The organism is Fulvivirga sp. AWR4_260 (genome assembly GCF_056158185.1).
The window spans coordinates 576,716-692,058 of sequence record NZ_JBSWSU010000015.1; the positions used below are offsets into that span (position 1 = coordinate 576,716).

Sequence of the window (115,343 nt, forward strand, 5' to 3'; positions counted from 1 at the left end):
ACCCTTTTAATGGGCAATATGTGTTAGGTAGCCCTTTAGTGAATGAGGCTCACATCCAGTTAAACAATGGCAAATCATTTAATATTAAAACCGTTAACAATAGTTCTGATAACATTTATATTCAGAAAGTAACATTGAATGGTCAAGATCAACCTAAATCATTCATCACCTATGATGAAATTCAAAAAGGAGGAGACTTGGAAATAGAAATGGGGGCTAAGCCTTCGGAAACTTGGGGAGTAAAACCTGAGGATAGACCGAAAAGTGGAGAATAAGTAATTTGATATATAGTGAAAGGAGCTCCTCAAAAGAGGGGCTTTTTTTATTGTTTTAGAGTTTATGCTCGATTGAAAAAACAAGGAGACTGTATTTAAGAAATCTATCTGTTATATTTTAACAGGAGTAAATTCTTGCCTTCACCATTCCCAAAATTTCACTACCTTTACGTTAACCCTTGCCAAATGAACCTTTTTAAAGGTCTTTCACGTAAGGGAGAATGAAAGCATGAGAAAACTATTATCCATATTCCTGGCGTCTTTGATGCTGATGGCTAGCACTGGGGTCACTCTGGCTACTCACTACTGTGGTGGGCATGCGATGAGCTCAGAGGTGATGCTTGGGCAGCACGAACTGGGCTGTGGTATGCAAATGGATAAGAAATGCTCAGAGCCATCATCTTTAGAAACCATTAGTAAGCCCATCAAAAAATGCTGCGATAATGAATATCAGACCGTGAGTGCTGATGATTCTGTTATATCTAAAGTGGCCATTGATGGTATTAACCTGCAGTTTTTGGTTGCTTTTTCTTATACCTATTTTAACCTACAGCCGGTAGATGCCGATGTAGAGTATCCTCAAACCATTGATCCCCCTCCGTTGCTGGATCAGGATTTACATATCCTGAATCAGTCGTTTCTTTTATAAATACATGATGTAGATAGGCTTGTAAAAGCCTGCAGGAATGGCATGCGCTTTAATCAATGCTGCCCATCCAGCAAATTAGTTGATAGATCTCTTTGATCTCATTCTTGTCTTATATGACACTATATCATGTTGAATAAAATTATTAAATACTTCTTAGAAAATAAGCTGGTCACTTATCTGCTGCTTCTGGCGCTCATCGTATGGGGTATCGTTACGGCACCTTTTGGCTGGGATATTGGCTTGCCCCGCGATCCTGTTCCGGTAGATGCCATCCCAGATTTAGGTGAAAACCAGCAAATAGTTTATACAGAATGGAAAGGTCGCTCTCCTCAGGATATTGAAGATCAGATCACCTATCCGCTCACCACCGCCCTTCTGGGTATTCCGGGGGTTAAGACCATCCGTAGCAACTCTGTTTTTGGCTTCTCCAGCATTTACATCATTTTTGATGAGGAGCTTGAGTTTTATTGGAGCCGAACAAGAATACTGGAAAAACTGAATTCACTGCCGGCCGGAACGCTACCAGAAGCGACTACACCTGCTTTAGGGCCAGATGCTACGTCTCTTGGTCAGATCTACTGGTACACGCTTGAAGGTCGTGATCCGAAAACGGGTAAACCAACGGGAGGTTGGGATCCGCAAGAGCTGAGAACACTGCAAGACTTCTTTGTGAAGTACGGTCTTACCTCGGCTAGTGGAGTGGCAGAGGTAGCTTCCGTTGGTGGCTATGTGAAAGAGTATCAGGTAGATATTGATCCGGATGCCATGAAAGCTAGCAAGGTGAGCGTGGCCCAGATCATGCAGGCCGTAAAAAAGAGCAACCTCGACATAGGAGCTCGTACCATTGAATTTAACAAAGCCGAATACCTGGTTCGAGGTTTGGGCTACATTAAAAATCTGGACGATCTCAAGGAAAGCGTTGTCACAGTTCGTGATAATGTGCCGATCAGAATTCAGGATGTGGCTCATGTTTCTTTTGGCCCTGCTCCAAGGCGTGGCGGACTGGATAAAGGTGGCGCTGAGGCTGTGGGAGGCGTGATAGTTGCCAGATATGGTGCTAATCCGATGGAAGTCATCAATAACGTGAAAGCCAAAATTGATGAGATCAGTTCCGGTTTGCCGCAAAAAACACTTGAAGATGGCACCATTTCCAAGGTCACCATCGTGCCGTTCTATGACCGTTCAGGGTTGATTCATGAGACATTAGGAACGCTGGAATCTGCTTTATCTCATGAAATTCTGATCAGTATTTTGGTGGTAATTGTTTTGGTGATGAACCTACGGGCTTCCATCCTTATTTCCAGCTTGCTACCCATTGGTGTTCTGATCACTTTCATTAGCATGAGGTACTTCGGCATAGATGCCAATGTGGTGGCGCTATCAGGTATTGCCATAGCCATCGGGGTTATGGTGGATGTTGGGATTGTGTTTGTTGAGAATATCGTAAGACATCTGGAATTGCCTGAAAATGAAGAAGTAAAAGGAAATCGGCTGCAAAAAGTAGTGTATGAAGGGGCAAAGGAAGTGGCACCAGCTATTATGACGGCCTTGGCTACTACTGTAGTGAGCTTCATCCCTGTTTTTGCTATGGAAGATGCTGAAGGCAAGCTCTTTAGACCGTTAGCCTTTACCAAAACCTTTGCTATTCTTTCTTCTTTGGCTTTGGGAATCATTGTAATTCCGGCATTGGCACAATTAGTATTTTCCATTCGGATCGATAAAAATAGATCACGAAAGATCTGGGGAGTGCTTTTAATTATTGCTGGCGTAGTGCTTTCTTTAGTATTTGGTGAGTGGATGGCCTTACTACTATCACTATTTGGAGTAGTTGCGCTTACTCATGATTATTGGGTACAGCGAAATTCACACTTACCTAGCTGGATTAATATCGGCCTTTCTGTGCTCATTGTGGTGTTCTTCCTTACCCAGGAATGGATGCCGCTAGGACCGCAGAATAGCTTGATCATTAACTTCCTTTTTGTGGTAATCTTGGTCGGTGGAATTCTAGGTCTTCTTTTATCGGTTGTACATTTCTACCCTAGAATTTTGCCTTGGTGTCTTGATAATAAATGGACATTCTTAACCATACCTATCATTAGTATCTTGTTTGGAATACTCGTTTGGCAAGGCTTTAATAAGGTGTTTGGCTTTGCAGCCAATGGTGCAGAAAAAATAGGTTGGGAGGTTAGAGATAGTGGAGCCTGGCAATCCATAACCGATGCTTTTCCGGGAGTAGGGAAGGAGTTTATGCCCACGTTAGATGAAGGTTCGTTTCTTTTAATGCCTAGCACTATGCCTCATACAGGTGTAGAGCAAAATGTGGCGGTAATCAGGCAGCTGGATATGCGAGTTAATGCTATTCCAGAGGTGGAGTCCGTGGTGGGTAAATGGGGTCGAACCAATAGCGCTTTAGACCCGGCACCGGTTTCCATGTTTGAAAACATCATTAACTATAAACCAGAATATATACTGGATGAAGAAGGTCATAGAAAGCGCTTTAAAGTCAATAAAGATGATCAATTTGAACTGAGTGATGGCAGCTATTTCGATCCTAAGGCTGGCAGTCTGAGTACGTTTGACGCCAAATCTCTAGTGGAGGATCCCAATGGTGAATACTTTCGGCAGTGGCGGCCGGAAATTCAATCGCCTGATGATATTTGGCAGCAGATAGTCGCTCAGTCGGACTATCCAGGGCTTACTTCGGCTCCCAAGTTGCAGCCCATTCAAACCAGACTGGTGATGTTGCAAACCGGCATGCGTGCTCCCATGGGCATAAAAGTGTATGGCCCGGATTTGAAAACCATTGAGAAAGTGGGCTTTGAACTGGAGAAGATTCTAAAAGAAGTACCCAGCATCGATGGGCCTACAGTTTTCGCTGATCGGGTAGTAGGCAAACCATATCTAAATATTGATATTGACCGAGAGGCTATTGCCAGATATGGACTTACCATTCAGGATGTACAGAGCTATATCAGTGGCACTGTTGGCGGCATGGAGCAAACCTCAACCGTGGAGGGCAGAGAACGATTTGCTGTCCGTGTGAGGTACGCAAGGGAGTATCGGGATAGTCCGCAGACGGTGAAGGATATTTTAATTCCTACTTCGTCCGGAGCTCAGATTCCTTTGGGGCAGCTCGCTACTATCGAATACACACAAGGACCACAAAATGTAAAAAGCGAGAATACCTTTCTGGTGAGCTATGTGATTTTTGATATGAAGGAAGGTTTTGCTGAAGTAGATGTGGTGGAGGCAGCCCAGGCAGCCATTCACCAAAAAATAGATGATGGAAGCTTAATTATACCTGCAGGCGTTAGTTACCAGTTTACCGGTAATTATGAAAATCAGGTTCGAGCCACTAAAAGGCTACTGATTGTAGTGCCTTTATCGCTCATCATCATTTTTCTGATCTTGTATTTTCAGTTCAAATCCGTAACCATGTCGGCCATGGTGTTCTCAGGAATATTCGTGGCCTTCTCTGGAGGGTTTTTAATGATATGGCTTTATGGACAAGATTGGTTCCTGAATTTTTCTGTGGCCGAAACCAACCTACGGGATCTATTTCAGATGCATACCATTAACCTCAGTGTTGCGGTTTGGGTAGGATTTATTGCCTTGTTTGGTATTGCTACCGATGATGGTGTGATCATGGGAACTTACCTCACACAGACTTTTGAAAAGGAAAAGCCATCTACTAAAAAGGAGGTTCGAAAAGCTGTATTGCACGCAGGAATGATGCGTGTGAGACCAGCCATGATGACCGCGGCCACGGCCATTATAGCTCTTCTCCCAGTGCTTTCATCCACAGGAAAGGGTTCGGATATTATGGTGCCCATGGCCATTCCCGCCTTTGGAGGCATGCTCCTTCAGGTGATGACCATGTTTGTAGTACCAGTGCTGTACAGCATGTGGCAAGAAAGGAGGGTGGAGAAATGAGTAAGTTAAAATTTTACATTAAAATGAAAGATAATTTTGGCCTTAAGCAAAATCCGTTAAGAAATTATTGGACCAGAGCGAAAAGAAAATTTTCCTGTTTGAGCGTGTCTGGTAAGACACGTGAGTTTGAAAATTTTCCGCGGAGGTACGATAATTTTAGGAGTTTTGCTTACAGCCTTGATTTTTTGATCCTTTTTGATCAAGCAAAGAGAATAGGAATGATGTGGTTATTCCTAACGCTAAGTTTTACCTCATACGGTCAGTTAAATGAATACCTAAAAGAGGCCGCTGATAATAACCCAATGCTCCAGGCACAGTTTCATCGGTATTATGCTGACTTGCAGAAGGTGCCTCAGGTTGGAGCATTGCCAGACCCAAAGGCTAGTCTTAGTTATGCCATTTTACCCACTGAAACCAGAGTAGGAGAGCGGGTTTTAGGACTTGAACTGTCGCAGTCATTCCCTTGGTTTGGAACGCTGGCAGCGAAAAGGGATGCCGCTTCTCAGCAGGCAGAAGTGAGCTATCAGGAATTTTTAAAGACGAAAAATGAGCTTTTTTATCAGGTTAAATTGGCTTATTATCAGATATATATCACCCAAAAAAGTATAGCTACTACTGAGAAGTACTTGGGAATTCTGGATAGGGATGAACAAGTAAGTCTTGGTAGAATTGAAGGGGGAGAAGGCTCTATGGTGGATGTGCTGCAGGTGCAGATGGAAAATAAGGAGCGAGTGGCTCAACTGGAGGCTCTAAAAGATCAGCTACAAACGCAAACGGCTCAGTTCAATGTGTTGCTAAGTAGACCTATTCGTGAAGAGGTGCATATGCAAGATAGCCTCCAAACCTTATCTCTGCCTGTGGATGATCAGATGTTGCTGGATAGCGTGCTATTGAAAAATCCTGAGTTAAACGCTCTATATCAGCGGAATGCAGTATTGGAAAGCCAGAAAAATATCGTAGTGAAGGAAGGTCAGCCTTCTTTTGGAGTAGGAGTTAATTATGGCTTGGTAACGCCACGCACCGATATGGATGTGCCACAAAACGGTCAGGATATTCTTATGCCAATGGCTACGGTGAGTATTCCTTTGTATCGTAAAAAATATAAAGCGAAGATTAGTGAGGTGGATTATATGCAGCAAAGTTTGCAGCAGCAGATTGAGCAAAAGAAAAATTCATTGGAGGCTCAGATGATCCAGGCTATTAACCAGTACAAAGATGCCGAGCGTAAGCGCAAACTTTATGATGAGCTGTTGATCCAATCGCGGCAAGCATCTAATATTATTACTCAGGCTTATGCGGGAGGAGATGGTAGTTATGAAAAAGTGCTGGATATAGAACAGCAGATGCTACGCTATGAGCTGGCTTCAGAGCAGGCCAAGGCTAACGTTCACATTGCGATAGCATTACTTGAAAAATTATGGGCAAAAAACATTGATACTGATCATGAAACTAAATAAATCAACAATACTATTGATGCTGGCCGCCCTGACAGTAGGGGTGTTGCTTGGAAGTTTCTTCTTCGGAGGAAAGGATGACGAGCATCAGCATGCAGAAAATGAGGCTTCTGAAGAATCTACAGTATGGACTTGCTCCATGCATCCTCAAATTCGACAAGAAAAGCCCGGTAAGTGCCCTATTTGCGGTATGGAATTGATTCCGTTAAGCGATAGCAAAGGTAAGCTGGTTAGCAATGATGCCCTCCAAATGAGTGAGTCAGCAGCAGCTTTGGCAGATGTTCAGACTATTGTAGTGGGGGCAGGAACAGCGGTTTCTAAAAACCTTCAGCTCAGTGGAAAAATTGAGGCAGATGAAAGGAATATTTCTCTTATCTCAGCCCATTTTAATGGTAGAATAGAGAAGTTAAATGTGAATTTTACTGGTGAAAAAGTGAAAAGAGGGCAAGTATTAGCAACTGTGTATTCTCCTGAATTTGTAATGGCGCAGCAAGAGCTTTTGGAAGCTTCTAAAAACAAAGATTCTTATCCCGAACTCTATAATGCAGTTAGGAATAAGCTGAAGAACTTTCAGTTGGCTGAGAGTGAAATTGATAAAATTGAATCAGAAGGTAAGGTGAGTATGGCTTTACCATTGAGATCTCGATTTGATGGTGTAGTTCAAAAACTATACGCTTCTTCTGGTAAGCATGTAAAAAAAGGAGAACCCTTGTTTGAAGTTGTAGACTTGAGCAAACTTTGGGTGGTGTTAGATGCCTATGAGCAGGATCTGAGTCGCATTTCAAATGGTGATTTAATGACTTTTACCGTATCCTCATTGCCTGGAGAAAACTTTAAAGCGAAGGTGACATTCATTGATCCCTTTATCGACCCGTCAAATCGTGTTGCAGGTATTAGAGCTGAAGTGATTAACGACAAAGGGAAATTAAAACCAGAAATGTTTGTCAGAGCAGCTATTAAAAATGATGATCAATCAACTAGTAGTGAGGTGATTACTGTTCCTCAGTCAGCAGTTCTTTGGACAGGAAAACGCTCTTTGGTATATGTGAAGCTGGATAACTACGATCAGCCCACTTTCGAATATCGAGTGGTGACTTTAGGAGCAGAAAAAGGAGATCAGTATGTGATTGAAAGTGGATTGAAAGCAGGAGAAAGGGTAGTGGTAAACGGCACCTTTAGCATAGATGCCGCAGCTCAGCTGGCAGGTAAACCCAGCATGATGAACCCAAAGGAAGCTGGCAAGCAAATCAATATCTCTGATGAGGGCAAAAGTGCTCTAAAACCAGTTATCAATAAATATCTCTTATTAAAAGATGCCCTGGTAAATGATAATTTCAATGAAGGAAAATCACAGGCAGGTGAATTATTGACAGCTTTAAAGGCCGTAAACATGGAAGTGTTTATTGGAGATGCTCATATGCTGTGGATGAAGCAAGTTAAAACCCTCAAAGAGGCCGCAGCACTAATTTCTGACAGCAAAGATATTGGGGCAGCAAGAACAAGTTTTATATCGCTTTCAGAAAACATGATAGCCTTGGTTCAGGGAATGAACCCTTCGGCATCTACACTTTATGTGCAACACTGCCCCATGGCAGATAATAACAAAGGGGCAGATTGGCTGAGCAGCGAAAAAGAAGTAAAAAATCCATATTTCGGGTCATCTATGCTCACCTGCGGAGAAGTAACAAAGGTGATAGAATAGTTTCGATTCGTAAGGATACGAACTGAGGCTGTTGAATCTGCGATACTGTTTATGCTTGCATAAACGGTAAGCAAAAAAATAAAAGTTTGCTGTCTGAGCGCAGCGAGTTTCAAACTTTTAAGATTTTTTGCATACTTTTTTATCGAATGAAAAATGCATGGGATCGTCCGGCCATAGGACAGGCTAATGATGTAGAGAATACTGTTTGTGAAGACACAAACATTGCTTATAAAAGAAAGTATTAACAATTGAATTAAAATAAAACAAGAATATGAACACTATGAAATCAATATCAACACTATTCGTGGCCGCTATTATTGCTCTATCAATAACAGCTTGTGGTGACACTAAAAAAGAAGAAAACACAGAAGAAACTGAAGTAGTAACTGAAGCTACAGAAACACCTGTGGAAGAAAGTGAAGCAGGAGTTATGTCTCAAGAAGATGCTAAAGCTGTATTAGCCTCATATTTTAAAGTAAAGAATGCATTAGTAAAGACCAATGCAGAAGAAGCTAGCAGTGCAGCAGCTGAAATAGCCAATACGCTAAAAGCTAATGATGCCAGCACAGCAGAGACATTATATGCCGATGCTCAGAATATTGCTAACGTAAAAGATGTAGAAACACAGCGCAAATATTTCAACGAGCTATCGGAGCATGTATACACCTTGGTGAAATCTACTAAAGCTAATGATTCTACTGTTTACAGACAGTTTTGTCCAATGGCTTTTAATAACGAGGGAGCTTATTGGTTAAGCATGGAAGAAGAGGTGAACAACCCTTACTTTGGAGATAAAATGCTTCGCTGTGGTAAAGTAGACGAGACTATTAATTAATAAGTATCTGGTAGTTGATTTTCTAGATATTTAAAAAATGACAAGTAATTCTGAATGATGATTTCGCTGAAATTGTTATTCAGAATTTTAATCTCGAAATACTGATTGTCTGCAATGCCTGTATAGTATATCTGATTCATATTTATTGAAGTTGGATATTCTTTAACTAGTTGAGACAAGGAGATGTAGCTTTTGTGCAGTGGTCTTTCTTTTTCATTTTCATCTTTCTTTTTTTTGTATTTTAATATCCTTGCAGAATTATGAGCAATAGCATTTCTAAGTTCTTTTATTTTCATAATAAACTGCCATTCCTGCTTTGTGCCAATTTCTAAAGTGTAATTCTTTTGTATAAAGGATTTGCAATGATCAATTGTTAGGAAGTGATCATTTTCTTTTAATAATTCAGCTAGTTTTTTAGTTAAATGATTTCCATTATTATCATAATGAATACAAATAGAGATGAGAAAATCTTCAAATACTGAATGAGCAAGTAATACAATCATCATTTTGATATTATTAGGGAATACCTTTTCTAAATTATTCATTTCTTGAATATGGTTATCAATTTCATTTTCAAATTCAATTTCATCCTTATCAATTGGCTCTTCTTTTTGAGATAAGCGCTCTTTTTCTTTAATGAATGAATCTTGTGAATATTCATTATGTTTTCTAAGATCTTCTAACTTTGAATATATTGTTGAGAATATTGAGTACGGGCCAACCATTGGATCTTGTATCATAGTTTATTATTATTTCCTGAATATAATTTAATGATTTTTTTAATGGGTTATAGGTCTTAAAGAAGCTTTTTAAAACAATAATTCTATCCAACCAATATGAAAATAATTCACCAGAATGGTTCCGAAACTTATGCATTACATGAGGAATTCCAAGCTTCACTTTTCCAGCCTATATCCAAGTATGTGGAGTGGAAGCTGAGGAATGACTGGGATGATTATAACGAATTGTATCATGCTATTCATTTCATCGAAAGCATAAAGAAGAAGCCTGACGTTTGGTTCCATATTCATACTATTGAAAGAGGAGGTGAAATCATTGGCGTACTCACCGTAGTGGGAGGGGAAATCAAGGAGGTAGAAAAGCATTTGCCACAGGAAGAGGAAAAGACGGTCCTGCTAAAATATTTTCACATAGCCGACAAAGGAAAGGGATATGGAGGTTATTGGTTGAACCATGTTTTGATTCCTTACTATGCTGATCTTGGATTTGAATATATTCAGGTGGGGAGCAGTCACCCTAAATCTTTTTCTTTTTATGGTAAGTTGGGGTCGGAGATCAGTTCTTCAGAAAAGGATAGTGATAATCATTTATTTCAAAGGCAGGTGAAGGCCTTTTTGATTCCGATAGCAAATGCCTAGCGGCATAGCCGTGGAGGTTATCTTACCACTGAAATTTTCGGTGTTAATATTGAAATGATGATTTTGTAATTAGTAAAAGAGCGGCTTTGGGCCGCTCTTTTTATTCTATAGCATCAGTAATCTGATTTAGAAATTTCCACATAGTGTTTTTCATGGCTACTAACTCTTCATTCGGAATAGAAGATGATTCGGCTAACGATGCAGGTATACATTCTGCTTTATTTTTTAGTGAGTGTCCTGCATCGGTCAATTTTACAATTGATGAACGCACATCGGTGCGTTGTTTTTGTTTTTCAACGAGTTTTTTCTCTACTAATTTGTTAATGAGTGGAGTAATAGTATTTGTATTTAAGAATAACTTACTGCATATATCTGTGATTTTTATCTCATCATTTTCCCATAATACCAGCATTACTAAGTATTGTGTGTAGGTGAGACCTATCTCATCTAACAACGGCTGATATAACCGTATAATTAATCTTGAAGTAGCATAAACAGGAAAACACAGTTGCTCTTCTAGTGCAAGTAAATTTTCGTTACTCATTACTTTAATAACTTTGCAATGTCATCTTCAATCTTCTCTGGCTTTGTGGTGGGCGCATATCTTTTATAGGGTTTTCCTTCAGGGGTTATCAAAAACTTCGTAAAGTTCCACTTTATTTTTTTGCCCAGAGTGCCACCGAGTTCATCTTTTAAATATTTGAAAACAGGGCAAGTATCCTTCCCATTTACATCTACTTTTTTTGTCAAGGGAAAGGTTACTCCATGGTTGAGTTTACACGTTTCTACCATTTCATCATTGCTTAAAGGCTCTTGTCCCATAAACTGATTGCAAGGAAACCCTAAAACCTCAAGACCTTTGTCTTTGTAATCAAGGTAGAGTTTTTCTAAGCCTTCAAATTGAGGAGTGAGTCCGCATTGCGTTGCTGTATTTACTATAAGTACTGCTTTGCCTTTGTAATCAGACATTTGAAGGGTTTCTCCTTGAGGTGTTTCTGCTGTTAAATCGTAAAAGTCCATTTTTATATCTTGTTTAAATGTCGTATGCGATATAAATATAAGAATTAACATTATAAATCTCATGGAAAGCTTGTTTTAAATTCAATATGAAGTTAGTAATACATTGATTCATTAATTAGTATTTAACCAATTCTGTTGATTAAAGTTGAAAATAACTAATATTTAATGTTTTATTTCGCTGTTTTTCAGCTAATTTGGTGCCGTTGGAGTCTATTTATAGAAAGATTATGAAGAAATACTTATTTGTTTTATTCGCATGTGCTATGCTATTAATAGGTTGTGATGAAGAGGAAACTCCACGAGTTGCAGGAACTTACATGGCAGGGCAAATGAACTCTTCAGACTGGTATGGAGACATAGAAATAAACTATATCAAAGATGAAGGTAAGTTAATCTTGCTAGGGGCTACAGATGAAGCAAATCAGGAAACTTTGAGCTTAATCGTTGATTGGTTTTGGGAACCTAAGTTGATGGGTAATTTTAATGGAGAGGGAGTATCTTACTACACCACTATTGGTGGAGATGTGGTAGATAAAGAGTATGTGAGCAATAACTATAGTGTCTATTTGGAGTTTGATGAAACTACTATGATAATGTCAGGGACATTTAGAGCATTGCTAGTGAATAAGAAAGATTCAACGGATAAGATTGAATTTAAGAACAGTGGGGTAAGAGGTAAAGTAATGGTACAGTGAGATACTTTATAATAACTACTGCTCTTTTAATTTGCTTTTCATGCCATAAAAAGACTGAAAAGAGTGTTTCCTTTTACCACTGGAAAGCTAAAGCTGTATACTCAGGGGGAATAGACTCGGTATTGACGGAGACCAAAACCTCGACCATTTATCTACACTATTTTGATGTAGATGATTTGATGGAGCAAAATGATTCTGATGATGGCGTATACCCAGTGTATGTTTTAACAGATGTGGATAGTGGTTACTTAGCTTACAACATAGTGCCAGTGGTTTTTATCGCTAACGATGCCTTAAAACAAGCTGATATAAATACTTTAAATGCGAAAATCCGTAAGCTGGTGAATGACATCAGTATGCATAATTTTGGGAAGGTATTTACTGAATTACAAATTGACTGTGATTGGACTCCTTCAACTCAAGAAAAGTATTTCGCCTTACTATCCTCTTTAAGTGAGTCCTATGACTTAAGTGCTACCATTAGGCTACATCAAATCAAATACAAAGAAAAAACAGGGATTCCTCCTGTGAAACGTGGCGTGCTGATGTTGTATAATATAGGTCGCCTCGATGATGATAGTCACAATTCTATTCTTGAAAGTACTACTGTAAAGAGTTACATTAACGATGAAAGTACCTACCCATTGCCACTAAAGGTGGCGTTGCCACTATTTTCTCAAACCGTACTTAAAAATAATAGTGGAGAAATAAGACTTATTAATAGTATTGATGAAAATGCATTTACTACTAATTCAAGTTATTTTAGAAAAATTAGTGATACTCGCTATGAAGTTTTAAGAGATACCTTATTTCATAGCTTTTACTTAGGCCCGGGGTATCAGGTGAAGCTGGAAAAAGTTACTCCTCCGGAAATAGTAAAATCATACCAAGCCATTGAAGGTAGTAACCTTGATGTGTCAGGTGTGATTTTTTATCATTTAGATGATAACATTTTAAGAAAAATCAACCCTTTAAAAGTGATCAATCAATTATGAAGAAAATTCTTCTTTTGGCATTAATATTTACCTCGTATGTTGGGTACGGTTGTGGTTGGTACCCTACTGATGATCTATATTTCTTTTATAACTTATTCAATCAGGAAAACATAGCAGAACAAGCATATTATCCTTTTTTAAGAGAGGATGCTAATGTGTTTTATCATTCTGATGATCAGAAGCAATACCATGACGGAAATGTTGCGCTATGGGAAAAGATATTAACAGGTTGGTCTAAATCTGATATTCATAATATGCTTTTACCAGAAGATCAATCAGCTTACGATAAAATCTGGGTAGGGAAGTCATCTTCAAAAGAAAAGGATGCAAAAAAATACATGGACTTTGCACGCGAGTGTAGTCAAGTTTTTGAAAGCAGAAAAAGAGCCTCATGGGAGTATAGAGATATATTAAAGGAAAATAGCCCTGATGCATCGTATTTATTGGAAGAGGGGGCTGATTTGTGGAAAAAAGCATCAGATGATCAATTGAAATTGCGCTATTCTTATCAATTGGTTAGGATATTTCATTATACTGGTCAGTATCAGGGAGCTATCGATTTCTATGAAGCCAATGTATCTGGTAAATTCTCTACTAATGAAATGTACTATTATATGTTAGACCAGCTGGCCGGTTGTTATTATTCTTTAGGCAATTACGACAAGGCTGCTTACCTGTATTTACAAGTTTTTAATAATAGTGTCGATAGAAAAACTTCCGCCTATTTGAGCTATAGATTTTGTAATTATAAGGGAGGAGAAGGTCGATCGTTCTTCACTAGCAAGCAAGATGAAGCTGGTTATATCACACTTAAAGGTATCGGAAGCTTTGGTAATGACCTCAGAGTATTAGAGGAGCTGAAAAGAGAAACGCCTAATGAAAATCAGCTTGAATTGATTTTTATGAGATCGGTGAATAATCTTGAGAGGAGTATCTGGCCCACAAGGACTGGAGTTAAAGAAAAGTTATTGCCCATTTTAGAAGACGGACAAGACCAAAAGGCTCAGGCTCTATATGAATTTGCAGTAACGATGACAGAAGATAAGGAGGTTAAAAATGGTGATTTCTGGAAGCTGTCCGTTTCATATTTATCTTTTTGTAAAGGAGATGTTGCTAATGCACAAAAGCAACTTGCAAAACTTAAAGCGCCTCAATATGAAGAACAAATTGATGTTTTGGAACGTGTATACAAAGTTTTTTCATGGAATGAGATAACGCCAGAGCGTGAAGCTTTTCTTGCAACATTTTTGGGTGAAACAATGACTCAGGAAGGTGTGTCGGGCTGGAGTACCATGGAGCCATCTTGGAAGTATTTAATTATGGATCAGGTGGCGCATCTTTATTTTAAGCATAACCAAGTATCTAAGGCATTTCTTGTGCATAATAGAATTGAAAATATTAATCGTTTATCTTCTCTAAAATTGATTGATGATCTGATTCAGTTTGCCAGTAAATCAACAAAAAATAAGTTTGAGCAGATGCTAATGAGGAAAACCGTTCAGGATAATAATGACCCGGTAAATTATCTCAGGTATGCAAAGGGGCTGCACTTTTTAAGACAAGGACAACCTGAAGAAGCTTATAGTTATCTCAAAAATAATACGGCAGGTCATGATTTGGATCAAACAGTTTCTGCAAAAGTTTTCAGTAATAATATTGCTGAGTGTTTTAATTGTACAGATGACATTATGGAGGATTTGGTGTACCAGGCGTCTCCATTTAGCTTTATAGAAGCAAACTTCTCTTTGGCTGACCTAGCTAGTCATTTAATAAAGCTAAAGGATATGTCTCAGAATGATCAAGCTTTATGGAAACGAAAACTAGCTTACTATTTATTGGCTAATTATTATTTCAACGTTTCTAATACCGGCTATTACAGAGGCTTGCTCATAGGTAGGTCAAATTGCTGTAACTATGATTATACTCGATGGAAGTATAGCCATAGGCCAAAAGCTAAAGATGTTATCTTAGAGCAGAAAGGCTACAATTTGTTGGATATTGATGAATATTATGAAGTGTATTACCAATTGGCATCAAAATCTTATGGATACTATAGGGATGTAATTAACCTTTCTCAGGATAAAGAATTGAATGCTCGATGTCTATATATGATGGCCAAATGCGAGTTGAATGAAGCGTATGATAAGTCGGATGCGAGGTATTCATACAGTTATTACAATGGAAGTCTGGATGGGAGTTATCGTAATTACAAAAAGAGTTTTGAGGAACTCAATAATGAGTATAAAAACACTAAATTTTATCAGCAGATAATAGCAGAATGTAGCTATTTCGAAATTTATACTAACCTGTAAAACAATGTTTTAAGGTGAAGGAGAATAGCTTGCTGAAATCAGTAGGCTATTTTTTTAATATAAATTTTTGCTCTGTAATTTCTTTGTTGAAGGTGTCATTTGTTATAACCTCCTCTTCCAGTTCAAAGCCATACTTCATATATAATTTTATGGCGGCAATTTGCTCTGTTGTCGTCCATAAAAATGCTTGAGTATATGTTTTCTCTTCCATGAAGTCAACAAAGTTTTGCATTAGCAGATCAGCTACTCCTAGCCCCCTGTACTCAGGTAAAATTATAAAATACCTAAACTGAAGTAAGTCATTTTTATGGCCTGCCAAAAGAAACCCAACGATATTTTGATTATGCTCGCATATCCATACTCTATCTTTTTCTGTTTCATAAGTATCTAAAAATTCATACATACCTTTCAGTACATATTTTTCAAAGTTAAGGCCGTAGTTACATTCTTTGGCATATACTTTACCATGTAAGTGAGCGATGTATCCAAGGTCACCAGGTTTGAGGTGTGTTCTTATGGAGATGTTAGCCAATGTTGTTTTTGTCATATCTCTGCTAAAATATTAATAATCAAATGGTTTGATTGCTTAATCGATTATCTTTTTATATTCAATTTTTAGGGTGTCATTCATCGGCAATTGCGTGTTAATCATCCAATAAAATAGATTTGACCAAAGTCTTTTTTAATATTCAAGAAAAATTAACGCCAATTAAAATAATGATGTTATGACCAGTGATGTAATAACTTACGTGTTCTTTGGTGCTATTCTTATTGGAGCTTCCACGTATGCTTCTATAAAAATGTATGGTAAAATACTGAGTAGCAAAAAGCATAAACTGGCTATTATTATGGTAGTGTTTCAGGTAATATTAATATTGGGACTTTATATAAGCAAAGGTGGCGGAGAACAAGTAGTGCTTACATTTTCAAAATTAATGAAGGAGATGAACACTGTTTTAAGAAAGGGAACCGGCTGGGAGCAGCAAAATAAAGATGTGGTCTTTTTAGTGTATGCGCATACCAAGGGTCTTGAAGGTATGGAATTTTGTTCGGAGCGGTTGGTTTGTTTTGTGGATTTAAAATTGAAAAATAATTCATCTGAAATAATTAACCATTGATCGGAAAGATTACTCCATTCGATTTAAATGAAATACTTTTGACTAGGTATAACCAGATATATAAGCATGATACTCTTTAAAGATATCCGATGAGTATATGGAGGCGATAAAATAAATGCATATCAAGTACAATGACGACTATAATTAACAATTGATCTGATGTCTTTTAAATTTCTACAGTATAACGAAGTATGAATAAAAAGGAAAAAGAGAGGCTGAAAGTACTCCACTCTTATCAAATTTTAGATACAGGAGTAGATGCTGTTTTAGACAGTATTACATCTTTGGCTTCTTATATATGTGAAGTACCTATAACCTTAATATCGTTGCTTGATGAAAAACGTCAATGGTTCAAATCTAAAGTAGGTTTAAAAGTATCAGAAACAAGTAGAGATGTAGCTTTTTGTAATTATGCAGTTAGAGATAAGGAGTTTTTGCAAGTAAAAGATGCTCTTGCTGATGAGCGTTTTAGTTCAAATCCATTAGTTACAGGTGATCCAAATATCAGGTTCTATGCTGGGTATCCTTTATTAACTCCGGAGGGATATGCATTAGGAACACTTTGTGTGATAGATAGGAAGCCAAAAGAGTTAAATGAGCTACAAAAAGAGGCATTGTTGAAATTGTCAAAACTGGTAATGTCCTATTTAGATAAAAATAAGCAACAGCAAGACTTGCTTGAAGCCTTAAATGCAAAAAATAATTTACTGAGTTTAATGAGCCATGAAATAAGAACACCTCTTAATGATATCATGGGGGTGTCAAATCTTTTGAATGATTCTCAAGCCTCGTGGGTGGATAAAAAAGATCTTACTTTATTAAAGAACTCGTCTGACAGTTTGTTTAATATCGTAAACGAACTTTTAGATAGTGGAGATATGTATAGTGGGTTAGTGAAAGAAAGAAGAATATTGTTCAACCTCAAGTCATTAATGAGCGAACTTATTAATGAATTAAAAACGATGGAATACACGTTGAAGGTTAATTTTGACTTGGCTATTCCTGATTTTTTAATGGGAGATCCGTTGAGGTTAAAACAACTGCTAAGGCTAGTGCTGAAACGGTTTGTTACCGATGGTGAGCCTAAGTTTAATATAGATATAGAGCTTTGTGATGACGATGAAAGTGAAGTGGTAATTCATTTTAGTGTAGGAAGATTTGACAGAGGTCCTAGGGCCGAGGATTACGATAAAAATAGTTTTAATGTATCTTTTGTAGATCAGATAGTTAAAGTGCTAGATGCAAAGCTAGAAATGAGTGATAATGAAGCTTGCATAGCTGTAACATTTGATAAGTTACAGAAGCAGGAAGCTCCTGAGCCTGTACAACCCATGCAAGAAAATAGTTTGCAAGGAGTGAGATTATTACTTGTAGAAGATATAGAAACAAACAGGTATATAGCAGGTAAGTTTTTAAAAATGTGGGGCATTAATTATCATGAAGCTCATGATGGTTTTGAGGCTATCGAAATGGCGAATAAAAACACATATGATGTAGTGTTAATGGATTTGCAAATGCCTGGAATGAATGGTTATGAAGCAACTCAAGAAATTAAAACTATGCACGGTGGGAAATTCAAAGATTTACCAATTATAGCACTAACAGCTTCTATTTCGGTTATGGCAGAGGATAAAGCTGAAAGCCTTGGGCTGCAAGGTTATATTTCTAAACCATTCAACCCAAAAGAACTTAATGCAGCTATAAAACGAGCATTGAATAGAATGCCCTTTTATGTAAAATAATTAAAGTGTTTTAATACGTTTTAGAATATCATCTTTTTGAGACCTGCTTACTGGTATCGATTTATTGTTTATTCTAATCATATTACCTTCTAACTCCTCTATTTTATCTATTCTAACAATATACGACCTGTGAATTTGAGCAAATTCATGTGAAGGGAGTTTGTTGAGGATGTTTTTTAAAGGACTCAAAATCATTCTATACTTATCTCCCGTGTATATTTTTACGTAGTCGCCATATGCTTCTACATATGATATTTCGCTTAAATTAATTTTGATAAGTTTCGAATCTTCTTTTACAAAGAAGTAGTCATATTTAAGGTCTAGATTTTTTTTAGCCTTATTAAGAGCTGATAAAAAACGGCTATAAGTAATTTTTGGTTTTAATATGTAGTCAGTTACTTCAAACTCGAAAGCATCTAAGGCATATTGCTGTTTACTACTTATTAAAATTACCTGAGGTTGATAGGGTAGTACTTTTAATAATTCTAAGCCTGTCATTTCGGGCATTTCCACATCTAAAAATACAATATCAATTGCATGGGAGGTTAAAAAATTAGAACCCTCAATGGCATTATTAAATGTTTTAACTAATGTCAGCCCTTCTGTTTTTTCAATAAACTCTTTAAGAATGGTTTGAAAAACACTGTCATCATCTATTATTATGCAAGGTATATCCATCGTGGCACGAAGTATTAAATATCTATTTTAATATATATATTAATTAGAATTCGGGGTTAAAACAACCCTTATATATAAAATTACAAATAAAAAAATAGAGCGCCACTAAATTGAGTACGCTTTTGCTAGGCTGGATGCGGGGTGTGTTTTCAATGTAAAAGGCATGGTTATCAGTAGAATACCATGCCTTTTATATTAAACTTATTTTTTGATAATTATTTGCGCTTGCTTTATAGCATTTTTCATTTTTAAATCTATTGCTTGCATTTCATCTTTTTTGCTTTTCAGATACTGTATTTTCTTAGTGTCATTTACGGTATCATAGGGCTGGCTAGTGCCATTTGCATTGAGTGAAATTTCTAAAGAGTGCATCCAATCCATCATAGCTTTATCAGCATCTTCTAATTGCGTGATTGTAGAAGTGATGTTATTATTTTTAATAGATTCAGTGCTGTCTTTTTTTTCTTTAAGCTGGTTTTTTAATGTCATAATTGTTTGCATGCGGCTCATAGCAGAGTCATGCACAACAATTAAATCTTCTCTTAACTGATCTATTTCACTTAATTCTTGCTGTTCTGTTTTGTTATTACAGCTACTGAAAATAAATGGAATTGTTAATGTGAAAATGTATAAGTAGCTCGCTAGTTTTTTCATAAGTTTTCGGATAGTAGTCTAAAAGTTAAAGGTAAAATTAAGGCTTACCCTTTCATTAGCATTAATGTTAGCAATATCATCACTATTCATTTGTTGAGAAATGGGATCCTTATAATTTATTCCTAACGAAAAATTTTGATAATAGATGTCTAATCCCAAATTTCCATACAAAGCATTGCCTCCGGTATTTACTTGAATAATATTTCCATCTTCATGCTTTGCTGCATGTTCATAATATAAGCCTATTTTTGGAAGTATGGCTATATTATCTGACGAAAACCAATAGAATAAATTACTTGAGAAATTGAGTTGATTCCCAAAAAGGTAATCATTATTGTTACGGGTGTTGAGTTTATAACCGGCTTCATTATTAAGGCCTATTTTGTTATATCGAATGGTATAAGCAGTATTAAATAAAAAGTCTACACTTCCGGTGCCTAGCTGGAAATTGGGGTTGATAAGCAAGCCTTCATCTTTTTGTGTGTGCTTACCAGTTGGGAGTTTTATGCCTCCGCCCAGCATCCAAGTATGTTTAAGTTTTTTACTTTCATCATCACCTGTGTTTATGAGTTTGTAGCTTCCTATCAGGGAAATATCGCCCATGCCACTTGCTTTTACCTTTTGAATATTGCCATTCATATCATTAAATGAATAAGGTACAAATGCGTAAAGTTGAATTTTTTCAGAAAGGTTATATCGTCCCCAAAGCTCTAATTTATTATATGTATCGTTAGAGTATTCATTCTCAAGGTAGTCACTGTGATGATTCATGGTGCTAGAGAAATGGGCTCGTGAATACCTTAGTCCAATGAAATTTTTATTGAACATAGGTAAAATTCCGAGAAAATTACCACCAAGGGAGCAGCCACACACATCACATGCCATCGCATTTGATGTGAAGAGTAAACTGAGAATGGATATATAAATGGTTATTTTTATCTTTTTCATGTTGTTGGTGATTAGTTAGGGTCAAAGAATCGTGAATCTCTTGTAAATTCTCTGTCTGTCAGTGTTTTCAGAAATGCTATGATGTCACTTTTTTCATTATCAGAGAGAGCGAAGCCTAAGCGGGTTTCACCTTTTAGGGCAGGGTCTAAGGTCGCACTGTTTTTAACACCAGTATCATAATGATCAAGTACCGCATTGAGTGTTTTAAAGCGACCATCGTGCATATAAGGAGCCGTTAATTCAAGATTTCTTAAGGTAGGTACTTTAAACTTCCCCAAGTCTTCTTCATTTTCTGTGATCTTCATTCTGCCTATATCTTCAAATGCACTATCCAAACCATTGTTTCTGAAGCTGAAATCGGTAAATAGGTCAGAAGCGTGACAAGTACTACATTTTTGTTTTACAATCTCCATTCCTCTCATTTCCTGATCAGAAAGTTGATATCCTTCGTTTCTTACGTATTTGTCATAGGGTGATGATGCCGATACAATAGATGACGTGAATTGTGCTAAGGCATGTAAAACTTGCTGTGTGTCAATGCTGTCTTTACCAAATACATTTTTGAATTTGTCTGTATACTTAGGCATGTTGTTAAGTTTATGCAGAATGTTAGGCACGGTTTCATCCATTTCTAATTCATTTTCGAAGGCGTTTAAAGGAACAAAATCCAAGTGAGTAACACCTCCATCCCAAAAGAAAAATGGCTGAAATGCCATATTGAATATAGGAGGTGCATTTCTAATGCCTTTGCGGTCTTTCACTCCCACACTTAGGGTGTGCACAGGGTCTGCAAATCCAATGTAAGGCTGGTGGCACGAACCACAAGAGATGGTGCTGTCTTGAGAAATTTTATTTTCATAAAACAACATTCGTCCAAGCTCGAAACCTTCTTTTGTTATAGGGTTGTTTTGAAATGAATAAACCGGTGCGGGAAAGTTAGATGGTACTTCAATAGACCAATCTTCCGCACTGTTAACGTCCTCATCAGAACAACCTATAACAAAAAGTATGGCTGTAATAAACCATACTTTTATGTAATTATGCTTACTCATGAATATGATCAAGTACAAATGCGTTTACATAATTTTCTGCTATTTCAGTAGATGCAGCAGGAGAGTGACGAGATGCATTACTTGAAAAATCTATAGTATTTGGAGATTCAAATAACTTGGTAACATCAAAAATGAAATGTAATTGAGGGCGCCCAGATTTACTTAAAGTGAAGTCACGGGTGAAAGAAACCGCTTTTATGTTATCTGCTAAATTGGCATCTTCAGGATCACTTTTATATCCGCCAACATGGTAATTTAAAATGTGGTCATCTTCTGTAGATACAGGAGATACTCCCTCAAATTTTAAAAAGATATAACCACTATTCCAACTCCAAAACATTTGATTAGTAGCATCTAATGCTCCAGTTTGTGCTCCTTCTTTCACTCTGTCTGCGTCTACTCCAATGGTGAAAGTGATTCCGGTGTAATTGCCTTCTGGTACATTTTCTAGCAATACTTCTTGAGATGTTTTGACTGCTTCGTCTACCAAGTAGTAACCTACGCTGCCATCTTCGCTCATCGGTAATTCATACGTGGTGCCATCTTCTTTTGAGAGGATAACGTTGCTGATATAATACTTTAGCATAGTGACATTAAAAGACTGCCCATTAGAGTTTGTGTAGGGATAATCTTCTGTGTTTAGGTTAAGGTTAGTGCTTCCTACTCTATTGTCAAATTCTAAAATAAAAGATCCTCCTTCAGTAGCGGGGCTGCTGTCATTGTCATCATCACTGCATGCAGAGAATAATAAAGAGAATAGTGCTAATATTATATATAAATTAGTTTTCATTGGTTGTTTTCAATTATTAATAAATAAGGTATTGTATGTAATATGATATTACATTTCACAAAATGAAGCAGTACATATACTATGTGTTAGTATTGGCTCTGCGTATAGAATAATATGAAAACTTACAGCTGTGGGGGAATGAAAAAATCAGAGACGAATGATTGCGAAAATAGAGTTTGTTTCGCGGGGTTTAATATTTTCTTAAAATGGCTCCAGATACTATGACTTACTTTTTCTGAATAAATAATGTCAAACACAGGAATGTCTACATTAGTTGTAATGTTAGGCTTTGCCGGTTTATCATGATCTGTTTCAGCCAGTCTTTTTAATTCTTTGCGAAGTACACATTGTCCATAACATACGGTAATGGTTTTATTCCTGTTTTTACAGAGGTTTTGGGCAATGTAATCTTGCTGAATTTTAAAGCTAATATAAACTATAGGAGCTTTAAAGGCTTGGGAAGCCAATAATAGTACTAATAGTAAAACTCCTATTTGTTGATTAAACTTCATTTATATTGCTTGATACAGCAAAATTATACCTACCTGATTATAGAATCAAAGAAAGTGAGTGATTTTTTGTCAATTTATTTCTCTTTTGCTAATGAAGATCATTTAAAAGTTAATAAAAGAGGTAGAGTAAATGCTTCATTCTTTCTTGAAAGGTATGAGGAAAATAAGCCTGATTTGCTTAATCTGACTTATTTACTATTTTAATTTCTTTTTAAGCCATGCTCTTACCGGTTCATCGTATAGTTTTAAACTGCCGTAAGCCAATATAATAGCTCCTACAAAAACTAACAATGCAGTTGGGAGAGCTTCTAATAGGGTAATTCCTTTATTATTGCGAACCCAAGCAACATAGAAATAGACCAAGGCATAATGTGTCATATATAGAGGATAGGAAAGATCACCTAAAAACTGGCAAAAAGCCTTGGTGCTTTTATTGTTAACACTGCCACTAGCGCCTAAATATACTATTGCTGGGAAGATTACGATGATACAAAATGCCTCATAAAGGCCATTCATCCACGGGTGATCATCATTCCCTATTCTTGGCATAAATAGAACTGCTGCCAATAAAAGGCTACACCATAAAAACGCATTTTTAACGTAAGTGATTTTTACAGTTCGTGACAATAATAGGCCTGTAAAAAATGGAAATAGCGTTCTGGTGATCCCTATACGCATATGTGTAGCATTAAGAGTCCAGCCTCCGGCAATATCTCCGTTAGGGCTAGTAACGGCTAAGTGTATAAGTAAGCCTGCTGATAACAACACAAAGACTGTTAATGCTTTGTTAGATAGTTTTCTCAATCCTAAGGCATAGAGAATGTTGGCGATATATTCGAAAAACAATGACCATCCTACGCTGTTGAGTGGATGCATTTCTTCCCACCCACGGATGTCCATTGATAAAGGTAATGGGATTAGGGTATAACCAATGAGCATAACCACTATAAGTTTCCACGCAGGTACTGTGTGAATCATGGGCCAAATGGAAGAATCAGTGAAATAGAAGCCAATGGCTCCTAATGTCATTCCTAATATTACTAAAGGTTGTAAACGCTCTAACCTGCGCCTAAGAAAGCCTCCAATAGTCAATTTTCCCCACCTGTCATCATAGGCGTAGCCTATTACAAAACCAGACAGAAGAAAGAAAAAATCAACAGCCAAGTATCCATGGTTAACAATATTTTCGAAATGATTGCTGGCTAATGGCTCAGAAAGGTGGAAAAACACTACAATGATGGCGGCTATTCCTCTAAGCCCATCTAGTATTTGATAATGTGGCTTAGTGCTGAGCTTATTGTTATTCATGAGGATGAGTTTTGGTGATTAGTATCATTGTTATTTGATAAGTGGCATGGCTCTATGAACGGTCAACAGTAGTAGTAAAAAATAATAATGTTCATTTATAAAGCGGGCATTGTAAAATTAAAGCAATGAACGTAACGGCTGCTTACTCACTAAGTTAAGTAAAATAAGATGATTTGATATATTTAAATCGATTTAGTTGTGCGATTGACCAAAGGTGGGTTGTTGTTTTGGGATTAAGATAAGTGAGCTGCTAAATGAACCTGCTAAAGCAGTTTTTAGAGTTTATTGCATGGGGGTACGGGTGCATGTTGGGCGAGGATAACGAGGTTTATAAATCAATCAGCAATGACAACAGGTATTTTTAGTGTATTGTATAGCTTGTTTACATCTGATTGAACCTCATCCCAGTCAGCACTTCTTACTATTTCTAAGGTTTTGTTGTCGTATTTAATTTCGGCTATATATTCATAGTAATCTATATAAGAATCTCTATTTCTGGTATTAGCCGAATATTTTACTCTCTCTTTGTTGATGGTAATCTCCTGCAAATTGTCAAATTCTATTTTCAAAGATTTGGTCGGAATTCCTGAAAAAATGAATTCATCTCTGATGATTTTTTTATTGAGATTGATGGTGAAATTGTACTTTGTAGTAAACGTCATCGCGGTAAATAGAATGCAGAATAGCGGCAGCCAGTAATTGGAGTAAATTAAAACGCAATAAAGGGTGAGAATTATCGAAACGAAAACCATTGCATTCCCTTTGGGAAATAATATGTAGTAATGTTTACTTTCATGAATTATTGGTTAAGGTTAGTGTAATGATTCATTAAATCTATACAATCTCGATATTTTCAATCTTAATAGCTTGGCAATGTTGATTGAAAGTAAGTGGTGGTTTGTGGCTTTGCAATTTGATTATTGTCATAAAGATGTACGCCATCCAAACCTCCGAACCAAAGGTTACCATTTTTAGATCTTAAGATCCCAAAAATCATATCCTTATATGGTGAGTTAATTTCGTGACCTTTTGGAAATGGGCTTTTTAAGTCCTTTTTGTCATAATAGGAAATCAACCATTCTGATTTATTACTTTTTTTAGCGCTAGTCCATATGTTACCATCACTATCCTGATGGATATATAGAGTGAAATTATTTGAAATTTTATTAAAAGAGGTGCCATCATGACGCCATAACCCATCCTCGCCTCCGAGCCATATATGGCCATTCTTGTCTTTGATCATGGATCTGACATTGGTAAAGGGCTTACCCATATGCATGAATATGGTAAATGCTTTTCCATCATAAATATATGCGCTACCTCTTGTTCCTATCCAGTATTTGCCATTGTTATCTTTTATTATAGTATTAATTTCAGTGTTGGATAAGCCTTCAGCTGCAGTGAAATTTTGAAAAGACTTGCCGTTGTATATACTTAAGCCTCCTGCAGTGCCAAACCATATGTCTTTATTGTCATCTTCAAAAATCTCTAAAACGAGATTGTTGACCAGTCCATCAGCTGTAGTGAAGTGTTGAAAGGTATTGCCATTATAATAATAAACCCCTAAACCTTCTCCTGCGGTGCCAAACCAGAAGTTATCTTTGCTGTCCTGCAAAATGGAAAAGAATCGTGTATTGCTTATTTCACTAGTAATATGGGTGAATGAGGAGCCATCATATTTGAAAATTCCTTCGAAGGAAGCTATCCAAATATCACCCTTTTTATCTTCTATAATATTTCGAGAAATAAAATGAGGGCCTTCAGAAAAGGTGGAGTCCTTGATTTTTTGAATGATTACTTCCTTAGATACGTTTTTTTTAGTCGGCTTTTCGCAAGAGGTAATTAATGATAATACTAGTAGTAATGTCTTAAGGTGCAGTTGTTTAGGCATGTTGATGAAAGAAGAATTAGACATGGTTTACATAAGCTTATTCAGGAATGAGGAATAATAATTTCAATAATCCATAAATAAACAAGCAGACCCCTATAAAAGGCAATATTATACCCCACCATTTCATGCTGATGAAGAAAAGGGAATTTTCTAAATCTAGATAAATTTTTTTCCCTGAATCAGTTATAATATAATCTTTAGCAGTCAATTTAGTCCAAGTACCAGTTCCTATTAATATGAGAGCTCCAAAGATCTCTATGTTGAGGTTGTTTTTAAATTCGAAATAACTAGTTAATAGTGCATTTAATATTCCTAAAAAGAAGGTTACAACTATAAAGTAAATAATTATTAGAATTCCCTTTCCTTTAAAAATGAGTGTCATCATACTCCTTTAAATTTTCCCTTAAATATGGTTTTATTTTCTTAAAATATAATTTATTGATTGATTTAATTCTTGTGTATTTTGAGAATTCGAGCCGCTAAACAGTGTGCTGAGCTAAAAATATGCTATTTGTGGCGATAAATTAATCTAACCTATTGGATAATTGAATGAATTTCATTTCTCTTGTACCCCCATTGACAAGCTATATAAATTATGAAGAGATCGCAGATGATTACTCCTGAGGGATTAGAAAAGTTGAAGGCCGAACTAGATCACTTATGGCGAGTAGAGCGGCCTGAAACTACTAAGAAAGTTTCGTGGGCAGCGAGCCTTGGTGATCGTTCAGAAAATGCGGATTATCATTATAATAAAAAGCGACTGCGCGAGATAGATAGTCGTATTTTATACCTACGCAGGTGTATCGATGATTTTAAAGTAATAAAATATGATCCCTACCAAGAGGGAAAGGTGATGTTTGGTGCATGGGTAGAAATTGAAAATACTAAAGGTATGAAAAAGCGGCTCCGTATAGTGGGGTACGAAGAGCTGATAGGTGCTAAAGATTATATTTCTATGGATTCGCCAATGGCGCAGGCCCTGCTCAATAAACAAGTGGGTGATGAAGCGATAGTAAAAACTGCAGCAAGTGAATTTGTATGGCGTATTAATAAGATCGAATATCACACAAAAGACTAATTAATTAGATTATTAGTTAATCAGATCTTTCATTCTCGTGCACTATAAATGCTAAGTCTGGGGAGGGAATAGCTTTAGCTTGTTGTCTTTTAAGTCATGATTATAGCGTCTGCCTCAGCTTAAATATATTGGTAATTAGTAAGTTGACTTCTTCTGTATAGAATCTATTCCGTCCAATGGAATATTCATTAATTCTTACTTTGTAAGTTCTTTGAATCTATTCAAATTTTTTTTATGCGTTTCAGTTTAGCAAAACGGTTTACCTGATTCTTCCTTCATTAATACAGTGTAAGTTTTGTGCTTTTTTATTCGTTTTGGTAGTGTGTTTGATTCTTTCTTGGCGTAACTAACGGATATACCCATGACGTATTTAATTTCAGATAAGATTTTCACCAAAGTGCTGCTCATCGGTTTGGATCCACTTTGGGTTAAGGGAATGCATAATTACCTCAACCAAATTTGTTTTAACCCTCGTTTAATGGTGGCAAGTAGTTTGAATTATGTGTATGATAAAATTGCACTCAGCAGTAGGCTGTATGAGTATTCTCCAAATGTAATTTTTATTGATAATGGAATTTTGAACGCCCCTAATTTAGATGTCATTAAGTTATTACGTAAAGATTACTCATGCTGTGAGTTGCCCATTTATTTATTCTCTGAGAATGATGAAAATTTCAGCGCAGAAGCGGGGATAAATGGGTTTATCTATAAAAGCGCTAACCATGATTTGACTAAGGCTAAATTTAAATTATTAACAGATTGTGATGGCTGAATTTCTATGTTGTTTCATGTAAATAAGTCTTAATATGTGAATAAGTAATTTTTCAAAGGATTCATATTTTTTCATAATTAAAATTGTACAATTTTATTATTTTATAGGTTAAAATCAGTTCATCGGATTTTGATTGCAGTTAGTCGAGGAAATTCATCTCATTAATTTTGTCCATTTATATTCAGGGCATAACTAAATGAATATCCTATGCAACACTTTTATCTAGTCCACAAGCGGATCTTTTTTTTAGTGCTATTTTTAATATCAGCACTGTCCGCGCAGGCTCAGTTTGATACTGATTATTGGATGCCACCAGTCTGGGAACCTCGTAATGGAGGAGGAGATTCGGGGCCAACAGAATTGCTCATAACCACGGCATACCCTGTAGCACACTATACTATAAACTTACCAAACGGAGTTTTGGTGGCTTCAGGTACAGTGTCTCCGGGTAGTCCATCCACGGTGCCACTTAGTACTGTGTTAGGGATGACGCATGAAAATAACATTGCGGAAGACAATAAAGGGTTATTAATTAATTCTGATTATCCAATTCAGGCCGTTTATAGAAACACTTCCAACAACAATCAATGTATTGCCACATTAAAGGGAAGCTTTGCTCTGGGAAATGAGTTCAGGGTTGGTTCTCAAACTCGCATAACTCAAGATAGTTATGGAGAAGATGATGTGCATTTTATTTCTGTAATGGCTACAGAGGATAATACCACAATAACCATTACAGCACCTAATCAAATAGCGGGGGTAGGAAATCCGCATACCTTTACGCTTCAAAAAAATGAAACATACCTGGTTAAGAATAATGCGGGAGCAGGAGCCGGGGCAGATAATGTTACTAATAACCTGGCGGGTTCAGCTGTAGTGTCAGATAAACCTATAGCGGTTATGGCTGGGTCACAACATACCCGTATGAATTTTGGAGCTGCCAATGCAGATGCTGGTATAGATCAAATTGTGCCTATAAAATCTGATATTTTTGATGTTATAGGCTCTGAATATATTGTAGTGAGGGGTAGTTCAACTCAAGGTAGTGACTATGCACTAGTAATACCTACGGAAAATAACACTTCTATTGCTGTTGATGGAGCCAATGTCGGTACGTATAACGCGGGAGATATATTTGAGTATGAATTAACAGGTAATCTTGGAGACCCTCATTATATCACTACAAGTAAAAATGCGTATGTGTACCACATTTCTGGTTTGTTTCAGGAAGAGGTAGGAATGTCTGCTATTCCTTCTATCAACTGTACAGGGAGTAATTATCTGGAGTTTACCAGATTTAGCAATAATCAAAATATCATTCATATAATGATCAGTAATGGTGCATTGTCATCATTAACTATAAATGGTCTGCCATATACAAGTTATGATAATACACCTTCAGTAGTGCCAGGTGGAGCAGGATGGTCTACCATTAGTTTTAATTATCCTGACACAGAACCTTCTAACGTAGTGGTTCAAGCAGATGATTATTTTCATTTAGGAGTTATTGTAGGAGAAAATGGAAGAGGTACTTATGGGTTTTTATCAGGTTTTCCTGCAAAAATTGATGTTTTAGACCCTGTTGTAGGGTTGCCTACAACTATCTATGAAGTTGGTACATTGATGCAAGGTCAGCAATTAGATCATTGTTTGGATTTGCTTAGTTGTAGCGATATCTATAATATCACTTCAATAGATGATTCGCCCAATACAGGGGATGCGTACCCTATTGATAACCCAGGGCAGGCGTTAGACACTTGTATCGCTTACATTGCCAGTAATACACATCTGGGAAATGATACAATAATTGTTAATGTGGTGAATAATGTAGGAACTCCCGGACGAGTGAGATTGATTTACCATGTTGACGGATACCCTGACCCTCAAGATGATACTTTCACATTTAATGAAGACAATACATTAAACGGTAATGTTTTTACAAATGATAATAACCTTGAAGCTGGTGAGGTGGCTACCGTTGTTAGTGGAGTAGACCATGGTACGCTTAATTTAAATCCGGATGGCACCTTTACGTATGTTCCGGATGAAGATTTTTTTGGGAGTGACAGCTTTACGTATCAAGTTTGTGATGATGTGGAACCCTCCCAATGTTTTCAAGGAACAGTTTCTATTACGGTAAATCCGGTTAACGACCCAGCTCCTGTAGCAGTAGATGATAATGTAAATGTTAATGAGGACGCCAGCCTGACTGGGATTGATGTAATAGGTAATGACGTAGATAATGAAAGTTTAGGACTTACTATCAACACTACGCCAGTTACAGACGTAACATCTGGTACATTAGTTATTAATGCTAATGGCACTTTTGATTACACCCCTGATGAGGATTTTGTAGGATCTGATTCATTCGTTTATCAGGTTTGCGATAATGCTACACCTTCGGAGTGTGACAATGCCACGGTAACCATTACGGTTGACCCTACTAATGATGTGCCAATCGCGTTCAATGATACTTTGTCAGTAGATGAAGATGTGGAGTTGGCTGGCAATGTTTTAGGTAATGATGATAACCCTGACCCTGATCCTGTATCATTAGTGACGGACGCAAGCAATGGAACATTGTCAATTAATCCTGATGGAGGTTTTACATACACTTCTGATAATGGATTCAACGGTACTGATAGTTTTGTTTACCAAATTTGTGATACAGAAGCAGGTGGAGCATGTAGTCAAGCTACTGTTTTTATAGATGTTACTCCAGTAGATGATCCTGCTCCTCAGGGAGTGAATGACGTGGCCAGTGTTTTAGAAGATGGTACCTTATCCGGATCCTCAGTTTTAGCTAATGACATTGATAATGAGAACTTAGGATTAACTATTAATACAACGCCTGTAGTAGATGTCCAACACGGTACATTAACTATTAACCCTGATGGTACTTATACATATACACCAGATGCAGATTATGTAGGAAGTGATAGCTTCACTTATCAAGTATGTGACAATGGAACTCCTTCTGAGTGTGGTCAAGCTACAGTTTCAATAGATGTAGTAAATAGTAATGATGTGCCTATTGCATCAAATGATGCGGTAAATATTAATGAGAATCAGCTCCTCACGGGTGATGTTACAGTCAATGACTATAACCCTGATTTGGATCCGGTTACGTTGGTTACAGATGTTACAAATGGTAGCCTTACTTTAAATTCAGATGGTACTTATAGTTACGAGCCTAATTTTGGATTTAATGGTACTGATAGTTTTGAATACCAAATCTGTGATCAAGTGGCACCATTTACATGTGATCAAGCAGTAGTTACTATCACTGTAAATGATGTGGATGACCCAGCTCCGGTGGCTAATGATGATAATTATACCGTAAGTGAAGATGCTACTTTAATGGCTGCCTCTGTTCTTCAGAATGATGTAGATAATGAAGGGAATGGTCTATATGTAAATGTAACTCCTATTGAAAATGTGTCAAACGGTGTACTTACCTTAAACTCAGATGGAACTTATACTTACAAGCCTTTTCCAAATTATGTAGGTACGGACAGCTTTATCTACCAAGTTTGCGATAATGGGACTCCTTCAGAATGTAGCGAAGCGGTGGTTAATATTGATGTAACTGCTGAGAATGATGTGCCAGTAGCCGCTAATGATGTAGCAAGTATTGATGAAGGTCACGTAGCATATGGAGATGTTAGTGTTAATGATAGTAATCCAGATAATGATCCCATCAGTTTAGTTACAGATGTAACCAACGGTACTTTAGTGCTCAATGCTGATGGCACTTATACTTATGAGCCAGATAGTGCATTTTCTGGTACAGATCAATTTACCTATCAAATATGCGATAGCGAAGCTCCTTTTAGCTGCGATGAGGCCATAGTAGAAATTACAGTTAATAAAATTAACAAAAAGCCTTTGGCTCATGGAGATATTGAAAATATAGATGTTAATACTACATTACATGCCTCAGTAATTACCAACGATTATATTCCTGATGCTGAAGTACCAAGTCTGGTATCTAGTGTGTCACAAGGTAGTTTAATATGGAATGGAGATGGCACATACACTTATACCCCTGATCAGGATTTTGAAGGAGTAGTAAGTTTTATATACGAAATATGTGATGATGCACAAGTAAATGCTTGTAGTCAGGCTACTGTATATATCAATGTTAGTAACGATAATGAAATTCCATATACAGAAAATGATTATGCTACAATAGAAGAAGATGGAACATTATTAGGAAATGTATCATCTAACGATAATTACCCTGATGGTGAGATGGTGAGTCTGGTTTCGGGGCCTCAACATGGAGTGCTTACACTCAATGCAGATGGTAATTACACATACATACCTGACGCTAACTACTCAGGATCCGATTCTTTTATATATCAAGTTTGTGATGATGTTAATCCTGATGTTTGTGTCAATAGCTCAGTTAGCATTACAGTTAATCCTGCTAATGATGTACCTGTGGCTAATGATGATGCTATATCTGTTACTGAAGATGTGTTAGCATATGGAGATGTTACTATTAATGATAATGCTCCTGATAATGAGGATGTAACTTTGGTTACAGATGTGGCAAATGGTACACTTACTTTAAATGCGGATGGTACGTTCAGTTACATTAGTGATCAGGATTATTTTGGTTCTGATAGCTTTACCTATGAGATATGTGATGATGAGGCTCCTTTTGCCTGTAGCCAAGCCACAGTTAATATCTCTATAGGCAATGGTAATGATATACCTATGGCTTATAACGATAATGAAAACGTAGCTGTAGATCAGGTGTTTACTGCAAATGTGGGTGATAATGATGTTTACCCTGATGGAGAGGATTTTACTCTTGTTAGTGGTGTTACCAACGGTGTACTTACTTTTAATTTAGATGGATCTTATACATACACACCAAACAATGGATATGTGGGCTCAGATAGTTTTGTGTATGAGATATGTGATGATATAAATACAAATGAGTGTAGTCAGGCAACTGTTCTGTTAAGCATAGGAAACGGAAATCAGTTGCCTGCTGCACAAAATGATGTAGCGTACACAGTTGAGGATAATGCTGTTTCAGGCACTGTTACGGGAAATGACAACCTTCCAGATTCAGAATTGGTGAGTTTAGTAACTGATGTGGCTCACGGCACATTGCTACTCAATAGTGATGGTACATATACATATACACCGGATCTTAATTTTAATGGTACAGATAGCTTTGTGTATGAAGTTTGTGATGATGCTCAACCTACGGCTTGTAGCCAGGCTTACGTGTCTATCAATGTAGCGGCAGCTAATGACCTTCCGGTGGCTCATGATGATGTTGAGAATATCGATATTGATGAAATCTTAAATAGTAGTGTGGCTACTAATGACATTACGCCTGATGGGGAAGAGTTCTCGTTGGTGTCTGATGTATTGAATGGTACGCTTGTATTTAATGAGGACGGAACCTATGTGTATACTCCTTTCAGCGGCTTCTCTGGTGTGGATAACTTCTCTTATGAAGTTTGTGATGATCAAGCTCCATACGCATGTAGCCAAGGCGATGTTTATATACAAGTAGGTGGAGACAATATGCTGCCATACACTGAAGATGATGAAGAAAGTGTCTTGGAAGATAATGTATTGAATGCTTCGGTGGCTACTAATGATTCTTATCCTGATTCAGAAATTGTACAGTTAGTTGAAGATGTAATGCATGGTCAGCTAGTGTTGAATCCTGACGGCTCATACACTTATACTCCTGATGAAGGGTTTAACGGAATGGATTCATTTACTTATGAGGTGTGTGATGATGTAGAGACAGGTATATGTAATCAAAGTACTGTTACAATAACTGTACAAGCTGATAATGATGAGCCTATAGCTGTAGATGATGAGATTACCTTGGATGAAGATAGTATGGCTAAAGGTAATGTTACTGATAATGATGATATACAGGATGGAGAGATAATTACTCTTTTGACAGATGTATCACATGGTGAATTGGTGTTGAATAGTGATGGATCATATACTTATACACCTGATCTTAATTATAATGGGCCAGATGAATTTGTTTACGAAGTGTGTGATAACGTAGCTCCTTTTAATTGTACTCAAGGTACTGCTACTATAACTGTTAATAGTGTTAATGATGTTCCTCAGGCTAATGATGACACTGAAAATATAGCCCAGGATGCCACACTTAACAGTTCCGTAGCTGATAACGATGTGTACCCAGATGGAGAAAGTTTCTCGCTTCTAGATGATGTTGCTAATGGAGTGCTCACATTTAATGCTGATGGAAGCTACAGCTATGTGCCTAATAACGGTTTTAATGGTATCGATAGCTTTACGTATGAAATCTGTGATGACGAGGATGCATCTAATTGTAGTCAGGCAATAGTAAATATTGGAATAGGATCCGCAAATGCACTTCCGTCAGCCGAAGGTGATTATGAAGAGGTAAATGAAGATGCCGTTTTAACAGCTACTGTAGCTGGTAACGATACATACCCTGATAACGAAGTGGTAAGTATAGTAACTAACGTTCAGCATGGGGTGCTATCATTTAACCCTGACGGCTCTTATACCTATACACCAAACCCAGATTATTTTGGAAATGATTCCTTTACCTATCAGGTGTGTGATAATGTGGAGGCAGGTGTATGTAGTGAAGCCACTGTAAATATTTTGGTGAGGTCTATTAACGATGTTCCTGTACCTTATAATGATGAATATACGCTAGCTGAAGATGATGTTCTTAACGCTGATGTTAGCCTTAATGATGAAATTTCTGATGGTGAATCTATCAGTCTTGTAGATCAGCCTGAATTCGGAGACCTGCAATTAAACGCTGATGGTACTTTCACATATACTCCAGATCTTAATTTCAATGGTGAAGATAATTTTGTGTATGAAATATGTGATGATGTAGAGTCAGACGTATGTACAAGGGCAGTAGTCATACTGGATGTAACTCCTGTAAATGATTTGCCTGTAGCTACAGACGATTCATTTAGTATCACAGCAAATAATTCTTTGTCGGCTTCTGTAATTACCAACGATGTAGTGCCAGAGGGCGAAGCAGTTACATTGCTCGCAGCAACAGGTCCAGATAATGGAACCTTGACCTTGAATGGAGATGGAACATTCGTTTATACGCCTAATTTAGGTTTCTCTGGGCAAGATTCTTTCCAATATCAAATCTGTGATGATGAGGAGATTGCCAGTTGTACTATGGCTACTGTAACTATAGATGTAGCTGAAGGTAATCCAATTCCTGTAGCGCATGACGATTCCGTATCGGTGGTTCAAGGTGCTTCTGTAACTGCTAATGTAGCAGATAATGATTCCTATGAAGATGGTGAGGTTACTACCTTAGTTACAGATGTAGAGCACGGGGTACTTACATTATCTCCTAATGGTGATTTTGAGTATACTCCTGAGTCAACATTCTATGGAAATGATGCCTTTGTTTATCAAATCTGTGATGATGAACAGAAAGTGTGTGAAACAGCAACAGTTTTCATAGAAGTGACCCCAATAGATTCGGATATGGATGGAGTGGCTGATATAGATGACCTAGATTCAGATAATGATGGTATTCCTGATGCTGAAGAAATAGGAGCCAATATTAATGATCCTGTTGATACTGATGGAGATGGTATTCCTGATTACCTTGATTTAGACTCTGATAATGATGGTGTTTTTGACTTGGTAGAGGGAGGTTACGCAAGTGCCGATATCAATGGAGATGGAATGATAGGAGATGGTCAATACCCAGATACAGATGCAGACGGATTAGCCGATGTAGCTGATGGAGATTGTACTGCGGATGTGTGTGATGGTATAGTAGGTGTACCGTTTGACGCTAGCGATAGAGACTCTGATAATGATGGAACTCCTGATTATCAAGATGTGGATGACGATGGTGATGGTGTGTTTACAAAAGATGAAGATCTTGATAAAGATGGGGATCCTTTGAATGATGATTCTGATGGAGATGGCATACCTAATTATCTTGATGTAGATGATGATGGAGATGGCATTAGTAGTGCAGATGAGGATGCGGATAACGATGGCGACCCATCAAATGATGATTGTGACGGAGATGGCATCGCGGATTATTTAGACGCAGATCCTTGTGATACTACTGTAAGTCCTAACCCAGGATTCTCGCCTAACGGAGACTCTAAATACGACTATTGGATAGTAGAAAACATAGAGATGTACCCTGATAATGAGGTTAAAATATTTAATAGATGGGGAAATCTTGTTTGGGAGACAAGTTCATATGACAACGGATCTAATTCTTGGAGCGGGCTTACTAATAAGGGGCTGTTATTGAAGGAGAATTCCGAATTGCCAGATGGTACTTACTTCTATGTAATAGACTTGAAGGATGGTAACGAGCCATTGAGTGGGTACATGGTATTGAAAAGATAGTCTCATCATCAAAAACATTAATTATGAAAATCTTTAATTTGAAATATATTTTATCAGTTCTGTTGATTAGCATAGGAGGATACTCCTATGCCCAACAACAGGTTATGTATACACAGTATATGTTTAATGGGTTGGCTATCAACCCTGCATATGCAGGTAGCCAAGAGTCTCTAAGTCTTACAGCTTTAGCTCGAGAGCAATGGGTAGGCCTCGATGGGGCGCCAAGCACTCAAACCTTTTCAGCTCATAGTCCATTGCAAAATGAAAGGGTAGCTCTTGGATTATTGGCGGTTAATGATAAGATTGGAATTACCAGCCAGTTTGGAGTGTATGGAATTTATGCCTATAGATTACCAATGCCTAATGGAGGTAAATTGTCTATGGCAGTGCAAGGTGGCATAAATACTTATAATGCCAATTTTAGTGACCTTGGGCTGGCAGATGATCCTACCTTTAGTAGTGGTGATATTTCTGAAACTTCTCCGAATTTTGGAGCCGGAATATATTATTATACTAGTAGGTTTTATGCCGGTGTATCCGTGCCTCAGTTGGTTGAGAACGAGGTGGATAAGGATAATGCAGATTCTGATTCACGTCAAGATCGTCATTATTTTATTAATGCAGGTTATGTTTTTGACCTTAGTCCTTCTTTGAAGTTTAAGCCTAATTTTCTGGCTAAATATGTGACAGGAGCTCCGGCAGAGTTCGATATAAATGCTAATTTCCTGATCAATGAATTAGTTTGGTTGGGGGTGTCTTATCGTAGCTTCGATTCTTTTGATGCCTTGTTTCAAATTAAATTCAATGAAAGTTTGGCTTTAGGGTATGCCTATGATTTTGCCACAACTACAGAATTAAGAAGGGTAAATTCTGGGTCTCACGAAATTATGATTAGCTACAGGTTTGCTGGTAAAAAGACCAAAGTTTTAACACCAAGATATTTTTAATGGAGATTGTTATGAAAAGAAGATTATATAAAAAATTGCTTTTAGGTGCAATCGTATTATTACAGGTTTTGGGTAGTGAGGTTGCAGTAGCTCAAAAGAAAGCTTTAAAAAAAGCAGATAAGCATTATGATAAATTTGAGTATGTACGTGCCATTGCTGAATATCAAAAAGCAGTGGATGATGGTGCTGAAAATGCTGAAATTAAAATTAAGATAGCGCATAGTTATCAGAAGTTAAATGATCAGGTAAATGCTGAAAAATGGTACGCAATGGCGGAAGAGCAGAGCCACGATGTTTTTGCTCCACATGATGAATTAATGTATGCAAACTCTTTAAGCTCGGTTGGTAAGTATGATAAAGCGGAGAAGTATTATAAGCAGTACGAGAGTATGCAGGGTGATGATAAACGTGTGAAGAGTATTATACAGGGCTTGGAGGCTAGAAATGACTTTTATTTAAATGAGAAGTACATTTCTGTAGAAGAGGCTTCTTTTAATTCGGTTCACTCAGATTTTGCTCCGGCATTTTATGAAGGTAATTTGGTTTTTGCATCTGCTCGTAATAATAGGGCGGATGTATATCCATGGGATAATTCAAAATACTTGGACATCTACCAAGTTGACAATGCTTCGGGTGATATTACTTTGTTTAACGATCAAATTAATTCTAAATACCACGAAGGACCAGTTGTTTTTTACGATAACTATCGAAGAGTGATTTTTACACGAAATAATTACGTTAAGGGTAAGTTTGGAGAGAGTAAAAATGGTGTAAATAAATTAAAACTCTATCAGGCCGAAAAAATTGAAGGAGAATGGTCTGATCCTGAGCCACTTTCTTTTAATGATGAAAACTACTCTGTAGGACATCCTGCAATAAGTAGCGATGGGGAGGTGCTCTATTTTGCTAGTGACATGCCAGGGGGGTATGGAGGAGTAGATCTTTATAAAAGTACGTATGCTAATGGAGAGTGGGGGAAACCTGAAAATTTAGGCGATGTTATCAATACTGAAGGTGATGAAATGTTTCCTTTTTTAACGGACAATAATGAATTATACTTTGCCACTAATGGGCATAAAGGACTTGGAGGGTTAGATATATGTGGGGTTAAATTAGATAATGATCATTTATCTGTAATTAACATAGGTAGCCCTATTAATACAAGTAAGGATGATTTTAGCCTTATTCTTAATGATGACATGAGGTCTGGATACTTTTCGTCTAATAGGAAAGATGGTAAAAATAATGATGACATATATTTGTTTACCACAGACAAACCTTTGCTTACTACTTATCGGCTTTTTGGAAAAGTGCTCGCGCAAAATGACCAACAGCCTATTGGCAATGTAAAAGTTTCATTAACGGATGCTGATGGTGCAGTTGTAGATGAGCTTGAGACTAACGAAGATGGAGAATTTACATTCATGGTGGATCCAGATAAAGGTTATTCATTAAAGGCTACGAAAGATGAATATTTTGATGGCTTTGAGGAATTTACCGCGTCCTTTAAAGGCGATGAGACTGAATATGAGAAGAACTTATCTATGGCTAAAGACTATGGCTTTAGCTTGTTGGGTATAGTTACGGATAGTGATAGTAAAGCTGAAATTGAGGATGTACATGTGGTATTGATTGATAATATGACAGGGGAGACAGTCTTAAATACAAAAACTAATTCTCAAGGAAGTTTCCGAAACTCGGTACCGGGTAAGCAATTAAATGATAGGGTTAGTTATCAGGTGAAATTGGAAAAGGAGGGGTATTTAGGTAAATCTTTGATCTATAATGCTGAACTGAAATCTCCGGGAGAGATAAAGCTAAATAGTGCCTTAAATCTTTCGTTGGATAAAATCGCTATAGGAACAGATATAGGTAAATTGATTGATGTTAAGCCAATTTATTTTGATGTTAATAAATCAGTTATTAGGCCTGATGCGGCTAAGGAGCTAGATAAAATTGTGGCTGTAATGAAGGAAAACCCTTCTATAGAAATTGAATTAGCATCACATACCGATAGCCGTGGTAGCGATGAATATAACTTAAAATTATCGGATAAAAGGGCGAAGGCAAGTGCTGCTTATATTGTTTCCAAAGGTATTGATGAAGGCCGTATTCAAGGTATCGGGTATGGAGAGTCAAAATTAGTAAACCGTTGTGGTAATAATGTAAAATGCTCTGAAAATGAGCATCAGCAGAATAGAAGAACTGAGTTTAATATTACTAAGATGTAAATTGGATTAGAATATATTTTACTTGATAAAAAAAGCCGCTTTATGCGGCTTTTTTTATTTCCGTTATTTGGAATACGTTTCTTCATAAAGAGATTTATGATGTAATTTTTTGATGGATTTGTTAATATTTTAATAAGGTGTAACGGCTATGGTTTGTGTAGATTTATCGTTTTAGCAGTTTAAATGGGGCCTTTTTTCGATGGAGTGCTCATATACATGTTTAAACTGGCATTATATTAGAGTAATGTAACGTATAATAATAAACGTAGAAATCATGTACAAAACCACATCTATCATTCTATTATGGTTATTAATTATAAGCTTTTCGCAAGCCTATGCCCAGCCTGCTGGTTATAGCTATGGAAAGGAAATAACTATTCCTCAGGAAAATGTAGCTGGTAACTTAAATGAATTTCCGTTGCTAATTAGTTTAGTTGATAATGATTTGAGATCAACAAGAAGAGGCGGAAATGTATCGAGTATTAACGGATATGATATAATTTTTACGCTTAGCGATGCAAGCACGGTGCTACAGCATCAGATAGAAAAATTTAATGAAGATACAGGTGAATACGTAGCTTGGGTGCAAGTTCCTACACTCAATGGATCAAGTGCGAATCGTATTTTTATGTACTATGGTAATTCATCTGTAGCAGCAAGTGATCCTTCAACTAATTTGGTGTGGGGAAATGACTATAAAAGAGTGCTTCACCTACATGATGACTTTAATGATGGAACTAATAATAATTCTAATGGGACTAATGCTGGGTCTGCGGATGGAACAGGAAAAATAGCCGATGGTCAATTCTTTGATGGTACGGATGATTATATGACTGTAGCAAACACTACCTCTGAATCATTTACTATCTCGGCATGGGTCAATCCTTATTCTCTGGGTAGTAATGCTGATTTTAATGCATTCGGAGGGTCAGGGATTATCTGGTCTGATGTTTCGGCTTGTGCAGATGATATGATACCAATGGCCCTAAATAATGATAGATTTTCATTTGGAGTAGGAAATGCTGGATGTGCATATAATACATTACAAAGTTCAAGTGTGGCAACAGTTTCGAACTGGTATTATGTAGTAGTGACTAGAGATGCCTCCACAGGAGAAATGAACATGTATATGGATGGGGTAAATGTTGGTAATATTAATGGAGTCACAGGAAACCTTTCTGGTAATGGCAATATTTTCTTAGGCTCTAACCCATTAGATGGAAGATATTTCCATGGTATGTTAGATGAGGTGCGATTTTTATCTACCGTAAGGTCTGAAGAATGGATTTCAACAGAGTATAATAATCAATCATCTCCAGGATCATTTTATACCATTGGGAGTCAGGTTCCAGCTTCAGATTTACAAGGAGTATTACCCGTTACCTTCGGTGAATTTGGCATAAAAATAGAAGAAAATGCTGTTTCTGTGAGCTGGACTACACTCTCAGAATTAAATAACGATTATTTTGAAATAGAAAGGAAATCTCCCAATGGAGAATGGGAGACTGTAGGAAGAGTAGAAGGGAATTTCAATAGCAATCAGGTTATTAAATATAGTTGGATAGACTACCAGCCGTTGAACAACTTGGCATATTATAGAATAAAGCAAGTAGATTATGATGGTGCATTTGAATATGGAAGAGCATTATCTATCAATTTTAGAAAAGAAGCTGCAATGGAGAAGTTAACGGTATACCCAAATCCTACTCAGGGTGTGATGCACGTGAGGGGTATGGGAGCAGAGAAGATAAGCATATTTTCATACAGAGGAGAAAGCATGCAAGGAATGTTTGAATTGAATTTTGATGGGCAAAGTTGGACTGTGGATGTGAGTAAATTGGAGTCGGGGCTTTATACATTGATCTGTGATGGTGAAATAGTGAAATTTTACAAAAGATAATTATTTAAGGAGTTTGCAACTTCTTTATAATGAATAAGTTTAATTGCAAAATGGGGCTAAAATGTTGATCGGGAATATTCAGTAGTTGGTCGATCTTAATTATTGTTCTGATTAAAATTTAGCTCCTTGCCTCTATACAATTAATAAAACAAAGGTATGAGGCACATCTTAACAATTTTTTTCTGTTTCTCTCTTTCTACTTCATTTGCTCAGGAAGTAATTTTATTTGAGAATTTTGAGGGTGCACTAACAGGGTGGACTAAATCTATTACTGAAGGAGTACCCGATAATGAATGGTTTTTATTGCCATATAACAGCCCGTTTACTGCTGGGGGGCTTAGCTTAGGAGTAGACACAGGAGCAGGTACAAATACATATAATAATGAAACTTCAGACCATAGCGTATGGGTAAAGCCTAATTGGCCGGCTGTAGCTACTGATAAAGAAATCGTAATTCAATTTGACGGTTATTCTGATGGAGAATTGGTAGGAAATTTTGATTTGCTTACCATTTATTTGGCAGACATCCCAGATGGTGTTCTGGCTACAGATGCTAATTTGGACGCCTCCAACTCCATGGCCATTGGTTATTTGTACGATATAGATACATGGGGGCGTTTTGCCATAACATTGAATGCTTCACAGTTGAATTTCATTCAAAATGCAATCAATGGGGCTACATTATCATTCAACTGGATTAATGATAATGATGGTAATTTGGATCAACCACCAGGTAATATTGATAATGTTTTAATTACATGGCAATATTCAAGTAAACCTCCTTTGGCAGGAGATTATTCCATTGGCCTTAAAAACGGTGAGCAGTTCCCTACACTTACCAGTGCTATCAATTATTTAAATAATTATGGACAAAGTAATGATGTTAATTTTTACTTGTCAGATGAGCTTTATAATAAAGACTTTGAAACGTTTCCTATTATTTTAGGAGATGGATCCACTACACCTTATACAGGTATGGGCACATATAATCTTACTATAAAACCAGACCCTGGTACTGGGGCAACTCCTACTATTGTTGGTACTAATTTCTTTGTTCCTAATGTAGGAACGGTGACATTCCGGGGGGTGAGTAATATTACTATAGATGGGGCGAATACTATTGGAGGCGTAAGCCAGGATTTAAGCATTATAAGTAACAATAATGCTGATGATTTTGTGATGCCACTATTTATTGCAGGTGAAAATGAAACGGACGTAGTACAAGATATAACAATTAGGAATACTAATTTTTCTACGAATAGTCAGGATAAGGGGTATGGTTTAGTTGCGGGTTTATTTAGCGCTGAGACTACCAACACGCACTTTGAGTCAGAGGCTCTTTTTAATAATATTACCATAGATAATAATCATTTTGAATCTGTGTTGGAGGCAATTCACATAGATGGAGTGGACCGCTCTTTAACAGGTTTTAATGCAGGAAGCTTGGCATCCAATATTACTATTACAGGTAATAACTTAGTTTCACCAAACACTACTGACTGGATTAGAGAATATGGAATACACTTGCTAGGTGTAGATGTAGGAGAGGTGAGCAACAATCAAATAGGAGATTTTGACCAAACAGATTTAAATGCAGATGCTGGTTTGGTTATAGATAAAAACTGTAAGAATTTAAATGTTTTCAAGAATGAGATTTTTAATATGGGATTTGACGGTAACACCACCTCTAATCTTAGTGCTCATGCTATTAATCTCTACTCAGGGCTTTCTAATTGTAATATATCCATAAGTAATAACGTGATTAGGGGTATTAGTGGAAACGGAGCGAGTTCTACCGCTAATGCAGGTTTTTTAAATCCCGTAGCGATTTTTGTGGGCTTGGGAGGCGAAGCAGGACTTTTGCAGCTCTATAATCAGTCTGGTATATCCATATATAATAACAGCATCTATATGTCTGGCAATGAAATGGATTTCACTACTTCAGTATCTATGGGTATAGCAGTAGCGGCCAATTCTACAGATGTAAACTTCCAAAATAATATTATAAAAAATGATTTGGGAGGGGACAATAGCCTTGCAGGTAAAGCTTCGGCCTTGGCTATATTTATTGAAAATGATGGCAGTCAGCTTACTACTTTAAATTATAATGGTTACCATGTAGATGCAGAAGAATCGCACACTAATAATTACATAGGACTTGTAGGAAGTCTAGCTGACCTTTTGACTAATGCTAACACGCAAATGTATAATTGGAGATTGGCTACAGGTAAAGAATTGCGTTCGATACATGCTAACCCTGGCTTTACTTCAGCTACTTATCTAAAGCCAGATAATACTAATGCCAATAGCTGGAATGTAAGTGGCATGGGAGTACACTTGGCCGGAATTGTGGATGACATTGAAGGGGTGTTGCGCCCGGTAGATGCTACTGAAGGAGCACCGGATATAGGAGCTTATGAATTTGATACTGACCTTGTGGCTTCAACACCAATATCAATAGTAATCAATGGTCCATTTGTGGCAGGCGTAGAATATGTTATTAATGTTAACGAATTGGAGCGGGCTAGTATTACTTTTGATGGTAGCTCTGATATTCCTACTTCCATAACTTTTACATATTATTCAGGACACTGGCCCGAAGATCCTTTGACTTACAACATTGCTAATAATTATTTTGATGTAGAATTTAATGGCCAGCCAGAGGATGTTTATCTTTTTGATATTGATGCTAAATATGATGACCCTGGATTAGGAACTTTATTACTTACAGATCCAGATGTCCATTTGGCTTTAGATGATACAGGAAACGGGGAGTATAAAGCGCTAAATACTGCAGTAAGTATTGCTGATAAGTCTTTTGATGCCACTGGTGTGAGAAAAGGAGGAAGGTATGTGATGACCAGTGGTAGCACTCCTTTACCTATAGTATTATACTCATTCACTGGAGAAGCAAAGGATAATTACAATAACTTAAGGTGGGAAACTCTGGTGGAGGTTAATAATGATAAGTTTTTGATAGAGAAAAGTACAAATGGGCAAGACTGGGTGAAGTGGAGAACCGTTGATGGGGCGGGTGATTCAAAAGTGAATCGTACATATGAGTTAAATGATTTTGCTTATGCCGCAAAACAGTATTACAGATTGAATCAGATAGATTTTGATGGGACCCTGACTGTTTTAGAAACTGTGATGGTGGTAAATTATAAGCAAGAAGAGGTGTTTATTTATCCAAACCCAGTGAAACACAAATGTTATGTTACAACTAATAATGGATTAGAAGGGGTTGAGTATAAATTGTATTCACTAAATAACGAATTGGTGAAGTCAGGTAGGATTGGAGAAGACTCATCTATAGATATGTATTCAGTTGCTAAAGGGATATATATTTTAGAGGTGGGTATAGTTAAGATGAAAGTTATTAAAGAGTAGTTAGTTTTGTATTTATAAAGGCCGCACGAGTTTTCGTGTGGCCTTTTGTGTTCATGCGTATTTGTATGTAATTACTTGATTATGATCAATGAAGGCTTTTATTGTCAGCCTTCATTGAAGGCGTAATGTGCAGTGTTATTCGTTACGATCACTTATAAAATATGCGTTAGAAGTATTTGTTTTTTAGCCAAAATGAAACTTTAACGAGCAGGATGAGTGCCGGAACTTCTACCAAAGGGCCGATAACACCTGCAAATGCTTGACCAGAGTTTATTCCAAAAATGGCTATGGCAACTGCTATTGCTAATTCAAAATTATTGCCAGCGGCAGTAAATGCTACTGATGCTGTTTTGCTATAATCGGCTTTCATTGCTTTGGTTATGAAAAAACCTATCAAAAACATTGTAATGAAATAGATTAATAATGGGATGGCGATAGTTACTACATCCATAGGTATTTCTATAATCAATTCGCCCTTTAATGAGAACATGATTACAATGGTGAGTAGTAAAGCTATTAATGTTATAGGAGAGATTGCAGGAATGTATACTTTGTTATACCATGCTTCACCTTTAAGTTTTACAAGAATTAACCGGCTGAAGATTCCTAATAAAAAAGGAGTGCCTAGATATATAAAAACACTTTCGGCAATTGTTTCTATGGAGATATTTACGGCAGTAGATTCAAAACTGAATAATGGGGGTAGTTTGGTTATAAACAACCAGGCATAGAAGCTATAGGCAAATACTTGGAACACACTATTTAAAGCTACTAATCCAGCACCATATTCGTTACTCCCTTCAGCCAAATCGTTCCAAACCAGCACCATGGCAATGCAGCGGGCTAAGCCAATTAAAATTAAGCCAATCATGTATTGGGGGTGGTGATGCAAAAAGATTATAGCCAGAGCGAACATCAGAATTGGGCCAATGATCCAGTTGAGTAGCAATGAAATGGAAAGGAGTTTAATATTTTTAAATACTTTCGGTAACAAGGTATAATTAGCCTTCGCTAATGGAGGGTACATCATTAAAATCAATCCTATAGCAATAGGGATATTGGTTGTTCCTGAGCTTAAAGAGTTAACGAAATCAGGGAATTTGGGGATAAAATAGCCGATGCTAATACCAATGGCCATGGCTATAAAAATCCACAACGATAAATTTTTATCCAGAAAGCTAAGTCTTTTTGTTGTCATGGCTTATAAAGCGATTTTTGAGAATACATAAAACATCTCTGTAGCAATTTGTAAATTCCTTTCTTTGTATTTTTCTGCTTGTTGAGGGCTATTATCAAATGCCTTAGGATCTTCAAAAGTTATGGGTATACGTTCTGTTGCGCCAGCAATAAATGGGCAGGTTTCATTGGCTGAGTCACAGGTCATAATGGCGCAGAAATCTGATTTTGGGTTGAATTCATTCTCCAGTGTTTTTGAAAAACCTATGATTGGGGCTTCATTGTCTGTGTATTTGATGCTATAAACAGTGTTTTCTACCTGAGCAATGGTGTTTATTTCAAACCCAACGTTATTCAAAGTTTGTATTATCATAGGATAAAGCGCAGTGGCCTCTGTACCTCCCGAATAACAAAAAACGTTTTTTATGCCAAAGTGGAAGGCCATGGTTTGTGCCCAAACCTGAGCTAAATGGCTTCTTCTTGAATTGTGAGTGCAAATAAAATTTAGACGTATAGGTGACTGAGATTCTCTATTTGCTTGGATATATAGAATAAGAGGGGTTAATATTTTCTTTCTCTCTGCCGAAATGGAAGTTGAGTCAATACCCGATATGAATTGCTTTAGTTTAGGAAATGTATTCATTGTTATATTGCGATTATACGATTAATGAAGTTAAATTTTTTTAACAGCAATCGCTGTTAGAAAAATCTTGATTTAGAAAATTAGTCATTTGGTTTCTCATCTTATTCCAATTGTGTTCATCTATACAATAACACACTGTGGTACCTTCAATGCTTCCTTTAATAAGCCCTAAGTTTTTCAGCTCTTTAAGGTGCTGTGATATCGTAGATTGTGCTAAACCTATTTCTTTTACTAAGTCGCCACAAACACAGGCATTTAAGTTGAATAAATGTTGAATAATTGCTACTCTGGCAGGGTGTGAAAATGCTTTAGCAAAAAGGGCAATTTCATTTTGCTGTTCGTTAAATATCTGTGTTTTGGATGATCCCATATGTTTTTTCGTTATCGTAATATTACGATTAATTATTGGTTTGACAAAAAAATAATTCTTGTTAAGGGCACAGCTATATAAGTGCGGTTAGAATTTTGGCAGTGGATTCAACGCTGAAGCTGTTAATGGATTGGCCTACCCATAAACTTAGCCATTCGGTATCCATTTTTTTCTTTGCTTCATCTCTAAAAGGCTTGGTTAACTTGTTTTGGTAAGGATAAGGCAGTGTGTATTCACTGTTTTCAAAAAGCGCTATAAATTTATTGTTTAAACCTCTTGCATACCGACCTGAAAAACTATTAGTAAGAATAATTTCATCTTCCTGTATTCTCTTTATCCTTTCTTTTTGGAAAGTCTGCAATGCACTCTCTTCAGAGCATAGTAAAAGGCTTCCCACTTGAAAACCCTCTGCTCCGAGTAGTGCTAATGCGTCTATTGAGGCTTTGCTTGTTATTCCTCCTGCATATATCAATGGAGTCTTAATAGTATGTTTTACATTATGGAGTAGCGAAAACCCTGAAAATAGAGGAATATCGCTTTCCTCAAATGTGCCTCTATGGCCACCTGCTTCTAAACCTTGTACACAAATAATGTCAATTCCAGAATTTTCTAATTCAACAGCTTCTGCAACGGAATTACATGTTCCTATTAAGGTGATATTATGGTTATGCAGCAGTTCAATGCTATCATTATCCAGATTGCCGAAAGTAAAACTTAATATTTTGCACTTTTCTTCAATAATTGCTTCAAGTTGATCTTTATATCCTTTAGGCTTTATTTCATCAATTTCAGGCAGCAGTACATCATAATTTAATTCTTTTGACAGAGCATATAAGTGATTTTTTACTCTGTTGTACTTTTCTCTAAGCTGCTCCGTAATAGCCGGGATTTTATTGGTAAATATGTTAACAGCAAAAGGCTTATTAGTTAGTTTTTTGGTTTCCCTTATTTTTTGCGCGCACAATGCTGAGTTTAAATCTCCGAGAGGTAAAGAGCCGAGGCAGTTGGCCTGAGCAGCAGCAGCTACCATTTCTGGTGTTGCTACGCCAAGCATTGGGGCTTGAATAATTGGATGCTTAATGCCTAATTTGCTTACAAGTCTATTCATCTATAATGTTTACGCTATATTTAAAGAAGCTGTTGCTTTGTATAGTCATACTACTGAAGTAAACGTAACACATCTCATTCGGTTAAAATATACTGTAGGTTTTCATTTCGTAATAAATATTTATCCATATGTTATTCTTGTTTTATGGCTATGATTTGGTGTATAGTGTTGTTTTTTAGTGGATTGTGTGCTTGGCTTGCCATATGCTTTTAGAAAATTCTGTCAGAATTTTTAGATTTGTAGTTAATTCGATTTACTAAGTGATGTTAGAGAGCACAGAAAGGCAGCGACTCGATGCCTTAAAAAGTTATAATATTCTTGATTCTATTACAGAGAGTGATTATGACAATATCACATATCTGGCTTCTTCAATTTGTAAAACTCCTATTGCCCTTATTTCATTTGTAGATAAAGATCGGCAATGGTTTAAGGCTAAAGTGGGGTTGCGTGCAAATCAAACTCCAAGAGAATGGTCGTTTTGCGCGCATGCTATTGAATATCAAGAAGAGATTTTTGTAGTTGAAGATTCGCGCATGGACGACCGGTTTAAAAATAACCCATTAGTTACTGGAGACCCAAATATAGTATTTTATGCAGGGGTGCCTTTAATTACAGATAAGGGGTATGGACTTGGTACTGTATGTATTATTGATACTGTAGCTCGGCAAATCACTAATGAACAAAAAGAGGCTCTTAAAATCCTATCCAGAAATGTAATTAACCTTTTAGAGTTAAGAAAATCTAATAGTGAATTGCAGGAGGTGAAAAAACAACTTGAAATTAAAAACGGTGATCTGGAGCGCTTTGCTGCAATGGTTTCTCATGATATCAAGTCTCCGTTAACTTCTATTCAGCTTTGCAATGATATGCTAAAAGATAGTGAAGCTTTGCCGAATAAGGAAAAAGAGTTGATAGATGTTAGTAATTCAGCAGCCAACAGAATAAAGTCATTAGTAGATGGTATTCTTGAATATTCTAAGGCTGATGACAAGTCTATATACAATCAGGAAATAAAACTTTCTGAATTCTTTGCCGAATTAGAAAGATCGGTTATCACAGATAAATCATTGTCTTTCGAGTTTAATTGTGAATGTGATCAAATTAAATTTAATCGAACTAAGCTGCATCAGATTTTCTTAAACCTGATCAATAATAGTGTGCGGTATAATGATAAAGAGCAGATTTTTATTACCATAACAAGTTCTGAGGATTTGGACTTTTATTATTTCCAATTAACGGACAACGGCTGTGGAATAGCTGAAGGTGATTTAAAGTGTATTTTTAATACATTTACATCAAAAATAGACCGGTTTGGTATTGAGGGGACGGGTTTTGGTTTACCCACCATAAAAAAAATTATAGAGCATGCTGGAGGTGATATAACCGTTGATTCGCAACAGGGTAAATGGACACGGTTTTATTTTTCCATAAAAAAGAATCTTTTATAATACCGAGTGTATTTAGTTGAAGCGTTTGAATGCAGCTGAAAAAAAATGGAGCTTTTTATGCGCTGGTCTCTGAATATTCATAAACAATCAGTTTATCAAAAATATCCATAGCTTTAAAAATTTCTTCTTGTTTGCAGCACGTAAAACCAATGATTTTGGAATCATTCAGTAGGTGCTGGTTAGTAATTATGCTAATGTTTTCTTCAAAATCATTATAATTATTGTTAAGGTCTATCAATAATAAATCAGGCGTGCCCTGATAAAGGAAATATTGACTGTTAAGTTTTTTCTGAAGGTATGGCAAAGTATTAACAATAATAATTTCTGACGTATTGTTAATATTAGCTACAAGCAATGAAGTAGTGTATATCCATTGAGGGTCTTTCCCAACCATAAAAACTCTTGGTTTTGTTAATTTGTCTAAAAACTTCTCCATACCCATGTTTTTTTACTCTTTTGGAAGTCATAAACTATGCCATGTGGCCATATGGAAAGTATTGGTGATTTAGAACGTGTTTCATTTCCAATAGGTAGAATGTTTCTACTGTGTGGAGCTCAATTAAATAAAGATTAGCGCATTATACTTTAAGGCTAAAAGGCATAGATCAGCTTTCTATGAAATGTTTAAGTATTATTTCGCTTAGCACATCAGTAGTCAATGGTTTACTAAAAAAGCCCACGTTGGGCATTATGCTTTTTGCTTTTTCTCTGTGTTCTTTATTTCTAGCTGTAGTCAACATTACTATCAAAGTTTTAACCTGCTGTTCTTGTCCTAGTTTTTTGTACTCTTCTAAAAACTCCCAGCCATTCATTCCGGGCATGTTGATGTCTAAGAAAAGTAACTCAGGGCGAGGGGGATTAGTCTCAGGGGATTGACTCAGGTATTTTAAAGCTTCTTCTGCTGACTGCATAACTATCACGGTTTCCACTTTTCCAGACTTTTCTATGGTTCTTTTGTGAAAATAATTGTCATATTCATTATCATCAATTAGCATCACGCAACTTAATTTATTCATAAGGGTAATGGTTGTTTTGAAATAGTAAAATGAAAGGTGCTACCCTGATCAGGTTCTGATTCCACCCAAATATTTCCTTTGTGCATTTCTACTATCTTTTTGCAATTAGCCAGACCTATTCCGGAGCCTTGATAGATCTTTTCAGAATGAAGTCTTTGAAAGATATTGAAAATGCGATCACGATCTTTTGGGGCAATACCAATTCCATTATCAGAAATAGAAAACTGATAATAATCTTCCAATTCAGAACAGCTAACCCTGACTTTGGCAGTGTGCCCTTTCTTTTGAAATTTAATGGCATTGGTTATTAAGTTCTGAAAAATTTGTCGCAACTCAGTTTTATAAGCCCATATAACAGGTAGCTGGTCGATCGACAACTGAGCCGATTTTGTCTGTATTAACTGATGTAAATCTTCCATTACATCAATGAGCATTTTTTCACAATCAACAGCTACCAGCTGTCTGTTATTTCCTAGTTTGGAAAAGTCTAGCAGCGCAAAAATAAGCTTTCTCATTCTCTCTGTAGATTTACTAATGGCTTCTAGGTACATTACCGCTTCCTCAGGCAAATCACTCTGATAGTCTTCCTGAATTAGTTGAATGAAATTGGTAATAGTACGCAGGGGCTCTTGTAAGTCATGTGAAGAAATATAAGCGAATTGTTCCAATTCTTTGTTCTTACGCTCTAGTTCTATCGTTCGTTCCTGGACTCTGATCTCCAGATTTTTGTTGATATCGGCCAGCTCTTTTTTAGATTGCTCCAGTGCAGAGGTTCGTTGAGCTACAATACTTTCAAGCGTTTTATTTATTTCGGCAAGTTCTTTTCTTGATTGTTCTAGCTCGGTGACATTTCGAAGCATTACATATACATAGTTATCTTGGATGTGATGTACAGAACATTCATAGGTACCAGCAACCTCAGAGTTGGAATACTGCACCATGCCTAAATTCATACTTCCACCATTTACCGATATATCCCTGTAAGTTTCAATTACCTTTAGGCCAGTATCGTGTTCAAATGCTTCTGGCGCTACATTAATAATATAATTGCCAAAAACCTCTTCTTTTTCCTTTCTCATTTCCTGAAGTATAATCTTGTTCATGAAGATATACTTCACACTTTTTAAATCAGTGGGATCTGGTACTTGAAAAATTCCAATACCAATTGGTAAATCATCTAACAGTTTGGTGAGTATTTCAGAATTTAACTGTTCAATCATTTCAAAGTTTGGCTAGACTAACTTATAATGAAAATACTAAAATATCTGCATAAAATAAAACATGAGTGCTGTTTACTCTATAGTTTTAGGAATGTAATTATTGTTTAGATCAATCTTGCCCGAATGATTGTAAGGTGCTGATATAGAGTTGTTTTTTGTGATGATTCTCGTAAGCAGAAGTGTAAGCCTTTGCAGTAATTAGGATGAATTAGGCTTATGTTTTGTTATTAAGGTTTATGTGTTTACTCTATTTGAGGCAATATTACCTTCTCCAATTCTTCTCGATTTTCTTCACCCCACTGAGCGGTAGATTTAATAATTGGAATGAGAGACTTCCCTAATGGCGTTAAGGCGTATTCTACTTTAGGAGGTTTTTCTTCATAAATCGTTTTTGAAAGAATTTTATGCTGTACCAGCTGCTTTAACTGTGTTTCTAACACTCGCCTAGATGCATTTGGTATTTTTCTTTGTAATTCACCGGGACGTATAATGCCATTATACACGCACCAAACTAGATTGATTTTCCATTTTCCACTCAATACCTCCATAAATAAGTGAAGGCCACATTCGGCTGTTATTGGTGTTTTTCGAGTATACATAATATTACAATATTCGGATGTTAAAACATGATACGGACAAATTTATCCGTACTTGACGTGCAGTGTTATTGAGGTTAGGTTTGTCTCAAAATTAAAATTTTATGATGAGATATAAGTTATTTGGGGCTAATACAGGGTTGTATGCAAGTGAAGTTACTTTAGGTGCCGCCAATTTTGGTACTAGAAAAGGATATGGAGCTACACCAGAAGAGGCCAATAAAATACTTGCTGCTTATGAAAATGCGGGAGGAAATTTTATTGATGTATCTGACCTTTATCAGTTTGGTGAAGCGGAAGAAATTGTGGGCGATTTTTTAGGCAACAAGCGTAAGAATTTCATCATCTGTTCTAAATATACTAAAAGCAGTGAAGTTAATCCGGCTAAAAGCAATTATGGAAATCATCGTAAGTCCATGAAACAGGCAGTAGATGCCAGTTTGAAGCGTTTGAAAACTGATTATATTGATATTTATATGCCCCATTTTGATGATGGTGTAACTCCTATGGAAGAGATTGTTAGAGGATTGGAGGGGTTAGTGCAAGAGGGCAAAGTTCTTTATACAGGGTTAACGAATTTTCCTGCTTGGAAAGTGGCTTCTATTGCAAGCATTACAAATTTAACCGCACTGCAAATAGAATATAATTTGGTGCAACGCACAGCCGATCGGGAGTTTTTTCCTATGGCGAAAGAGTTTGGGTTAGGGACTATGGTTTATTCACCTTTAGCCGGAGGACTATTAACAGGAAAATATAGAAATGGAGATTCTGGCCGTTTGACTTTGGGTGGTAATACTGCATATACTGAAGATGAGAAGACAAAAGCAATTATTGATCAGCTTGTTGTTATAGCAGAAGAGCTAAAGGCTACTGCCGGGCAAGTTGCATTTGCTTGGGTGTTATCCAAAGGTGCTTTTCCTTTGATAGGTGCCCGTAAGCTTGCGCATTTTGAAGATGCTATGCAGGCTGTAAATCTTCAACTTACTGATGAACACCTGGCATCATTAGATAAACTGAGTTCCATCTCTCTAGGGTATCCGCATGATTTACTTGCCATGGTGAGGTAAATGTGTGAGTTGGTCAACATTAGAACGCTATCAATAACGGAGATGTTTCAGCGCAAGCACGTCTCTTGAATGGGTGTTGTATTTCGAAATATTAGCTAGGCACAAGCTAGATGACCGTGAGGCGTACCGTGGTTATAGGCTAACGTTTCGCCTCACGATCGTAAGTAGTTTTACTTTTCAATTTCTTTTAATAATCGGCTTATTTCTATCGTTAATTTATTGATTCTACCCTCATTCTTTTCTAAATATCGACTTCCCATATATTTACTTTCTTTTATGATAAATGGAATTTCATTAATTCGGTAAACAAAATTATTTTCTGTTGAGGGAATTTCTTGAGTTAGATTTAATTCGTTGAAATTCTCGTGTATAAGTTGACTTGCAAATGAATTTGAAATTATTACAACTTTAGGGTTAATTGATTTTAAAACCCTAAAAGTCAGTTTTATTTGATTTTCTAGGAATACCTTGTCTTCTTTCAGAATAGTTTTGCGTTTATATTTTTGTTCTAGATTTTTTTGATTAGAATCTCGTTCATAGAGTAAATCTAAGACAGTCTAAGGTTTAAATTCTTTTCCTAAATTATAAAACTTTTCAAAAAATTTATATTCACAATTCTCTCTTTTCCAGTCAATTATGGGGTAAGGGGTGTCAGGGTAATTTCCTTTTTTAGCATTGATTCTGTCTTTCGGTTGAAGCGATGGATTTAAGGATAAAAATGTGATTGAATGAGAGTATAATTCTTTTGGGAAAATTCCAGATAAAACTTCCTTATGTCCGTAACGATCAAACCATATTTTCTCTAATTCTTTATCAACTTCTAATTCATTCAATAAGTCGATTTTCTGTTCTTTGTGTGTCAATTTAAAGTGCAATTAAAATTAATTTATAACAAAGCTGCTTGATATAGTTTGCGCCATATTTTGTAGCTACTCTAGGCCTTATGTCCAAACCTGTTTTTTTACTGGCGGCTGGGTTTTCTGTCTGTTTTTCTTAGTTAAAAGATTGTCTGAACTCTAATGGTGATTGATTGGTTTTTGTCTTAAATAGTTTGCTGAACGATTGGGAATGTTCAAAACCTAATTCATAAGCAATTTCTGAAACGGAAAGACTGGTGGTTGATAATTTTTCTTTGGCCTTTTCTATGACTGCATTCTGAATGTATTGTTGTGTGTTTAGTCCTGTTAGTGAACGCAGCATATCGCTTAAATAGCGTTGAGATAATTTTAATTCGGTGCTGATATATTTCACGGAAGGTAAGCCATTTTGCAAACTGTCTCCTTCAAAATAGTTATTTAAAAGTTTGTCTAAAGAAGTTATGATATCATGATTAGCTGCTTTTCGTGTAATAAATTGCCTGTTGTAAAAACGATTACTGTAATTCAGGAGCAGTTCTATTTGTGAAACCAGAACATCTTGGCTGAAGAGGTCAATATTGTTGTCTAATTCATTGGCTATTGAAGTAAATAGATTAGCTATAACCTCTTTTTCTTTTGCTGATAAAAATAGGGCTTCGGTAACATTATAAGAGAAAAAGCCATAATTATTGATTGTTTTTCCTAAGGGATAATTTCGTATAAAGTCAGGATGAAAATACAAAGCGATTCCTTCATAGCTTTCTGCCTCTTCGGGTGAAAAAATAATTTGTTTTGGTTTCAAAAATGCCAATCCACCTTCTTCAAAATCGTAATGTCCCTGTCCGTATTTTATGTGTCCCGTGAAGGTAGGTTTAAAGGAAATTTTATAAAAATCAAAACTCACTTTTTGACCTATTGGAAACACTTTAATCGCAACATTATTGTAATCAACCAAAGCAACCAGTGGGTGCAATGGTGCAGGAAGTCCCAATATTCGCGTAAGCTGCGATATGCTTTTAATAGGCGTGATGTTCAACTGTTGCTGCATAGTTTATAAATTTAATCAATTTTATTTCGACAGAGGCAGTCTTTCGTTTGCTGCATAAAGTGTGGTGTGCAAAGTATTTAATTGCTTTGCACACCCTTTATAGTTGCTAACACTTTTTTTGCTTATTATTTGTCTATTTGTTTTGCTAAAACTTTTGGATAGCGGTCTCCCACAAGTGTTATTGCACTAACTGTTTTGTTTATTAAGGCAAGCTCATCGGCTGTTAATACAATATTTGTGCTTTCTATGTTTTCTTCTAAACGATGCAATTTTGTAGTCCCTGGAATTGGTGCCATCCAAGGCTTTTGAGCCAAAAGCCAAGCCAGAGCTAATTGTCCTGTTGTAATATTTTTTTGATTGGCAATTTCTGAAAGTTCATCTACTAAAACCTGATTGGCTTTTCTGTTTTCTTTGCTGAAACGAGGAATGATATTTCTGCGGTCGATATCCTCTAATTTTGTGTCCGCATTTATTGCACCAGTAAGAAAACCTTTGCCCAAAGGACTAAATGGAACGAAACCAATTCCTAACTCTTCTAAAGTTGGTATGATTTCATTTTCGGGTTCACGCCAAAACAAAGAATATTCGCTTTGTAATGCTGTTACAGGTTGAACTGAATGTGCCTTGCGAATAGTTTTTGCACCAGCCTCCGATAAACCAAAGTGCTTTACTTTTCCTTCTTGTATCAAGTCTTTTATTGTTCCGGCAACATCTTCTATTGGAACATTAGGGTCAACTCTATGCTGATACAGTAAATCAATGTAATCTGTTTTTAATCTTTTTAAAGATGCTTCGGTTACTGCTCTGATAGTTTCAGGTCTACTGTCCAAACCTGCTGATGGTATGGCATCTTTAAAACCAAATTTTGTTGCGATAACTATATCTTTGCGTACTGTTTGAAATGCCTCGCCAAGAATTTCTTCGTTGGTGAAAGGGCCATATGCTTCTGCTGTATCAAAAAATGTGATTCCTCTTTCCACTGCGTTGCGTAGGAGTGTTATTGCTTCTTTTTTCTCAATTCCTTTGCCGTAAGAAAAGTTTAAACCCATACAGCCAAAGCCTAATGCGGAAACTTCTAATCCACTACTTCCTAATTCTCTCTTTTGCATAATTCTTATTTATTGTTTTGAAATAACTTTATTTTAAGTACAAAATTCTTCAAAGTTATTCTATGAAATGTGTCCGAATTGGTAGTTGTTGTAGTGAGATTGTAATGGTCTAAGACAGGATTGATTCCTTCTGTAGTATGTTTTAGCCTTGATGCTAATGGTTAGTATAGCCGGTCGGTTTAATGCCATTTTATACAGTGAGGGGCGCCTTGAATGGCGAATATGACTCAAGAAATTGAGTACTCCAAGTGGTGAGAGTCCCTTGTGTGCGGGAGTCTTGTCCCAAAGCATTAGCAAGTCGCAAGGTGGTTTGTGGTAAGGCATGCACTGAAGTAAGTCAGGCTGCACATTCCGGGTCCAATGAACAGGAACTGGATACTGAGGCTATATGAGTCGGATGAGGCATCGCATCATACTGACGCCCAAAGGAGGTTATTCACTCGGCACCTATGCAGTACATCAAAGAGTGTTGGGTGCAAATTAGTGTGATTTCACCCTAATAATGATTACATAACAAGAGCCGCATGAATCTAGAGGTTCACGTACGGTTCTGTGTGAGGCTTAGGGGTGAGGTTCCCCTTTGCCTATTCGACTGGCGGTAGGGTGTATACTCATTAGTTATATCTATTTACCCATTATCTTTTTTCTATGTTTCATACCCCATTCGGCAATAGTATGAGTCAAATTTTTGAGGGTCGAGCCGTATTCCGTTATTTCGTATTCCACAGTTACAGGTTGGGTGTTTAATACTTTTCTTATAATGAGTTGATTCATCTCCAGTTCCTTTAATTCTCGACTCAACATTCTGCCCGATATTCCTTTTACCTCTCGTAATAATTCAGAATAGCGCATTTTTTTATAGCAGAGACAGGCGATAATAGATACTTTCCATTTGCCATTAAGGATATCCATTACATCGTGAATTGCTAAAATGGTTTGGCTACATTCTTTTATTGGTTCTTTTACTGTTTCCATAATAAGTCACTTGGTTACTCGAATGTCACTATTACTTTTTGGCTGTAAGTTACAAAAAGTAACCTTGTAGGCTTACTTTTGGCTCATCATTTTAAAGAAAATAGTAATGAAATTAATAGATGATTTGAATTGGCGGTATGCCACAAAAAAGTTCAGTAATAAAAGAGTTGCAGATGATGATTTGGAACAAATAATTAAAGCAATTAATCTTTCTGCATCTTCAGTAGGAATACAACCTTATCGACTTACCCTTATAGATGATCCTGTCTTGAAAAAAGATTTGGGTAAGGATTCTTTTAATTCTCAAATAGCCGAAGCCTCACATCTTTTGGTGTTTTCTGCTTTTACTTCCATTAAACAGGAGCATATAGATCGATATATTGAGCTAGTGGCAAAAGTAAGAGAAACACGTATTGAAGAATTGGCTGATTTTAAAAATTCAATAAGTACTTACTTTTTAGCTAAAACTGACGCTGATAATTTCAATTGGGCAACGAAACAAGCCTACATAGGTCTAGGGACGGGACTCATTGCAGCAGCTCAGTTAAAAATAGATTCTACTCCAATGGAAGGTTTTGATCCCGGTAAATTTGATGAACTATTAGGTTTGAAAGAAAAAAATCTCAAAAGTGTGGTAATTCTCGCTTTAGGGTACAGAGATGAAGAAAATGATTATTTGGCTCACCTCAAAAAAGTACGATTACCTTTAGATAAATTTGTAACAAGAACAAATTAAACATGATTATTATAGCAGGAAATGTATATGTAAACCCTTTAGAAATTGAGGATTTTGTTTCAGAAGCTCGTGCAACAATTCCCCTTGGGTTTAAAAACACAGGATGTATCTCAATTTCTTTTACTTTAGATGATAAAGATGCAGGAAGTATGCTCGTATTAGAACGCTGGAAAGACCAAGCATCATTAGATAAACACTTGGCTCAACCAGAAGTAATTGCTCTTTTTACAAAATGGGCTCCAAAAATGAAAAATGAGGTTAAAAAATACGATGCAGTAAACGAAAGAGATCCAAGAGATAAATAAGCTTCTGGCGAAGTTTTGATATAGTAAACTAGCTGATATTTTAATAGAAAAAAATCTCAAAAGTGCATTTTGCTTTATCAGGGCTAAAGAAATTTAGAAAATGATTGTTAAAAAAAACTGAAAAAAGCAATGATCTCTAAATGAATTTTTTCCCAAAATGTAATAGCAATTGGCCTTTGATTCAATTAAAAATACTGGCTGTAACTGGTCAGTGTTTTTTTTGAGTAAACCCGATAAATGAAGCCAAGAAGTAGAAATAGGTAAATTATTTTTCTTTATTGTTTATTTTGTTTTCGAAGCCATCACCGCCAACGATTAGCTAAAATCCGTAAGCTGATCGATTTTTCATATATCTAAAAGTACCGGATTCAAATGCCCATTGCAAGTAGCTCATAAGTCTATGAGGGTTAGCGCCTGTGGAGCGCCTTGAATGGTGAATATGACTCAATAGATTGAGTGATCCAACCTTGTGTGAGGGAGTCTTGTCCCGAAGCATTATCAAGTGGCAAGGTGGTTTGCTGTGAGGCGTGCGATGAAGAAAGCGAGGCTGTAAAATCCCATTCTAACAACTACCATCACCGCATTGAAAGCATGCTAGATTATTACCTCAAACTTCAACCCTAGATTTAATGAACCGCTGTACGCGCGAGACGTATGTGCAGTGGTCTGTGAGGCTCATCCTGAGTCATATTAACTCAGGCCGGGCTACTCGATGCGGCAACGTTTTTCTATCTATTATTCCACAATTCATTTCCTAAATAGAGTCGTTTAGTCAGTAATTCTTCATAGATTTTATCGACATTATCCCCGTTCAAGAATACTAAATATCCATTTTTAGACTTGGGGAACCATATGGCTAATGTACTTACTCCGGGGTCTTTTCCTGTATGCAGTAAAGCAAATTCATTATCACTGAATTCTGTTAAAATCTCCCAACCTAATCCGAAAAAATCATTTTCTTTAAGCTCCACTTGGTGTTTCATTATTTCTTGATAAAGGTTTACCGAAAGTCCAGCACCATTGATTAAATAAGCTAAAAACTTTCCATAATCTTCAACGGTAGTCAAAAGGTTTGCTGCTGCATTTGCTTCAAAATATTTTACTGTTTCTATTTTTTCTCCTTTTTCATTAAAGTTCTGAGCATACCTTGATTCATCCATTGTTGAATCCCACCAAAAGTGGGTGTCTATCATTCCAAGAGGTTCAAAAAGGAGTTCTGTGGCAAGTTCTTCAATGCTTTTGCCATGTTTGTTTTCAATTGCTTTTCTTAAATATTCAAAACCTTCTCCAGAATATTGATATTGAGTTCCTGGGGCAAACTCAAAAGCAAGTTTATTGGGTTCTGTCATATATCGCCAATTGGGAAAACCTGTTTGATGGGTTAAAATGATTTTTGGTGTCAGCTTTTTATATCGTTTATCATTTTTAATGTCTGGGTCAATCCAATATTTATATAAAGGTTCATCTAAACTCAGTAATCCTTTGTCAATTAGTTTTAATACAGTTAAGGCAACAATGGGTTTTGTTAAGGAGGCTACCTTAAATATGGTATTGTAGGGAGCAGTTGTTTGCTTATCCAACGTTCCATAAACTTTAACTTTGGTTAATTTTCCTCTTTCTATTATTCCAATTCCTAATGTAGGAACATTGTTATCTTTCAGTAACTTTTCGATTCCATTTTTAGGATTTTCAATAACCGGGTCTTGATGGTCGTAACTCACAACTTCGTTTAATTGCCAAATTTCGTTATACAGAACCCAAATATGAGTGAATTTTGCTGTACTGGTCCAGATATCTTCCTTACCCATTTCTCTTAAATAGAAATGATGAATCCCTTTCTGGATGGAACCATAAAGTTTTCCGTTATTGTACAGAGGAAATACTTCCAAGCTATTTGTGTCTACTTTGCGAATTGGTTTTATCCCTGAATTAGGACAAATGTATTTTTGAGTATTTTCCAAGAAGGAATTTTTATCTTGGAATCCACTTTGGTCGTGGTAAAATTTTAAATCTTCGGCTATGTGACTTTCTAAATAATCCAAATCACATTGGTTAAACCCACGTTCAAAGAAAATGCTGTCTTGCTTTTTGAGTTCGATAAATAAGTCTGAGTTTTTATCTGTTTGTGCAATGGCACTATAAATAGATAAAGCAAGAAAAGCTGCGCTAAAGAGAATTTGTTTTGTCATACTAATAATTTTTTCTACAAAAAAACTATTCCTTTTGATCAACATCATAAAAATCTACCCGCCATTATCCTGACAATATACCGCCATCTTTGCGTCAGGGATTCATATAAGACTAAAATTCAGTCTAAAAAACAGTTTCCCCTTCATGTCAATCTCTGCCGTATTTCTGAGGATGATGAACATATTTGACAAAACCAATAAAGTCATAATAATTAAAATAAACTTGTTCCCTAGCGAAAACCAATTTTTCATAAAGGAGCTTAGCATAAAAATAATACCAGCAATGATTAGCCATAAAATTTGAATGGAAACAATTTGTTTGACCATCGGATTAAATTGCTTTTTGGTAAACATTATAACAAGCGGAATTACAATATTTGCAGGTGGGATTATAGTAAAAGGCAATGAAGAAAGGTTGATAATCTTAATAAAGTTGGAGTTAATTTCAAAATGGATTTCTTCTTTTTCAAGCAATTCATTTTCTTTTATTCCTAAGGTCTTTGCCAATATTTTAAGTGTTTTTCCTTTTGGTTCATTCCCTGATTCAATACGCTGTATGGTTCTCACAGAAATCCCTGATTTATCAGAAAGTTCTTCCTGTGTCAAGTTCAGCTTTTCTCTATTTTTTTTCAGTATTGACATTCCAACTTGTTTTCTTTAAATGTTTGCCTAACATCCGTATAACCGAACATTTATGTCCGTTATACATCTATAATAAGAATAAGTTAAGTAAAAATGTTAATATATTGCTCGGTTAGGCAGGTTTAAAATTGTTGAAACCATATTTTACTGCAAATGAGTGATTTGCTTGTGCATATTAAATGCTTAAGGTGTGGGATATTTTTATAAATGTATTTTAAAAAAAATAGGCCGCCTAACCTGGAGGCGGCCCTTCAACATTTATAACCGACTATTAATCTATTGTTTAATTTAGTAAAATTATGCTAAAAGGTAATAAATGAGGGGGTTGTGGAATTATTTAATGATTTAAGTTATTTATTTTAGCACTTTATTAATTGCATTGTTGGCAAAATATTAGCAAAAAAATGCAACACATAAAACAAAGTAAATGGCAACTATAGTATTACACTTAGATACCCGAAATAAGAAAGCAAAAAAATTTCCCTTAGTTCTAAGACTCACTCACAAGGGTAAGCCTAAGATGATTTCATTGAATATTAAACTCGATTTGCTAGAGTGGGATTCTAATCATTTGAAAATAAAGAAGTCTGTAGCTCATTCATCGAGACTTAATACTCAAATTTTCAATAAATATTCCTTGGCATCACAAGTAATTGATTCATATTCTATGCATTTGGAAAATCTCACTGTATATGAATTAGCTGATTTAATTAAAGAAAGGATTGATAAAGATAGAGCAGAAAAGGAGGGTGTTTTAGAAATAAAGAAAACGTATTTCAAAGAATATGGAGAGAAGGTAAGGGAGATTTATCGAAATTCAAAACAGTTCTGGTTTGTCACATCGATTGATCAAACTATAAATTCATTAATTCAATATTATGGTAGTGATAAACTAACAATTAAGGAAATTGATGAATTTTTTTTATTGTCCTACGTAGCGGATTGTCAAAAACGCGGAATGAAAGTGAATGGGTATGGTTATTATCTTCGAATCATACGTAGAGTTTATAATTTGGCAATAAAAGATAAATCCACTGAATTACGAATGGAGGATTATCCATTTGGAAAAGGAGGATATAGTATTAAATCAGGCAAGGCGAAAAAGAGAGCAGTTAGTACGGATTATTTGAAAGAGCTACGTCTAATGAACTATGAAAAGGGTACATTAAAGTGGGATCAGCGTAATTACATTCTTTTTATGTTTAATACACGAGGAATGAATTTTATAGATCTAGCTTATTTAAAGCAAGAAAATTTAGTGAATGGTAGGTTAAAATATAGGAGGAGAAAAACTTCTCGTCACGGAAATGTTAAGGAGTTTGATATTAAATTGAATGAGGAGGCTTTAGCCATACTTTCTATTTATAAAGATGAAAATAGAGTTGGTGGCCTACTATTTCCGGTTTTAGAAAGAGGCTATGACGAAAGTAATGAAGCCGCTACGTATCGTGAATATCAGAATCGGAGAGCTCATCATACTTATATTTTAAAGAAAATAGGAGAGGATATTAATCTACCAATTAAACTCACTTCTTACGTTATTAGGCATACGTTTGCTACAGCAGGTTTAAGAAAGGGTGTTTCAAAAGCGCTAATAGGTGATATGTTAGGGCATACCAATTATTACACGACAGAGGCCTATTTTGATGGGTTTGAACAAGAAGCGCTGGATGATGCAGCAGACGCCATCCTTGGGTAGCTAAATAATATACATTTTGATTATCTTTTATATTTTTTATATAAATTGTAATTACATTTTGCTTGTTAATTTATATTTTTGAGAAAATATAGTATTAACCTAATCTGCCCTGTGAATCACCTGTTTAAACCTTTTTATGAAGTGTTGGAAGGGAAGTTGAACCCTTATCAAAATGATTTATTTAACTTCCCTTCTCTTTTAGAGCAATTGAATCCCAATGCTGATGAAATCAGCAGATTTTTTCATTTAAAATTCGAGGAAACGTCAATCAATGAAGGCGGTAATATTTCTCTGGAATATTGGTTTTATGAATATTGGCAGGTATTTGGAGATACATTACGCTTATATCCTCAGAACTATGACATGTTAGGAGCTTATCTGCCTGCAATAAAGAGTTTACTTTCTGAAAGCGATGAGATCATAAAATTATATCAGTACTATGATGATGCTGTAGAAGTAAGGGTACAGGAGGATATCGATGGGTTAAGTTATCTTCAAAAACGTTTTTATTATTATAATACCTTATTTAATAGGGCTTATAAACAAATTCTAAAAGAGGTAAATAGTATTTGTTACTCTTTGAGTAAGGAAAAAGTTAAGATAGGAGCAGTAAAGCAATACTTAGGCCATGTGAATTATCTTTTGCAAAAGTTTAATCAGTATGGTCAATCCATCAGTGTGTCTGAGTCGGTATCTATTTCTAGTCATCTGAGCGAAATAGATATTTATAAGCTTTTAAGGCAATACCTGGAAGCCATATATTTTTCTATTTTAACAGATTATGAGGAGTATGTGCCCTATGAATGTCATATGCCTTATCTTCATCGAAAAAAGTACGCACATGACTTAACTTCTAAGCTTACTTTTCTAGAAGAACATTTGCGTGAGGGGATAGTCGATGCTTCACTAACTACTGTAATCCTTGAATTATTGGAGGGAATAAAGACCCCGGATTGTAACTTGCCTCACGGTGCTTTGCTAATATGTAGGCAACTTGTCAATGAGACTTATAGGCTATTTAAAGAATATTCTAAAGGAGCTTTTAATAATCTGGAGGAGCGTTTGCTAGTTCTCTATCAATATCAAGGATACAATGCCCCTCATTTTATTCTTCATCTTAAAGAGAAGGAACGGAATTATATCTCTTTACTGGATCATCATCTGTTAGAGCCGTATTTGAAGGGAAGAATCAAAGAGTATAAAAAAATGGCTAAGGTAGCTCAGAGTCCATTCAATGATTTTTATCCTCCTGTAGAACAGGTTATGATTGAGTTTCTCTATCAGGTTCAGGTATCCGCTGAAAGAGAGATGGCGAGGAAAGGGGCAGGTGATTTAATTACTGTTAATGGATCTGTGGGAGAATTAGCACTATTTATCAGTAGTTTGATGGATTTGGGTTTTATCAGTGACATTAGTAAAAGAAGTGTTGCTCAAATAGGTAGTACTGTTTTTAAAACTTATGAAACTGAAAAGATTTCTTTTATAAGCTTAAAGAATAAAATGAGTGTTAGTAATAAGAGTACAGCAGATAAATTACTAAACAAATTAGATATACTTAAAATGCATATAGAATCACTTTACGAGTGATGATTCGTTTTATCCCACTGACTAAGTTTATGCATCATATTTTTGCTATGTAAAAGTAGTAATAACTCATCTAATAATTCACCTGTGTAACCAGGCATTCTTGATAATTGAGGAATGCCGAAAGCGGTCACCTCCAAAAGCGTATTTATTCCATTAGCTGTTAAGAAACCTTTTAAAGAGTTACTCATTCTCAAATCTTCAAGAAGGTAGTCTTTCTCCTTACCTTGTTTTATGTTCAGTTTCTGCATGAGCGGGCAATATATCACTTCTTCTACTGCAATAAAATATAATTCTAAAAATATGGGATTAACCTGTTAAAATCTCTTGTGGAAAAAATGTGAATAAGTTTTTGTGTGGATATATTTTTCTTGAATATCAGTTGTTTATGGGGTTGGGTTACAGGGGTGATTGGGGGGTGACACGGTTGAAGTGTCACCTCAATGGGTTAAAATTTTTACTTCTCTTTACAGTGTAAACAATATGTAAACAACACACTTATGGAAGTAATAATTTTTGAAAAGGAAGCCTATAAGCAAATGCTGGTGGAGATGCGCTCTTTGATAATGAGGGCGACAAGTCAGGCAGTTCGGGAGTCTATTGAATCATCACATTCTGTTAATGATTGGGTGAAGCCAGCCGAAGCCAAAAAGCTATTAAAGATTAAGAGCAATAATAAGCTTGTTCAATTAAGAGACAGTGGAGAAATCAGAGCCACTTTACATAAAAACATGTATCTCTATTCGAGAGATAGCATTGCAGCATTTTTCGAACGACATAAAATAGAGATATTGTAATGGAACCCGTAACTATAGAAGATCTTCAGGATCTAAAACATGCCTTAGAAGACAGTTTTAGATTAATCTTAATGGAAGAACGTCAACGAAGTCTATTCTATACAGCATCACAATTTTCTCACCTCACAGGAATGCCCTACAGTACTGTTGTAGATAAGTGTAAACGTGGAATTATTAAAGCGCAACAACACAGAAAAGGGGCTTCTTGGATCATAGATGGTGAAGAGTTAAAACGGTATCAGGACTGATGCTTGTTTCATTGACCGATTTTATGGAACGCCATCCTGAAGTGAAAGAGCTGTGGAGTGGTGATGATTTATATCAATTGATTAGGCTGGGTTATGTAGATAGCTGCCTGAAAAATCACCAGCTGATGGTTGATGAGTCCTCTGTTTTATTAATGTTTAGAAAATTTTTAATACCCAATAAATGAGTTTGTCCTTAGTAGAAATAAGAAATCATTATCGCTTCGATTATACCGAAATGTTCACTGCATTAAAAAGTTATATAGATAGCTATAATGAAAGGCACTGTATTTTAAAAACTAGAATTAATGCCTCACAAAGAGCAACTATAGAAGTGATGTTGAGGCTATATTTAAAGCAACTTAATGAAGCAGGTAAAACAGGTATTTATAGTTTAAAGACTTTGCCAGCTTTCGCCACCTATAATAGTAGCTTGGCTAAGCTGAAAGGCTGTACAACGCGTACATTGATCAATCATAGAGTACGCTTGAGGGAGGCTGGTTTGATTGTCAAAGAAGAACTTCATGGCCGTGACGGAGTTAAAATATGGGTTAATCCTTATGTGATTTGGAAGGCTGCTTACGGTGGTGAAAAGGGTAAATTTGGAGGAACGCAATACTGCTCTATTTGGCCAAAAATAGAGGGTAATATGAAAAAAATTCACCCATTACTACATGTACATTATATAAATAATAATAGCAGTGTGGATAATGTGGAAAACTTCATGTCAGCAGAGGTAGATGAAAAAGACGTCTTTGACATGAGTGGCTTGCCTATCGGCAACGCCTTGCAAGATGGAGATGACAAGCACACCAAGAAAAATGCATGTATGCATGAAGCTTCAAGCATGCCAATAGCAGAATCCAGCTCCCATGAACCTTTAAAAAAGGGGAGTAAAGATTTTAATGCGGTACCAAGAAAAATGCAGCCATGCTCATCACCTTCGAACCATGAAAAAGAAGATGAGGGCGGGCGCATTTTTAAACTGAACCTTGTACGTGAAGCATGGGCTTATGCTAAAAAAACATTGTTTACAGAGTTGCCGATGGATGTAAATGATGAGAAAACGGTCTTAAACCATGTTTACAGAAGCGTTTACAAAGGGTTTACAGAAGATGTAAACAAGAGTGAATGGCTCCAGTACCAGCAGGCGGTAATGGATAGAATAGACATGGTGAAGAAGTGGCTAGATAAAAGTCCGTTCAACTGGATTCCTCTACCTGAAATTTATTTTCACCCCTCGAACCATGTAAACGGCTTTAGGAATACCTGGAAATGGTATTTGAAGAGAGAGACATTAAGATTGCAAGTGCAAAATCGATTGTTGCTTCAACGCTGTAAAATGGAGCTAAATGAGCATCAGCAGAATAAAGGTGCTCATGTGGCTAAGTCAAGATTTGAGTTATTTAAATACCATAGAAAACAATTAGCAAGAGTAGGTGATGAGGCATTAAATACTTTGTACCTGAAGATGTATCACCGCAATATAGAACTCAAAGCTAAGCTTGGATGAGCGGAGGATTGAGAGAAAAGGCTTTGAGTCGACTCTGGGTATTGTTCAAAAACAATGAGTCACGTGTTTTTTATTCATTTGACAAAAAGAGTAAGATGGGAGTTCCTAAACGTGAATTGGGTTTACTCAGGTTTCAAAGGATGTTGGAGTCTGAAAAATTTGTTGGAAAGTGGCTTTTAGTAGTGTTGTATGATAATCAGAGAAGGAGTCTAAAAGGGCAGCGCTTTTTTCCTGGAGAAAAGTTGTTATAAGGTAAGCGGAGTCCCCAAATGTCTAATCATTTGGGGGACTCAAATGCTTTCCGTATTAAAATAATTTCCCAAGGATAAAGCAATTGTCTTTTGCCTGTTTCTAATCCTTTAATAAGTTTGAGCCTCTTTCTTAATGTCTCTCTACTTATTCCCAGTTCACCGGCTAATTCACTTTTACTTTTAAACTTCTTGAATTCCATTTCCTTTTTTTGCTAAAGATAACGGTTGAAATCTGCAACAATATTTAGTTATCTCTAGGAGTGCCAAGGTTTGCTGAAAAGTGGCATTGCATTCCATCTAACTACATAAAAACATTTGAAATCAGTTGCTAAAACATAGTTTGGCTGCATATGCCAAGTGAGGTTGAATAGTACAGTATCATGCTTAATATTTGAATAAAAATTCAAGAGTATGATCAAGTGGATAGCTGGTACTGCTGCCGGAGCATTGGTTTTAGGGTATTTGTTTAAATTAAATCAGGCTTCCAAAAGCATACAAACTTCGGTAGAGGTGAAAGTGCATCAAGTGAGTTTATCAGGCTTGGTGTTGAAAGTTTACGTGTCCATAAAAAATCCTAATAACCTCTCACTCGCAGTCCAGCAACCTCTTGTATCATTATACTATAAAGGAGGCATATTGGGCTCTTCTCAATTGAAGGATGAGAAAATCAATATTGTACCTAATGGGGAAACTAAGTTCAGTATTAGTATGCAGTTTGGCTGGTTGTCCTTGGTGCAGAAACTAGGAGGAGATATTGTTGATCAGTTAAGAAATCAACGCACGTCCAATCTTCCTTTAGAAATACAGATATCAACACAAGTAAATGGTATTCCTTTTACTGCCACTCAGAAAGCAGGATTAAATTTCTAAAAGGATGCAAGCGAACGGAATAAGGAATATCAGATCAGGAAAACTATATGACCATTATTTTCCTAAAAGTATAGGACAAGATACAGTAATCAAAAAGGCAGGCCAAGCTAAGCTGCATCATACCATTAACTTAATAAAGGAGATTGTTCATGAAACGCTATCTGATACTGAAAAAATAGCCTTACAGCTTAAAGGAGGAAATCTTTATAGCACCTGTCAGAATATTTGGGAGTTTGTATACAATCATGTGAGATACAAGCCTGATAAAAGAGGAGTTGAACAGGTGAGAAGGCCTTCAAGGGTGTGGAAGGACAGATTTGAGGGCTGTGATTGTGACTGTATGACCACAATGATCAGTAGCATACTGACCAATTTAAGTATTCCTCATAAAATTAGGATCACTAAGTATTTGCAGAAAGACCCTTTGATGACTCCAAGGTATCAGCATATCTATCCTGTGGTGCCTTTTAAGGGCGGCTATATCACTATGGATTGTGTGACTGATTGGTTCAACTATGAAGTGCCTTATTTGAGTTGTAAGGATTTTCTGATGTCAGACAGAGGTTATGTCGGAAGTATTGAGGGCTTGTCAATTGGTGGGGTGGATAGTCTGGCATTACGTGAAACAGTTAAGGCTGCCACACAAGGGAATTCTTCGCATCCTAAAAGAATAAGGTCAGTGAGAGGGAAAGTGAAGGTTCAAATAAAGAATGAGCAACTCATATTTTTTAATCAAGGCGAAGAAGAGGTTCGGAAAGAGCCAATTACTGAGTTGAATGAGAGAAGTTGTGCGGGCATCACTTCTTCGAAAAATAAAGATGCTTCTTTTTATATGGCCCTAAAAAAATGGGGAATAGCCTTCGGTGTAGGGGTGGGAGTTTTTTACATAGTAAACTATTTAAGAAAATAAATATGGAGTTACATCGATTGGATGGTTTGCCTGTTTCAGGCTTAGATCATGTAGATATTCATGATATTGATTTTGAGGAGCCAGAGGAAGGTTATATAGACTTTTCTGGATTGGGTTATGTGCAGGATCCGGATATCGCCTATGAGATTTTGGATGAGTATGGAAATGTGGTAATGTATGCTGATGCAGAAGAAAACCTGTATAGCGTAGAAGGACTTGATGGGCTTTTTAAAAAGATAGGTAAGGGGCTGAAGAAAGCTACCAAAGCTGTGAAAAAGGCAGTGGTAAAGCCAGTGGTGAAGAGTACGAAGTTTGTTGCCAAAAAAGTCATCAAGCCTGTTGCTACCATTATTAACAAGATTAATCCTGCGGCCATTTTATTACGCAATGGATTTTTGTTGGCGATGAAGGTGAATTTGATGAAAGTGGCGGAAAAGTTACGGTTCGGTTACTTGTCAGAGACTGAGGCGCGGAAAAGAGGGATGGATATGGGGGGATTTGCCAAGGTGAAAAAGGCCGTTAATAAGGCAGAAGATATTTATAAAACAGCAGGCGGTAATCCTAAGAATTTGAAGAAGGCCATTCTAAGTGGAAAAGGTAATGATGATAAGTCTGTGCCTTTGCAGGGATTTGGTCTAGGGGCTATAGAAGATGATTATGCCGATGAGATGGAACGTTTTATTACAGAAGCGGATGCTGATGAGGTATTGTCTATCGCTGAAGGCACTAGTGCTGTAGATGGTCTTGGAGTTGTAGCTAGTGGAGCTATGGCTGCGGCCAGTGGAGCTGTGGCAACAGTGTCTGCCCTATTAAGCAAAATAACTGGTGTATTTGACAAGGTTAAAGAAGCTAAAAATACTGTTACTAGTTTGGTGGATAAAGGAGCATCTGTTATAGATCAGGGCAAACAACTTGTAAATATTCAGTCTCATGCTTCATCTCCTCAGGCAGTGCAGCAGCCTGCGGTAATAAAAACTGTTCCTGTTGCGAGAAGTTTACCCCCGTCTAATATACCGCCATCTAATAGTTTAATGTCATCCACTTCCACTACTAATGAGGTGACTACAAAAAGCTGGGCTTCGCGGAATAAAATCATTCTGTTAGGAGGAGGTGTGGTGCTTCTTGCCGGAGGAACTGCTGCCTACTTTCTTTCTAAGAGGAAGAAGACAAAAACTACAAGGCGAAGAACTTCAAAGTCTGCTTTAAATGGCGTAGGAAGTCGAAAGAAGACTGCTAATACGAATAAAAGGAGTAAGACGAAACTAACACCTACGGTGCTGTTATAAACGGATTTTAACCATAAAAGAACGATGAGAAGACGATCTAAAAAATCACAAGGATTAGAAGTATTGAAAGCCTCGGGAGCACATATAGCGAGTGGTCTTGGCGGTGTAGTGGTTGGCAGTGCTGTAGGCTCATGGCCTAGTTTGGTGGCTGGTGTTGCCACTACCTTGGTTGGGGCTTATTACAATAAAACATGGCTCATGAGTGGTGGGGTAGCTATGATGACCAGTATTACTCCCTCACATCGGGAGGCTCAGGTGAATGGCTTTCAGGATGAAGTGAGCGAAGCTAAAGATAGAGTAACGGATACGCTAAAGACCTTTGGTCGCAAGTTAATGCTGCATAAGATTTCACCAGAAATGGAACAGAGCCTAGCATTGAATGGAGCGGATCAGGAGATGGTACTTTATGGTGGAGGCTATGATGATTTTGATACGAGTGAAGTGGATAGAATCATTAGAGAACTTGAAGAGGGTAATGCTGAAAATGTAGTTACTTCAAGCGATGACTACATGATCGAAGGAGTGGATATGGCAGAAGTAGATGGTCTTGATGCGCTCAGTCTTAATGTTACAGCATAAAATAACAACAACTCAAAATAACAATAACAACAATGAAAGGGACAACGAGAAGATCCTCAAGAGACCAGTTTCTTGAGATCGTAAATGCGAATGTACAGTTGAGTAAAGAGGGCAAAAAACATGATCCTCAAATGGTGCAAGTAGCCGAAAAAATTAAGGATGGTAGACTTCAACTTGCCGATACGGCCTATTATAGTATCAAATATGCTGGTGATAAGGCTACTATTCACATGTTTGAAACGCAGGATGCTAAGGAACGCGGTATTACTAATGTTACACAGAGTAAGCTGCCTAAAGACCGCTTATTCCTTTGTAACAGAATTACCTTGTTGGCAGTGGAGTTTGAGGGTGATATCCCACAAAGTGATTTCGCCTGGAAAAAACTCAAAGTAGCTTCCAATTTTGATAGTATTAAAAAAGTAGGAGGGCTTCAAAATGGTGATTTCACCTTCATGGCCAATAAGAAGATTATTGTGGATGAAAGGGCAATGAGCGATTTTGTTACTGATAATGATATGACTATCAATTTAGGTACTTATTACCTTGAAAACCCTCGCTTTATCAGGGACGATGAAGAGTTTGAATTCATGATTGAGCTTGGAGAGGATGCACCACTCAATACCCTAATAAAAGTACAGCTGGCAGGTACTTCTACAGTTCCGGCATAATTGAAGAAACATGTCAGATACTATTATCAGATACCCATTTTTTGTATTAGAGGTCACAGAGCCTAATAAGACTTATTTGCTTGAACGGGAGCTCAGCAAGAAAACCATCAAGGTACTGGCTTTACAGGTCTGGAGCAGAGAACACGATAAACTATGGTGTAGAGGGAGTCAGCGTATAGAAATTGGAGGTGATGAGCTTTTTCCTGACAATTTTCCAAGTGGGGCATTGCAAAGTACGGGTGATGTAAATCCCTATAAAAGGTATTTCCCCATGGGTGAAGTTTCTGCGGGTGATTTATCTATCAAGATGAGGTTTACCGATACTGATTATCCTAACGTGGGTTTTGATGAGGGGTATAAGTTATTTCTACTACTGCGAACAGAAGAAAAATTATGATTAGGGGAGATGAGCATCAGAAAGAGGGAAAGTCAGAGGTCAAGCGAAAGCCTTTCGGAGTAAAAATGAAAATAGAAGAAGCCTCAGTGAGAACAGCTTGTATCAAATTACCTTCAAAGGTTAAAAAGGTGACAGGAATAATGGTCTTAACCCGGCCGTGCCTTCATGTTGTAGATTATTGGTATGCAGGTGTTGCAGGCAGTGAAGAGCGTGATTATTTACAGTTAACGCAGGGGTTTAAAGCGAATGAATACCCTGAGGAATCGTTCAGTAAAGTCTATTTCGTAGAAGAAGGGCAGAGGCTTTATTTTATTCAGCCTCTTGATAAAAAGGATTACTGGGTAGAGCTGCAGGGGGAATTAAGTGCGCCATTGTATTATGTGGCTACTATTTACATGAAGGATTCTTCTACTGGTCGTGATGTGCCTTATTGTGTGCTGCAAAGTGATGAGTGGGTTGGAAGTGTCACTATGAATATTAATGCAGTATGAGCAGTGAAGTAAGGGCTTACAATGCCCGAGGACTGATCTATGTTGCAGGAATAGATCCTGTGTCAGGAGCAAGCATTCAGAGTGGCTGGGTGCCAATTTATGTTGAAAATGACTGTGATGCTATAACGGTGATGATTTACGATGATGGAAATTCATTGCAAAGCTATCCATATGAGGTGGAAGTTTGGGTGTTGGGGGAATATGAAAAGGAGGGAGTGTGACGGAAATTCTAGCACTTCGATATGGGATGCAACGAAGCAGGGCTCATGGTTATACCACCTTCGATATTGAGTATCGAACCATCAATTTGTTTCCTGGCGAGGTAAAAGTTCAATTGGCCGATAATCAACTTTGGTATGGTATTGAGCTTCCAACAACTGTTTTGGTTAGTAGTGATTATGGCGCATGGGGAATGAGTCATTTAAAGGTTGATGAGCAACAGAGCGAACACACTGGACTATTGAAATTAGTCAATAACGGTAATGAATTAATGATGCTAAGATTTCTGATTTTCAATTTAAAGGAATGATTGAATGGAGGTAAGAGAACGAAGACCTGGCTCAGTAAGGTTGACTGATGAGCAGTATGAGGAAATGGAGCTTCTGGGTATTGCTAATGAAAGTGAATATGTGCGGCATAAGTTGAATCATTCAATTGATGGTAATCCTGTCAATGTAGAAAAGGGTGAAGTTGATTTTTATGAAGTTAGGGCGAGTGATGAAGGTATTCAGGATAAGCTGGATTTACAAAGGGTGTACATGGAGAATGCACACCTTAAGGAAAAGCTAAATGAAATTCAAAATAAGCAGCACGATACGCTACAGGGAGTGCAAACGGAGCTGGGTAAACTGCTGGCAGAGGAACTATTGAAGCGAGATTTTGAGCAGCTGCGCAAAGATGGTTTGAAGCAAGAAAAGGAAATAATAAGACTGGAGCAGGAGCTGTCACGATCAGATAATAAGCTTCAAGAAAAAGACCAGCAGCTCGATGAGCTAATGAAGAAAATCGGCTTGATAGAGCTTGGTAAATCTTTACTGCCTGGAGCTATTAGCGGTTTGGCTAAGCGCTATCCACGTCAATTGCAAGGGCTGGCGGATACATTAGGTGAGCTTTCCGGGCAATTGCCAGAACATCCACCTTTGAATGATCCTGCTTTAGAGCTGGGAAGCTATGTATATGATTTATTTGATGATGACCATATAGAGTCTTTAATACAGGTACTTAATCATATCAGTGAATTGCTAAAGAAAGACGAGCAGACCTTTAGAAAACTACACTACTATCTGGAGAACTTATCTAAAGTAAAGGCGGCACAATCCAATGCAGAGCAAAATCAACAATTAAACAACGATCAAAATGAATAACCACGAATTAACAATTAAGCTAAAAGGTACTGAGGCTCAGGTAAAAGGCGTGAAGAAGGCCTTTGAAGCCATGCTTCATCATTTTGGAGCTTCAGGAGTGATTAAAATGGAGGAGATTTTTAATAAAGATACTTTGGTGCGAACCATTGTAAAGAGTAAGCTCAGATAGTTATGCTTCCATTGTTGATGGCTGCAAGGGCAGGGAGTTCGGGAATTGATTACGGGAAAATAATTGCTTTCGTGGCTGCTGCCGGAATAGGGGTGGGAGGCTTTATCTATGTCCGTAAAGTAGTGATAAATGCTAAAGTGAAAGGTATTCAGAAAAGAGCCTTGGAGCCTAATAACCCTGCCAGTGCAGCAATACAAATAAAGATGGCCTTTGAAAATGATAATTATATGGGCTGGGGAACTGATGAAGAGCTGCTCTTTAATGTTTTGGAAGACATTTCTTCTCAGGCTCAAATGCAGCAGGTACAGAAGGCATATAGGAACTTATATCAAACCGAGTTAGTGGCTGATCTTCAATCAGAGCTAGATGTGATGGAGTTTTCTAAAGCCTTGCAGATAATTAGATCTAAAATGTAGAATATGAAAAAGCGTAGTTCAACAAAGCGGAAAAGTGATAGTAAAAAATTGATGCTGTATGGCCTAGGAGCAGGAGCTGTGGCGGGTGCTGGATATTTGGCCTTGCAATATTATAAAAAGAGGAACGCCTATCCTGCTACGCTCACTTTACCTTCACCTGTTGAAGTAAAAAAGGTCATTAGCCAGAATAAAGAGAGTTTTCCTTTGGGGGTGGGGGCTAAAGGTAATCTGGTGAAAATGCTGCAGACAGCACTTTTATCCTTAGGCGGAGCTAGTGCCAATGCTATCAGAGCTACTAGTATAAAGCCGAATGGCGAAGCTGATGGAGTATTTGGAAATGGAACAGTGCAGGCACTGTTTGCAGCGGGTTATCCTGCCAGTGTGTCTGAGGCTTTGTTTACTCAAATTATTTCGAAGAATACAGGTGGTAGTTCAGTTTTTAATGCTCAGAGTTTGGCAGCATCCATAAAATCGGCAGCAGAATCCTCTGATATTCTTTCAGTAACTAATTCCTTAAGTAAGATACCTAATGTCTCTTCTTATCAAGCAGTAAGCGGATATTTTAAAGACGTACGGGTTAAAGGGGTAAGGGTGACTAGTCTTGTTAATGCACTTCTCAGTGTGGCTTTCGCCAATAATGAGGCCGCTAAAGTGAAAATAAGAAGTGAGTTTCAACGCATGGGGCTAGTAAACAGGGGGGGAGTATGGTCTTTATCTGGCTTCAACAATAATAATCGAGGCTATAGTAAAGTATTTCAACTGGCTGTGACCAAAAAGCCAACACTTTTGAAAGAAGGCCAAGGGGACTTTATTACTCCGGAAGTGGCCAGGAAGAAAGTGCTGGGGTATGTTACTGGAGGCAAGGCTGGCGTAGTGCAAGTATGTACAGCTGAAGGGCAGATTGTGTATGCTCCAGAGTCAAATTTAGATTTTATATAAACTCAAATTCTAATCAAATTCAATAACAACAATGAGCAAAATGAAATCATTTTTAAAACAAGTTTGGGCTTTTGTGAAGGTTTGGAGGGAACTCACGTCCATAGTGGTGGGGGTTTTACTGTGGATGAAGAGCAGTATTTTTCTTCATTGGGTGGATCCCACAAGTGCAACATACGATGCGGGCATTTTTCAAATAGTATTATTTGCTATTATCTCTCTATTCATCCTTCATGGTATTGTTCGCATACTTATGAAGCTGATATGGCCAACAACTGACCATTATTTGGATATCGAATTTTCTTCTGATTTCAACAAAATAACACCATGGCAAAAATTAAAATTATCTACTTCAGTCTTCTTTGGTTTTTTGTTTGCGGCAGTGCTGCTGGCCAGGGTGCTGTAAAGGATATTTCATGTACCTCTTTCACTGCGTTAACCAAGGCAAGAGCTTGTGTGAAGCGGGTTTATGATTCTCAAGTGGGAGTCCGTGAAGTGGGTGGAGCTAATAGGGGTACTCAGGTAGAAGAATACTTAAGGGTAACCGGGCTTGGTCCTGGCTATAGCTGGTGTGCTGCTTTCGTGAGTTGGTGTTATTTGTATGCCGGGGTTGATGCGCCTGTAAGTGCTTGGGTACCTACTTTTTCACGGAGTGATGATGTGATTTATAAAAGAGGTTTGCCTGCTAAGGCTACTCCAAAAACTGGTGATGTTTTTATGATCTGGTATGACCATCTAAAAAGGCCTGCGCATATTGGTTTTGTAGATGAATGGTCGAGTAATTATGTAATAACTGTGGAAGGTAATACCAATGATAATGGAAGTCGGAATGGAGATGGTGTATACCGCAAAAGAAGACTGATCAGGCAAGTGTGGGCAGTAAGTCGATTCATAGATGATTAAAGGTGTAAGAGGGATTGTTCAGTCAAAAGGTTATGTAGTTTATTCGAGGCCTTGGGAGCTTAATGTTGTAGCTTTTCGGAGTCATTTTTTGCGAAGCAATGCATTTGATGATCAGCTCATAGTGTTCTATAAAAATGATAAAGCACAGTGGGAATATCATTCTTTTGTATGCACTACAGATCCGGGTCAATTTTGGCTGGATAATCCTTCAAACCCTCAAGGTACCGCATTTTTAAAATCAGGTCAATATATTCATTCGCATCGGCTTGGCCTGCATCGTGGTGCATATGAAGCATTAGTGCAGGTAGCTCCGGTTACTGTTGTTCGTAATTATAACAGAACAGGGTTGTTTAACTGGTTTACTTCTGGTTATGAAGATCAGGGCTTATTTGGTATCAACGTACACAGAGCTATTAGGGAAGGGACAAGTCTCACTGTAGATAAATATTCGGCTGGGTGCATTGTTTTGGCAAGTGCAGAAGCATACAATAGCTTCATTGCATTATGCAATATACACAAGAGTAGGTATGGCAATCAATTTACAGTATCACTTATTGATTATCGAGACACCAGAAAGAGATTAATGTCGTCCATTGCTTGGGGAGCTTCAGCTTCTGCCTTTGGGTGGCTTTCATATCAACTGAATCAATAATGTACTTATCAAAAAATACTAAAAAAGCTGCATTAGTGGCGTTTGGAAGTTTATGTGGTTTGTCACTGGCTAACTACAGGAAGATTAAAGAGCCTTACCCTTATATATTACTTGGGGGCTTTTTGGGAACGGTAATAGGTGAAGAGTTATTTAAGTAATGGACTATGCAGGAGCAAGTAATAAAATATAGAGCCATGTATAAATATGAATTGGCCAGGTTATATCAGGTAAACGTGAAGACCATGACTTCATGGATGGGCTTATTTGAGCAAAAACTGGTAGGGCTTGGTTATCAAAAGCACATGAAGAAGTTGCCTCCTAAAATGGTTCAATGTATCATAGAGCATTTGGGGGAGCCTTAAATATGAACTAATTCGATTTAGCTAATAATAATATGACAATTATGGGTTAAATAATGATTTCTAATTGTCTGTTATAGAAATATGAAATTGGTTTTTTCTTAGGATTTTTAGGATCAGGAATTTCTTGCTGCTATTTCTAAAATTGTTTTGGTTAAAATTGCTTCAGCGTTTATTAAATCATCTGACTTTAATTTAATTCCATTAATAATTTCATTTACAGTGTATATTTCTTCCTTGCTAAAATCTTCAGTGCTGTCTAAATATAAAAGTACTGATGTTATTTTTGACCTTAATTCTAATGAAGATGATTTTAGTGAGTCCGCATATACTAGCAACTTATTCAAATATGGTTTTGAGTTTTGTACGGGTATTTATTGTATTTTATTTGTTATTACTAATAGTAAAGTTAAGGTATAAAATGCAATAAATACATATATTGCTGATTTATAGATTTTTATGATTTATTTTAAAAAATAACTTAATTGATTTGAGTATTAGATTAAAGGCCATGTGTTGAGTTCTAGGTACTTATTAAATTAATGAGTCTAGATAGTTTATCTCTAAAGTAAAGGGAAGGATATGATTGAATAAATATTGACTGAATTTTATATGTATTATTGTATTTTACGATAATTTTTTATAAATTCATAATAAGTGACATTTGGAATAATATTAATTATTATTGTTAACTATTAAAGTATGCATAGGAGGGCTGCACCGGTGAGTGGTGCAGCCTTTTGATTTTATTGCTTAATTATTTTTTGGGTCGAAATCTGTCCTTTTTCATTAGTGATCTTAATAAGTAAAGTTCCATGTTTCCGTATATGACTCAAATCTAATTGTTTGATTTCTCCTTTAATGGCCTGTACGTTTTTCTCCATTAGAATTCTTCCTTGCATGTCGTATATGCAGAATGTGTAATATCCACTTTCTTCTATGGCCATATTAATGCTGTTCTTTACGGGGTTTGGGTATGCTTTTGAAGGTGGATTTATCAATCCTTCGCTTAGTTTATGGAGGTTCTGAATGTTTGATATATTGCTAACATAAATTCCATTTACCTGAGCTTCTGATCCTGATAGAGCAGCTAAAGTTATAGATAACATGCCGTCATTTACATAGCTGGTAAAGGCATATGAAATGGCTTTATCATTCACTCCGCTTTCGTATAAATCTATTTGATTGAAGTATTGACCTTCACCGTATATTTTGAATTTACGTTGACCTAATGAAAGAGTATCAGTGTTTTTGGTGGCAAAGTAAAGCTCTACCTTGTAATGCCCGTTCGCTATGACAGGAATATTATACCGAATGGTGTCTCCAAATCCCGATTTAGTATGTCTGTAAGATCCTAATATTTCTTTTGGGGCAGCAGTATTATTTTGTTTCCCGAAGGAAGAAAATCCTCCTGTTGTGTAAGATAGATGATCTGTGTTATAATAGAGGTGAGGTTCAGCTTCTCTGTCTTTTCCCCAAGTGGTGCTATCATTAATGAATGCCTTAAATCCTGAATTTATATACGCTTCAAATGAAGTGTTTGAATCTTTGTATTCAAAAGCCCCAATGTCATAGCTCTCTCCTTGAGGTCTTGCTATTCCGTTTAAGTCAACATTAGCATAAGGAGCGTATGCACTTACATTTTTGCCGTTATCTATAGCGAATGCTCCTTCTGACAATTCATAATATCCAGATAATAACGGAGAGGTGGTTTGAATAAAATTTAATGTATCAGTCAGCTGTGTTTCAATATTATTGGACTTGCTAGGGTTTGTAGCATAAAAAGTGTTATTAAATAAATTATTACCATTAGCATTAGCTAATATGTTGTTTTCGTATACGAATATTGGCAGCCTACCATTGTCCGTCCAATTGATGTCTACAGCTGTTTTAATTTCATTTTTACTAACATTGATGATAGTATTGTTGAATATTCTTAAATAATTGTAATCCAGGTAAATGAAATCTTTATCGTTTTTAGCATTCACGTAAATACCATTTTCGCCTGTGCCTACTATAAGGTTATTATAAAAATTGGTTTTTAAATGACCTTTGATTTTGAATCCAATTCCAGTTCCGTTAATTACGCGATTATTGTAAACATCTCCCTTTGATGTGCCTATGTAAATTCCTTCTTGATGAGCTCCATTATTTTGAAGACCATAATTAGTAACTATGTTATTGTATACTAACATAGCACTATCAGCATCTTTTACTTGTATGCCATCATAACCTACAGAATCTACTCTATTGTTGTAAATTTTTACATTTCTTAGAGAGTTAGAGTAGGAGACTGTGCTGCAGCCTTTGTGTACTTTTCCTTGATAGGATTCATCACCCTTTCCGATGTAAAAACCTTCAGTCCATACATTATGCACATAGTTATCATGAATGAAAATATTTCTACTTACCCACCTATTAGGGTTTCCTCTCTCAAGAGTGTCTACACCCGTACAGTTAGGTTCATCCTTTACTTTTATGCCCGCAGCACCATCATGCTCGTCTAGTCCATAAGAAGCCCCCACGTTGAGATGAGCAATCTCCAAATCAGTAAACTTGCCATCAATTTCTATAATGTTAGCATCTGCAATGGCACGAATGCCATATTCATAATCTTCGCATCCATCACCTAAAATTTTCATGTATCTAGGGGCGAATAATTTCAATGCATAATCGTCAATACCCCTGTCTATAATTACTTGACCTCCGCAATTCTTTATAGTTACGGGGTTGTTTGGTGTACCATGAAATTCTTCAAAAATAAAAGGTTTATCATAAGTGCCATTTTGAATACATATAGTTTTTCCGGCTATTGCCCCTCCTAATGCACTTATTAAGTTGTTTTTTAATGTGCTGCCCTCAGCGTAGTAGTAAGAGTTTTGACCTGGTTGAATGGTATAGTCACAATTACATGTGCATTGTGCAAATAAATTTGCAGTTGTTGATACTAGAGCTACTAGTGTTGCTCCTATGAGTTTTTTTAACATTTGATAATGGTTAGAATGTTGAATGGTTTAAGATCGTTCGTGCTATTTCAACAAATAACATGTGTTGATCTGGTGTGTTTGGTTTTATTATATGTTTATATTAATTAATAAAAATGTGTAAAATACAATTTTATTAATTGTTGATGATTCTGAAAATGTGTGGCCATGGAGTGTGAGTTTTTGATCTTTGAGATTAATAAATATTCAGCACTTTAGGATAAAAAAATCGGTTAGGATGATTTGAAAAAATGGTATCTCATATGTTTTATAGGTTAGGTTAATGTTTCTGTGAGGATAGTTTTTTGTTGATTTATAACTTGATATTCGCAGTTTGGCAATTTCAACTTTTATGCTTCCACTATTGATTTAAACTCAAGGGGTTGAATTATATTTAAAATTTAATAATTGGTCATTTTTTGAAGGGTTAAATATTAATAGAATTATATGATGAACAGTGCCAGAATTTATTTATATCTCTAATAGATGATTATCATCTGACATTTGAAAGTAGTCACTAACTTTAAATATTTTCTATGAGGGCTCGTGTTTGCCTTAGTTAAAAGGCTGATTAGCTTTGTTTCTATTAATAATCTCAATTTAATGAATTTTCATGAAAAAGTTTATTAAATTATATCTGATGTTGGTCAAGGTATATATCTATGGAAGAGGTAAAGAATATAATTTTACTGATAGAGGATAGTGAGGATGATGTTATGTTTACCCATTGGGCGTTAGAAAAGGCCGCGGAGCCAATGGAAACTATAGTTGCGGGAGATGGAGAGACGGGTATTAATTTAGTGAAAACAAGAGGTGAACAGTTATTTTGTGTGTTGTTAGATATGAATTTGCCAATTATGGATGGAGGCGAGGTGCTTCATGCCATACGTTCATTTTATGCTAAAAAACAACTCCCTGTATACATATTGGCAGGCTCTAAGTCGGAAATAGAATATTGGGAATCTAAGTTGTCTGGTGTTAATGGGTATTTGATGAAGCCCCTAACTTCAGAAGACTGGAAACTCAAAGTGTTATCTGGATTAACCTAGTGAACAATATCCTTATTCATTGAATAGAAATGATATCCTTTTTCGGTAATGTGATACTCTTTACATTGTTTGCCAATAGATTTGATTTTTAAAAGGTTGTGTTCTTGGCAGTATAACCATGCTTTCTCTGTTTTCTATAGTAAAAAGATCTTCTTGACTGGTGGTGACTAAAATGTATTTATAGCTTTCGGCTATATCGGTCGCTGATGATACTATTAAACTTATAATGTCAAGAGGAATAAGGTTGTCTTGTAGTGTTTTTCCTTTTAGTTTGTTCGAATTTACCATTTTCAAATATATGAATTTCTTTCAGCGCATTAGCTGATTTAGTATGTAAGAACGGGTTTATTTATAGCATGATTGCCTGCTTTATAGGCGGTGATTTTTTGTTAAGGGGTGAATCTTACATATCATTTATTTGATGAACTAGATTTCGGTAGCTTTTCGATCATATTGTGATATGAGGATTGTAATTTATTGATAAATCAAAAATAAAAAAATGACAGTTTCTTAATTTCTCCTGTAAAGTTGCTTTTTTATATCATGTTATATTTTATGGCAATGTTATCAAGTTGTCATTTGAAAAATGAAGTTGTTCTTACGTGCTATTTATGAGGTTTTTTTATGAAATATGAAATAGCTTATTCCGGAGAGCGTATATTTTATACTAAATATCGTATATGCAATATTTGTGTAATATAATGCAAGGATAATTATAGTAACCTAATGATGATTTATGTAAACTTGAAGTACTAAATAAAATGCTTAAATTCAGGCGATAATAAAATCAAAACTAAAAATAACAACTCTTATGAAACCAGGTAAAATATTACTAGGCTTATTGCTAACATTCTCATTATTAAGTATTTTCTCTTGTGCGGATCCTAATGAAGATATTGCTCCTAAAAAACAACACGATGAGCTGGCCGATACCGTAGGTGGAGAAGCAGAAGATATCAGTAGACCTTAATTTAAACGAAAAACCAATGCGCTGTCGTATGAATAGAATGAATGTAATATAATACTGCATTTTAAATTGTTATATGAAGTGTTATTGGGCAACTTAGCAGGCATATTAAATCATAACCTAAAAACAATCAACCTATAATGTATAATACGTCTGGGAATTACTGGTGGGCATATCTCATGTCGCTGGTATGTCTGCTAAGTGCATGTTCTGATTCGGCTATAGAGCCACAACTCCTCCCTGATGATGCTGCGTCATTAGAAGGACTCTTAAAAATGTCTGAATCCACAGAAGAGCAAATGGACATTTATTATAAATTATCATTCGCTTATGGTTATTCGGATCCGGGTTTAGCAGTTCATTACCTTAATAAGCAGCTAAGTTTAGCGGAAATGACTAATGATGATTTTCAAAAGGCTAAGGCTTATAGTAGGATTGGTATATTTAAAAGGAAATCTGGTGAATTAAAGGAAGCATTAAAGTATTACTTACAATCTATTTCTGTTTTTGATGAGATTGGAGAGAGGTCAAGGGAAGCTGATAATTTAAATAATATAGGTAGCATTTTTATTGATGCTAAAGGTTATTCTGATGCTATCCCCTATTACTTAAAAGCTGCATCTATTTATCAACAAACAGGTGATCAGCGCTATGAAATTATATCTAGAACTAATTTAGCTTTTTGTTATTCAGCTCCCATGGTTAACCGATTGGCTGAGGCTCAAAATGAATTAATTGAGGCTATTGGTATTCAAAAAGAAATGGATTTAGCTAACGAAGTTCGCTTAGCTTATTTATATAATGAATTAGGTAGGATTTACTTCATTGCTAAAGAATATGATAAAGCGTTAGAGCAATACAGTACGGCACTGTCTTATGAAAAAGATATGGATAATGAGTCGCGTTCGGATATTTACCATAATATGGCAGAAGCTTATCTGTACAAAGGCAACTTTGATGAAGCTCATAATTGGATTGATATAGCTCATAATTTGTCAGATGCTACTTCAAGTAATGACCGTATTATGGTGAGGAGGCTCAATATTGAAGCGGAACTTTATCAAAAGGAAGGGGAATATAATAAAGCCTTAGCTATTTCTGAGAAAGCTATTAAAATTTCTAATAAGGAAGTGGTAAATGAGCCATTGCAGGAAGCTCTTGAATTGGCGCTTAAAAGTGAGAAAATGATTAGTCAATCTGGCGTAAGAGTAGCCACTGCTGATGTGTTTAAATTGACTGATATGCAGGCGCGCCAAGATGAGTTGAGGGATGAGTTCAATAGCATTGATAGAAAACCTCTTTTATCTGTGCTTTCAGATGAGGCTAATAAATACCAAGCTAAAATGCAGATATTAGAAAATAGCGCTTATAACAAGTTGATTACCACAGTGTCTAGTGTTATAGTATTTATATTGCTAGGTGTTATTGCTTTCATTGTTATTAATGAAAAACGGAAAAAATTAATTTTAAAAGCTAAATCCGATTATTGTATAGACTTAGTGGAAAACTGGGATAAACATATGGGTAAAAACAAAAATGTTTAGCCTATAGTCAATATTGTAGGTTATTATTAATATAAGGTAATCAAAAGCACCTCATTGAGGTGCTTTTTTATTTTGATATATTGTTCTTCATAAAATTGAGACATACGTCTAATTTGGCTCTCAACTCTATATTATTTTTTAGTACCACGTCCATATCCAAAACAGCGGCTTCCAACTTTTCAAGTGTTTCTTCTATTATAGGAGGGGAATTTTCTTTTCTTAAGCTTTTTGCATAGGTGAGAAAGTGTTTATATTTTTCTGATTGAATGTTGTGATCAGGGTTTTCTTCCAGAAACTCATAATTAATATTTCCTTTGCCGTAGAAAAGTTCTTCAATAGAAGTGTCGAACACATTGTTTACATGAGCCATAAATTCGGCTGTAGCTTTCATACTGGCTTTTTCAATTCTAAATATTGTATCTTTTGAATAGATATCTTTGCCTGCGTGTGCATTGAGTCTGTCTGCAAATTGCTGTAATGATAATTTTTCGCCTTTCCTTAATTCGGCAATGTTTTTACCGATAGATTCTCTGATATCTTTATTCATTTGAATATAAGCGATATGTGTGCTGCTACTAGTTTAAAAAATTGTTCTTAAGGAATAAAGATAGTTAAAAAAAATATTCCCTATCAATAAATGTAGCAATTAAACCCCCTTTAAGCGTCTTTAGGTATTTTTTTATCGTAATTGTATATTGTTTTCAATTATTCATAAACTATATTTCTCTATTATATATAAAATATTGCTTATATGTTTTGATAAATGAGAAATTAGTGTGTTATTTGATTTATGATAACGAAATGAAAGTGTTTACATCTTAATTAGTGAAAAGAAGCAATAAAGAATTACAAACTATGGCCAGTGAGCTGGCTGAGTCTTTTGAGGAATTAAAGCCCATGTATTATGAGGTACACTTTCTGTTAGAGCAAGGTGAAGATTTTGAGTTGATTATAAAAAAGATATATGTATTCATCAATGCTTTGTTTCAGTTTGAACAACAACTATTTGAGGTGCGGGAATTTGTCTGGCATGAGGTTAAGGCACTCATCGAAATGTCAAAAAATGATGGTGATAAATAATATCAACAACTGGGTTTAGGTTGGTGATAAGTCCTTTTGCTGCAGGGGTGTAGCGAGAGGCACCCTTTATTAATCATAAAGGTTATTCAAGCCCTTCAAACGGAAGGGCGGGTTTAGGTTGAACACCATTAGCTGCAGCGGCTTATATCTGACGGCCGTTGCACTAATGGTAATTGAAAATCTTTTTGTAATACTGATATAAGGAAGGTAGTGTGAGTTCATCTCAGCACTACCCTCCATTTTCTACTAATTGCTAACATGAATGATGATAAAACCCTGAATGTCGGTGTTTGAATTCAGGTAGGTATGAAAAGTAAAGAGAAACGTTCCCTCTTTGCTGCTCATGCCTGATATATTAATTAACTATTACCAAAGTCCAAGGGGACTAAGGATAAGCTTAGCAGGGGAAAAGGTTCCGATATTTTTCCCTTGAGGTTTTGGAACAAAGAAGTTGTCCCAATGAATAAATTAAAATTTTAAGTTATGCAAGAAAAAGGAAAGAACCAACATAAGGACGTCAAGGAATTAAGAAACCTTTTAGATGCTTTTATAATGGATATGCAGACACAACTGAATGCTTATATTGAACTTAATACTGAACTAGTGGCCTGTATTAATGAGAAAGGCCTTTATAATAGTCCTAAGCTTAAGGCTTTTTTGGCTTCTTTTGAAGGTGAATTTCAACAGATGTATGATAAAATGCAGGCCCATATAGCCTTTCTTAAAAGCAATAGTGAAAAGTTACAGGCCTAAACATATTTAGCTAAAAGCCTCTCTGTTATGACTAACAATACATTTAATGCTACGGATTACCAACACTTTTTGCAGGTGTATAATCAACTTATAGAATCAATGGAAGAACTGTTTAAACGCTATGAGGCAAGCCATATGGAATTTTCTAAAATCATTTATGATGATGCAATGACCTCTATAATGAATGATGCGCACTTCATTACTCCGTATGAGCATCAGGTGACCATGATGCACGAGCAGTTTAAAGAACAAATAATGCAGCTCAAAAGCTTCCGCGGCATGGTGCAACTAAAGCGCATAAAACAAATGATATTGGAGACTACTTGAGTGGGAATGTGAAATAAAGGCTAGAACATTAGTATGTTAAGTGTACTTAAAAATATTACAGCTACGTTTTAAATTATCAGTAGTTGAAGGAGGTTATATAGGAATAGGAGTCGTAAAAAATATGGCATTCAAGGGGATGCTACCATAAGAAATTGGATAATAAGTGTGATAGGAATCATAGATTGGGGTAATAAATCACACCAAACAGTGTCTCAGACGTCCGAACAACAGTTGCTAGAGCTTGACCAGGGTTTATTCCAAAAATGGCTATGGCAACTGCTATTGCTAATTCAAAATTATTGCAAGCGGCAGTAAATGCTCCTGATGCTGTTTTGCTATAATCGGCTTTCATTGCTTTGGTTATGAAAAAACCTATCAAAACATTGTAATGAAATAGATTAATAATGGGATGGCGATAGTTACTACATCCATAGGTATTTCTATAATCAATTCGCCCTTTAATGAGAACATGATTACAATGGTGAGTAGTAAAGCTATTAATGTTATAGGAGAGATTGCAGGAATGTATACTTTGTTATACCATGCTTCACCTTTAAGTTTTACAAGAATTAACCGGCTGAAGATTCCTAATAAAAAAGGAGTGCCTAGATATATAAAAACACTTTCGGCAATTGTTTCTATGGAGATATTTACGGCAGTAGATTCAAAACCAAATAATGGGGGCAGTTTGGTTATAAACAACCAGGCATAGAAGTTATAAGCAAATACTTGGAATACACTATCCACTGTAACCGTCAAAGGCTTCAATTTTTTTGGTTTTCTCCTATAAGCTATCTATGCCGAATGTTTGAAATGAATTATTTTACGGCTACGTAGTAATTCGTTTAAAATGGAAGGGGTAGAGGAGAAAAAAAGCGACTTTCAAGTAATTGAAGGTCGCTTTTTTGTGGTTGCTTTACCTCGTACGAAATGTCTATAGCAAGATTTAGATTTAAGTAGCAACTGTGGCTTGCTAAATATTTAAGTCAAATTCGATTAGCGATAAGCAATCTATTTATTATGTACTGTTTCCGATTTAAGATAAAAGGTCATTATTATTGCTAATGCAGCAGCTCCTATAATGATGCTATATACCATGAAAAAACTACCGGAAAATGTCTTTATATATCCACCAATAACATTTCCTAACATTCCTCCAACTCCAACCGTCACGTTAGCAACACCAAAAATAAAAGTTGCCTTTTGAGGGTTAAACCTTTTACTTATGTAAGCAGGAACCAAACCAAATATAGGATAAAACGAAAAGCTAAAGCATATGGCAGCTACCCATAATATCACAATAGATGAATGTAAAAGGACACCAACTGCAGAAAGGGTTAGTAATATATAAGTTAATATTAACGTTTTTTTAATCCCAATTTTATCAGAAAGGGCTCCTATTAAGAAACCGGAAATCATTCCAAAAAAGCCAATTCCTGACCAAATTTGACTAGTAGTATTAACATTAAATCCTAGTTCATCTCTTAAGAAAGGGACGAGGAAATTTTGAAATGGCATGACTGTCAAGCCATTTAAAAATGTTAATATAAAAATTAAAAGCACGGAGCGTTCAAATATTTTAAATTGGTTATTATCACCATTTTCTTGATCCTCTAAATTTTCTTCGGTTGGTTTGGCAAATACATTTAATTTGGCGAATACAATAATAGAAATCACTACCCATATTAATGTAGAGATCCCTAAAATTGTCCATATACTTCTCCAGTTTCCTTCAATTATAAAGACAGGAATGATTAACCCATTGACAAATACTCCGTAACTAGTACCACTTGAGATTAATCCCATTATTTTACCTCTATGTTTAAGGCTTATGAAACGGGTTAAGATATCTACAATTGGGACATAACCCGAAGCAGCCATTCCGCCCAAGATGATTAAACAAAAGCCTAAAGAGTAAATATTCCCGCAATAGGGTATGATTAATAGCATTATTCCGCATACAACTACTGATAGAATACAGGTCATGCCACTACCTAGTTTTTTTGAAATATTGCCTCCTAAAATTGCAAATAACATAAATGATATTTGCGCTATTCCTGTGACCATTCCCGCGTCTGAATATGAAAATCCAATATCATTTTTCATATCTGGCATTATAGCTGAGAATAGGTAAATTCCAAAGCCATATATAGCTGCCACAAAGCCAGTTAAAAGAATGGTTAATAATGTATTTCTTAACATAAGCAGTATTAATTTCTCTTTTTAACTATATGAATTATAAAATCAACATTATCTATCTGTGTTAAGCTTGCAAAGTCCCCGAAGACTTGGTGGTCTGCAAAACCACACTGCATTAATTCCTCCTTAAGCTCGTTTAGGGTTATTGGATAAACAGATAATTCAAAATGATTTTGTGAGTTGTCGTATGAAAAACGGACTAAACCTGATTCTTCCAATTTAGCACTAACTTTAAATTCTTTTCCACAATAATATTGGTTGCCCTTATTTGAGAAGTTCCCATTTATCAAAGAATCAAAGTTTCTATGATCAATAATTAAAATTCCATCCTCTTCAAGAATTGAGAAAAAATTATTTAGAGCTAAAATTCTATCTTTTTTATCGATTAAATGAGGAAATGAACTTCCTAAGCATATTGCAGCGTGATATTTATCACTTATCTTATGTTGAATATCTCTCCAATCACATTGTATGAACTTTATATCAGTCTCATGTGAATGTGCATTTTTAGCGGCTTTTTCTAGCATTGCTCTGGAATAATCTAAAGCGGTTACATCAAAACCTTTTTTTGATAAAGTAATTGCATGGTATCCCGTTCCAGTCGCTAAATCAATTATTTTAGTGCAATTGTTTTTGTTTAATATTTTTGAGAAAAATTCATTTTCAGCTTTATGTCTTCCATCCCAATCTATTAATTCATCCCAGATTAAGGACGGGCTCCCTGAGTATTGATCTGTGAAATTAGTCATGAAATTTTATTTGAAAATTTTACATACTTTGATTGAAGTTCATTGGCTACTTCATGAACATCTGATAGCTTCATTTTTTCTATAAAAAAATCTAATTTCTTCTCCATTATTCTCATGGTTTCTTCCACAAAAATTACATCACCATTCTCTTCTATTCTTTCGATCCCATCTAGTTTTTGACATTCCATGTTTATTTTTTCTGCCGCTTCTATTGAAACATTTTTAGGTAGAGATATTTCAATGTCACCATTTTCAAATTTCACTGGATATCCACCACAGTATCCTTTGACCCCTGGTGAGTGTCCGAAAGAAGGTTTGGAAGATAGTAATCCTTTTAGAACTAAAGCTGCCGAAGATGCGGTTAATTGCTGTCCTGCTATTCCTCCAGTTCTTTTTAGCTCATCTTTTAGTGGCTGTAGAAAGCCATTACTTAAGCTTAAAATTTCATTTTCAATACCGCCTTCGACTGAGTACCAACATAAGTACGGTGCACCTCCATCATTTCCAAAACGAGGAGCATAATGTGAAAAATAATGTTGTGTTACGAGTTTTATTGTAACCTTATCTGGGGTGGTGTCTTCTTTGGCTGCCACGAGAAATGTTAAAGCAGGTATAATATTGGCGCAATTTCCAATTCCACATGTTGGAGTTAGTCCAACTTTATGTAATACTGGATTAACTGCATCTGGGAATGCTGCATTTACAACCGGTTTTTTAATTCCAGATAATTTAACTGCATTCATTAAATGGAGCATTGGACTTAAGTGCATTGGAAGCCAAGGTCCAAATTGTGCTTGATCTAATTCATTGAATACCGTTGGGGGCAATTTTGTTAGTTCTCTCCATGATTGGATTGATGCTGTGTTAAAAATTAAGTCAGGGTTAATTTTTGATATTAATTCTGCAATGTGTTCCTCATTTTTTAAATCCCCTTTATATATGTTAACAGTATGAAAATAAGTCAGATTCAAACCAGAAAAACGAATTAAATTTACATTTCGTTTTACCGTATCTGGATTTCTGCAAATGATTGAAAACTTAATATTTTCAACATCATTATATAAATTGCTTAGAGTTTTAAAGGCTAAATCTCCAAAGCCAATAAAAAGAATATGTTTCATCATTGTTTTATCTTGGATAACAGCCGTTATCAATTCCTAAAATTTTTCCTGTAATGCATGAACTTCCTTTTGCCAAAAAGAAATTAACTACATCTGCGATGCTTTTTGGGACTATTGGTTCATTTAAAAGTTCTTGTCCTACGTAAGCCTTTTTCCTATATTCAGGAATTAAATTCCAAATATCAGTTTCTCTTACAGCTGCAGGAGAAATGGCATTAACTCGTACGTAAGGGGCGAAATTCATAGCGTTAGCCTTGGTTAAACCAAAAACCCCTGCCTTGAAAGCAGCATATGGTGATTCTTGACTGCCTACTTCGGCTGCAACTGTAGAAATGTTAATTATTCGACTGTCTCGTTTTTGTTTTAAAAAATAATTGCCGAAATACTCAGATAAAAGCATGGGAGCCATAAGATTGACATTCAACGAATTTAAAAGTTCTGCTTCGCTAAAATCTTCATAAGGCTTGCCATAATAAGCTCCTGCATTATTAACTAATGCATATATTTCCACATTTAAGTTTTCGACCCAATTATAAAATTGAATTATGCCCTGTTTATCATTTAAATTAAGAGCATAGTACAAAATGTTTTCATTTCCGAATTCACTTCTTACTTTATCTATTTTTTCTTCATCCTGGTCTGTTGCAATAACTATGAAGCCATCATCAATAAGGCTTTTTAAGATTGCAATGCCAATACCTCCTGAGGCACCTGTGACCACAACATGTTTTTTATTATGCATTTTTAACAAGGTTATTTTTTTCTTTTTTCATTTGATCGTAATAAAATAGATGATGCCTAACATAGGCTTTTACTTTTGCATCCATTTTTGATAGATCATAATTAGAAGGTGGATTTGAGAAGCCTGAACTATTAGAAACTTCATTGTGCCAATAATCCCAACTTTTCCATTTAGGGTTCATCCCGGGAGCCCAGGTAAGCTTATCTGGATTAAAATCAATATTTAAAAATGCACAATACTCATTAATAGTGTCTTCTGGATTATTTGCTAGATCATCAGCATCAATTACAAAATATTGTAATTCTAGTTTTTTGACCTTTTCAAGTAAATCATATACAGATTCATGTCCAGCAGATTTTAAACTAAATTCTGGTCTGATTTTGTAATGGGAAGGGATTGATTTATAAGGGTCTCGTATTAAAAATGTATGCTTTTGCTTTTTCAGGAAATCCTCATCTACCAATAATTCATCTATACAGTGATAACACATGTCCTTATGGAAAACGGGTTGATTTTTTGACATGTCATATATCATTTTTTTTATGCCCTCATAGTCTTTGGGATGCTTTGCATCAATATTGCAATCTATATTTTCATGCTTTTTTGAAAAAAAATAATGATATGAAAATGGTTCATGATATACGTAATGATCGTTTCTCTCAATGAAATAACGTTCAAAGGCTGTTGACATGGATCTGGGGTGTGTCCATAATGCTACAATATCATTCATGGTTTTTATTTTTTATAAATGGAGAATTTGAGTTAATTAATTTTGTAATGCAGGTGAGGTGATCTTGGAGTTAGTGCCTAATAGAGTAAGCATTTTGTGAGATGCGAATGATTCATTTATTGTATTAGAAAAGGCTGTGCTTTTGTGGAAGTCATTGTCAAAAAAGCCTATTGGATCGTAAGACTTATTGAAGTAATTTAATTTCAATAATTTTTTTAAAGATTCTTCTGAGTCATCTTTACAGTATTTTTCGTAGTCTTCCACCGAACAATTCATCAATTTTTTCAATACACTTGGGCGACATGTGTAAATGACGTTATTTGAAGATGTGTTTAAGAGATTCATGATCATGATTTCCTCTGAAAACAATGGATCCTCAGATACTAAACTGGAAAGCAAAAGTTTAACAGGGTAGGCACATGTTGAAAACAGAGAGCTTATTCTTTTAGAAATTAAAATACCTGCCCAAGCTAAATCTCTTTCTGATAAAGAAATTCCGGTTTGTTTAGCTTCTTTTAATAGCTCTCCCATAAATTGAAAGCGGCCAATCATGAATGTGCTAACCGCCCTCCATGGTGTTATTGAATTGTTTTTTTCAAAAGCCTTCCTTCCCCGATATATAGCCTGAGCATAAGCTAACGCCTGAGAAGTATTAAATGAAAAAGTTCCATTCGTGGAAATACCCTGCCCCGCTAGTTCTTCAATCAGGATACATCCCTCTTTTGTAACGGGTACTTTGACCATTACATTTTTATTAAGTTTGGATAGTCTAAAAGCATCGTGTCTCATTTTATCCAAATCTGAAACATTCTCGGGGTTTAATTGCGCGCAAACCCAACCATATTGGCCATTACTTTTTTTCCATAAATCGTATAAAATATCAGAAGATTTCTTAACTACGTAATCATTAAATCTGTTGAACGAATTCAGTTTCGTGAGAGAGTTTTCTTTTATGTATTGCTTGTAATCATCAATATGTCTGTAAACTTCAAATCTTATTATATTAGGATTTGTAGTTACGCCTTTTACAATAGAATTCGAATTATTAAAGTCAAAAAGAACTTTTAAAGCCTCTTTTTCGTCAGCGGAAATATTGTGGTCTTCATCCAAAAATTGATTGCAATACATTGGAGTGGAGTCCCACCATATTTCAGATGTTTCATTAATTTTTTTTAAGATTTTAGAGCAATTGTTTTTAATCATGGTTTAAGGAGATTTTAGGTTATGGTTATTATAAAATAGAATGCAAATCATTCATGTCATTGAATTCAAATTTTTCGAGTTGGGGATTGTTAGGTAGGAAATTTAGGTAGTTCATACAGGCGTTTTTAGCAGCTTCAATTCCGATTTTACTATCTTCAATTACTAAGCAATTTTTAGGATCTATACCGAAATGTGAAGAGGCTGCAAGAAAAACCCCAGGATCTGGCTTCCAAGCATTAATATCATAAGAGCTGAATATTATTTCATCAGGGAAATAGTCTTTCAATCCTGATTGTTCTAAAACAATATTGATGTCTTTTCTTGGAGAACTTGATGAAATGCAGTAGGGTACTTTAATTTTTTTTAGTACATTTTCAATGCCCGGAATAGATTGAACTCCTAGGTCATATTCTTTATAAAGCGTTTCTCTGAAGGAATGATATTTGTGATTTAAATCACATTCTGCTCCGTACAATTCACGTAAACAATCTCCAACTTTTTTGCCTTTCTGAATTATACTTTCGGGAAACATATCAGTATTCCCAAAATCATTTTTATATAACTTTTTGTAGGCAGATGATATCACAGGTTCTGTATCTACAAGTACTCCGTCACAATCAAATATTAATAAAGATATATTATTGAAATCTATTGAGTTTATCATATTTGAAATATATTTAATATAATTTTTATTTTAATTAATCAATTATTTTTCTAGTTTAATTAACTAAAAATTATTAATTATATGATTATAAAACTACAACAATAAAGATGGAAATCAAAATATGACAACTCAAGTTATGATTAAATAAATGTTAAAATTGTATTTATTTAATATTTGAGAATGATTTAATAGTTTATTTGCCATATTTTAATATTAAATATGGCTTGAAAGGCTGAGGGGTAGAAATTGAATAAATCAAAGAAGCTCAGGGCCTTATGAATTAATAAGCATTGAGAAAGAATATTTTTGATAGTACATCCTTTATTTTTTTATAAAAAAAATAATTTATAACACTTATTATCATAAATAAATTTACATGAAAAAAGGCAATTTTTTAATCCAAAAACCGAAAAATGAACCGGTTTTCAGCTATAATCTTGACAGTGAGGAGCGTAAAGAATTGATGGCTGTTTACAAAAAGATGTTTAATGAAACGGTTGAAATACCAATGTATATTGGGAGAGAGGAAATATACACTTCCAACAAAGTTTCTATGACTTGTCCGCATGATCATCAGCATATTTTAGGGTATTTTTCAGAAGGAGACAGCTCTCATGTTAACATGGCCATAGAATCAGCATTAGCAGTTAAAGATAGGTGGGAAAGCATGTCTTGGGAAAGTAGGGCTTCAATATTTTTGAAGGCAGCTGATTTGCTTGCGGGACCATATCGAGCAAGAATAGTTGCAGCAACAATGTTGGCGCAAAGTAAAAACATTCATCAAGCGGAAATAGATGCTGCGTGCGAGCTTATTGATTTTTTGAGATTCAATGCATATTACATGCAGAATATTTACAACCAGCAACCAGATTCTGAATCAGGTTTGTGGAATAGGATGGATTATAGGCCACTAGAAGGTTTCGTTTTTGCTATTACTCCATTTAATTTTACAGCAGTTGCAGGAAATCTACCTGCTGCCCCTGCTATGATGGGTAATACAGTGATTTGGAAGCCAAACTATACTCAAGTTTATTCAGCAAACATTATTATGGAAGTTTTTAAAAAGGCGGGACTTCCTGATGGTGTTATAAATTTAATCTACGCTGACGGTCCAGTGGCTGGGGATATCATTTTCAGTCACCCTCAGTTTTCAGGCCTTCACTTTACAGGAAGTACTAATGTTTTTAAAAAATTATGGCATACAATTGGCAACAATATTTACAATTATAATTCATATCCACGAATAGTGGGAGAAACAGGAGGTAAGGATTATATAATAGCTCATTCATCAGCTGATGCTCAAGAAGTGGCTATTGGGATGATAAGAGGTGCGTTTGAATATCAAGGTCAAAAATGCAGTGCTGCATCTAGAGCATACATTCCATCAAATATTTGGCAAGAAGTTAAGGGATTAATTATTCAAAACTTAAATGATATTAAAATTGGGTCACCAGAGAATTCCGAAAACTTTATAAATGCGGTGATTGATAAAAAATCATTTGACAAGATTAAGGATTATATTTTGCGAGTAAAGGAGGATCAGAGCATTGAAGTAATTTGTGGAGGTAACTGTGACGACTCTAAAGGTTGGTTTATTGAACCAACAGTTATAGAGACAAAAGATCCAAATTATTTTACAATGTGTGAAGAAATTTTTGGTCCATTACTTACCGTTTTTGTATATGAACCAGAAAACTTTGAAGAGACACTTACAATTATAGATGAGACATCTCCTTATGCGTTAACTGGGGCTATTTTCTCTCAAGATAGGTTTGCAATTGAGAAAGCTACTTGGAAATTAAGAAATTCGGCAGGAAACTTTTACATAAACGATAAGCCAACAGGCTCAATAATTGGACAACAGCCGTTTGGAGGTGCAAGAGCATCAGGAACTAATGATAAAGCCGGGTCAATGATGAATCTACAACGTTGGGTAAGTGCTAGAGCAATAAAGGAAACATTTGTACCCCCTAGAGACTATAAGTATCCATCTATGGATATTTAGTTTTTAGGAATACTACATAGGTCTAAATACAAGATTAAGCCTGTGTAGTATCTTCTATATATATCATAAGTTACTTTTAATTTATATTAATTAGGGGGTATAGAGGGGTTGAATTAATCTGATTTTAGGGGTTGCCCACAAAATCAAAATTGGAAGAGCATACCCGCCTAAATAAGATATTTCATAAGTAAAAGATATAAAAATAATTGTTAATAAGATTAATATTTACAACAGCTATTATTGCTTATACACATTTTAGTGTGCATTGAATCGTGTCTTAATTTCATTAGGAATACTAAGTTTATAAGTAAATATATCCTTTTCTTAAGCAGGCTGAAGTGAAAATTTAGTCCCGAGATTCAATGAGCTAGGTCGTACAAGGTTCTTACGCTACGTGGTGTGTGAGTCGAACCGTGGCTCACTGTCATTTACACGATGTGAGCTGTGTAAGCTGCTGTAAAGATGGAGATATGATCTTCTGGCTAGGTTTTTCGGGAAGACTGATTAAACCACATTCATGATGCATTAAAGGTAACGGAGATGTGTGAAGCGATGAAAGAAAAGGCTCCAAAGAGTAGTCAGGTGTGAATAATAAAGATGAGCGAGAGCGAACCTTTCGAAGAAGTGACGAAAAGACCAGTTGTTGTGAAACCTAGACTATATTGTGGGTTTGGGGAAGAGCATAGAGGCTGACTGATTACCGACTTTGCGCCAACCATCATTAAGAATGATATTCAGGCTTTTAGCGGAATCACAGGAAGTCTATGAGCTATGTTGAAAGAAAGTGGCAAGCAATACTTGTTAGATGGTTACTAAGAAGTTGATAGGTGACCATGCTGCACGAGCAGTTTAAAGAACAAATAATGCAGCTCAAAAGCTTCCGCGGCATGGTGCAACTAAAGCGCATAAAACAAATGATATTGGGAACTACTTGAGAGAAAATGATAAATTCAGCAATATTTTTATGCTTACTAAATGCGAATAAAATACAATAGGTACAATTACAGCAGGAAGCCAAACCAAAGGAAAATAAGTTACACCAATATTGGGCTGGTCAAATGCTAATTGCTGAATAGGGGTTTGAGCGCTCAAAACTGCTATAGTCAAAATATTAACTAACAATCCTAAACAAATGAAATTCCATATTAAAAGTCCCTTTTCTCTAATCCATTTCTTCACAAATACGGCATAGCAAATTAATGGTGCTGAAATGCCAGAAAGAATGTCATAGTTATAGCCATCAAAAGTCATTAAATCAGGAATATAACCTTCTATGAAAATATAGTACAATACAATTTCTACGGGAATCCTAATCGTATGTAATAAAGTCAACCATTTTAAATTTTCCTCATTTCTAATGTTACTGCTTTTTACAAAGAAAAAATACACAATAACATAAAGGAGGCCTGGAGCTAAAAGAAAAACAAATCTTGGTGGTATCGTATTTTGAACTCGGTAAAACTCAAAATACCCCAAGATTCCGACTACAGCCATCCAAATGAGAATACCTGCAAGTTGCGTTCTACTTTTATTGGTTTGATAAAAGCACAACAAAGTAACTAAGGTTGTAAAAGTGAAAAATATTACGATTGAAGTAGAAATTTCTGCCATTTCAATTAAACTTTTGTACAAAGTTCAATAGGTGAGATTCAAATCCACTTGACAAAAGGCAAGAATTAAAATCTACATTTTTTTTCTTAACCTACTCAAAGTGCTATCGGTAATACCTAAATAAGAAGCAATGTACTTTAGAGGCGCATATTGTAGTATTAAGGGATCTGTGCTTAAAAGGTTCTGATATCTCTCTTTAGCTGTTCGATTTATCATTCCATAGTTTCTGTTTTGAGAAGCAATAAATTTTTTCACTAAAATGGCTCTGCCAAAATCTCTGAATGCAGGTTTATCATGAAATAGCGTATTTAATTCTTCGTACGAAATTCTAAACCCTTTACATTTTGTAATAGCTTGTATATATGCCTCTGAACGAACTCGATTAAAGAATGAAGTAATTTCAAATACAATGTTGTTTTCTGTAAAGAAGTCTATGGTAATTTCTTCACCTTCTAGGTTGTAAAGAAAAGTTCGCATTAATCCACTTTCCAAGTAGAAGTAATCATCACTTACTTCATTCTCCCTTAGTAGATAGTCTTTTTCCTTTAATTCAATCGGATGAAAAACTTTCGAAATTTCTTCGGCATCATCTTTTGAAGTTTCGACAACCCTCAAAATGAATTTAATCAATGATTCTTTATTACTCATTTCGTCATATTCTGACTAACGGTTTGGCTATGGTTCATGTCCCGCTGGTTATACACTATATAAATTTCGTACGTCCAGCATTGGCATCAGGTATTGAATATATCAAATTATTCCGGAGGGTGAAAGTCCCTTGCGCACTAGGGGCGTGCTCGGAAGCCAAGCCAGTGGCAAGGTTGTCATCGGTGACGATGTAACTGAAGTAAGCTAGGCTGCGGTGTTTGTACTGAAGAACATGAACCACATGCAGAGGCTAGTGCCGAAATAGTAGATGTGGCAGCGATAGACACAAGGATATTCACCTTACCTTGGAGGTCTCTCACTCACGGGTTGGGTAGAGAGAAGTCAGCCGAGGTCATATTGGTAACGAGCCTTGAAAACAAGGAGGCCTCACTAGGTAATGAAGGACTGAATATTGAATCGTGTCGTAATTCGATTAGAAATACAGGTCTTTGAGCCTTTATAGCCTTTTCTTAAGCAGACAGAAGGAATTAAACCCGAGATTCAATGAACCGCGTAGTACGAGACCCGTACGCTACGTGGTGTGTGAGGCACACCGTGGCTCAATTTCAGTCAGAGCCGTCTACACGATTGGCAACTGGCTTTTTTTCATTATGATTTTTTCCCTTTAAGTAAAGCATAAATTGCCATTGCGTGACCGTGTCCGAGTTCAAATTCTTGTTTTAACCAATCTGTTATTTGAGTTGCTTTTACTCCGTCTTTAATCTTACCGTTTTCAGTAAATCCTTTTTTTTCAGCTAGCTCTTTAAAATCAGTGGGTGATTTTCCTGTTTTTGCTTGAATATTATCAAGATATGCTTGAAATGACATTTTAATTTGATTTATTAAGTTTATGAAATGAAATGTATGATGCGATTAAAATGCCTAAAAATATCAGAGGAAAGAATGATTGAAAATCCATTCCATCAACTGCAAAATGACTGATACTGGCAAATATAAATTCAAATACAAATCCTGCGTATGCCCATTCCTTAATTCGTTTCGGTATTTGCGGAACGATTAAAGTCAGTGCTCCTAGAATTTTAAATACTACCAAAGTACCACCAAAATATTCTGGATATCCTAGGTGTCTTATTCCTTCTTTGGCGATTTCAGTTTGTGAGGTTAAAGCGGGCATTACTCCTTCCATTATAAAAATGATAATAGTAGTTGTCCAAAAGATAATTTTGTTGGTTTTAGTCGATGTCATGGTTTACATTGTAAATTTTATAATTATTCGATTAGTTCGTTTATTTTTTTGCTTGTTGCCAATGTCCAGCTAAATTGAGTATACGCTCCAGTTGCTAGAAGCACTGAAGTTTGTGTTTCTCATTGATCTTTCAAGGTGCTTAGTTCGCATATTCATTTTAGTGTTTGTGGTGCGCTTTGAATGGTGAATATAACTCAAGAAATTGAGTGCTCCAAAGGGGAAGAGTCCCGTAGGCACCGGGGGCGTGCCCGGTAGCCAAACAAGTGGTAAGATTGTCATCGGTGACGATGGAACTGCAGTAAGCCAGACTACAGAGCCCTATTCTTAGAACTAACATTACCGTATGACTACTAAGAAAGGAAGGTTATAAAAGCATGCTGGAATATGACCAAAACTTCAACCCGAGATTCAATGAAACACCGTATGCGAGACCCATTTATACGATAGTTAGTGAGGCGCGCCATGAGCTTATAGCTCATGGCCATCCATACAATTACCTGCAGGCATATTTTAAAAGGATAATTGATTATTTTAGTTCAGTATCTTTATCATTAATCAAATCATTTTCAATTTTTTCTCCGTTTATAAATTTAAATGCTAAAGCTTTAAAGCTATCAGGTGCAAATAGAGCTATAAAATGAGGAGCGTCTTTTATTTTTGAAAAAGTCACAGCATTTTCCTTGGGTAATTTCTTATAATGCTTAATAGCTCCAGTGATATGTGTTTTAGGGTCTAATGTTCCATGTAAAATTAAAGTTGGAGGCATTTGTTTAGGAATTTCTGTAAAATAATTGTCTCTTGGATAGGTAGGCATAGAATTTTCAGCTAGTAAGCCTGCTAATGGGCTTGAGAATAATAGCGCTTCTGATTCTGCTATTACTTCAGTTTTTTTAAGTTGAGGTCTTAAATTATTTTCAGAGGCTGAAATTATTTGAACTAAAGGTATTGAATTTGAAGATGTCTCATATCTACCATAATTGGAATAAAACTCTGTAAGTTCTTTTATAGCATTATTTAAGGGATCAAAGTTTTCCTTCTCTAATCCTTTAATAATTTCAGGTATTTGTTTTCTTGTTTTTGGTATATCCAGTAACCTTCCTAATATAATAGATAAATCTTGTTTAGGTAAGCTTTTAGAGAAATCCTCATCGTTCTTAGCCCTTTGTATAATTCTTTTTAGTCTAGTGGCTAAAGGAGCTTCATCATCGTTTATTATGGTATCATAATATGCCAATACTGAATTTCCAATATCATTTACTATAAATGATCGATGGCTTAAATCGTTCTCCTCATCATCTTGTAAAGGAACTAGTGAATCTAATATGACGCCATCTAATTCCGTAGTTTCTAACTGTAGTAAACGCATTACTAACTGCGTTCCATATGAAACTCCATATACATAACGCTTTCCTGTTCCGCTGAAATTATTAATAAGTAAACTAAGGTCTCTTGCTGCATTGGTGATTGAAAAAGCCTGTACATAAGAGGTATTGGTATACATATGGTTAAAACAAGGACCCCACTCATCATTTGCAAGTGCAATTCCGTTTGGAGAATCTACCGATTCTTCCTTAGGGCATATTTTGCTCGATAGTCCCGTTCCTCTATGGTCTGGAATAAAGATGTCTAAATGAGGGAATGTTTTTGAAAACAAGTCCACCAAAGGGTATAAGCTCGCTCCTGATTCTCCAGGTCCTCCAGCGATTAACCAAATAGATCCTTCTCTATTCTTTAATGAGGGAAATTTTCTAACAAATAACTCAATGGAATCATTGTTATTTGATAAATAATTAAGAGGGACTTTTTCAATGATACAAAGTGACGATTTAAATTCTTTAAAATCATCGCAATCAGTACATTTTGAAAATTGCGCTTTTACGCTGATTGTACATGAAAAAAATAATATTAAAATTATAAACTTATCCTTCAGCATTTGGTATTTAATTTTAGTTTGTTTTTAGGCTTGCAGGTAATGGTATTGTCTATGTAAAGTAGCTGATTTGGAGCACTAACTCTTAGCTTACAAGTGACCTTCATTTTTATCAATTATCTTTCATTTAACTCCCTAAACCACAATTTTTTATAAACTCCATATGTGTCGTGAATGGTGAATGTAACTCAAGAATTCGAGTGTTCCAAGAGGTAAAAGCTTTTTACGCGCTAAGGTCGTGCCTGGAAGCGAAGCAAGTGGCAAGGTTGTCATCGGTGACGATTGAGCTGAAGTAAGCCAGACGTGTCTGTACTGAAGAACGTAAACCACATACAAAGGCTATTAGGCCGGATAAGGTAACACATGCTGCCAAAGTCCAACCCCCTCGAAAGAGGCTCGTGCCGAAATAGTAGATGTGGCAGGGATAGGCACAAGGATATTCATCTTATCTGGAAGGTCTCTTGCTCTCGCATTGGGTAGAGAGAATTCAGCCGAGGTCATAGTAGTTATTGGTAACGAGCCTTGAAAACCAAGGAGGCCTCACAAGATAATGAATTACTGAACATTAAATCGTGTCGAAATTCGATTAGAAATGACTGTCTATGAGCAATTATAGCCATATCTTAAACTATGACAAAGCTGTAATTGGTGTAAAGAGCGATTGCAGTATGCTTAACGAACCGCGTAGTACGAGACCCGTAGGCTATGTGGTGTGTGAGGCTCATCCTGAGTTATGTTGACTCAGGTCGGGCTACTCAATTTATGCACCCTATATTAATAAGCATTTAAAATTCTTTAGCTGTTTCATTTTTTTTCCTGAATATTAAGAACCAATTCGGCATTCAGATTAGAAGCTAATTCCTTCGCATATTTGACTGCCTTATCCTCATATGAAGATACAAATGAAAGCACAGGTACAGAGGGTTTTGAATAGATAAGTATTTTGAACTCCTTTACTCTTCCTGACAAAGTTGGGCTTATTCCATTTGGAGTATTACTACTTATGTAGCTATTTGAAATTACTTTGACTTTTATAATTTCAGGGAGAGTATTCCATTCACCGAATTTATAACCAACTACCGATTGATATTCTTTAAATCTATTTTGGGTAAAATCAATCAGAGTTCCACCATAAGAAGTTATGATTAAAAGACCTATTATTATAGCACCTATTCCTACAGCCAAGACCCTTTGCATTGAGCTTCCACTTTCTAAGAATGTTGGACTTACTAAAGCAAATAAACCTGCAACAATCAGGAGCGTTCCAAGTAGGTGTGGCCCTGATATGAAATTTCGATTTTTAAAGTTAAGACTATTCATGTTGTATCGTCTTGTGAATGCAAATTGTATGACATGATAAGTTCAGGGAATACGCTAGCCTCTTTAATTCCGACCCTTAAGAGATCATAAAGCTTTATACTATTGAAACTTAATTCACGGATGCTTTCATTTTGATTGGCAATTCCTAAGCTATTGATTTCTTATACATGGTAAAGAAAAAGAAAGGAAGAAATCCAAGTGCAAATACAAATGCACCAAGCATCAGTAATAAGTCGGCACCCTGCAAATGCATCAACTTAAATAGCCCTGAAATACCAGTAATAATAGCCGCAACAGCACCTAAAATTATTTTCAATTTTACAGAAATGGTTTTAACTATAGAAACTTTGAACCTATCAATAGCTAATAAGGGAATAAAAACTAATAGAAGCATCAAGAAGCCTGCTGTAAATAATTCTGTCCCGAAAGGCATTTGAAGTAATTTAAAAGTCACTCCGGCCGTCAATGTAATTGAACCCAAAAATCCTATTGAATACATTAGTTTTTTCATAATCATTATACGTTTAGCGTTTATTAAAAAAATTGTTTCATGCTGAATTTCAATCAATCCATTTGGTGCTAGATCCCTCAAGGCTTCATTTAACAATTGTTCAAATGATTTACCATTTCCCAACTCACTCTGGATAACACAACATAAGTGATCTATCAGATCATCACGGAGTGTTATAATTTCTATTCCTTGAGCATCAACTAAGTTCTTGATAGCATTTTCTTGATCAGCGGTTAATTTCATACCATTTTGAGGTTGGAAAAAACAAGTTTGTTTAGGGTGGTCAGAAAATCCTTCAATTCTTCTAGATATCGTACTTTTTCCATTTCGCCCTTGGGAGTTAGAAAATAGTATTTCCTCACTCTTTTTCCGATATACTCTTCTTTGTATGAAAGAAGACCATCCTTAGTCATTTTTTGCAAGGCTGGATATAATGAGCCATCCTTAAGTAAAATTTTTTCATCTGATAGCTCTTTCACTCGCTGGAAGATTTCATAACCGTACATTTTTTCATTTTCGGATAATAAATTCAGAATGATTGCGGAAAGAGTTCCTTTAAGTAGTTCTTTTGAATACATAGAACAAATATATATAAAATTAATATACATCATAATTCTATATATTAGATTGTTTTAATTCACATGAAAACTAGATTTGGTTTTTGGCTAGTAAAAATTATTAATGTGGAGGGATAAAGTCGGGATTGCTGTTGTTCAAGTTGTCCTACAGCCATGCCCGCTACGGTTTGTGTATGGCGCGTATCCCAAAGGATATGCATTCTATAACTTGTGTGTGCCCAGCATGGACATGAGGTATCATAGATATCAAATTATTCCAGAGGGTGAAAGTCCCTTATGCGTGGGAGTCGTGTCCCGAAGTATTAGCAAGTCGCAAGGTGGTTTGTCGTGAGGCATGCACTGCAGGAAGCGAGACTGCAAATCCCGGTTCCAACGAACAGGAACTGGATACTGAGGCTACGTAGGTCGGACGAGGTAGCACATCATACTGACGTCCCAAAGTGGTTAGCCACTCAGCACCTATGCAGTAGATCCAGTGGATATTGGGTGAAGGAATATGCCCTTACCTGGGGAGGTCTCTCGCTCACGGGTTGGGTAGAGAGAAGTCAGCCGAGGTCATAGTAGTTATTGGTAACGAGCCTTGAAAAACAAGGAGGCCTCACTAGATAATGAAGGACTGAACATTGAATCGTGTCGTAATTGGATTAGGAATACTGGTCTTTGAGCCTTTATAGCCTTTTCTTAAGCAGACAGAAGGAATTACAACCCGAGATTCAATGAGCCGCGTAGTACGAGACCCGTAGGCTAGGTGGTGTGTGAGGCGCACCGTGGGCTTAAAGCTCACGGCCGTCTACACGATTATCTCTCGTTTTTATAAACCCATTCATTGAAAAAGCCCTTTAGTTGAACCCCTGATCCTTCCTCAATAGCTTTCTGAAAGTCTGTTGTTTCGACAGACTCCCCAAAATATTTTGTAGAATAGAATTTTATCGCTTTCCAAAATATTTCATCACCTAATCTTTTTCTTAACAGATGTAAAACATAAGCACCTTTAAAATAGACTAAATTTCGATCATCACTTGACGGGTTTGACCAATTTGCAAAAACCAGAGGCTTATCATTGCCCCGGTTTTTTATAGCCTCATATACTGCATAGTATGAATCTACATCAGATTGATACTTTTCTTTACCAAAGCGATATTCATTATACGCTGCTGATAGGTAGGTGGCCATTGCTTCATTAAGCCAAAAGTGATTCCAATTCTTACAGGTAATTCGATTACCCCACCACTGATGAGCCAGTTCATGCGAAATTAAATTGGTCTCAGTACTATCCTTCAGAACCAGCCTTCCATACGTGTCTTTCAAGGCTGAATAACCTGACATTTCTTGATAATGATTACCTATAAGTATTTGGGAGTAGGTCGATTGATCATATTTCACACCAGCTTTATCCTCAAAAAAAGCAATCATCATGGATGTTTCCTTGAAAATGGTCAGAAGCTGACTGGAATCGTAGTCCTGTGAGTAATATCTAAGTAACACATCTCCTGATTTTTCTTCTACTTGGTTGAAATTGCCAATGGCAAATCCATATGTATAAGCAGGAGATTCATAACTTTGCTGAAAGGAATATTGTATTTTATTATTCTTATGCACCTTGTTCACCAACTCACCACTGGCAATACAATCTTTATCTGCTGAAACAGAAATATTCAGATACAATATGGCTTTATCTCCAGGTAAGTCATTACAAACCATCCATTGACTTGTCGAATATATCGTAAAGGCTTGTCCTCTTTCAGTGTTGAACAAAAGTCCATTACTTGGATTCCCGTGATAATCAATGGTTATTTCGTTATACTTTCTTCCTGTTTCAGAGAGATTAATGACTAGATTGCTATCCCGATTCTCAAAACTTTCAACATTATTACCAGTCACCTTATCTATTATAAGATTTCCAGACTTAAGCGCTACAGAATTAGCATCATTTTCAACTTGAAACTTTATAATAACTGTGCCCAAAATGGATTTTGTCTCAATACTAGGCTCTATTGTCAGATGGTAGCTGATTACATCCAGTTCTGAACCAATAGGGTTGGATTGAACAGGTGCTGTTAGCAAAAACAATATTGAGCAGGTAGAGATAATCCTATAAATCATGTTTTATGAGAGATAACGCCCCTGTAAGGCGCGTTTGTTTACTTGTTTTACAAGGCATAAAACTAGCACGATTTGGTTTTAGAACCTAGTAAGCAGCTTAAGACACCCCGTCCTTACAAATAGTCCACATGTTAAGAGGTGAAAGTAGCTATGAAATACTAACCCAAAACGTGCGGTGGAGACTCACCAAAGCATTTTAGGACTTCGCACGGTGAAGCCTAAATACGCTTTTACACCCTGTGTGTGCCCAGCGTGGGCATATGGTATCTAAGATACCAAATTATTCCAGAGGGAGAAAGTCCCTTATGCGCGGGAGTCGTGTCCCGAAGCATTAGCAAGTCGTAAGGTGGTTTGTCGTGAGGCATGCACTGAAGGAAGCGAGACTGCAAATCCCGGTTCCAACGAACAGGAACTGGATACTGAGGCTACGTAGGTCGGATGAGGTAGCACATCATACTGACGTCCCAAAGTGGTTAGCCACTCAGCACCTATGCAGTAGATCCAGTGGATATTGGGTGAAGGAATATGCCCTTACCTGGGGAGGTCTCTCGCTCACGGGTTGGGTAGAGAGAAGTCAGCCGAGGTCATAGTAGTTATTGGTAACGAGCCTTGAAAACCAAGGAGGCCTCACTAAATAATGAAGGGCTGAACATTGAATCGTGTCTTAATTCGATTAGGAATACTGGTCTTTGAGCTTTTATAGCCTTTTCTTAAGCAGACAGAAGGAAAACCAACCAGAGATTCAATGAACCGCGTAGTACGAGACCCGTACGCTACGTGGTGTGTGAGGCGCACCGTGGGCTTGCAGCTCACGGCCGTCTACACGATTACCAGTAGTTTTTATTCTGTTTTTTCTTGATATAACCATTCATATACTTCTTTTAATACAGGTTTTGTGCAAATTTTTTCTTTGTCTTCCATTAATAGGTCATCATCGCATTCATACAAATAAAATAAGCAAAAACCACGTATCTCTATTGGATTATCCTGATTAATCAGGATTTCTTCTGCGACAGATTGCGAATTAATATTACAGCTTAAAACATCAATGGCTCTTTCTCCTAAACCTTGTGGTCCATTCCAATATTCGTTTTTAGTGAGATTAATCACACGTTTAAGTTCATTATTATCTAATTCAGAGCAAATTTGGGAAGCATAATTAATTATTTCTTTTTCTTCTTTGTTATTGGGATTCCATGACCACCTAGCTCTACCGCAACCATATCCAAGTATATAAAGCGCGTCTTTACTCAATTCTACATCATCGCTCAAAAGGAGTTTTTTCGCGATATAAATTGTAATCTTTCTTTCTCTTGAAAAAGGATGGTTTGATAAAATTAAAAAGCCTTCCTTTTGATGTTGTAAATCATTACTTAAACATTTCTCAGTTGAATCAAACAATATCTTTTCATCTTTATAAACTTTTAAAATATCCTTGAACTGCTTTGAGATTGTTTCAGAACTAAATTTCTTATCAGTTCTTACCTCTATTTTTGTTATTGGCAATCTATCATGATATTCCTCGTATTTGACTAGACTTTTAATCTCAACATAAGATGAAATATTTAAGGTTGGTGAATAAAAAATTAAAATTACTGGAACAACAAATTCATTCCAATAGTCGATATGATCTTGATCAACATAAAGCCTAAATGTATCTTTGCTTTTGTTTAGATATGAGTCACCAGTTTTAACTTGGACTGCAATTAATTGTCCAGTTGCGTTTTCGTCCTCTACGTATTCAATAAAGCCATCAATTCCGATATCATTTTCTTCATGAACAGGTCTGAAAATTGATCCCTGTTTATTAATCTCCTCTTGCAGGAACGTTATACCTTGATTTGCAATTATGTTTTTTTTATTCCATTTCACTTTAATTGTTGATTATTAGTGTGAAAGCCTCGGATTTTAAATTACTGGTAACGCCCAGATATGGCGCTGTGGCATCCGAGCTTTTTAAGTTCCGATAAAAGTAGTTTATCTGCCGGTGTGATCAAAGTTTGTGAAATGCACAGCGTCATCACAGATAAAAACTCCCACGAGCAGGGGAGGGTAGAAAGGACAATACTTGCTTGGCGGTAGATAAGCGGGATGTTTAGCAGGCTCTTGCAGATGTCTCAGTAGGCCATGCGCCATCATCGATTGTGTGTGCCCAGCATGGGCATATGGTATCATAGATATCAAATTATTAGTCCCTTGTGCGCGGGAGTCGTGCCACGAGGCATTAGCAAGTCGCAAGGTGGTTTGTTGTGAGGCATTCACTGAAGGAAGGGAGACTGCAAATCCCGGTTCCAACGAACAGGAACTGGATACTGAGGCTGTATGAGTCGGCTGAGATAGCACATCATACTGACGTCCCAAAGTGGTTAGCCACTCAGCAAAGTCCAGATATATGGTAACAATTCGGTTCAGGTCTTTTAGTTCCTTCTCGCTGAGATAGTTTTTGACTACTGATACATCCGTTTTCAATACTTTTCCTGAAGGAGCGTTTATCCAAGTGGTTAACCCCATGTTGGGTTTGTCTTTATTAGCTCTTTGTTTGATGATGTATTCACGAAGGGTTTTGGTTGCCCAAATACGGAACTGTGCACCCTGTTGCGATTTACACGCTAGCGAACAGAAATAATGACATCCAAATTGTCGAATGATGTAGTGTATTCTTTGCTATCATCGGCAGTTGTTCGGAATTTCCGAACAACTGAGTTTTCTTCTAATTCTCCTTCTTTAAAAACATTTCTGATATGCTCACTAATGGAGGCTTTTGCTTTACCAAAGAGCTCTTGCATGGCTTTTGGGGTAAGCCAAACCGTTTCGTCTTGAAGAAGCATATCTCCTTTCACCTCTCCACTTTGAGAGGTATACAAGATGAATGAGGATTTATTAGGACATAGTTATTCCATTAGCTTGTTGTTTGAAGATTGTAGGTTTGTTCTTTTATCCAGTTCATAGCCGTTTTTTCATCTTGCTCTATGGCCATCTCTACGGCTTGCTTGGCAACTTCTAATAAGTGTTCGCTTTGTTGCTTTAATGAAAAACTTTCAGTTATCAATTCCTTTATTTGTTCCTGAATTTTAGATTCAACCAGCGGAATATTGATATTGAAAAACTCATCTTTATTTATAGCTGTCAATATTGTTCCTGAGCAGTTTTGCTTTAGAATGTTCTTTATTAACTGTGATTTAAATAAAACCAGTAATGTTTCTGAGTTGATGATTTTGGATTTGATTACGTAAAAGCCTGTTGAGCAAATAGCTTTGTCATATTCAGCAGTAACTAATGCACAAGAGTCTAAACTACCTTCAATGGAACTAATAATAACATCACCTTTCTTTACCAGTCTTCTTGCCCTTGAAGGTAATTCATTTCCAAAATCGATTGTACACCCAGTAATATCACCTGTTTTTCCAATATTGGAAAGTTCAATGTATTTGTATTCTACATTCTCAGAAGGTGTGAAATTCTTGATTTTAATATCACATACAGATGCAATTGAATCAGAGCCGTTTGAATAGCGTTCGATTGAAGCTGAATAATTATCGTACTTCACCTGATAATACTCTGCATCTAAGCGCCCAGAGCTACCAAAAGATTCTGAAAAGCTTTTGACGTTCACAGGTTCTTGACTGGGTTGGAAGTTGGCTAGGTTGAGTTCTTGGAGTAGGAGTTGTTCGGCTTGGGTATATATGGATTTAGATTTATTCCGTAGGTCTAACGAGTTTAAATAACAATCTTCAATAACTTTATTAAACAACTCAGAAAATTCTGGGACTAGAAAGTTTCTAAGTCTTTCTAAAGTGATCATTTGTTGAACGCCTCCAGACCCTCCTCGTAATGACTGAATACTTCCATATTTGCTCATTAAAAATGTACTAAGCAGATATGGCGAAAGATGATTGTTTTCTAATGGTTTAAGAATTGCAACATCTCTATTCATATTAGCAGGCAATAACCAATCTTCTGCTACAGCAACCTCTCCTAAAGTGCCTTTAATTGAAATAAGAAGATCGCCAACTTTGACTTCCGCTCGTTTATTTCTTTGATTTACTTCTTGGTCGACATAGCGTACTTTTGAGATATCAACATATCCACTCTTTACATTTTCAGCAGTCAGGTACTTAATTCCATTTTCTCTTAGAGTAACTGAACCATGCTCGCCATCAGTAACTTTATATTGTTCACCTATCAGATGTACTGGACTTTTTTTAAGAAAAGATTCTGCCTCCAGAAATCTCTTTTGAAAATATTCACTATCGTATCTATTCTCATGAATGATATTTGAATATAGGATTTCACTAATCTCCAGCCCTTCCAACAATTCCCTGTATCGGGTTTCATTAAAAGGGCTTAGAGCTTTCCCACAAATGAGAGTTTCTCTTTTTTAGCAAATTCCAGAAATGCTTCTGCTATGCCGTCTTTGGTGAGTCCGTCATGGTTAAAAAGGTCATGCTTTACCACTAAGTGACCATGAGAATCTAGTAGATATTCATCCAAGTTCGCAGGGGTAGAGTCGTAGTTGTCTAGGGGTTCGGCTACATCTGGCAAACCCTCCGAGGTTTTCGAAACCTCGGAGGATTGAGTAGTTGGAAAATCCTTTTTACGGACAAATATCTTTTCACCGCTGTTGTCTTTGCTGGGTTCTTGCATGGTAGCAAAGAAAATGGGGTAATCTTCTACTTTGGGGCAAAGGGTTTCATCCCATTTCTGTACAAAAAGTACAGAGGTTTTAGTACCTGTATGCGGTTTGAATACATTGCCGTGTAAACCTACCACAGCCAATATTCTGCATCTCTCGGCTATGTAGTCTCTTATGGCTTTGTCAGAGCTGTTATTGAACCTTCCTTGAGGCAATACCACTGCCATACGTCCACCAGGTTTTAAGAAATCGAGGTTACGTTCTATGAACAGAATATCACGCCCTACTTTGGTTTGGTACTTGCCGTTGGGCTTTTTACCCAAATCGTATTTAGCCAAAATTCTACTTTCCTTGATGTCGCCCGCAAATGGAGGGTTTGCCATCAGCACATCAAATTGGAAATCACGGCATTCGTAAATCTCTTTTTCCTTTACATAGATTTTTCCGTTTCGTTCTTCTTCAATCGTTACCGTTTTTGGTTTGGGGTTGGCTAGGTGTTTTCGGATGTTTTTCCAGCCATTTCCATATACGTCTAGCCAATTTTTATCATCGTAGTTATTGTCCCATCGGTCATAGTCGAGGGTGTTCATGTGGAGCACATTGGTTTGCCCATCACCAGCAATCAAGTTCAGGGTTCGTGCCACTCGTACCGCCTTTTCGTCAAAGTCAATGGCAAATACTTTATTTTGTACATAGTCTATTTGCTCAGGCAGTTTTTCTTCGGCTGTGAACAAATGACTTTTAGAAAGTCCCTTCGCTTTGAGCTGTTGTTCCCAAACATGAAAAATAGAGTGAACAGGGAAACCACAACTACCAGCAGCCGTGTCAATGACAGTTTCATCTGCTTTAGGATCCATCATTTTCACACACATGTCAATGACAAATCGAGGAGTAAAATATTGTCCTTTTTCTCCTTTACTACTTTTGTTGATGAGATACTCAAATGCTTCATCTACCACATCCAAGTTGGAGTTGAAAAGTTTGATTTGCTCCAAGGAAGATACACAGATGGCTAAGTGCGAAGGTGTCAAAGTAATTTTTGAACTTTCGGTAAATACACCTTCCCATTTTTCTTTGGCTTTTTCAAAAAGTGCCTGAATCTTTTGTTTTAGTTCGGTTTCTGTTTCTCCGTAGTTTCTAAATTCAAGGTGCCTTGTTTTGTTTCGGGTGCTTTCTAACTCGTCATAAAGCTTGGTGAAAATCAGTTGGAAGAGTTCTTCAAATACGTCCACTCCAGCATTCGCCAACACTTCATCCTCCATTTCGAGAATAAGGTCTTTTAAGGATTTACGCTCTTTGGAAAGTTTGTCATTCTCAATTAAATCGTCAATCGTCCAACGCTCTGTTAAGATGTCCGTCAGCTTTTCGGTCGCTTTTGGAATATTCGGAATGTCCTTGAAATAATTGGGATCTCTTCTGTTGTAGTAAGAAATGGATTCCCCATTACTCCAAATTCCAATTGGTGCACCTGTAGCGTTACAATAAGATTTTAGCTGTTCTTTACCGTCTTTAAGTTTAGGCTTTTTCAGCTCCACCATGATAAAGACAGCTCTAGCATCTTGCTTGTCGAAAATCACAATGTCCGCTCGTTTCTTTTCTCTTCCGAAACTCACTGCATACTCAATTTCCATTCGGTCATACGAATAGCCGTATTCTTCATGTAGCACCATGAGATATAGTTGTCTTACAACTTCTTCTGGCTTGAGTTGAATTTCTTTTCTCCTTACAAGGCAGGTGATAAAAGGTGTTGTTTTTCCTCTTGTATCTTTTAAAGTGATTGACTCTTCTAATTTTTCAATTTGGGACTTTGAAAACTGAGTCATTTTATAATTTGAGTCCTTTAAAATATCTGATAATGTCATCTTCGGATGCTTATTTATTTCTTTCTATTAGTAATTCTTTGACCTGTACGTCAAGTATTTCTGCAATCTTGTATAAATCTTCTAAGCTTGGCTGTCGTCTATTTTGAACATAAGAGTTTACCATATTGTAGCTCTTATTCAGTTATTCTGCTAATCAGACTTGCTTGATTCCTTTTGCGCCTAATACTTCTTTTATCCTGTTCATTTTGGATAATTTTAGATTTGCGTGAAGATACAAAACCATATCATTAATGATATATTATTACCATCTCTCAAACGTAGAGATATTTTAGTTCTTTTGGTTTTTAGGGTGGGATTAGTGCGTTGGCAAAACCAAATGTGCTAAAATTTGTGATGGGTTTTTCGATTACACCATGGGATACAACGGTTTTGTGTATGATTAGTGACGTGTTTTTAGCACGAAATTTAGCACATAAAAAACCGAATAGATAATCCGTGAGGATTTTCAGAAGTAGGCGAGAACAAGCAATTACTTATAGCCATTGTGTGCACCTTGAATGGTGAATATAGCTCAAGAAATTGAGTGTTCCCAGGGGTGAAAGTAACATTTCGAAGAAAAGCTGTTTTACTTTCAAATGTATTATTATAGGTGATAGATATAATCATGTCAATCATATGATAATATATTTTTTTATAATGATTTGAGATAATATTATTACAATCGTTACTTATTTTATCCTTTTATCTGAATAGTGCAATATTATTCTATGTCAATTACTTCGAACTCTCCCAAATAACGTAACCTTTAATTTCAAAGCTAATACAATTGCTCATGGTTAAAACTATAGATATGGGTAATTCAGATAGTCAGTTAGAGCTTAATAAGGAAATAGAAGCATTCATTATTACTAAGGATAAAGAGCGTAAGCAGTACAGCGTAGAGGAAAAGAAATTTATTAGTGGTTATACGGGAGAGGGGAGGCCTACAGGTAAAGGTGAAGGCAAGCTTTATGAGTTTTATACCCCAGAATACCTAGTGGAGCTGATGTGGAACTTAGCCACTTACCATGGTTTTCAAGCAGGAGGGAAGGTCTTAGAGCCATCATGTGGTACAGGTGTATTTCTAAAACATGCTCCTAAAGGTAGCAAACTTACGGGTTTCGAAACCAATGCCATAAGCGCGAGAATCACTGAAATTTTATATCCTGAGGCTGAAATTCATCAGTTGCATTTTGAAAATGCTTTTATGAAAGCGCCTCGTTATACTTCACGCATTACTGAGGGGCTAACTTGGCTCAATAATTATCCTTTTGATTTGATCATTGGGAATCCCCCTTACGGGAAATATAAGAACTGGTACAGTAGTTATTTTCCATGGCCTAAAGTGTTACAAACTGAAATGTTTTTCATGTATTATGGACTTAAACTTTTAAGAAAAGGAGGACTTCTTGTATATGTAATTCCCTCTGCCTTTTTACGAAATGGTATAAGTTATAATAAAATGAAAAAAGAAATGGGGTGGATTTGTAAGTTAATAGATGCTTACCGCTTGCCTTCAGTATTTAAACATACCAATATCCCTACTGATGTAATTGTTTTAGAGCGGACTTAATCGGGAGTAACCCACCTTAATTAGGTAGTATCACGAAGTAAGGAGTATTAAGCGGTGTAGGATTGTTCTATGAATAGAAACGAACAAGAACACGATAAACTTAGAAGCTTAATAAGAAAGGCACTTGCTAAGTGTACTACATCGACTACACCAAAATTGAGCGAACTTCTGAAAAGTCCAAGCGCATACAAAAAGACAGAGAGCCTGGTACTCAACTATGCCATTAAAAATGGGATAAGTATAGAAGCTGCCATCGGACAAATTGAGAGCGAGCTGTTATGAATACTATTAAACTAACAGCTCGCCTTGAATACATCTCACAACTCATGGCATTTATTGCACAATTACAGCGAAAGACTGATCTTCTGGAATTGAATAAACGCTATGAAAATTATTTGAGATTACTTCGAAATGGACACCTCTCTGAAGAAATTATATTATGGGCGAAAGATCATGATTTTAAATGCACTAACCCTTTAAGTGACACTTCACCTAGCACTCTAAGCTTTTTTGATCTCACCCGATTTAATACCTGGTTTGAGCTTCACCCAGAAAAAGTGGCAGGAAAGGAATATGTTACTACCTCACGAGATTTTCCTATTCGTATCAAAGGCGGTAAAGAAGAGGTGCAATCCACATTGAGCCCTATAAAATTAAAGCAAAAAATTGCTGTAAAGAGCAAAGCCGTACAATTGAAATTAAAAATACTAGAGATGAAAATATCAGCCAACTATGCCTTGTCAGGAATAACCGATGAAGTGTTTTTCCAAGGTCTTGGAGACTTATTAGATGAAGATAAATCGTTGATGAAAAATAATTACCTAGAGGTAAAGCAGGTAATTGCAAAATCAGAAAAGGAGCAAAGTTTTAGAGGCAAACTATTGAGCTTTAATCAGGTGGATACCACTTATAACCAAGGAATAAGTGAGGGGGAAAAGAAGGTTTGGGTTTGGTATAAAAGATCTCTTGGTTACGTCATGAAAGGTTGGGAGCAATATTATACAAATGATAAAAGTAAGCAGACTTCAGAGGTATTGCGAGCAGTGAGAGATGCTGTAATCAAGGATAATACATGGAAAGATATTAATAGTATAAAAAAGGGGAGTGTAATAGGTAAACCTACAAGGTTCAGCCATGAGTATAGAGATGAAAAATATATCATTTTTATAGGGCTTGACGGGAATAAATATCTTATTAAGGAAAAGGATGTGCAGCGGGAGAAAACGGGGCATCAGGTTAGTGAACGTCAATTAATGGCATGGGTTAAAGATGGACTTTTATATTATTCTGATGGAGAGTACCTACCCTATCCTATCTATGCTTATGGCAACATGTATGATCGAGAACTACAACTTGAAAAGGATGCAGCAGAGATAAAAAGTAAGTATGGGGATAAGGTGTTTCAAGCACACTCAGCTTTGATTCAGAAACTCAAACCAGCCATTATCACCGTTACACATGCTAATCCTTCAGAACGACCAAAAATATTGTGCATATCTAAGTTTGCCAGAGAGTTTTTGATCTCAGGATTGCGAGAAGATAGTGGGGTAGTGTTGAATTCTAATGAGGAAAGCCATTGTAGTTTGGTAGATGCTTTTAGTGGTTGGTTAAGATCATTGGAAAAACACCACTTTGAAGAGGTCACCGCTTTTCAAATTATCTCCTACTATATCAATGGTAAAAAATTGAGCAGATCCTTAAGTGATGAAGAGAAAAGCACTATTGAAAAATATGGAAGAATAGAAGGGGAACAGCTTTTCAGTAAGTTTTTAAATGAGGCGGTACTACCAGAAGATCAGCGCAAAATAGATTTTAAGTGGAATAGAGAATATAATGGCTTTAGCTCGGTACCATACCATCGAGTGCCCGTAGGTTTCAGCTGTTCTAGTCATTTCAAAAGCTTTCATTTAGAGTTTACCCCTGCACAGCGTGAAGCTATTGCTTTTATGGAAATAGCTGGTTCGGGAGTTATAGCCTATGATGTAGGAGT

117 protein-coding genes (2 of these 117 running past the window's edge) are annotated in these 115,343 nt (G+C 36.3%); 60 read left to right on the forward strand and 57 right to left on the reverse strand.

Annotation, left to right across the window (positions count from 1 at the left end; all coding sequences use genetic code 11):
* The 6 genes from ACXACQ_RS08930 to ACXACQ_RS08955 all read left to right on the forward strand — a co-directional run.
* On the forward strand, nt 1-275 hold the 3' portion of the coding sequence (locus tag ACXACQ_RS08930) for a GH92 family glycosyl hydrolase (RefSeq protein ID WP_474975589.1). The gene continues 1,996 nt to the left of window position 1, outside the view; only the last 275 of its 2,271 coding nucleotides appear in the window; its start codon lies off the left edge, out of view; it ends in the stop codon at nt 273-275.
* 229 nt (nt 276-504) lie between these two features.
* Nucleotides 505-924, forward strand: coding sequence for an HYC_CC_PP family protein (locus tag ACXACQ_RS08935; protein WP_474975590.1), 420 nt, complete (start codon nt 505-507; stop codon nt 922-924).
* A gap of 126 nt (nt 925-1,050) precedes the next feature.
* Nucleotides 1,051-4,857 carry an efflux RND transporter permease subunit gene (locus ACXACQ_RS08940; protein ID WP_474975591.1) on the forward strand — a complete coding sequence of 1,269 codons (3,807 nt, stop codon included), beginning with the start codon at nt 1,051-1,053 and terminating at the stop codon, nt 4,855-4,857.
* A 23-nt stretch (nt 4,858-4,880) separates the two neighbouring features.
* Entirely contained in the window at nt 4,881-6,314 is a 1,434-nt protein-coding gene (locus ACXACQ_RS08945; protein ID WP_474975592.1) for a TolC family protein, read from the forward strand.
* Entirely contained in the window at nt 6,301-8,013 is a 1,713-nt protein-coding gene (locus ACXACQ_RS08950) for an efflux RND transporter periplasmic adaptor subunit (RefSeq protein ID WP_474975593.1), read from the forward strand. Before ACXACQ_RS08945 ends, ACXACQ_RS08950 begins: the two co-directional genes overlap by 14 nt.
* A gap of 280 nt (nt 8,014-8,293) precedes the next feature.
* A complete protein-coding gene (locus ACXACQ_RS08955) occupies nt 8,294-8,848 on the forward strand; it encodes a DUF3347 domain-containing protein (protein ID WP_474975594.1) in 555 nt (184 codons plus the stop codon).
* Here ACXACQ_RS08955 and ACXACQ_RS08960 read toward each other — a convergent pair.
* The gene (locus ACXACQ_RS08960; protein ID WP_474975595.1) at nt 8,845-9,588 is read right to left on the reverse strand and encodes a hypothetical protein; all 744 of its coding nucleotides are present in this window, start codon (nt 9,586-9,588) and stop codon (nt 8,845-8,847) included. The two genes, ACXACQ_RS08955 and ACXACQ_RS08960, sit on opposite strands and share 4 nt — an antisense overlap.
* 96 nt (nt 9,589-9,684) lie before the next feature.
* Between ACXACQ_RS08960 and ACXACQ_RS08965 the strand changes: the two genes are divergently transcribed.
* Nucleotides 9,685-10,227 (forward strand): hypothetical protein, encoded by a 543-nt coding sequence (locus ACXACQ_RS08965; protein ID WP_474975596.1) that lies wholly within the window; start codon nt 9,685-9,687, stop codon nt 10,225-10,227.
* Between the two features lie 100 nt (nt 10,228-10,327).
* On the opposite strand, the gene ACXACQ_RS08970 is transcribed toward ACXACQ_RS08965, so the two are convergent.
* Together ACXACQ_RS08970 and ACXACQ_RS08975 are read right to left on the reverse strand one after the other, a co-directional pair.
* On the reverse strand, nt 10,328-10,771 hold the full coding sequence (locus ACXACQ_RS08970) for a MarR family winged helix-turn-helix transcriptional regulator (protein ID WP_474975597.1): 444 nt from the start codon (nt 10,769-10,771) through the stop codon (nt 10,328-10,330).
* Nucleotides 10,771-11,247, reverse strand: coding sequence for a glutathione peroxidase (locus ACXACQ_RS08975; protein WP_474975598.1), 477 nt, complete (start codon nt 11,245-11,247; stop codon nt 10,771-10,773). The genes ACXACQ_RS08970 and ACXACQ_RS08975 overlap by 1 nt, the downstream gene beginning before the upstream one ends.
* 227 nt (nt 11,248-11,474) lie before the next feature.
* Between ACXACQ_RS08975 and ACXACQ_RS08980 the strand changes: the two genes are divergently transcribed.
* From ACXACQ_RS08980 to ACXACQ_RS08990, 3 genes are read left to right on the forward strand one after another with little or no spacing between them, the layout of a single operon-like run.
* Nucleotides 11,475-11,942 (forward strand): hypothetical protein, encoded by a 468-nt coding sequence (locus tag ACXACQ_RS08980; protein ID WP_474975599.1) that lies wholly within the window; start codon nt 11,475-11,477, stop codon nt 11,940-11,942.
* The gene (locus ACXACQ_RS08985; RefSeq protein WP_474975600.1) at nt 11,939-12,937 is read left to right on the forward strand and encodes a hypothetical protein; all 999 of its coding nucleotides are present in this window, start codon (nt 11,939-11,941) and stop codon (nt 12,935-12,937) included. The genes ACXACQ_RS08980 and ACXACQ_RS08985 overlap by 4 nt, the downstream gene beginning before the upstream one ends.
* A complete protein-coding gene (locus tag ACXACQ_RS08990; protein WP_474975601.1) occupies nt 12,934-15,249 on the forward strand; it encodes a hypothetical protein in 2,316 nt (771 codons plus the stop codon). Before ACXACQ_RS08985 ends, ACXACQ_RS08990 begins: the two co-directional genes overlap by 4 nt.
* 46 nt (nt 15,250-15,295) lie before the next feature.
* Here ACXACQ_RS08990 and ACXACQ_RS08995 read toward each other — a convergent pair whose 3' ends face one another.
* Complete coding sequence (locus ACXACQ_RS08995) at nt 15,296-15,796, reverse strand: GNAT family N-acetyltransferase (RefSeq protein ID WP_474975602.1); 501 nt, start codon at nt 15,794-15,796, stop codon at nt 15,296-15,298.
* 178 nt (nt 15,797-15,974) lie between these two features.
* Between ACXACQ_RS08995 and ACXACQ_RS09000 the strand changes: the two genes are divergently transcribed.
* Together ACXACQ_RS09000 and ACXACQ_RS09005 are read left to right on the forward strand one after the other, a co-directional pair.
* Nucleotides 15,975-16,367: a hypothetical protein gene (locus ACXACQ_RS09000; RefSeq protein WP_474975603.1), complete on the forward strand. Its 393-nt coding sequence runs from the start codon at nt 15,975-15,977 to the stop codon at nt 16,365-16,367.
* A gap of 191 nt (nt 16,368-16,558) precedes the next feature.
* Nucleotides 16,559-18,109 (forward strand): response regulator, encoded by a 1,551-nt coding sequence (locus tag ACXACQ_RS09005; RefSeq protein WP_474975604.1) that lies wholly within the window; start codon nt 16,559-16,561, stop codon nt 18,107-18,109.
* On the opposite strand, the gene ACXACQ_RS09010 is transcribed toward ACXACQ_RS09005, so the two are convergent.
* The 6 genes from ACXACQ_RS09010 to ACXACQ_RS09035 form a co-directional block, all read right to left on the reverse strand.
* Complete coding sequence (locus ACXACQ_RS09010; RefSeq protein WP_474975605.1) at nt 18,110-18,787, reverse strand: LytR/AlgR family response regulator transcription factor; 678 nt, start codon at nt 18,785-18,787, stop codon at nt 18,110-18,112.
* A 201-nt stretch (nt 18,788-18,988) separates the two neighbouring features.
* Nucleotides 18,989-19,441 (reverse strand): hypothetical protein, encoded by a 453-nt coding sequence (locus ACXACQ_RS09015; RefSeq protein WP_474975606.1) that lies wholly within the window; start codon nt 19,439-19,441, stop codon nt 18,989-18,991.
* Nucleotides 19,442-19,459: 18 nt separating this feature from the next.
* Entirely contained in the window at nt 19,460-20,389 is a 930-nt protein-coding gene (locus ACXACQ_RS09020) for a transporter family protein (RefSeq protein ID WP_474975607.1), read from the reverse strand.
* A gap of 11 nt (nt 20,390-20,400) precedes the next feature.
* Entirely contained in the window at nt 20,401-21,441 is a 1,041-nt protein-coding gene (locus tag ACXACQ_RS09025; RefSeq protein ID WP_474975608.1) for a cytochrome-c peroxidase, read from the reverse strand.
* Nucleotides 21,434-22,231, reverse strand: a complete 798-nt coding sequence (locus ACXACQ_RS09030; protein ID WP_474975609.1) for an MbnP family protein — start codon at nt 22,229-22,231, stop codon at nt 21,434-21,436. The genes ACXACQ_RS09025 and ACXACQ_RS09030 overlap by 8 nt, the downstream gene beginning before the upstream one ends.
* 122 nt (nt 22,232-22,353) lie before the next feature.
* Entirely contained in the window at nt 22,354-22,743 is a 390-nt protein-coding gene (locus tag ACXACQ_RS09035) for a hypothetical protein (protein ID WP_474975610.1), read from the reverse strand.
* Between the two features lie 9 nt (nt 22,744-22,752).
* Here ACXACQ_RS09035 and ACXACQ_RS09040 point away from each other — a divergent pair, with 9 nt between their 5' ends.
* Nucleotides 22,753-22,947 (forward strand): hypothetical protein, encoded by a 195-nt coding sequence (locus tag ACXACQ_RS09040; protein ID WP_474975611.1) that lies wholly within the window; start codon nt 22,753-22,755, stop codon nt 22,945-22,947.
* Here ACXACQ_RS09040 and ACXACQ_RS09045 read toward each other — a convergent pair.
* The 4 genes from ACXACQ_RS09045 to ACXACQ_RS09060 form a co-directional block, all read right to left on the reverse strand.
* Complete coding sequence (locus tag ACXACQ_RS09045) at nt 22,939-24,051, reverse strand: acyltransferase family protein (protein ID WP_474975612.1); 1,113 nt, start codon at nt 24,049-24,051, stop codon at nt 22,939-22,941. The two genes, ACXACQ_RS09040 and ACXACQ_RS09045, sit on opposite strands and share 9 nt — an antisense overlap.
* Before the next feature lie 335 nt (nt 24,052-24,386).
* Nucleotides 24,387-24,713, reverse strand: a complete 327-nt coding sequence (locus ACXACQ_RS09050) for a hypothetical protein (RefSeq protein WP_474975613.1) — start codon at nt 24,711-24,713, stop codon at nt 24,387-24,389.
* 197 nt (nt 24,714-24,910) lie between these two features.
* A complete protein-coding gene (locus ACXACQ_RS09055; protein WP_474975614.1) occupies nt 24,911-25,966 on the reverse strand; it encodes a ligand-binding sensor domain-containing protein in 1,056 nt (351 codons plus the stop codon).
* 13 nt (nt 25,967-25,979) lie between these two features.
* Nucleotides 25,980-26,327, reverse strand: a complete 348-nt coding sequence (locus ACXACQ_RS09060; protein WP_474975615.1) for a hypothetical protein — start codon at nt 26,325-26,327, stop codon at nt 25,980-25,982.
* 210 nt (nt 26,328-26,537) lie between these two features.
* On the opposite strand from ACXACQ_RS09060, the gene greB reads away from it, so the two are divergent.
* From greB to ACXACQ_RS09095, 7 genes are all read left to right on the forward strand, one after another.
* Nucleotides 26,538-27,020 carry a transcription elongation factor GreB gene (gene greB, locus ACXACQ_RS09065; RefSeq protein WP_474975616.1) on the forward strand — a complete coding sequence of 161 codons (483 nt, stop codon included), beginning with the start codon at nt 26,538-26,540 and terminating at the stop codon, nt 27,018-27,020.
* Nucleotides 27,021-27,381: 361 nt separating this feature from the next.
* Nucleotides 27,382-27,792: a response regulator gene (locus ACXACQ_RS09070; RefSeq protein ID WP_474975617.1), complete on the forward strand. Its 411-nt coding sequence runs from the start codon at nt 27,382-27,384 to the stop codon at nt 27,790-27,792.
* 207 nt (nt 27,793-27,999) lie between these two features.
* On the forward strand, nt 28,000-36,198 hold the full coding sequence (locus tag ACXACQ_RS09075) for an Ig-like domain-containing protein (RefSeq protein ID WP_474975618.1): 8,199 nt from the start codon (nt 28,000-28,002) through the stop codon (nt 36,196-36,198).
* A gap of 23 nt (nt 36,199-36,221) precedes the next feature.
* A complete protein-coding gene (locus tag ACXACQ_RS09080) occupies nt 36,222-37,145 on the forward strand; it encodes a PorP/SprF family type IX secretion system membrane protein (RefSeq protein ID WP_474975620.1) in 924 nt (307 codons plus the stop codon).
* Between the two features lie 11 nt (nt 37,146-37,156).
* Complete coding sequence (locus ACXACQ_RS09085) at nt 37,157-39,376, forward strand: OmpA family protein (RefSeq protein WP_474975621.1); 2,220 nt, start codon at nt 37,157-37,159, stop codon at nt 39,374-39,376.
* 274 nt (nt 39,377-39,650) lie between these two features.
* Nucleotides 39,651-41,276 (forward strand): DUF2341 domain-containing protein, encoded by a 1,626-nt coding sequence (locus ACXACQ_RS09090; protein ID WP_474975622.1) that lies wholly within the window; start codon nt 39,651-39,653, stop codon nt 41,274-41,276.
* Nucleotides 41,277-41,432: 156 nt separating this feature from the next.
* Nucleotides 41,433-44,666, forward strand: coding sequence for a T9SS type A sorting domain-containing protein (locus ACXACQ_RS09095; protein WP_474975623.1), 3,234 nt, complete (start codon nt 41,433-41,435; stop codon nt 44,664-44,666).
* A gap of 166 nt (nt 44,667-44,832) precedes the next feature.
* On the opposite strand, the gene arsB is transcribed toward ACXACQ_RS09095, so the two are convergent.
* From arsB to ACXACQ_RS09115, 4 genes are all read right to left on the reverse strand, one after another.
* Entirely contained in the window at nt 44,833-45,864 is a 1,032-nt protein-coding gene (arsB, locus tag ACXACQ_RS09100; protein WP_474975624.1) for an ACR3 family arsenite efflux transporter, read from the reverse strand.
* 3 nt (nt 45,865-45,867) lie between these two features.
* Nucleotides 45,868-46,485, reverse strand: a complete 618-nt coding sequence (locus ACXACQ_RS09105; RefSeq protein ID WP_474975625.1) for a low molecular weight phosphatase family protein — start codon at nt 46,483-46,485, stop codon at nt 45,868-45,870.
* A gap of 40 nt (nt 46,486-46,525) precedes the next feature.
* Entirely contained in the window at nt 46,526-46,855 is a 330-nt protein-coding gene (locus tag ACXACQ_RS09110) for an ArsR/SmtB family transcription factor (RefSeq protein ID WP_474975626.1), read from the reverse strand.
* Nucleotides 46,856-46,928: 73 nt separating this feature from the next.
* Nucleotides 46,929-47,963, reverse strand: coding sequence for an NAD(P)H-dependent flavin oxidoreductase (locus tag ACXACQ_RS09115; protein ID WP_474975627.1), 1,035 nt, complete (start codon nt 47,961-47,963; stop codon nt 46,929-46,931).
* 263 nt (nt 47,964-48,226) lie between these two features.
* Between ACXACQ_RS09115 and ACXACQ_RS09120 the strand changes: the two genes are divergently transcribed.
* Entirely contained in the window at nt 48,227-49,411 is a 1,185-nt protein-coding gene (locus tag ACXACQ_RS09120) for a sensor histidine kinase (RefSeq protein ID WP_474975628.1), read from the forward strand.
* 55 nt (nt 49,412-49,466) lie between these two features.
* Here ACXACQ_RS09120 and ACXACQ_RS09125 read toward each other — a convergent pair whose 3' ends face one another.
* From ACXACQ_RS09125 to ACXACQ_RS09140, 4 genes are all read right to left on the reverse strand, one after another.
* The gene (locus tag ACXACQ_RS09125; protein ID WP_474975629.1) at nt 49,467-49,847 is read right to left on the reverse strand and encodes a hypothetical protein; all 381 of its coding nucleotides are present in this window, start codon (nt 49,845-49,847) and stop codon (nt 49,467-49,469) included.
* Nucleotides 49,848-50,016: 169 nt separating this feature from the next.
* Nucleotides 50,017-50,427: a response regulator gene (locus tag ACXACQ_RS09130; RefSeq protein WP_474975630.1), complete on the reverse strand. Its 411-nt coding sequence runs from the start codon at nt 50,425-50,427 to the stop codon at nt 50,017-50,019.
* Nucleotides 50,424-51,647: a sensor histidine kinase gene (locus ACXACQ_RS09135; protein ID WP_474975631.1), complete on the reverse strand. Its 1,224-nt coding sequence runs from the start codon at nt 51,645-51,647 to the stop codon at nt 50,424-50,426. The genes ACXACQ_RS09130 and ACXACQ_RS09135 overlap by 4 nt, the downstream gene beginning before the upstream one ends.
* Before the next feature lie 242 nt (nt 51,648-51,889).
* Nucleotides 51,890-52,246, reverse strand: coding sequence for a winged helix-turn-helix transcriptional regulator (locus tag ACXACQ_RS09140; protein ID WP_474975632.1), 357 nt, complete (start codon nt 52,244-52,246; stop codon nt 51,890-51,892).
* Nucleotides 52,247-52,347: 101 nt separating this feature from the next.
* Here ACXACQ_RS09140 and ACXACQ_RS09145 point away from each other — a divergent pair, with 101 nt between their 5' ends.
* On the forward strand, nt 52,348-53,310 hold the full coding sequence (locus tag ACXACQ_RS09145; RefSeq protein ID WP_474975633.1) for an aldo/keto reductase: 963 nt from the start codon (nt 52,348-52,350) through the stop codon (nt 53,308-53,310).
* Nucleotides 53,311-53,867: 557 nt separating this feature from the next.
* Here the strand turns inward: ACXACQ_RS09145 and ACXACQ_RS09150 are convergent.
* The 4 genes from ACXACQ_RS09150 to ACXACQ_RS09165 all read right to left on the reverse strand — a co-directional run bounded on the left by ACXACQ_RS09150 (nt 53,868) and on the right by ACXACQ_RS09165 (nt 57,299).
* Entirely contained in the window at nt 53,868-54,173 is a 306-nt protein-coding gene (locus tag ACXACQ_RS09150; protein WP_474975634.1) for a hypothetical protein, read from the reverse strand.
* A 130-nt stretch (nt 54,174-54,303) separates the two neighbouring features.
* The gene (locus ACXACQ_RS09155; protein WP_474975635.1) at nt 54,304-55,158 is read right to left on the reverse strand and encodes a helix-turn-helix domain-containing protein; all 855 of its coding nucleotides are present in this window, start codon (nt 55,156-55,158) and stop codon (nt 54,304-54,306) included.
* Between the two features lie 182 nt (nt 55,159-55,340).
* Nucleotides 55,341-56,324 (reverse strand): aldo/keto reductase, encoded by a 984-nt coding sequence (locus ACXACQ_RS09160; protein WP_474975636.1) that lies wholly within the window; start codon nt 56,322-56,324, stop codon nt 55,341-55,343.
* Nucleotides 56,325-56,948: 624 nt separating this feature from the next.
* Nucleotides 56,949-57,299: a winged helix-turn-helix transcriptional regulator gene (locus ACXACQ_RS09165; protein WP_474975637.1), complete on the reverse strand. Its 351-nt coding sequence runs from the start codon at nt 57,297-57,299 to the stop codon at nt 56,949-56,951.
* Between the two features lie 106 nt (nt 57,300-57,405).
* On the opposite strand from ACXACQ_RS09165, the gene ACXACQ_RS09170 reads away from it, so the two are divergent.
* Both ACXACQ_RS09170 and ACXACQ_RS09175 read left to right on the forward strand, forming a co-directional pair.
* Entirely contained in the window at nt 57,406-58,035 is a 630-nt protein-coding gene (locus ACXACQ_RS09170) for an NAD(P)H-dependent oxidoreductase (protein WP_474975638.1), read from the forward strand.
* Nucleotides 58,036-58,037: 2 nt separating this feature from the next.
* Complete coding sequence (locus ACXACQ_RS09175; protein ID WP_474975639.1) at nt 58,038-58,340, forward strand: putative quinol monooxygenase; 303 nt, start codon at nt 58,038-58,040, stop codon at nt 58,338-58,340.
* Nucleotides 58,341-59,068: 728 nt separating this feature from the next.
* Here ACXACQ_RS09175 and ACXACQ_RS09180 read toward each other — a convergent pair.
* Both ACXACQ_RS09180 and ACXACQ_RS09185 read right to left on the reverse strand, forming a co-directional pair.
* Complete coding sequence (locus ACXACQ_RS09180) at nt 59,069-60,529, reverse strand: serine hydrolase domain-containing protein (RefSeq protein WP_474975640.1); 1,461 nt, start codon at nt 60,527-60,529, stop codon at nt 59,069-59,071.
* A gap of 102 nt (nt 60,530-60,631) precedes the next feature.
* A complete protein-coding gene (locus tag ACXACQ_RS09185) occupies nt 60,632-61,171 on the reverse strand; it encodes a helix-turn-helix domain-containing protein (protein ID WP_474975641.1) in 540 nt (179 codons plus the stop codon).
* Between the two features lie 427 nt (nt 61,172-61,598).
* Between ACXACQ_RS09185 and ACXACQ_RS09190 the strand changes: the two genes are divergently transcribed.
* Both ACXACQ_RS09190 and ACXACQ_RS09195 read left to right on the forward strand, forming a co-directional pair.
* A complete protein-coding gene (locus ACXACQ_RS09190) occupies nt 61,599-62,870 on the forward strand; it encodes a tyrosine-type recombinase/integrase (protein WP_474975642.1) in 1,272 nt (423 codons plus the stop codon).
* A 111-nt stretch (nt 62,871-62,981) separates the two neighbouring features.
* On the forward strand, nt 62,982-64,457 hold the full coding sequence (locus ACXACQ_RS09195; RefSeq protein WP_474975643.1) for a hypothetical protein: 1,476 nt from the start codon (nt 62,982-62,984) through the stop codon (nt 64,455-64,457).
* Here the strand turns inward: ACXACQ_RS09195 and ACXACQ_RS09200 are convergent.
* Complete coding sequence (locus tag ACXACQ_RS09200) at nt 64,448-64,705, reverse strand: hypothetical protein (RefSeq protein WP_474975644.1); 258 nt, start codon at nt 64,703-64,705, stop codon at nt 64,448-64,450. The two genes, ACXACQ_RS09195 and ACXACQ_RS09200, sit on opposite strands and share 10 nt — an antisense overlap.
* 249 nt (nt 64,706-64,954) lie before the next feature.
* Here ACXACQ_RS09200 and ACXACQ_RS09205 point away from each other — a divergent pair, with 249 nt between their 5' ends.
* The 23 genes from ACXACQ_RS09205 (at nt 64,955) to ACXACQ_RS09315 (ending at nt 77,263) form a co-directional block, all read left to right on the forward strand.
* The gene (locus ACXACQ_RS09205; protein WP_474975645.1) at nt 64,955-65,251 is read left to right on the forward strand and encodes a helix-turn-helix domain-containing protein; all 297 of its coding nucleotides are present in this window, start codon (nt 64,955-64,957) and stop codon (nt 65,249-65,251) included.
* The gene (locus ACXACQ_RS09210) at nt 65,251-65,499 is read left to right on the forward strand and encodes a helix-turn-helix domain-containing protein (protein ID WP_474975646.1); all 249 of its coding nucleotides are present in this window, start codon (nt 65,251-65,253) and stop codon (nt 65,497-65,499) included. Before ACXACQ_RS09205 ends, ACXACQ_RS09210 begins: the two co-directional genes overlap by 1 nt.
* The gene (locus ACXACQ_RS09215; RefSeq protein ID WP_474975647.1) at nt 65,499-65,684 is read left to right on the forward strand and encodes a hypothetical protein; all 186 of its coding nucleotides are present in this window, start codon (nt 65,499-65,501) and stop codon (nt 65,682-65,684) included. The genes ACXACQ_RS09210 and ACXACQ_RS09215 overlap by 1 nt, the downstream gene beginning before the upstream one ends.
* On the forward strand, nt 65,681-67,009 hold the full coding sequence (locus tag ACXACQ_RS09220) for a hypothetical protein (RefSeq protein ID WP_474975648.1): 1,329 nt from the start codon (nt 65,681-65,683) through the stop codon (nt 67,007-67,009). Before ACXACQ_RS09215 ends, ACXACQ_RS09220 begins: the two co-directional genes overlap by 4 nt.
* Complete coding sequence (locus ACXACQ_RS09225) at nt 67,006-67,260, forward strand: hypothetical protein (protein WP_474975649.1); 255 nt, start codon at nt 67,006-67,008, stop codon at nt 67,258-67,260. The genes ACXACQ_RS09220 and ACXACQ_RS09225 overlap by 4 nt, the downstream gene beginning before the upstream one ends.
* Nucleotides 67,261-67,671: 411 nt before the next feature.
* Nucleotides 67,672-68,130 (forward strand): LEA/WHy family protein, encoded by a 459-nt coding sequence (locus tag ACXACQ_RS09230; protein WP_474975650.1) that lies wholly within the window; start codon nt 67,672-67,674, stop codon nt 68,128-68,130.
* A gap of 4 nt (nt 68,131-68,134) precedes the next feature.
* On the forward strand, nt 68,135-69,040 hold the full coding sequence (locus ACXACQ_RS09235; protein WP_474975651.1) for a hypothetical protein: 906 nt from the start codon (nt 68,135-68,137) through the stop codon (nt 69,038-69,040).
* A gap of 2 nt (nt 69,041-69,042) precedes the next feature.
* The gene (locus ACXACQ_RS09240) at nt 69,043-70,326 is read left to right on the forward strand and encodes a hypothetical protein (RefSeq protein WP_474975652.1); all 1,284 of its coding nucleotides are present in this window, start codon (nt 69,043-69,045) and stop codon (nt 70,324-70,326) included.
* A gap of 24 nt (nt 70,327-70,350) precedes the next feature.
* Nucleotides 70,351-70,905, forward strand: a complete 555-nt coding sequence (locus tag ACXACQ_RS09245; RefSeq protein WP_474975653.1) for a hypothetical protein — start codon at nt 70,351-70,353, stop codon at nt 70,903-70,905.
* A 32-nt stretch (nt 70,906-70,937) separates the two neighbouring features.
* On the forward strand, nt 70,938-71,573 hold the full coding sequence (locus tag ACXACQ_RS09250) for a hypothetical protein (protein ID WP_474975654.1): 636 nt from the start codon (nt 70,938-70,940) through the stop codon (nt 71,571-71,573).
* A 10-nt stretch (nt 71,574-71,583) separates the two neighbouring features.
* Nucleotides 71,584-71,970, forward strand: coding sequence for a hypothetical protein (locus ACXACQ_RS09255; protein ID WP_474975655.1), 387 nt, complete (start codon nt 71,584-71,586; stop codon nt 71,968-71,970).
* Complete coding sequence (locus ACXACQ_RS09260) at nt 71,967-72,461, forward strand: hypothetical protein (protein WP_474975656.1); 495 nt, start codon at nt 71,967-71,969, stop codon at nt 72,459-72,461. Before ACXACQ_RS09255 ends, ACXACQ_RS09260 begins: the two co-directional genes overlap by 4 nt.
* A complete protein-coding gene (locus tag ACXACQ_RS09265; protein WP_474975657.1) occupies nt 72,458-72,682 on the forward strand; it encodes a hypothetical protein in 225 nt (74 codons plus the stop codon). Before ACXACQ_RS09260 ends, ACXACQ_RS09265 begins: the two co-directional genes overlap by 4 nt.
* Entirely contained in the window at nt 72,679-72,990 is a 312-nt protein-coding gene (locus tag ACXACQ_RS09270) for a hypothetical protein (RefSeq protein WP_474975658.1), read from the forward strand. The genes ACXACQ_RS09265 and ACXACQ_RS09270 overlap by 4 nt, the downstream gene beginning before the upstream one ends.
* A gap of 4 nt (nt 72,991-72,994) precedes the next feature.
* The gene (locus ACXACQ_RS09275; RefSeq protein ID WP_474975659.1) at nt 72,995-73,825 is read left to right on the forward strand and encodes a hypothetical protein; all 831 of its coding nucleotides are present in this window, start codon (nt 72,995-72,997) and stop codon (nt 73,823-73,825) included.
* Nucleotides 73,818-73,994 (forward strand): hypothetical protein, encoded by a 177-nt coding sequence (locus ACXACQ_RS09280; RefSeq protein ID WP_474975660.1) that lies wholly within the window; start codon nt 73,818-73,820, stop codon nt 73,992-73,994. Before ACXACQ_RS09275 ends, ACXACQ_RS09280 begins: the two co-directional genes overlap by 8 nt.
* A gap of 2 nt (nt 73,995-73,996) precedes the next feature.
* Nucleotides 73,997-74,410, forward strand: a complete 414-nt coding sequence (locus ACXACQ_RS09285; RefSeq protein ID WP_474975661.1) for a hypothetical protein — start codon at nt 73,997-73,999, stop codon at nt 74,408-74,410.
* A gap of 3 nt (nt 74,411-74,413) precedes the next feature.
* Nucleotides 74,414-75,349, forward strand: a complete 936-nt coding sequence (locus ACXACQ_RS09290; RefSeq protein ID WP_474975662.1) for a peptidoglycan-binding domain-containing protein — start codon at nt 74,414-74,416, stop codon at nt 75,347-75,349.
* Nucleotides 75,350-75,389: 40 nt separating this feature from the next.
* A complete protein-coding gene (locus ACXACQ_RS09295) occupies nt 75,390-75,752 on the forward strand; it encodes a hypothetical protein (protein ID WP_474975663.1) in 363 nt (120 codons plus the stop codon).
* Nucleotides 75,674-76,249: a CHAP domain-containing protein gene (locus ACXACQ_RS09300; RefSeq protein WP_474975664.1), complete on the forward strand. Its 576-nt coding sequence runs from the start codon at nt 75,674-75,676 to the stop codon at nt 76,247-76,249. The genes ACXACQ_RS09295 and ACXACQ_RS09300 overlap by 79 nt, the downstream gene beginning before the upstream one ends.
* Nucleotides 76,242-76,901 (forward strand): hypothetical protein, encoded by a 660-nt coding sequence (locus ACXACQ_RS09305; protein ID WP_474975665.1) that lies wholly within the window; start codon nt 76,242-76,244, stop codon nt 76,899-76,901. The genes ACXACQ_RS09300 and ACXACQ_RS09305 overlap by 8 nt, the downstream gene beginning before the upstream one ends.
* A complete protein-coding gene (locus ACXACQ_RS09310; RefSeq protein ID WP_474975666.1) occupies nt 76,901-77,059 on the forward strand; it encodes a hypothetical protein in 159 nt (52 codons plus the stop codon). Before ACXACQ_RS09305 ends, ACXACQ_RS09310 begins: the two co-directional genes overlap by 1 nt.
* A gap of 6 nt (nt 77,060-77,065) precedes the next feature.
* Entirely contained in the window at nt 77,066-77,263 is a 198-nt protein-coding gene (locus ACXACQ_RS09315) for a DUF4248 domain-containing protein (protein WP_474975667.1), read from the forward strand.
* A 113-nt stretch (nt 77,264-77,376) separates the two neighbouring features.
* Here the strand turns inward: ACXACQ_RS09315 and ACXACQ_RS09320 are convergent, their stop codons facing one another.
* Nucleotides 77,377-77,607 (reverse strand): hypothetical protein, encoded by a 231-nt coding sequence (locus ACXACQ_RS09320; RefSeq protein ID WP_474975668.1) that lies wholly within the window; start codon nt 77,605-77,607, stop codon nt 77,377-77,379.
* A gap of 399 nt (nt 77,608-78,006) precedes the next feature.
* Entirely contained in the window at nt 78,007-80,247 is a 2,241-nt protein-coding gene (locus tag ACXACQ_RS09325) for a T9SS type A sorting domain-containing protein (protein WP_474975669.1), read from the reverse strand.
* 659 nt (nt 80,248-80,906) lie between these two features.
* Between ACXACQ_RS09325 and ACXACQ_RS09330 the strand changes: the two genes are divergently transcribed.
* A complete protein-coding gene (locus ACXACQ_RS09330) occupies nt 80,907-81,293 on the forward strand; it encodes a response regulator (RefSeq protein ID WP_474975670.1) in 387 nt (128 codons plus the stop codon).
* 60 nt (nt 81,294-81,353) lie between these two features.
* On the opposite strand, the gene ACXACQ_RS09335 is transcribed toward ACXACQ_RS09330, so the two are convergent.
* Nucleotides 81,354-81,581: a hypothetical protein gene (locus ACXACQ_RS09335; RefSeq protein WP_474975671.1), complete on the reverse strand. Its 228-nt coding sequence runs from the start codon at nt 81,579-81,581 to the stop codon at nt 81,354-81,356.
* A 523-nt stretch (nt 81,582-82,104) separates the two neighbouring features.
* Here ACXACQ_RS09335 and ACXACQ_RS09340 point away from each other — a divergent pair.
* Nucleotides 82,105-82,263 carry a hypothetical protein gene (locus tag ACXACQ_RS09340; protein ID WP_474975672.1) on the forward strand — a complete coding sequence of 53 codons (159 nt, stop codon included), beginning with the start codon at nt 82,105-82,107 and terminating at the stop codon, nt 82,261-82,263.
* A 137-nt stretch (nt 82,264-82,400) separates the two neighbouring features.
* Nucleotides 82,401-83,804: a tetratricopeptide repeat protein gene (locus tag ACXACQ_RS09345; RefSeq protein WP_474975673.1), complete on the forward strand. Its 1,404-nt coding sequence runs from the start codon at nt 82,401-82,403 to the stop codon at nt 83,802-83,804.
* 67 nt (nt 83,805-83,871) lie between these two features.
* On the opposite strand, the gene ACXACQ_RS09350 is transcribed toward ACXACQ_RS09345, so the two are convergent.
* Nucleotides 83,872-84,351, reverse strand: coding sequence for a helix-turn-helix domain-containing protein (locus ACXACQ_RS09350; RefSeq protein WP_474975674.1), 480 nt, complete (start codon nt 84,349-84,351; stop codon nt 83,872-83,874).
* 278 nt (nt 84,352-84,629) lie between these two features.
* On the opposite strand from ACXACQ_RS09350, the gene ACXACQ_RS09355 reads away from it, so the two are divergent.
* The 3 genes from ACXACQ_RS09355 (at nt 84,630) to ACXACQ_RS09365 (ending at nt 85,964) form a co-directional block, all read left to right on the forward strand.
* Nucleotides 84,630-84,884, forward strand: a complete 255-nt coding sequence (locus tag ACXACQ_RS09355; RefSeq protein ID WP_474975675.1) for a hypothetical protein — start codon at nt 84,630-84,632, stop codon at nt 84,882-84,884.
* A 483-nt stretch (nt 84,885-85,367) separates the two neighbouring features.
* The gene (locus ACXACQ_RS09360) at nt 85,368-85,637 is read left to right on the forward strand and encodes a hypothetical protein (protein WP_474975676.1); all 270 of its coding nucleotides are present in this window, start codon (nt 85,368-85,370) and stop codon (nt 85,635-85,637) included.
* Between the two features lie 27 nt (nt 85,638-85,664).
* Complete coding sequence (locus ACXACQ_RS09365; protein ID WP_474975677.1) at nt 85,665-85,964, forward strand: hypothetical protein; 300 nt, start codon at nt 85,665-85,667, stop codon at nt 85,962-85,964.
* A 375-nt stretch (nt 85,965-86,339) separates the two neighbouring features.
* On the opposite strand, the gene ACXACQ_RS09370 is transcribed toward ACXACQ_RS09365, so the two are convergent.
* From ACXACQ_RS09370 to ACXACQ_RS09405, 8 genes are all read right to left on the reverse strand, one after another.
* Nucleotides 86,340-86,732 (reverse strand): arsenic resistance protein, encoded by a 393-nt coding sequence (locus ACXACQ_RS09370; RefSeq protein WP_474975678.1) that lies wholly within the window; start codon nt 86,730-86,732, stop codon nt 86,340-86,342.
* A 243-nt stretch (nt 86,733-86,975) separates the two neighbouring features.
* Entirely contained in the window at nt 86,976-88,166 is a 1,191-nt protein-coding gene (locus ACXACQ_RS09375) for an MFS transporter (RefSeq protein WP_474975679.1), read from the reverse strand.
* Nucleotides 88,167-88,174: 8 nt separating this feature from the next.
* A complete protein-coding gene (locus tag ACXACQ_RS09380) occupies nt 88,175-88,912 on the reverse strand; it encodes a class I SAM-dependent methyltransferase (RefSeq protein ID WP_474975680.1) in 738 nt (245 codons plus the stop codon).
* Nucleotides 88,909-90,036, reverse strand: a complete 1,128-nt coding sequence (locus ACXACQ_RS09385) for a hypothetical protein (RefSeq protein ID WP_474975681.1) — start codon at nt 90,034-90,036, stop codon at nt 88,909-88,911. Before ACXACQ_RS09385 ends, ACXACQ_RS09380 begins: the two co-directional genes overlap by 4 nt.
* A gap of 4 nt (nt 90,037-90,040) precedes the next feature.
* Nucleotides 90,041-90,775, reverse strand: a complete 735-nt coding sequence (locus tag ACXACQ_RS09390; protein ID WP_474975682.1) for an SDR family NAD(P)-dependent oxidoreductase — start codon at nt 90,773-90,775, stop codon at nt 90,041-90,043.
* The gene (locus ACXACQ_RS09395) at nt 90,768-91,505 is read right to left on the reverse strand and encodes a sulfotransferase-like domain-containing protein (RefSeq protein WP_474975683.1); all 738 of its coding nucleotides are present in this window, start codon (nt 91,503-91,505) and stop codon (nt 90,768-90,770) included. The genes ACXACQ_RS09390 and ACXACQ_RS09395 overlap by 8 nt, the downstream gene beginning before the upstream one ends.
* Nucleotides 91,506-91,541: 36 nt before the next feature.
* The gene (locus ACXACQ_RS09400; protein ID WP_474975684.1) at nt 91,542-92,708 is read right to left on the reverse strand and encodes a transaldolase family protein; all 1,167 of its coding nucleotides are present in this window, start codon (nt 92,706-92,708) and stop codon (nt 91,542-91,544) included.
* 28 nt (nt 92,709-92,736) lie between these two features.
* Nucleotides 92,737-93,372 carry an HAD family hydrolase gene (locus ACXACQ_RS09405; protein WP_474975685.1) on the reverse strand — a complete coding sequence of 212 codons (636 nt, stop codon included), beginning with the start codon at nt 93,370-93,372 and terminating at the stop codon, nt 92,737-92,739.
* A 376-nt stretch (nt 93,373-93,748) separates the two neighbouring features.
* Between ACXACQ_RS09405 and pruA the strand changes: the two genes are divergently transcribed.
* A complete protein-coding gene (pruA, locus tag ACXACQ_RS09410) occupies nt 93,749-95,377 on the forward strand; it encodes an L-glutamate gamma-semialdehyde dehydrogenase (RefSeq protein ID WP_474975686.1) in 1,629 nt (542 codons plus the stop codon).
* A 927-nt stretch (nt 95,378-96,304) separates the two neighbouring features.
* Here pruA and ACXACQ_RS09415 read toward each other — a convergent pair.
* The 4 genes from ACXACQ_RS09415 to ACXACQ_RS09430 all read right to left on the reverse strand — a co-directional run bounded on the left by ACXACQ_RS09415 (nt 96,305) and on the right by ACXACQ_RS09430 (nt 98,843).
* Nucleotides 96,305-96,988, reverse strand: coding sequence for a hypothetical protein (locus ACXACQ_RS09415; RefSeq protein WP_474975687.1), 684 nt, complete (start codon nt 96,986-96,988; stop codon nt 96,305-96,307).
* 72 nt (nt 96,989-97,060) lie between these two features.
* The gene (locus ACXACQ_RS09420; protein WP_474975688.1) at nt 97,061-97,636 is read right to left on the reverse strand and encodes a Crp/Fnr family transcriptional regulator; all 576 of its coding nucleotides are present in this window, start codon (nt 97,634-97,636) and stop codon (nt 97,061-97,063) included.
* A gap of 609 nt (nt 97,637-98,245) precedes the next feature.
* A complete protein-coding gene (locus tag ACXACQ_RS09425; RefSeq protein ID WP_474975689.1) occupies nt 98,246-98,464 on the reverse strand; it encodes a DUF4287 domain-containing protein in 219 nt (72 codons plus the stop codon).
* Nucleotide 98,465: 1 nt separating this feature from the next.
* On the reverse strand, nt 98,466-98,843 hold the full coding sequence (locus ACXACQ_RS09430; RefSeq protein WP_474975690.1) for a DoxX family protein: 378 nt from the start codon (nt 98,841-98,843) through the stop codon (nt 98,466-98,468).
* 202 nt (nt 98,844-99,045) lie between these two features.
* Between ACXACQ_RS09430 and ACXACQ_RS09435 the strand changes: the two genes are divergently transcribed.
* Nucleotides 99,046-99,171 (forward strand): hypothetical protein, encoded by a 126-nt coding sequence (locus tag ACXACQ_RS09435; protein WP_474975691.1) that lies wholly within the window; start codon nt 99,046-99,048, stop codon nt 99,169-99,171.
* 198 nt (nt 99,172-99,369) lie between these two features.
* Here ACXACQ_RS09435 and ACXACQ_RS09440 read toward each other — a convergent pair whose 3' ends face one another.
* The 12 genes from ACXACQ_RS09440 to ACXACQ_RS09495 form a co-directional block, all read right to left on the reverse strand.
* On the reverse strand, nt 99,370-100,776 hold the full coding sequence (locus ACXACQ_RS09440; protein ID WP_474975692.1) for an alpha/beta fold hydrolase: 1,407 nt from the start codon (nt 100,774-100,776) through the stop codon (nt 99,370-99,372).
* Nucleotides 100,777-101,115: 339 nt separating this feature from the next.
* Nucleotides 101,116-101,274: a hypothetical protein gene (locus ACXACQ_RS09445; RefSeq protein ID WP_474975693.1), complete on the reverse strand. Its 159-nt coding sequence runs from the start codon at nt 101,272-101,274 to the stop codon at nt 101,116-101,118.
* 303 nt (nt 101,275-101,577) lie between these two features.
* The gene (locus ACXACQ_RS09450) at nt 101,578-102,093 is read right to left on the reverse strand and encodes a hypothetical protein (RefSeq protein WP_474975694.1); all 516 of its coding nucleotides are present in this window, start codon (nt 102,091-102,093) and stop codon (nt 101,578-101,580) included.
* Nucleotides 102,094-102,238: 145 nt separating this feature from the next.
* Nucleotides 102,239-102,847 carry a hypothetical protein gene (locus ACXACQ_RS09455; RefSeq protein ID WP_474975695.1) on the reverse strand — a complete coding sequence of 203 codons (609 nt, stop codon included), beginning with the start codon at nt 102,845-102,847 and terminating at the stop codon, nt 102,239-102,241.
* Entirely contained in the window at nt 102,844-103,182 is a 339-nt protein-coding gene (locus ACXACQ_RS09460) for a PadR family transcriptional regulator (protein ID WP_474975696.1), read from the reverse strand. The genes ACXACQ_RS09455 and ACXACQ_RS09460 overlap by 4 nt, the downstream gene beginning before the upstream one ends.
* 798 nt (nt 103,183-103,980) lie before the next feature.
* Nucleotides 103,981-105,285, reverse strand: a complete 1,305-nt coding sequence (locus ACXACQ_RS09465) for a M1 family metallopeptidase (RefSeq protein WP_474975697.1) — start codon at nt 105,283-105,285, stop codon at nt 103,981-103,983.
* A gap of 840 nt (nt 105,286-106,125) precedes the next feature.
* Nucleotides 106,126-107,157: a DUF4365 domain-containing protein gene (locus tag ACXACQ_RS09470; protein ID WP_474975698.1), complete on the reverse strand. Its 1,032-nt coding sequence runs from the start codon at nt 107,155-107,157 to the stop codon at nt 106,126-106,128.
* 105 nt (nt 107,158-107,262) lie between these two features.
* On the reverse strand, nt 107,263-107,796 hold the full coding sequence (gene rhuM, locus ACXACQ_RS09475) for a RhuM family protein (protein ID WP_474975699.1): 534 nt from the start codon (nt 107,794-107,796) through the stop codon (nt 107,263-107,265).
* A 98-nt stretch (nt 107,797-107,894) separates the two neighbouring features.
* On the reverse strand, nt 107,895-108,149 hold the full coding sequence (locus ACXACQ_RS09480; protein WP_474975700.1) for a virulence RhuM family protein: 255 nt from the start codon (nt 108,147-108,149) through the stop codon (nt 107,895-107,897).
* Nucleotides 108,150-108,184: 35 nt separating this feature from the next.
* Nucleotides 108,185-109,597 carry a restriction endonuclease subunit S gene (locus ACXACQ_RS09485; RefSeq protein WP_474975701.1) on the reverse strand — a complete coding sequence of 471 codons (1,413 nt, stop codon included), beginning with the start codon at nt 109,595-109,597 and terminating at the stop codon, nt 108,185-108,187.
* A 32-nt stretch (nt 109,598-109,629) separates the two neighbouring features.
* Nucleotides 109,630-111,780 (reverse strand): type I restriction-modification system subunit M, encoded by a 2,151-nt coding sequence (locus ACXACQ_RS09490; protein WP_474975702.1) that lies wholly within the window; start codon nt 111,778-111,780, stop codon nt 109,630-109,632.
* Nucleotides 111,781-111,790: 10 nt separating this feature from the next.
* Nucleotides 111,791-111,922 (reverse strand): helix-turn-helix domain-containing protein, encoded by a 132-nt coding sequence (locus tag ACXACQ_RS09495; protein ID WP_474978468.1) that lies wholly within the window; start codon nt 111,920-111,922, stop codon nt 111,791-111,793.
* A gap of 651 nt (nt 111,923-112,573) precedes the next feature.
* Here ACXACQ_RS09495 and ACXACQ_RS09500 point away from each other — a divergent pair.
* The 3 genes from ACXACQ_RS09500 to ACXACQ_RS09510 all read left to right on the forward strand — a co-directional run.
* On the forward strand, nt 112,574-113,353 hold the full coding sequence (locus ACXACQ_RS09500; RefSeq protein WP_474975703.1) for an Eco57I restriction-modification methylase domain-containing protein: 780 nt from the start codon (nt 112,574-112,576) through the stop codon (nt 113,351-113,353).
* A 69-nt stretch (nt 113,354-113,422) separates the two neighbouring features.
* Nucleotides 113,423-113,635 carry a hypothetical protein gene (locus tag ACXACQ_RS09505; RefSeq protein WP_474975704.1) on the forward strand — a complete coding sequence of 71 codons (213 nt, stop codon included), beginning with the start codon at nt 113,423-113,425 and terminating at the stop codon, nt 113,633-113,635.
* On the forward strand, nt 113,632-115,343 hold the 5' portion of the coding sequence (locus ACXACQ_RS09510) for an SNF2-related protein (RefSeq protein ID WP_474975705.1). Its footprint extends 2,593 nt past the window's final position; the window shows 1,712 of its 4,305 coding nt (coding positions 1-1,712); its start codon is at nt 113,632-113,634; its stop codon lies beyond the right edge, outside the window. Before ACXACQ_RS09505 ends, ACXACQ_RS09510 begins: the two co-directional genes overlap by 4 nt.

Excerpts from the sequence above, each read along its gene's own strand:
- ACXACQ_RS08935 (WP_474975590.1), top strand. The coding sequence starts at position 505 with ATGAGAAAACTATTATCCATATTCCTGGCGTCTTTGATGCTGATGGCT.
- ACXACQ_RS08940 (WP_474975591.1), top strand. The coding sequence starts at position 1,051 with ATGTTGAATAAAATTATTAAATACTTCTTAGAAAATAAGCTGGTCACT.
- ACXACQ_RS08945 (WP_474975592.1), top strand. The coding sequence starts at position 4,881 with ATGAAAGATAATTTTGGCCTTAAGCAAAATCCGTTAAGAAATTATTGG.
- ACXACQ_RS08950 (WP_474975593.1), top strand. The coding sequence starts at position 6,301 with ATGAAACTAAATAAATCAACAATACTATTGATGCTGGCCGCCCTGACA.
- ACXACQ_RS08955 (WP_474975594.1), top strand. The coding sequence starts at position 8,294 with ATGAAATCAATATCAACACTATTCGTGGCCGCTATTATTGCTCTATCA.
- ACXACQ_RS08960 (WP_474975595.1), bottom strand. The coding sequence starts at position 9,588 with ATGATACAAGATCCAATGGTTGGCCCGTACTCAATATTCTCAACAATA.
- ACXACQ_RS08965 (WP_474975596.1), top strand. The coding sequence starts at position 9,685 with ATGAAAATAATTCACCAGAATGGTTCCGAAACTTATGCATTACATGAG.
- ACXACQ_RS08970 (WP_474975597.1), bottom strand. The coding sequence starts at position 10,771 with ATGAGTAACGAAAATTTACTTGCACTAGAAGAGCAACTGTGTTTTCCT.
- ACXACQ_RS08975 (WP_474975598.1), bottom strand. The coding sequence starts at position 11,247 with ATGGACTTTTACGATTTAACAGCAGAAACACCTCAAGGAGAAACCCTT.
- ACXACQ_RS08980 (WP_474975599.1), top strand. The coding sequence starts at position 11,475 with ATGAAGAAATACTTATTTGTTTTATTCGCATGTGCTATGCTATTAATA.
- ACXACQ_RS08990 (WP_474975601.1), top strand. The coding sequence starts at position 12,934 with ATGAAGAAAATTCTTCTTTTGGCATTAATATTTACCTCGTATGTTGGG.
- ACXACQ_RS08995 (WP_474975602.1), bottom strand. The coding sequence starts at position 15,796 with ATGACAAAAACAACATTGGCTAACATCTCCATAAGAACACACCTCAAA.
- ACXACQ_RS09000 (WP_474975603.1), top strand. The coding sequence starts at position 15,975 with ATGACCAGTGATGTAATAACTTACGTGTTCTTTGGTGCTATTCTTATT.
- ACXACQ_RS09005 (WP_474975604.1), top strand. The coding sequence starts at position 16,559 with ATGAATAAAAAGGAAAAAGAGAGGCTGAAAGTACTCCACTCTTATCAA.
- ACXACQ_RS09010 (WP_474975605.1), bottom strand. The coding sequence starts at position 18,787 with ATGGATATACCTTGCATAATAATAGATGATGACAGTGTTTTTCAAACC.
- ACXACQ_RS09015 (WP_474975606.1), bottom strand. The coding sequence starts at position 19,441 with ATGAAAAAACTAGCGAGCTACTTATACATTTTCACATTAACAATTCCA.
- ACXACQ_RS09020 (WP_474975607.1), bottom strand. The coding sequence starts at position 20,389 with ATGAAAAAGATAAAAATAACCATTTATATATCCATTCTCAGTTTACTC.
- ACXACQ_RS09025 (WP_474975608.1), bottom strand. The coding sequence starts at position 21,441 with ATGAGTAAGCATAATTACATAAAAGTATGGTTTATTACAGCCATACTT.
- ACXACQ_RS09030 (WP_474975609.1), bottom strand. The coding sequence starts at position 22,231 with ATGAAAACTAATTTATATATAATATTAGCACTATTCTCTTTATTATTC.
- ACXACQ_RS09035 (WP_474975610.1), bottom strand. The coding sequence starts at position 22,743 with ATGAAGTTTAATCAACAAATAGGAGTTTTACTATTAGTACTATTATTG.
- ACXACQ_RS09045 (WP_474975612.1), bottom strand. The coding sequence starts at position 24,051 with ATGAATAACAATAAGCTCAGCACTAAGCCACATTATCAAATACTAGAT.
- ACXACQ_RS09050 (WP_474975613.1), bottom strand. The coding sequence starts at position 24,713 with ATGACGTTTACTACAAAGTACAATTTCACCATCAATCTCAATAAAAAA.
- ACXACQ_RS09055 (WP_474975614.1), bottom strand. The coding sequence starts at position 25,966 with ATGTCTAATTCTTCTTTCATCAACATGCCTAAACAACTGCACCTTAAG.
- ACXACQ_RS09060 (WP_474975615.1), bottom strand. The coding sequence starts at position 26,327 with ATGATGACACTCATTTTTAAAGGAAAGGGAATTCTAATAATTATTTAC.
- greB (WP_474975616.1), top strand. The coding sequence starts at position 26,538 with ATGAAGAGATCGCAGATGATTACTCCTGAGGGATTAGAAAAGTTGAAG.
- ACXACQ_RS09070 (WP_474975617.1), top strand. The coding sequence starts at position 27,382 with ATGACGTATTTAATTTCAGATAAGATTTTCACCAAAGTGCTGCTCATC.
- ACXACQ_RS09075 (WP_474975618.1), top strand. The coding sequence starts at position 28,000 with ATGCAACACTTTTATCTAGTCCACAAGCGGATCTTTTTTTTAGTGCTA.
- ACXACQ_RS09080 (WP_474975620.1), top strand. The coding sequence starts at position 36,222 with ATGAAAATCTTTAATTTGAAATATATTTTATCAGTTCTGTTGATTAGC.
- ACXACQ_RS09085 (WP_474975621.1), top strand. The coding sequence starts at position 37,157 with ATGAAAAGAAGATTATATAAAAAATTGCTTTTAGGTGCAATCGTATTA.
- ACXACQ_RS09090 (WP_474975622.1), top strand. The coding sequence starts at position 39,651 with ATGTACAAAACCACATCTATCATTCTATTATGGTTATTAATTATAAGC.
- ACXACQ_RS09095 (WP_474975623.1), top strand. The coding sequence starts at position 41,433 with ATGAGGCACATCTTAACAATTTTTTTCTGTTTCTCTCTTTCTACTTCA.
- arsB (WP_474975624.1), bottom strand. The coding sequence starts at position 45,864 with ATGACAACAAAAAGACTTAGCTTTCTGGATAAAAATTTATCGTTGTGG.
- ACXACQ_RS09105 (WP_474975625.1), bottom strand. The coding sequence starts at position 46,485 with ATGAATACATTTCCTAAACTAAAGCAATTCATATCGGGTATTGACTCA.
- ACXACQ_RS09110 (WP_474975626.1), bottom strand. The coding sequence starts at position 46,855 with ATGGGATCATCCAAAACACAGATATTTAACGAACAGCAAAATGAAATT.
- ACXACQ_RS09115 (WP_474975627.1), bottom strand. The coding sequence starts at position 47,963 with ATGAATAGACTTGTAAGCAAATTAGGCATTAAGCATCCAATTATTCAA.
- ACXACQ_RS09120 (WP_474975628.1), top strand. The coding sequence starts at position 48,227 with ATGTTAGAGAGCACAGAAAGGCAGCGACTCGATGCCTTAAAAAGTTAT.
- ACXACQ_RS09125 (WP_474975629.1), bottom strand. The coding sequence starts at position 49,847 with ATGGAGAAGTTTTTAGACAAATTAACAAAACCAAGAGTTTTTATGGTT.
- ACXACQ_RS09130 (WP_474975630.1), bottom strand. The coding sequence starts at position 50,427 with ATGAATAAATTAAGTTGCGTGATGCTAATTGATGATAATGAATATGAC.
- ACXACQ_RS09135 (WP_474975631.1), bottom strand. The coding sequence starts at position 51,647 with ATGATTGAACAGTTAAATTCTGAAATACTCACCAAACTGTTAGATGAT.
- ACXACQ_RS09140 (WP_474975632.1), bottom strand. The coding sequence starts at position 52,246 with ATGTATACTCGAAAAACACCAATAACAGCCGAATGTGGCCTTCACTTA.
- ACXACQ_RS09145 (WP_474975633.1), top strand. The coding sequence starts at position 52,348 with ATGATGAGATATAAGTTATTTGGGGCTAATACAGGGTTGTATGCAAGT.
- ACXACQ_RS09160 (WP_474975636.1), bottom strand. The coding sequence starts at position 56,324 with ATGCAAAAGAGAGAATTAGGAAGTAGTGGATTAGAAGTTTCCGCATTA.
- ACXACQ_RS09165 (WP_474975637.1), bottom strand. The coding sequence starts at position 57,299 with ATGGAAACAGTAAAAGAACCAATAAAAGAATGTAGCCAAACCATTTTA.
- ACXACQ_RS09170 (WP_474975638.1), top strand. The coding sequence starts at position 57,406 with ATGAAATTAATAGATGATTTGAATTGGCGGTATGCCACAAAAAAGTTC.
- ACXACQ_RS09175 (WP_474975639.1), top strand. The coding sequence starts at position 58,038 with ATGATTATTATAGCAGGAAATGTATATGTAAACCCTTTAGAAATTGAG.
- ACXACQ_RS09180 (WP_474975640.1), bottom strand. The coding sequence starts at position 60,529 with ATGACAAAACAAATTCTCTTTAGCGCAGCTTTTCTTGCTTTATCTATT.
- ACXACQ_RS09185 (WP_474975641.1), bottom strand. The coding sequence starts at position 61,171 with ATGTCAATACTGAAAAAAAATAGAGAAAAGCTGAACTTGACACAGGAA.
- ACXACQ_RS09190 (WP_474975642.1), top strand. The coding sequence starts at position 61,599 with ATGGCAACTATAGTATTACACTTAGATACCCGAAATAAGAAAGCAAAA.
- ACXACQ_RS09200 (WP_474975644.1), bottom strand. The coding sequence starts at position 64,705 with ATGCAGAAACTGAACATAAAACAAGGTAAGGAGAAAGACTACCTTCTT.
- ACXACQ_RS09205 (WP_474975645.1), top strand. The coding sequence starts at position 64,955 with ATGGAAGTAATAATTTTTGAAAAGGAAGCCTATAAGCAAATGCTGGTG.
- ACXACQ_RS09210 (WP_474975646.1), top strand. The coding sequence starts at position 65,251 with ATGGAACCCGTAACTATAGAAGATCTTCAGGATCTAAAACATGCCTTA.
- ACXACQ_RS09215 (WP_474975647.1), top strand. The coding sequence starts at position 65,499 with ATGCTTGTTTCATTGACCGATTTTATGGAACGCCATCCTGAAGTGAAA.
- ACXACQ_RS09220 (WP_474975648.1), top strand. The coding sequence starts at position 65,681 with ATGAGTTTGTCCTTAGTAGAAATAAGAAATCATTATCGCTTCGATTAT.
- ACXACQ_RS09225 (WP_474975649.1), top strand. The coding sequence starts at position 67,006 with ATGAGCGGAGGATTGAGAGAAAAGGCTTTGAGTCGACTCTGGGTATTG.
- ACXACQ_RS09230 (WP_474975650.1), top strand. The coding sequence starts at position 67,672 with ATGATCAAGTGGATAGCTGGTACTGCTGCCGGAGCATTGGTTTTAGGG.
- ACXACQ_RS09235 (WP_474975651.1), top strand. The coding sequence starts at position 68,135 with ATGCAAGCGAACGGAATAAGGAATATCAGATCAGGAAAACTATATGAC.
- ACXACQ_RS09240 (WP_474975652.1), top strand. The coding sequence starts at position 69,043 with ATGGAGTTACATCGATTGGATGGTTTGCCTGTTTCAGGCTTAGATCAT.
- ACXACQ_RS09245 (WP_474975653.1), top strand. The coding sequence starts at position 70,351 with ATGAGAAGACGATCTAAAAAATCACAAGGATTAGAAGTATTGAAAGCC.
- ACXACQ_RS09250 (WP_474975654.1), top strand. The coding sequence starts at position 70,938 with ATGAAAGGGACAACGAGAAGATCCTCAAGAGACCAGTTTCTTGAGATC.
- ACXACQ_RS09255 (WP_474975655.1), top strand. The coding sequence starts at position 71,584 with ATGTCAGATACTATTATCAGATACCCATTTTTTGTATTAGAGGTCACA.
- ACXACQ_RS09260 (WP_474975656.1), top strand. The coding sequence starts at position 71,967 with ATGATTAGGGGAGATGAGCATCAGAAAGAGGGAAAGTCAGAGGTCAAG.
- ACXACQ_RS09265 (WP_474975657.1), top strand. The coding sequence starts at position 72,458 with ATGAGCAGTGAAGTAAGGGCTTACAATGCCCGAGGACTGATCTATGTT.
- ACXACQ_RS09275 (WP_474975659.1), top strand. The coding sequence starts at position 72,995 with ATGGAGGTAAGAGAACGAAGACCTGGCTCAGTAAGGTTGACTGATGAG.
- ACXACQ_RS09280 (WP_474975660.1), top strand. The coding sequence starts at position 73,818 with ATGAATAACCACGAATTAACAATTAAGCTAAAAGGTACTGAGGCTCAG.
- ACXACQ_RS09285 (WP_474975661.1), top strand. The coding sequence starts at position 73,997 with ATGCTTCCATTGTTGATGGCTGCAAGGGCAGGGAGTTCGGGAATTGAT.
- ACXACQ_RS09290 (WP_474975662.1), top strand. The coding sequence starts at position 74,414 with ATGAAAAAGCGTAGTTCAACAAAGCGGAAAAGTGATAGTAAAAAATTG.
- ACXACQ_RS09295 (WP_474975663.1), top strand. The coding sequence starts at position 75,390 with ATGAAATCATTTTTAAAACAAGTTTGGGCTTTTGTGAAGGTTTGGAGG.
- ACXACQ_RS09300 (WP_474975664.1), top strand. The coding sequence starts at position 75,674 with ATGGCAAAAATTAAAATTATCTACTTCAGTCTTCTTTGGTTTTTTGTT.
- ACXACQ_RS09305 (WP_474975665.1), top strand. The coding sequence starts at position 76,242 with ATGATTAAAGGTGTAAGAGGGATTGTTCAGTCAAAAGGTTATGTAGTT.
- ACXACQ_RS09310 (WP_474975666.1), top strand. The coding sequence starts at position 76,901 with ATGTACTTATCAAAAAATACTAAAAAAGCTGCATTAGTGGCGTTTGGA.
- ACXACQ_RS09315 (WP_474975667.1), top strand. The coding sequence starts at position 77,066 with ATGCAGGAGCAAGTAATAAAATATAGAGCCATGTATAAATATGAATTG.
- ACXACQ_RS09325 (WP_474975669.1), bottom strand. The coding sequence starts at position 80,247 with ATGTTAAAAAAACTCATAGGAGCAACACTAGTAGCTCTAGTATCAACA.
- ACXACQ_RS09330 (WP_474975670.1), top strand. The coding sequence starts at position 80,907 with ATGGAAGAGGTAAAGAATATAATTTTACTGATAGAGGATAGTGAGGAT.
- ACXACQ_RS09335 (WP_474975671.1), bottom strand. The coding sequence starts at position 81,581 with ATGGTAAATTCGAACAAACTAAAAGGAAAAACACTACAAGACAACCTT.
- ACXACQ_RS09340 (WP_474975672.1), top strand. The coding sequence starts at position 82,105 with ATGAAACCAGGTAAAATATTACTAGGCTTATTGCTAACATTCTCATTA.
- ACXACQ_RS09345 (WP_474975673.1), top strand. The coding sequence starts at position 82,401 with ATGTATAATACGTCTGGGAATTACTGGTGGGCATATCTCATGTCGCTG.
- ACXACQ_RS09350 (WP_474975674.1), bottom strand. The coding sequence starts at position 84,351 with ATGAATAAAGATATCAGAGAATCTATCGGTAAAAACATTGCCGAATTA.
- ACXACQ_RS09360 (WP_474975676.1), top strand. The coding sequence starts at position 85,368 with ATGCAAGAAAAAGGAAAGAACCAACATAAGGACGTCAAGGAATTAAGA.
- ACXACQ_RS09365 (WP_474975677.1), top strand. The coding sequence starts at position 85,665 with ATGACTAACAATACATTTAATGCTACGGATTACCAACACTTTTTGCAG.
- ACXACQ_RS09375 (WP_474975679.1), bottom strand. The coding sequence starts at position 88,166 with ATGTTAAGAAATACATTATTAACCATTCTTTTAACTGGCTTTGTGGCA.
- ACXACQ_RS09380 (WP_474975680.1), bottom strand. The coding sequence starts at position 88,912 with ATGACTAATTTCACAGATCAATACTCAGGGAGCCCGTCCTTAATCTGG.
- ACXACQ_RS09385 (WP_474975681.1), bottom strand. The coding sequence starts at position 90,036 with ATGATGAAACATATTCTTTTTATTGGCTTTGGAGATTTAGCCTTTAAA.
- ACXACQ_RS09390 (WP_474975682.1), bottom strand. The coding sequence starts at position 90,775 with ATGCATAATAAAAAACATGTTGTGGTCACAGGTGCCTCAGGAGGTATT.
- ACXACQ_RS09395 (WP_474975683.1), bottom strand. The coding sequence starts at position 91,505 with ATGAATGATATTGTAGCATTATGGACACACCCCAGATCCATGTCAACA.
- ACXACQ_RS09400 (WP_474975684.1), bottom strand. The coding sequence starts at position 92,708 with ATGATTAAAAACAATTGCTCTAAAATCTTAAAAAAAATTAATGAAACA.
- ACXACQ_RS09405 (WP_474975685.1), bottom strand. The coding sequence starts at position 93,372 with ATGATAAACTCAATAGATTTCAATAATATATCTTTATTAATATTTGAT.
- pruA (WP_474975686.1), top strand. The coding sequence starts at position 93,749 with ATGAAAAAAGGCAATTTTTTAATCCAAAAACCGAAAAATGAACCGGTT.
- ACXACQ_RS09415 (WP_474975687.1), bottom strand. The coding sequence starts at position 96,988 with ATGGCAGAAATTTCTACTTCAATCGTAATATTTTTCACTTTTACAACC.
- ACXACQ_RS09420 (WP_474975688.1), bottom strand. The coding sequence starts at position 97,636 with ATGAGTAATAAAGAATCATTGATTAAATTCATTTTGAGGGTTGTCGAA.
- ACXACQ_RS09425 (WP_474975689.1), bottom strand. The coding sequence starts at position 98,464 with ATGTCATTTCAAGCATATCTTGATAATATTCAAGCAAAAACAGGAAAA.
- ACXACQ_RS09430 (WP_474975690.1), bottom strand. The coding sequence starts at position 98,843 with ATGACATCGACTAAAACCAACAAAATTATCTTTTGGACAACTACTATT.
- ACXACQ_RS09440 (WP_474975692.1), bottom strand. The coding sequence starts at position 100,776 with ATGCTGAAGGATAAGTTTATAATTTTAATATTATTTTTTTCATGTACA.
- ACXACQ_RS09445 (WP_474975693.1), bottom strand. The coding sequence starts at position 101,274 with ATGACCTCGGCTGAATTCTCTCTACCCAATGCGAGAGCAAGAGACCTT.
- ACXACQ_RS09450 (WP_474975694.1), bottom strand. The coding sequence starts at position 102,093 with ATGAATAGTCTTAACTTTAAAAATCGAAATTTCATATCAGGGCCACAC.
- ACXACQ_RS09455 (WP_474975695.1), bottom strand. The coding sequence starts at position 102,847 with ATGAAATTAACCGCTGATCAAGAAAATGCTATCAAGAACTTAGTTGAT.
- ACXACQ_RS09460 (WP_474975696.1), bottom strand. The coding sequence starts at position 103,182 with ATGTATTCAAAAGAACTACTTAAAGGAACTCTTTCCGCAATCATTCTG.
- ACXACQ_RS09465 (WP_474975697.1), bottom strand. The coding sequence starts at position 105,285 with ATGATTTATAGGATTATCTCTACCTGCTCAATATTGTTTTTGCTAACA.
- rhuM (WP_474975699.1), bottom strand. The coding sequence starts at position 107,796 with ATGGGGTTAACCACTTGGATAAACGCTCCTTCAGGAAAAGTATTGAAA.
- ACXACQ_RS09490 (WP_474975702.1), bottom strand. The coding sequence starts at position 111,780 with ATGACATTATCAGATATTTTAAAGGACTCAAATTATAAAATGACTCAG.
- ACXACQ_RS09500 (WP_474975703.1), top strand. The coding sequence starts at position 112,574 with ATGGTTAAAACTATAGATATGGGTAATTCAGATAGTCAGTTAGAGCTT.
- ACXACQ_RS09505 (WP_474975704.1), top strand. The coding sequence starts at position 113,423 with ATGAATAGAAACGAACAAGAACACGATAAACTTAGAAGCTTAATAAGA.